Consider the following 112,617-nt stretch of genomic DNA (forward strand, 5'->3'; position numbering starts at 1 on the left):
CCCTCCGCGGCTCGGCCGGCCGCGCGACCCATCCCGCCGTCCACCGGGGCACCCGGTGCACGGACCCCTGGAGCGGGCCCAGCGGCATACGGCCCGGGAAACCCCGAGCAGCGCGGCGCGGTCCCGGGCGAACCTGCGGGGCTCGGCCCCCGCGACGGGCACGGCGAGCCGGCGCCGACGAACGAGGTGGCACCTCGCGAGGGAGACCCGAGGATCGGGCTCGCAATGCGGCGCGCCCTGCTTATCGGGCTCGCCGCCACGTGGCTGGGCGCCCTCGCCACCTGGCCTGCGTATGCCGTGATGGCGCTCGCCGCATGGTCGGCGGTTGCGCGCGCGACGGACCGCACGGTGACCCGTCTCGTCGTGCGGAGGTATGCCCACGGGCGGCGCCCGAGCGACGTGCCCTGGGCGGTCATCCTCAGCCCGCTCCACCTGCTCATCGGGGCCATCGCGACGGTCGTCAGCATGATCCTGCCGGCCCTCGTCGGGCTCGCGGGCGTCTTCGCCGCCGCCCTGCTCCTGTCCGGGTCCAGCGGCACCGAGGTCAGGCCTGGGGCGCCCATCACGGTCCTCGTCGGCGGGATCCTCGCGCTTCTCATGCTGTGGACGGGCCCCGGCGGCGCGTCGTTGCGACGCGGTTCGCGGTCGATCGTGCGTCGTGTCGTCCCCGACGGGCCCCCCTCCGAGGTCCTCGCGGTCGTGCTGACCGTCGTGGGAATCGCCTTGGCGTACATGGCAATCAGCGGCTCTTCGAGCGTCTCGTGGGCTCCGCTCAGCGGCAACCCCTTCGGCTCTTAGCGCATCCGAGGCCCCTGATGGGGACGAAGGAAGATCACGAAATGATCTCGACGGTGCTTGTCAGTCGTTGATCCCTCACGTACCGTCGATGATCGGCGGCCAGCACATCAGGCCGGGAGGGTCGACAGGACCCCTCCGGCGGCCGTTGCTCAAGGTCTGGCTTCACACGTGTGGCCATCACAACTCCACATAGCCACCCAGTATTGAAACCGGTTCCTGAGCGCGCCGAGCCTCGCCAGCCAGGAACTCCAGCCCGAGAGTCGGGCCAGGCGAGGACGGGGGACCCATATTGGTCGGCGACGACGACGTCTCGACCTGGGGTGAGGTCGCGAGAGCGACGGGGCACCTGACGCCCCAACCCGACAGCTAACTCCGCAGGCGCACGTCAGGAAGGAATCCCCTCATGCACTACCAGCCAAAGCATGCTGCCCAAAAGCGCGTCTCCATGAAGCAGCGCATGGCCGGAGTCGGCATCGCCGGCGCGGCAACGGTCATCGGCGGCATCACCACTGCAGGCTCCGCGAGCGCGGCCGGATCGGTCTGGGACCGGGTCGCCGCGTGTGAGTCCGGCGGCAACTGGCACATCAACACCGGCAACGGCTTCTACGGCGGGCTGCAGTTCACCCGCGGTACGTGGCTCGGTTACGGCGGCGGCGCCTACGCGCCGCGCGCCGACCTCGCGAGCAGTTCGCAGCAGATCGCGATCGCGCAGCGCGTCCTCGCCAGCCAGGGTCCCGGCGCCTGGCCGGTCTGCTCGGCCAAGGCCGGCCTCACCCGGTCGAACGGTGGCGCGAGCTCGTACGCGTTGTCGACGTCGCGGTCGACCACCCGCACGGCGATCACCAAGAAGTCGGTCTCGCCGAGGAAGCCCGTCAAGAAGAAGACCTACGCGGTGTCGACGACCAAGCGAGTCAACAGGTACGTGGCGCCGCAGGTGTCGACCGCCAGGGGTGCGGCGATCACGATCAAGCGGGGCGACACCCTGTCGAAGCTCGCAGCCCAGTACAAGGTCCGAGGCGGCTGGCAGCGGCTCTACGCCGCCAACCGAGGCTCCATCGCCGACCCGAACATCATCTACGTCGGCCAGGTCATCCGCCTGCCCTGACGCTCCTTCCTGACGCCGTGCGTCGATCGGCCCCGCCGGACCCTCGTGTTCGGACGGGGCCGATCCCTTTCCCGTATGCCGCTCGGCTCCGTTACGCTTTGCGCGTTCCTCTGGCGGCCTGCTCGGCCGGCCGTCTCGCCAGCCGGCGAGGGGGAGAGGGACGTGCTGGCGTGGCGCAATCGGTAGCGCACCTGTCTTGTAAACAGGTGGTTAGGGGTTCGAGTCCCCTCGCCAGCTCCCATCGGCTGGCGACGATCAGTTACCAGGTCACGGCGAGGTACGCGAACACCCTCGTCTGACAGGTTCCAGGTGCCGCACCACCGGGTGTCGTCGGTGTGGTCGACGGTCCCGTTGTCGACGGAGTCAGGCAGCCCCGGCGATTCTGCTGCTCGTACTCCCCGGGACCCGCGCGGCTGGTCGCTCCGGCGCAAGGGCCGCGGTCAGCTCGAGTGGCGGGCTGTCCGCGACGGCCTGCGCCTGATGGCGTCGGCTGGTTGCCCGGACCGTCAGCGCTACCGCCGCGGCCACGCAGAGGCCCAGCGGGACGACGACACACACGACCGCGACGAGGGCACCAGCCACCGCAGTGATCGTCCCGACGGCCGTGACCACCAGGGCCACCGCGGCGGCTGCGCGCAGCGCCACAAAGATGGCAGCCACCGCCATGACGAGCGCCGCGAGCGTGAAGAGCAGAGCGAACGCGGTCACCACCAGCATCACGGCGAGTGCGACGGCGATGAGGAGTGCGACGAAAGGTGGAAGTGACGACCCGGGCTCGGTCGCGGACTCAGCAATCGTCGGGTGCAGCCCAAGGAGCTGCACCGTCATGCCACTCGCTCCGAGCTGCGTCACCCTCTCATTCAAACCCGAATCCGCGTCTCATGGGGTGATTCCGGACACCGAAAGGCGCACGAGCCTGTTGACGGTCGCCTGTGGGACCGGTTCGGTCGCGGTCGGGGCGCCCTGCCTGCGCGTCGGGGTCCACGTCACTGCCCACGATTGTTGGGCAGTGACGTAGGGAGTCGCGAGCGGGGTGGTGGCGCTACGCCACTGCTCACGATTGTTGGGCAGTGACGTAGGGGGTCGCGAGCGGGGTGGTGGCGCTACGTCACTGCCCATGATTGTTGGGCAGTGACGTAGGCGCGTCCCAGGGCACCGTCCGGCCCCCGGTCACCGGGTTGGCCGCCGTCCGCTGCCGGGCCATGGCCGCGGGGCCTATCGCCCGAACTGATCCGTCGCGCTCACCAGGAGCCGGTCGGTGACGTCGGCACCGCCGTGGTCCTCGTCCTCGACGACGTGGAGCGTGGCCAATGGAAGCTGTTGGGCCAGTCGCCACACCACCCCGAGCGGCGAGGCGATGTCGAGCCGTCCACGGACGAACACCGCCGGAATGTCGACGATGCGGTCGAGGCGTCCACTGATCCCGTCCATGGGCAGGAAGCCATGGGCCCCGAAGAAGTGCGTCACGAGCCGGGCGAAGCCGAGCCGGAACGTGGCGTCGGCATAGCGAGGGCTCGGGTTCGGCGGGCCCTGCAGGGTCGCAAGCCGCTCCTCCCAGGCGCACCATCCACGGGCGGCGCGGTCTCTCAGCTCTTCGTCCTCGCTCATGAGCAGCCGGTTGTACGCCGCAGGCACGTTCCCACCCCGCTCCACGTCGGGCACGAGGGCGAGCAGGTCCGAGAATGCCTCCGGGTAGACCTCGCCCATGCTCCACGTGAGCCAGTCCACCTCGTGACGGGTCGTCGTGGTGACGCCCCAGAGCACAAGCTCGCTGACCCGCGAAGGATGCTCGACGGCATACGCGAGACCGAGCGTCGAACCCCACGACCCGCCGAAGACGAGCCAACGGTCGATGCCGTGGAGGACCCGAAGGGCCTCGATGTCGGCGATGAGGTGCTGCGTCGTGATGCTGGACAGGTCGGTGTCCGGGTCGCTCGCCAGTGGACGGCTGCGTCCGCAGCCCCGCTGGTCGAAGAGCGTCACGCAGTAGCGGTCCGAGTCGAAGAAGGTCCGCCACCAGGGCGTGGCCCCTGATCCAGGGCCGCCGTGGAGCACGACGGCAGGCTTCCCGGAGGGGTTGCCGACGCGTTCCCAGAAGACGGAGTGGCTGCCTGTCTCCAGCACCCCGGAGTCGAACGGCTCGGAGACGGGATAGCGCATCCGGTCAGTATGCCGTCGGGTTGCTGGACGGAGTGGGCGTCGCGGCTCGAACTCTGCGCGTCGGCCAGCAGACAGGTGGGGAGGGGAGCATCGCTCTCCTCCATTTCCAACATATAGCGCAGTGGGGGCCTTGCGGCAAGGCCCCCACCGTGGCGCAGAATCGTCGGCCTGAACTGGGAACGGCAGCGACGGGGGACAGGCATGGGAACACGTGCAGATGCAGACGGTGGCGTCGAGGGTGGGCGCCTGGACACCGCGACCACCAGCGCCTTCGACCTCCCCGAGCGCCTCGCGCCCAAGGCTGACCCGGCGCTCATCGCCGCGGACGAGGAGCACTTCGTCGCGATCGCGGAGACCATCGAGGAGACGCTCGCCGACCTGTCCTACCGGCTCGACGTCGCGCGGAAGGCGGCCGCGGGCAGGGGGCAGGCGGCGATGGACCGCGACCTGGAGGTCCATCGGCTCACCGCTCGCCTGCGGACCCTGCGTCGCTTCGGCCTCGACCTCTGTCTCGGACGCATCGTCGGCGCGGACGGCGGCGAGCCCGTCTACATCGGACGACTCGGCCTCACCGACGCCACCGGTCGCCGACTCCTGCTCGACTGGCGCTCGCCCGCGGCCGAGCCGTTCTTCGGTGCGACCCACGCCAACCCGATGGGACTGTCGAGCCGGCGGCGCTACCGCTGGACCCGAGGCCGGGTCACCGACTACTGGGACGAGGTGTTCTCGCCGGACGGGGTCGACCACCATGCTGCGCTGGACGACCAGTCGGCGTTCATCGCGAGCCTCGGCAGCAACCGGTCGGATCGGATGCGGGATGTCCTCGGCACCATCCAGGCCGACCAGGACGCCATCATCCGTGCCGGATCGCGCGGAGCGCTCGTCGTCGACGGGGGCCCAGGCACCGGCAAGACGGTCGTCGCGCTGCACCGCACGGCATACCTGCTCTACTCCGACCCGCGCCTCGGGCACCGTCGGGGCGGCGTGCTGTTCGTCGGTCCGCACCAGCCCTACCTGGCCTACGTCTCCGACGTCCTGCCCAGCCTCGGCGAGGAGGGCGTGCAGACGTGCACGCTGCGCGACCTCGTCCCCGAAGGAGCCGCGGCGGTGACCGAGGCCGACCCCGAGGTGGCCCGGCTCAAGGCGTCGGTGGACCTCGTCCGGGCGATCGAGCCGGCTGTCGCGCTGTACGAGGAGCCACCCCGCGAGGGGATGTCGGTCACCACCCCGTGGGACGAGGTCTGGCTGAGCAGCGACGACTGGGCGGACGCGTTCGCGGCCGGCGCCAACATGCCACACAACGAGGCGCGCGAGGACATCTGGGAGGCCCTCCTCGGCATCCTCGTCGAGCGGCACGGTCTCGAGGGGAGGTTCGACGACGACGGCATGGACGTCGAGCAGGAGGCGACGCCCGAGCAGGTCCTCCGGGCCCTCCAGCGCAACCGCGAGCTGCGGGCGGCCTTCGACCGGGCCTGGCCGGTCCTCGAGGCGACCGACCTCGTCGGCGACCTGTGGTCCGTCCCCGCCTACCTGCGCCGGTGCGCCCCCGGGCTCGCCGTCGAGGACGTCCGCCGCCTCCAGCGCCCGGACCCGAGCGCCTGGACCGTGTCCGACCTGCCTCTCCTCGACGCGGCGCGGCTCCGGCTCGGCGACCCCGAGGCGTCCCGGCGCAGGCGCGAGCGGGACGCGGTCCTCGCTGCCGAGCGCGAGGAGATGGAGGCGGTGGTCGCCCACCTGGTCGAGACCGACGACTCCGAGATGCACGTCATGTCGATGCTCCGCGGCCAGGACCTGCGAGGCGCGCTCGTGAGCGAGGACCCCGGCGCGGGCCGCGACCCGGACTCGCTGGCGGGGCCGTTCGCCCACGTGGTCGTGGACGAGGCCCAGGAGCTCACCGATGCCGAGTGGCACATGGTGCTGAGCCGCTGCCCCTCCCGCAGCCTCACCATTGTCGGCGACCGCGCCCAGGCCCGGCACGGGTTCACCGAGTCGTGGAAGGAACGCCTCGAGCGGGTCGGTCTCGACCGCCTCGAGCTGGCCTCCCTGAGCATCAACTACCGGACGCCGGAGGAGGTCATGGCGGAGGCCGAGCCGGTCATCCGGGCCGCCCTGCCGGAGGCCAACGTCCCGACCTCCATCCGCGAGAGCGGCCTGCCCGTCGTGCACGGGTCGACGGCCGACCGCGCCTCGATCCTCGACACGTGGCTCGCTGCACACGCAGACGGGATCGCTTGTGTCATCGGGGATCCCACGTTCACTGGGACCTCCCGTGTCCGCTCGCTGACCCCTGAGCTGGCGAAGGGACTCGAGTTCGACCTCGTCGTCCTCGTCGACCCAGAGGGCCTCGGCACGGGCATCGAAGGCGCGGTCGACCGCTATGTCGCGATGACCAGGGCGACCCAGCAGCTCGTCATCCTGACGATCTCCTGAGGCTCCCGCTCCGGCCGGCTCCGGCCGGCTCCGGATCAGGAGCAGGTCACGTTCATCTTCTCGACGGTCACGATCGGGTTGATCGGGTCGATCGCGTTGTAGCCGACGTGGAAGACCTGGTGGCCGGTCTCGTAGTGGGTCACCCCGTCACCGTCGACGGCCGAGAGCTTGAATGTGGCGGTGAACGTGTCGTTGCTGTTCTTCTCGTTGACGTTGAAGTTGCCCCACACGGTGACGCGCCCGCTGAACGTCAGGCCCGACGACGGCTGGAGGAACGATCCGGTCCCCTCCGTGGTGAACGTCCCCCAGACCTCGTCGCCCGCCGGGAAGTACGTCTCGTGGAACACCGAGTTGCCGGTGATCGTCGGCGTGATCAGCTCGTTGGTGCAGAAGTCCGTGTCCCCCTGCTCGGTCCACGTGCCGTGCTGGTGCTCCGTCATCGTGACCGTGTGGTCGCCCCCTGCCGCAAGCGCCGGAACCGCCTGCAGCGCAAGCAGACCCGAGCCAGCCATGACCATTCCGATCGCAGTCCGAACCTTCATGTGCATTCCCTCCCTGTTTGACAGTGCCTCCCCAGGCACTGGAGTGGCGAACGGCCACCTCTGCACGAGAGGCGCGTTCGCCCGGACCTGATACGAGGTCCGTGGTTCTCTGCGAGAACTCCAAGACTTCTCTCAGGATCTGTCGGCCGTTCGCCACACCCGCTCACGCCTCCGCGCCATGATGGGACTGTTGTGCAGGTCTCAGGAGCTCATCACGCCCTCGGAGGTACCCGTGCAAGACAGAACTCGCAGCATCTCCGTCATCGCCTGGATCGTCATCGTCGTCGGTGCGGTCATGCTCGTCGCCGGCGGCATCACGTGGTTCACCGTCCAGAAGCAGCTCGCGGACGAGAAGATCACGGTGTCCAAGGACGCCGACATGTTCGCCGGCCAGCCCGTCAACGGGCCGCTCACGGCATACGCCGAAGCCAACGTCATCGAGAAGCACGCCCTCGAGGCGAGCGGAGGCAAGACGTATGCCGAGATGGCGCAGGACGACCCCAAGCGCCAGACCGTCATGACCGCCTCGTTCCTCCGCGCGTCGCTCTTCACGTCGGTCGTGGCCTTCGGTGTCGCGCTCATGGCGGCCGGCCTGGGCCTCGTCCTCATCCTGATCGGGGTGGCCCTGCTCGCCGTGCGCCGGGCCCTGAGGTCGGAGGTGCGGCCAGCGGGACCCTGAGTCGTCAGTCCCGGAGGCGTTCGAGGAGGGCGACCGCGTCGTGCGGCGCCCGGCCCTTCGCGTCGTTGTCGAAGTAGACGTGGACGTCGTGTCCCTCCGACGCCCACTGCCGGCACTGGTCCGCCCACCGGTCGAGCGACCGCGGCGTGTAGCCGCTCGCGTAGAGCTCGGTCTCGCCGTGGAGGCGGACGTACCGAAAGTCGCTCGTCGCGTCGTGCAGCTGCGGCCATCGCCCTGCACTGTCGGCGATGACCGTGCAGACGTCGTATGCCGCGAGCAGCGCTCGGGCGTCGGCCGTGTCGTAGCTGGGGTGGCGGGGTTCAAGGGCGTGCCGCACCGGCACGTCCACCTCGCACGTCGTGAGGGCCCGGTCCTCGGGCACCTTGTCGTCATGCCGGGCGGCGAGGGCAGCAGCCTCGCCGGTCGTGCGCGGGAGCAGGGCCAGGAACGACTCCACCCGCTCCCGGTCGAAGACGAGGCGCTCGGGCAGCTGCCACAGGATCGGCCCGAGCTGCGGCCCGAGGCCGAGAACGCCCGAGGCGAAGAAGTTCGCCACGGCTGACTCCACCCCGACGAGCTGGCGCATGTGGGTGATGAACCGGCCGCCCTTGACCGCGAACACGAGGGAGGGCGGCACGGCTGCCCGCCACGTGGCATACGACGTGGGCCGCTGGAGGGAGTAGAACGACCCGTTTATCTCGATCGCGGTCATCCGCTCCGCGGCATACGTCAGCTCGAGACGTTGCGGCAGGCCGCGCGGGTAGAAGTCGCCCCGCCACGACGGGTAGCGCCACCCGGACACGCCGACGAAGTAGGGGCCCACCCGGTCGACCGTAGCGCGAGGCGGGCGGTGCGGCTTCGCCCGAACCGCGCCCGAACGCCGCGATCTCGGAGGACACTGCTGATGGGGTGCACCCCCGCACCCCCAACGGGCAAGGGGAGGGGGACTCGGGTGCGTGAGCTCGGCGCAGGACCCGGCGATGTCGCGCCCAGCGTGGGCACGCTGGAGGGTCGGCTGGCCCGGGCCCAGGAGCAGTTCAGGGCGACGAGCGACATCCTCGCGGTGCTCGCCAGTGACTCGTCGGCGCAGGAGCAGGTCTTCGACGCGGTGGTCGAGAACGCGCGCCGGTTGCTGAACGCCCAGGTCGCGCAGATCTACCTCGTGGAGGGCGACAGCTACCACCTCGCGCGGTCGGTCGGGATGAGCCGGGAGTTCCGCGACTTCATCGCGAGACACCCCATCCGACGCGATCGCGCGACGCTGGTCGGTCGGGTGACGCTCGACCGGGTCACCCAGCACATCCCTGACGTCCTTGCCGACCCCGAGTACGGCCGGACCGACTTCCAACGCCTCGGCGGGTACCGCTCGATGATGGGCGCCCCCATGCTCGTCGGTGAGCGGGTCGTGGGCGCGCTCTCGGTCTGGCGCACCGAGGTGGACCCGTTCGACGAGGACGAGGAGGCGCTGCTCAGCACCTTCGCGGAACAGGCTGCCCTCGCCGTGCGGCACGTGCAGCTCTTCACCGCTCTCGAGAGCCGGTCCGCCGAGCTGGGGCGCAAGGTCGACCAGCTCGAGGCCCTGGCCGACGTCGGCGAGGCGATCAGCTCCTCCCTCGACCCGGACGAGGTCCTGACGATGATCGTCAGCCGCGCTGTCCAGCTCTCCGGGACCGACGGCGGCTCGCTCATGGAGTACGACGACGCCTCGCGCACGTTCAACGTCCGCACCGCCTACGGCACGAGCCCCGACGTCATCGCCGCCCTGCGGGAGGCCGAGATCCACATCGACGAGACGTGGGTGGGGCGCGCCGCCCGCGACCGGGCGGTCCACCAGATCACCGACCTCGCCGGCGTTCCCCTCGACCCCCACCTGCGGATCCTCTTCGAGTCGGGCTGGCGATCCCTCATCGCCATCCCGCTGGTCCGCCCCGACCGCGTCGTCGGGGCCCTGGTCGTGCGCCGCAAGAGCCCCGGCTCCTTCAGCGCCGACACGTGCGAGATGCTCACGGCGTTCGCCAGCCAGTCGGCCGTCGCCCTGACCAACGCGCGGCTGTACCAGCAGCTCGAGAGGCAGAGCATCGAGCTCGCGCAGGCGAGCCGGCACAAGTCGGAGTTCCTGGCGAGCATGTCGCACGAGCTGCGCACGCCGCTCAACGCTGTGATCGGCTTCTCCGAGGTCCTGCTCGAGCGGATGTTCGGGGAGCTCAACGAGAGGCAGGAGGACTACCTCCAGGACATCCATGCGGCCGGTCGGCACCTGCTCGCCCTCCTCGGCGACATCCTCGACCTGTCCAAGATCGAGGCGGGTCGGATGGAGCTCGATGTCACGAGCTTCCCGATCGCCGACGTCCTCGACCAGACGATCGCGCTCGTTCGCGAGCGTGCCACGCTCCACGGCATACGACTCACGCTCGACGCGGACGAGTCGCTGGGTCTGGTCGACGCCGACGAGCTGCGCCTCAAGCAGGTGCTCCTCAACCTGCTGAGCAACGCCGTCAAGTTCACCCCCGACGGTGGCAGGGTCGAGGTCCACGCCACTCGCGAGGACGACTCGCTCGTCATCACCGTCAGCGACACGGGCGTCGGCATCGAGGCCGACGACCAGGTCCGCATCTTCGACTCGTTCCAGCAGGGCGGTCGGTCGGCCTCGACCGCCGAGGGCACGGGCCTCGGGCTGACCCTGACCAAACGGATCGTCGAGCTGCACGGAGGACGGATGTGGCTCGTGAGCACGCCGGGAGAGGGCAGCACGTTCGGGTTGTCCATCCCCCAGCCTCAACGTCGCGCCCCCGCGCACGATGAGCTGTGGATGACCGAGGACGCAGTGCCGACCGGGCCGCTCGTCGTCGTCATCGAGGACGACCCGAGGTCGGCCGAGCTCGTCAGCCTGCATCTCGAGGCGGCCGGGCTCACCGTGGTCGTGTCCCGCAGCGGAGAGGACGGGCTCGACGCGGTGCGGATGCTCGAGCCGGCCGCCGTCATCCTCGACATCCACCTCCCCGGGATGAGCGGCTGGGATGTGCTCGCGACCCTCAAGGGCGAGGCGGCAACGGCAGGCCTCCCCGTCGTGGTCGTCAGCGTGGAGCCGGAGCGCGGGCGCGGGTTCGCCCTCGGCGCAGCGGAGTACCTCGTCAAGCCGGTGAGGGGCGAGCACCTGCTGGCGGCGGTCGAGCGGGCTCTTCCGGCGCCCGTCGCGGCCGACCGCGATGCGGACGTCGCGGACCTCAGCGCGGTCATCGTCGACGACGACCCCCTGGCGCTCAAGCTCGTGCGCAGCACCCTCGAGCCCCTCGGCTGGACGGTGCACACGTGCTCGGGGGGTCAGGACGCCGCCGAGCTCGTGCGCGCCGTCGCGCCGTCGGTCGTCATCATGGACCTGCTCATGCCAGAGGTCGACGGCTTCGCCGTCATCGAGCAGCTGCGTCCGGACCTCAGGGCGTCGGGGCCGCCCATCGTCGTGCTCACCGCCAAGCCGCTCACACCGCGCGACCGGGAACGCCTCGAGGGCCGGATCGCCTTCGTCGCCCAGAAGGCCGGGCTCGACCTCGCCGACCTCGCCAAGCGCCTGGCGGCGGTGGCCACCGGAGGGTCTGGTCCGGGCGAGCAGGGCGGCGGCCGGGAGGGTGCCGGCGATGACTGAGTCCTCCGCGAAGGCACGCCCGCCCGAGGCGCGCCAGCCTGTTGTCCTCCTCGTCGAGGACAACCCGCGCAACCTCAAGCTGGCCCACGACGTCCTCGAGCACGCCGGCTTCTCCGTCCACGTGGCCGTCACGGGTGAGGAGGCTGTCGCGCTCGCTGCGAGCGTGCGTCCCGATCTCGTGCTCATGGACATCCAGCTCCCGGGGATCGATGGCTACGAGGCCCTCGCGCAGATCCGGCAGGACAGCCGGAGCGCTGACGTCCCGGTCGTCGCCCTCACGGCCTTCGCGATGCGCCGCGACCGCGAGAAGGCGATCGACGCCGGGTTCGACGGCTACCTCGAGAAGCCGATCAGCGTTCGCGACTTCCCTGCCCAGGTTCGGCAGTACCTGAGGAGCGCAGCGCCGGGAACGGGGAGCGGCTCATGACGCCGCCCCTCGCCTCGATCGGCGATGAGGTCTCGGTCCTCGTCGTCGACGACCTCGAGCAGAACCGCAAGCTCATGCACGCGGTCCTCGAGCCCCGCGGTTTCACCGTGCTGTTGGCCGAGTCGGGCGAGGAGGCGCTCGCCGTCCTCGATAGGACGGCGGTGGATGTCGTCCTGCTCGACGTCCTCATGCCGGGCATGGACGGCTACGAGACGTGTGAGCGGATCAAGACAGGGACCGGGACCTCGCTGCTACCGGTGATCATGGTGACCGCGAGCGGAACCCAGCAGCGTCTGCGCGCGCTCGAGGTCGGGGCCGACGACTTCATCACCAAGCCCTTCGACCAGGCCGAGCTGCTCGCTCGCGTCCGCTCGCTCGCACGGGTCAAGCGCCTCCACGACACCGTCATCGACCAGGCGAACGCCCTGGAGCAGTGGAACCGCGAGCTCGAGGAGCGGGTCTCCGCACAGGTCCGGTCCCTCGAGCGGCTCGGCCGCCTCCAGCGCTTCCTGTCGCCCCAGATCGCTCGCCTCATCGTCGAGAGTGGCGACGACTCGTTCCTCGAGTCCCACCGACGTGACATCACCGTCGTGTTCGCCGACCTGCGGGGCTTCACGGCATTCGCCGAGACCTCGGAGCCGGAGGCCACGATGGCGGTGCTGCGCGACTACCACGCCGCGCTGGGCGAGCTCGTCTTCGCCTACGAGGGAACGCTCGAGCACTTCGCCGGCGACGGGCTCATGGTCTTCTTCAACGACCCCCCGCCCTGTGCCGACGCCCCGGAGCGGGCGGTCCGCATGGCGCTGGCGATGCGCCGCCGGGTGGCCGAGCTGGCTGAGGGCTGGCGCCGTGACGGGTACTCGCTCGGTTTCGGGGTGGGGATCGCCCAGGGCTTCGCGACCCTCGGCCGCGTCGGCTTCGAGGGCCGCTGGGACTACGCCGCGATCGGCACGGTGACCAACGTCGCTGCACGGCTCTGCTCCCAGGCGAGGGCAGACCAGGTCCTCATCAGCCCGCGCGTGCGGGCCGCGGTCAGCGAGGTCTTCGAGACGCGCGCGCTCGGGGCCATCGAGCTGCACGGGCTCGCCCGTCCGGTCGACGTCTTCGAAGTGCTCGGCGCAACAGGAAGGGAGGCGTCCTCATGAGCATGCGGACATCGCCAGCACGGCCGACAGCAGGGGCTGCAGCAGGGGCTCCAGCAGGGGCTGCAGGGGCGCCGACGGCAGGACCGCTGCTGGACGACCTGGACGAGGCAGGACGCTACGCAGCCTTCGACGTGCTGCAGGCCCGCCTGCCCGACGTCTGGCGGCTGGTGGGGACCGGCGCCCCGAGCGAGTCGGTGGTGGTCGTGCCCTCGATGACCGTCAACCGGGTCGCGGGGACGGCGGGAGCGGTCAACCAGGCCCTCGAGGAGCGGCTCCTCTTCCTGCTGCTCCTGCTCCGGCAGCCGCACCTGCGCATGATCTACGTCTCCTCGATGCCCGTCGACCCGCAGATCATCGAGTACTACCTGTCGCTCCTGCCCGGGGTCATCCCGAGCCATGCGCGGGCGAGGCTCACACTCTTCTCCGTCGGTGACGGGTCGGGGACGCCGCTCACCGACAAGCTGCTCGCGCGCCCCCGGATGCTCGCGGAGCTCGCGTCGCTCGTGCCTGACCGCGCGAGCAGCCATCTCATCCCCTACACGAGCACGACGCGGGAACGTGACCTCGCCCTGCAGCTGGGGATCCCCATGTATGCCGCTGACCCCCGCCACTTCCCCTACGGCACCAAGTCGGGGTGCCGCAGACTCTTCGCCGAGTCCGGGGTGGCGCATCCCGAGGGCGCCGAGGACCTCCACTCCGTCGAGGACGTCGTCGTGGCCCTCGTCGGGCTGCGCTCGTCGAGGCCAAGGTCAGACTGGGCGATGGTCAAGCTCGACGAGGGCACGTCGGGCTCCGGCAACGCGCTGGTGGACCTGCGGGGCATCGAGCCGACCGCGCCCGATGCCTACGCTCAGGTCGAGTCGCGCGTCCGGGCGATGCAGCTCGAGGACGAGACCATCGGCCTCGACGACTACCTCGCCAAGCTCGCGGAGCGCGGGGGCATCGTCGAGGAGCGCATCGTCGGCGATGAGCTGAGGAGCCCGAGCGTCCAGCTGCGGGTGACCCCCCTGGGAGACCTGGAGCTCCTGTCGACCCACGACCAGGTCCTCGGCGGCCCGACCGGTCAGGCCTACCTGGGTGCGCGTTTCCCGGCCGACCCGGCATACGCCATGACCATCACCGAGGCGGCCCGTCGCGTGGGGGAGCGGCTGGCCGCTGCCGGGGTGATCGGCCGCTTCGCCCTCGACTTCGTCGTGGTGCGCCACGGCGACACCTGGGAGGCCCACGCCATCGAGGTCAACCTGCGCAAGGGTGGCACGACCCATCCGTTCCTCACGCTGCAGTTCCTGACGGACGGCGCGTACGAGCCAGCCTCTGCGCACTTCCTCACTCCCTCGGGCGAGGAGCGACACCTCGTCGCGACCGACCACCTCCAGGACGAGGCGCTCAAGGGGCTGCGAGTGGCCGACCTCTTCGATCTCGTCGCCCGGGCCGGTCTCCAGTTCGACCCGGCGCGTCAGGTCGGCATCGTGTTCCACATGATCAGCAGCATCACCGAGTGCGGCCGGGTCGGGATGACCGCCATCGGAGCAACGCCAGACTCCGCCCAGGATGTGTTCGACCGGGCGGAGTCGGCGCTCCTGGCCGAGGCGCGGGCCTCGCTCGCGCCCCGGGAGCTCCCCCTGTGAGCCGTGGGGCGGGGCATCACGGCGCGATGGACGCCGAGTGGATGAGCGCCCCGACCAGGGCCTGGTGCCACGTGAGCGGCACGGTGTGGGCCCGCATCGATGCGCCTCCACACCCGCATTCCCACGTCCACCCACCCGCCGGCTCGCGCAGCACCGTCGGGTGGTGGTGGGCGCGGTCGACCCGGTGCTCGGGTCGTCGAGCGTCATGTCGATCGACCGTCTCCATCTCGATCACCTCTCCGGACTCCGTCACCTCGAGTTCGAGGTGTCTCCTCGACCATCCCGCCGCGGAGCTTCACCGTCTGTGCGCGCCGCGACACACCGGACGTGCTCGCCGGCACGCAGCCCGGCATTCGGGAGGCTCACGGTGACGGTCGACTTCGGCCTGCTCGGGCGTCTCGATCCCGAGGACCGACGGCGAGTGGTCGGTCGGATGCACCGCGGGCTCTATGCCGCGGGAGAGGTCGTCTTCCACGAGGGTGACCCGGCCGACACGGTCCACTTCGTCGTCGAGGGACGGGTCGTCGCCCGCCGGTCGTCCGAGTCGGGTGACCGCCTGGCCTACGCCGTCATCGGGCCGGGTGAGACGTTCGGCGAGCTGGCCATGCTCGCCCCGGACCGCCGCCGCACGACGACGATCCAGGCCTTCGAGCCCACGGTCACCATGGCGTTGTCGTACGGGGACTTCGCGCGGCTCCGCTCGGACCATCCGTCGGTGGAGCGTCTCCTCGAGTCGCTGCTCGCGGAGCGCGTGGCTCGGTTGACCGACGGCCTCATGGAGGCGCTCCACGTCCCGGCCGACCGGCGGGTCGCTCGGCGGCTTGTCGAGCTCTGCCGGTTGTACGCCCCCGGACCGGAGGTGATGACCGCCGTCGTACCCCTGACCCAGACGGACGTGTCCGAGCTCTCCGGTGTGACCCGCCCGACCGCCAACCGCGTGCTGCGCGGGCTGGCGGCCATCGGCGTCCTGGAGCTGTCGCGGGGGTCGATCACGGTGATCGACCCGGCGGCCCTGAGGCGGCACGCGGGTCTCCCGTCCGAGAGAGACTCTGTGGCGACCCGGTCACCCAACGGCGGTCGAGCCTCACGGCCGGTCGCTGAGCCACGGTCCTGACGTGAGGCTCCTGCCCAGCCCCGCGCCCCCATTCCCCGCGCCGGGCGGTGGGTCAGTCGTCCGTGACTCGACCGCGGCCGGCCTTGACCTGGCCGCGGCGTTTCTTCGCCTCGATACGCCTGCTCTGGGACCCCCGGGTCGGCTTCGTCGCGCGACGCGCCGGCGGTGGCGGCGCGAGCCCCTCCCGGAGCAGCGCCGCGAGGCGTTCGCGCGCCGCGGCGCGGTTGCGCAGCTGGGCCCGGTGCTCGGAGGCGACGATCGAGATCCGTCCGGCGATGAGTCGCCCGGCCCACGCCTCCGCGAGCCGGTCCCGCTGGGCCTCGCTCAGGGCTGACGAGCTGGCCGGCTCGAAGAGCAGCTCGACCCGGCTGTCGGTCGTGTTGACGCCCTGACCGCCCGGTCCGGACGACCGGCTGAACCGCTCCACCAGCTCGGCAGCGGGGATGACCAGTCCGCGACGCAGCCCGGGCCCGGGCGCGACGACGAGGTCTCGACCCGGCTCGCCCATGTCCCCAGTCTGGACCGGCGACGGCGCCCCCGTCGCGCGGATTGCGGCCGGGGGACGTCCGGGGTCGGGACCTGTCAGCCGGTGCGACGCCGGTTGTCCGGCTCGTCCTCGGACGGCTGCCCCTCCGGACGGGCGCCGGGGGGTGTCGTGCCGGTGGCGATGAACTCGTCGAGCACGGCCGAGAAACGCTCCGGCTGCTCGAGGTGCGGAAAGTGTCCCGCCCCCTCGAACAGGACGACGCGGGCGTCGGGGAACACCTCGTGCGCCCGGTTCGCGTGCCCGACCGGGATCATCCGGTCGCGGGTCCCCCAGACGACGAGAGTCGGGATCGGGGCGCCCGAAGGCAGGTGCCCGCGGGCACTGACGGTCTGGCCCCCCGGGTCGATGACGGCGCGCGTCGTGGCGAGGAAGGCCCGGCGGCTCTCCGCGTCGGAGAGCGATGTGAAACCCTGCCACGCCGCCGAGGCATCGGCACCCGCGCGCCAGCCGAACCAGGAGGCGACGTGGCCGATCCCCTCGACGCGCTCGCGGACCCAGCTCGAGGCGATGACAGGGAGCACCAGCTCGGCCCCGGGCAGGGTCGCAGAGCGCAGCAGCGGGCTGACCGTCCGGCCGAGGCCCCCGGTCGCGACGAGGACGAGCCGCTCCACCCGCTGCGGGAACAGGTAGCAGAACTGCATCGCGATGCCGCCGCCGAGCGAGTGGCCGACGAGCGTCACGCGGTCGATGCCGAGCAGGTCGATGAGGTCGCGCAGCACCGCGGCGTGGGCACCGAGCGAGTAGTCGCCCACGGGCTTGGCCGAGGCGCCGTGGCCGAAGAGGTCAGGGATGACGACCCGGTGCCGGTCGTCGAGCTTGTCGACGAGATGCGTCCAGTTCTCGTGCGAGCCGAGCAGCCCGTGGATGAAGAGGATCGCCGGGCCCGTCCCACTGTCGACGTAGGAGAGGTCGTGCCCGTGCAGGGCCGTCAGCCGGACGGTCGGGGGCGTCCGGCCTCCGGGACCCGGCGCCGGTGACGACGTCATGCCGATCGACCTCCTGAGGCTCGCTCTCCCTTCCCAGCCTGCCCCTTCCGGCGACGCGTTCGCCACTGCCGGTGCCCGACGTCACAGGGGGTGCCGCCCGCACGGGTCGGTTCGGGCGGCATCCAGCTCAGCCGTTCGTGAGCACCCAGGACACGCTCGGCAGGTCGGAGGGCGCGCCCTGGTCGCGCGGTGACCCGACGACGGTGCACGTCCCGTCGAGGGTGCAGCGCACGAGCGCGTTCTGCCGAGACTCGGTCTCCTCGAAGGAGAAGGTCACGGCGGTCTCGGCCTCGTTCATCGTCGCCGACCACGCACCCGTGCCCTCCGGTGTCGTCCCGAGGACCACCCGCGCGTCGTCGGCCCTCGCGATCGCCAGACCGGCCGGCCCGGCACCGTCGAGGGTGTACGTCCCGAGGATGAAGGTGCCCTTGGGCGAGAACGACAGCGGGGCGAAGCCGCCGCACGCAGTCCACACGGTCGTCGGCGCGGCCGGTCCGAGGTCGAGCAGCGCGTAGCACACGTCGGGCCCAGCGAGACCCGACTGCGTCAGCACGAGCGCGCGACGCCCGCTCGCGTCGACATCCCGGACCGTCCCGTCGAGGCGACGAACGGCGCCGGTCGCGCTGTCCCACTCGACGGTGCCGGACCCGTCCTGCGGGAGGGCGTAGACCCTGCCGCCGGCGACGACCCGTGGAGTACCCACCCCGGCGCGGCGGGCCAGCTCGGCGCCGCTCGCGTCCATGACGTGCACGACGGCGTCTCCGCTGGTCCAGGCGATCCGGGCACCGTCGCGGCTCGCGACGGCGACGCTGCCGGCGGGCAGCGTGGTGAGGACCATCCCGGAGCCATCGACGACGTACGGCCGCGTGTCGGGGCCCCACTGCCCCTGGACGAGGACGCCTCCGCCGGCGAGACGCGACACGACGGCATACCCGCTGGCGATGGGCAGGCGGACGCTGCGGTCACCGTCGTGGAGGACGCCGTCGACGGCATACGCGACCTCGGGGACCCCGGTCGCGGGCCCGAGCTTCGGGACGGCGTTGACTAGGGGCCGGTTGGCGGACCGGTAGGTGGGTGGGGGGCCGGCCCGGGTGGGTTCCGGCGACGCGGTCGAGGCCTGGCTCGTCGGTCCGGCCGGCATGGGCGTCGGACCCCCGCCACCTGCCGACCACAGCACGGGGATGGCCACGGCGACGACGGCCGCCGCGGCTGCCGCCCCCGCGACGATCCGCTGGCGGCCCCGCCGCCGGTCGAGGGCGATGGCCCGGCCGGCGAAGTCACCCGTGACGTGGACGTGGTCCGCCTCCTCGCGCAGGGCGGCCCGCAGCTCGAGGTCGTTCATGCTCACGGCATGACCTCCTTCATCGTGGTCCGGAGTGCTTTGAGGGCACGGCTCGTGTGGCTCTTGACGGTGCCGACGGAGCAGCCGAGGACGGCGGCCGTCTGGGCCTCGGTCAGGTCCTCGTAGTAGCGCAGGACGATCGCCGCCCGCTGCTGCCGGGGGAGCGAGCGCACGAGGGTCCGCAGGTCGTTGTCGGGGTGCTCGTCGGCGGGCGCCGGGGGGTCGGCATACGTGATGAGGTCGCTCCCCGTGACCTCCTGGTGGCGCCAGGTCCGGCGCCACCAGGAGCGGTGCTCGTTGACGATGACCTGGCGGACGTACGCGTCGGGCGAGTCGTGGATGCTGTCCCACTTCCGGTACACCTTGGCGAGCGCCGACTGGACGAGGTCCTCCGCCGAGTGCGTGTCGCCCGTGAGCAGGTAGGCGAATCGGGCGAGGTGGCGCTGCCGCGCCTGCACGTATGCCGTGAAGTCGGCTTCGCGTTCGGGGTTTCCCACGGTCGTTCCCTCGTCGGTGTGCCAGGACGTCACCCATACGCTTCCAGCGGCACGGATGGTTGTCAGCGACTTCTCAGGGAACGGTCAGTGAGGGGGGCGCGGGCAGCACCCTCGCAAGGCACCTCGGATGGCAGACTCCGGGCATGACCCGCGACACGTCCACGGTCCCGACCTCGTGATCTACCACCTGGCGGAGGCGACCGAATGGGAGGCCGCTCTGCGGGAGGGGTCCTACACCCGGTCCACGCTCGGTCGCTCGCTCGAGCAGGAGGGCTTCGTCCACGCCTCCTCGGCCGAGCAGTGGCCGGTGGTGCGCCGACGGTTCTACGCCGGGGTCGAGGGGCCGCTCGTCCTCCTCGAGATCGACGAGTCGCTGGTCGGCGCTCCGGTCGTCCACGAGGTCGGGGACCCCGCGACCGGGGAGACCTTCCCGCACGTCTACGGCCCGATCCCGGTCTCCGCGGTGGTGGCCACGAGTCGGCTCGAGCCGCCGCACGGCTGAGCCGCCGCACGGCTGAGCCGCCGACGGCTGAGCCTCCGCCGGGGGCGAGGATCGGCCCCGCGCGGGGCGGCTCGGATCGGGTACCGGACCGTGTGTCGGACAGGGGTCCGATGCGTTGAGGGTTCAAGGAACAGATTCGGCCTCCCGTCTGTTGCCCGAAAGGCGACCAAGGCAGGCGAATCCTGCCCAGGCCCCACAGATCGGAGACATCGTGACCACGACCACAATCGCTGAGACCGCCGAGAGCACCGAGCAGACCCGCGACCGGGCGGACTTCTGGTTCGACCCCATGTGCCCCTTCTGCTGGATCACCTCCCGGTGGATCCTCGAGGTTGAGAAGGTCCGCCCCATCGACGTGTCGTTCCACGTCATGAGCCTCGCCGTCCTCAACGAGGACCAGGACGTCCCCGACACCTACCGCGAGATGCTCGACCGCGCCTGGGGCCCGGTCCGCGTCGCGATCGCCGCGGCCGAGCAGCACGGCGACGAGATCCTCGGGGACCTCTACGCGGCGATGGGGCGACGCATCCACAACGAGGGCAACAAGGACCTGGCGGCCGTCGTGTCCGAGTCGCTCGCCGAGGTCGGGCTCCCGGCCGAGCTGGCCGACGCCGCTGACTCGACCGACTACGACGAGGCCCTCCGCGCGAGCCACCACGCGGGCATGGACAAGGTCGGCAAGGGCGTCGGCACGCCGACGATCCACGTCAACGGCGTCGCCTTCTTCGGCCCGGTCATCACCCGCATCCCGCGCGGCGAGGAGGCCGGCCGGCTCTGGGACGCCACGGTGACCCTGGCGAGCTTCCCGTACTTCTTCGAGATCAAGCGTGAGCGGACCGACTCGCTCCACTTCGACTGACGGGTCCGCCTTCCAGCCGGAGCGCGGACCCAGGTCGGCACGCCACGCCGGCCCAGCGGCATACCGCTGAAGTCTCTGTCTCGACAGGCCACGACATCTCCGCCCGGGCGGAGATGTCGTGGCCTGGCCGCGCGCTGCGAGCTGCGGACCTTCGCCCCGGCGGAGCTGTGTTGGTGCCGGGGGCGGGTTGGGGCGCATCACCTTCGCCCGGGCGGAGCTGTCGTGGTGGTGCCGCCGGGGCGGCTTCAGCCACCGAGGGCGTATGCCGCTGAACCCGCGCCTCGCGGTCAGCGCGGCGGCATCCGCAGGGCACCGTCGAGGCGGATCACCTCGCCGTTGAGCATCGGGTTGTCGATGATGTGGCGCACGAGGCTCGCGTACTCGACCGGGTTGCCGAGGCGCGACGGGTGCGGGACCTGCTTCTCGAGGACCTCCTTGACCTCCCCGGGCAGGCCAGCGAGCATCGGCGTCTCGAACGTGCCGGGCGCGATCGTCATGACGCGGATCGCCTTGTCGGCGAGGTCGCGCGCGGCCGAGAGCGTGAGCCCGACGACGCCGCCCTTGCTGGCCGCGTAGGCCGCCTGGCCGATCTGGCCGTCGTAGGCGGCGATGCTCGCGGTGTTGACGATGACGCCGCGGTCTCCGTCGACGGGCTCGTTGCCGAGCATCGCGGCCGCGGCGAGGCGCATGACGTTGAACGTGCCGACCAGGTTGATGTCGACGACCGTCCGGAAGGTCTCGAGAGCGAGCGGGCCGCCGCGGCCGATGACCCGGCCTGGCGTCGCGACACCGGCGCAGCTCACCGCGACCCGGAGCTCGCCGAGACCGGTCGCGCGGTCGATCGCGGCCTGGACCTGGTCCTCGTCGCGGACGTCGGCAGCGACGAACACGGCCCGGTCGCCGCCGAGCTCGTCGACGAGCCCGGGTGCCGGCGACCCCTCGAGGTCGATGATGACGACCCTGGCGCCGTCGGCGACGAGCCGGCGGGCGGTGGCTCCGCCCAGGCCGGAGCCACCTCCGGTGACGACGGCGACGGTGGACGGGGTCAGCTGCATGGCGGGCCTTTCTTGGGGGTCAGGGAGGGGTGGCCTTCTCGAGGCCGCGGAGGAGCAGGCGACGTCAGCCGGCGAGGACCTGGCGGGAGATGACGAGCCGCTGGATCTGGTTGGTGCCCTCGAAGATCTGGGTCACCTTCGCCTCGCGCATGTAGCGCTCGAGCGGGAAGTCCTGCGTGTAGCCGGCTCCGCCGAGGACCTGGACGGCATCGGTCGTCACCTTCATCGCCGCATCCGTGGCGACGAGCTTGGCGACGGCGGCCTCCTTGGAGAAGGCACGGCCGGCGTCCTTGAGGCGGGCGGCGTGGAGGTAGGTCGCGCGGGCCGACGTGACGGCGGCCTCCATGTCGGCGATGAGGAAGGCGAGCCCCTGGAACTCCGCGATGGCCCGGCCGAACTGCCGCCGCTCCTTCGCGTAGGCGGCCGCCGCGTCGAGGGCGGCCTGGGCGAGGCCGGTCGCCGCGGCCGCGATGCCGAGGCGGCCGGCGTCGAGGGCCGAGAGGGCCATCCGCATGCCTTGCCCCTCCTCGCCGATGAGGCGGTCGGCGTCGACGGTCACGCCGTCGAACATGACCTGGGCGACAGGGTCGCAGTGCAGGCCCATCTTGCGCTCCGGTGCGGCGAAGGAGAGCCCGGTCGCGTCGGCGGGGACGAGGAACGTCGACAGGCCCCTGCCGCCCGTGTCGGCCGTGCGGGCGAAGGTCGTGTAGTAGTCGGCGTGGCCGGCGTGCGAGATCCACGCCTTGGTGCCCTTGAGGGAGTACGTCGTGCCGTCGTCCGAGCGGGTGGCGCGCGTCGTCATCGAGGCGATGTCGGAACCGGCGAGCGGCTCCGACAGGCAGTAGGCGCCGAGCTGGTCGCCCGAGAGCATCCCGGGCAGGTGCGCCTCCTGCTGCGCCCGGCTGCCGAACGTCACGAGCGGGTAGGCCGTGAGGCTGTGGACGCTGACGCCGACCGCGACGCTCATCCACACCGAGGCGATCTCCTCGACGACCTGGAGGTAGACCTCGTAGGGCTGGTCGGCTCCGCCGAACTCCTCCGGGTAGGGCAGGGACAGCAACCCCGCCCGCCCGAGGGTCCGGAACGCCTTCTCCGGGAACGTGTGGTCGCGCTCGGCGCCGTCGACCTCGGGTGCGAGGTCCTTGCGGCAGATCTCGCGGGTCAGCTCGATCAGCTCGGCGGCTTCGTCGGTGGGCATCAGCCTCGTTGCTGGCATGAGGCCGACTCTAGGACGCATCGCGGAAGTGACCAAAATGTGAGACCGCGCTCCATGCCGGTGCCGCGAGCACGACCCTGCCCGTCTCGTCCCGGTATGCCGCTGGACCGGCCCGGCGGCATCCCCTTCCCGCCGCGCGGGGGGGGCGACAAAACCGGTGACGGGTCGGCCCGCGCACCTCTACCGTTCTCGCGTGCTCACCCTCCTGAGGCGACCGCTGCGCGAGGCGGACGCGACCAAGACCTTCTACGCCCTCACCGCGGTGACGGCGTTCAGCTTTGCGCTCTGCTTCACCCTCAACCTCGTCTTCCAGTTCCGGGTCATCGGGCTCGACCCCTTCCAGATGGTCCTCGTCGGCACGGTCCTCGAACTGTCGGTCTTCCTCTTCGAGGTGCCGACGGGGATCGTCGCCGACCTCTACAGCCGCCGCGTGTCCGTCATCATCGGGTTCGCACTCGTCGGCCTCGGGTTCGCCTTCGAGGGCATCGTGGCGACCTTCGCGGCGGCCGTCGTCGGCAACGTCATCTGGGGCATCGGCTACACCTTCACCTCAGGTGCGCTCCAGGCGTGGATCACCGACGAGGTGGGCGAGGCCGAGGTCGGGCCGGTCTTCACGCGTGAGACCCAGGTCGACCTGACCTTCTCGATCGTCGGGACGCTCGCCGCCGGCGCTTTCGGCCTCGTCTCGCTCCGGACGCCGGTCGTCGTCTCGGGCGTCGTCCTCGTCCTGCTCGCCGTGGCCCTCTTCGTCGTCATGCCGGAGCGACACTTCCACCCGACGCCGCGCGGCGACCGCGAGAGCTTCGCGCACCTGAAAGCGCAGTTCGTCGAGGGGCTGCGGGTCGCGCGGCGCCAGCGGGTCGTCCGCGTGTTCCTCCTCGTCAGCCTCCTCGTCGGGCTCGCGAGCGAGGCGTTCGACCGGCTGTGGCGGGTCCGGATCCTCGAGGACTTCGAGATGCCTGAGGTCTTCGGCGGGGACGAGGCCATCGCCTTCACCGTCTTCGCCCTCGTCGGCACGTCGATCTCCCTGCTCGCGTCCCTCGCGAGCGGCCGATGGCTCCCGAGGCGCTTTGTCGACGAGGTCCCCGGGCTGCCGGTCGCCGCATCGGCCCTCCTGCAGGTCCTCGCGGTCGTCGGGGTCGCCGTCCTCGCAAACCTCTGGCTCGCGCTCGGTGCCGTCTGGCTGCGGGGCGCCGCGATGGCCTTCAGCGGGCCGATCGAGTCGACGTGGCTCAACCGCAACCTCGACTCGAGGACCCGGGCCACCGTCCTGTCGATGAACGGCCAGGCCAACGCCATCGGGCAGTTCGTCGGTGGTCCGCCGCTCGGTGCGCTCGCGACGAGGACGACGATCCCGGTCTCCCTCCTGGTGTCCGCGCTGGTCCAGCTCCCGTCCGTCGTGGCGATCTTCCGCGTCCGACGCCTCGCGGGGCAGGACGAGCCCGACGCGGAGCCCGCGGCGGCCACGAGCTGAGCCCGGCGGCATACGTCCTCAGCGAGGGTAGGTGCGCACCTCGGTCGCCTTGACCGAGGCCCAGACCGCCTGACCGACATGGAGGGCGAGCGCCGAGACGGACTCGAGCGTCACCTCTGCGGTCAGGGTGAGCTCGCCCGCCAGGCCGACCCGGGCGGACTGTCCCTGGAGCGTCACGTCGGTGATGCGCAGCGGCCAGGCGTTGCGCGCCGACCCCTCCGGCTCGTGCCGGTGGAGCGACACGGCTCCCGGCGGGACGGTCGCCCACACCCGTCCCTCGGTCGGGTCGGTCGTGACGAGGACCCCGCCACCCTCGATGGCCACGTGCCCGTGCGAGTCGCCGTGGGCGGCATACAGGTTGAGCCCGACGACGGTGCCCGCATAGGCGCTGCGCGGCTCGCGGAGGACGTCGGCGGGGGTGCCCGTCTGGGTCACGCGGCCGTCCTCGACGAAGACGAGCCGGTCGGCGAGAGTCAGCGCGTCGAGCGGGTCGTGCGTCACGAGAACGGTCACCCCGTCGTATGCCGTGAGCCGGGCTGCGAGGTCGCTCCGTGTCCTCGCGCGGGTGTCCGGGTCGAGGGCGGCGAGGGGCTCGTCGAGCAGGAGGAGCGATGGCCTGGTCGCGAGCGCCCGCGCGAGGGCGACCCGCGCGGCCTGGCCCGAGGAGAGCTCGCGCGGGCGGGCGTGGACGAGCGCCGAGAGTCCGACCCGGTCGAGCTCGTCGAGGGCCCGGGTCCGGGACTCTCCCTTCGGCAGGCCGCGGCTGCGCGGGCCGTAGGCGACGTTGTCGACGGCGCGCAGGTGGGGGAAGAGGAGGCTGTCGGCAAGCATGAGCCCGACGTGGCGCTCCTGCGGGGTCCGGCGCCGGCCGACCTCCTCCCAGAGCTCGTCCCCGACGCGCACGTGCCCGCCCTCGAGGGGGAGGACGCCGGCGAGGGCGAGGACCGTCGTCGTCTTGCCGCTGCCGTTGGGCCCGAGGACCGCGACCACCTCGCCAGCACCCGCCCGGAGGGACACGTCGATGTCGATCGCGCCGCGGCGCAGTCGGACTCGCGCGTCGAGCCCGGTCAGGGTGCTCCGAGTGGACGTCATCGGAGCCACCGGCCGCGGAGGGCGCCGAGGACGACCACGCTGATGGCGAGGAGCAGGATGCTGATCGACGTCGCCACCTGCGGATCGCGCTCGAGCTCGACGTAGACGAGCAGCGGCAGGGTCTGCGTGCGCCCGGGGAAGTTGCCGGCGAAGGTGATCGTCGCGCCGAACTCCCCGAGGGCGCGGGCCCATGCGAGCGCGAGGCCGCTCGCGATGCCCGGGAGCACGAGGGGGAGGCCGACCGTGCGCAGGTAGCGCAGCTCGCTCGCCCCGAGCGTGCGGGCCACCGCCTCGAGCCTGGGGTCGAGGCCGCGCATCGCCCCCTCCACGGCGAGCACGTAGAAGGGCAGCGACACGAACGTCTCGGCGAGGACGACCGCGACCGTGGTGAACGGGATCTGGATCCCGAAGGCGGACAGCGCCCCGCCGAGGATGCCGTTACGGCCCCAGGTCAGCAGGAGCGCGACGCCGCCGACGACCGGGGGCAGGACGAGCGGGACGGTGAGCAGGGCGCGCAGCCACCGCGTGCCCGGATGGTCGGAGCGGGCGAGGAGCCAGGCGAGGGGAGTCCCGAGGAGGAGGCACAGCGCCGCCGTGCACGAGGTCGTCGTGAGGGAGAGCCGGAGCGCGGTCCAGACCGTGGGCGTCGCGAGGTCGGCGAGGAGGCGGGACCAGTCGGTGCGCAGGAGGAGCGCGAGGAGCGGCAGGACGAGGAGCAGGACGGCGAGGAGCGCCGGCACCCCGAGCACGAGCCGCCCGCCCACCCTGCGCCCCGTCCCGCCCCCCACCACGCCGACCGAACGCGGCGTTCGGTCACGAACGCCGTGTTCTACCGGTGCGTTCGAAACCGAACGCGGCGTTCGGTCGGGAGGGGGAGGGGAGGGACTCGGGGTCACGGTGCCGCGAAGCCGAAGGACGCGAGCGTATGCCGGCCCGCGTCGCTGAGGACGTAGGCGACGAAGGCGCGGGTGGCGGCGTCATCGGTGAGGGTGATGATCGGATAGGTGAGGCTGGTGTTGTACTGGCCCTCGATGGCGACACCCTTCACGGCGTCCTTGGCCGCGACGACGTCCGAGTGGTAGACGACCGCGGCGTCGGCCTCCCCGAGGCGGACCTTCGCGAGGGTGGCCTTGACGTCGACCTCCTTGCTCACGACGTTGGGCACGACGCGTGCCTTCCTGAAGGTCGCCTGCGCCGCCTTGCCGCACGGCACGGTGTCCGCACAGAGCACCACCTTGACGGTCGGCTTGGCTAGGTCGTTGATCGAGGCGACCGCGGCGGGATTGCTCGGTGGCACCGCGATCTCGAGGATGTTCCTCGCGAAGCTCGTGGTGTCCTTCACGAGGCTCTTGTCGAGCGGCTCGGCGGCCGCGCTGCCGGCGAGCGCGAGCACCGAGGCGGGCGCGCCGTTGTCGACCTGCTGGACGAGGGTCGCGCTCGAGCCGTACGAGGTCTCGACGGTGACACCCGGGTGGGCTGCCTCGAAGTCCGCCTTGATCGCGTCGAACGACTCGGTGAGCGAGGCCGCGGCCAGGACGGTCACCGTCCCGGTGAGGCCGGCCGCGCCAGAGGCGCCCGTTGCGGTCGACCCGGCACCGGAACCCCCCGCGGCTCCGGTGCTGTCGCCGCTCGGGGAGGAGCCGCTCCCGCACGCGGCGACGGTCGCGACGAGTATCGCCGCCAGTGCGAGGCCCGCCCCGCGCCCTCCGAGGCTCGGGCGGCGGGTCGGGGGAATGGCCTGCCGGGTCATGCGGGGACCTCCACGACGACATGGGTGGACTTGACCGAGGCGACGGCGACGGACCCGACCGTGAGGCCGAGGTCGTCGACCGACTCGCTCGACAGGAGCGAGACGATCCGGAACGGGCCGCACTGCATCTCGACCTTGGCCATGACGGTGTCTCGCGTGATGGCGGTGACGATGCCGCGCATCCGGTTGCGGGCCGACGCGCCCCCCGTGATCCCGACCTCGGCGGGGTGGGCGAGCTGCTGGGCGACGGCGGCGAGCTCGGCGCCGTCGACCGTGCGTCGGCCGGCCTCGTCGGTGCCTCCCGAAAGGCGCCCGGAGTCGACCATCCGACGGACGGTGTCGTCGGAGACCCCGAGCAGGGCGGCGGCCTCGGTGATACGCAGATGCGGCATGACAAGAACCTTAGCGCCGCAGGTGCGGTCGCTCAGGCGTTGCGACGGGATCTCTGCAAGCGATCTCGGCCAGGGGGTTGACGAAACACGGCGGACGCGGTGTAATCAACGAATCAGTTGATCAACAGAAAGGTTGATCATGGTCGACGCGACCTCCACCGACGACGACCTGGACCGCGCCTTCGCGGCCCTCGCCGACCCGGTCCGCCGCGCCATCGTGGCCCGGCTGAGCCGCGGACCGGCCACCGTCAACGAGCTCGCCGAGCCGTTCGCCATCAGCAAGCAGGCGGTCTCGAGGCACATCCAGGTCCTCGAGCTCGCCGGACTCGTCAGCCGCACCCGCGACGCCCAGCGCCGACCCGTCCACCTCGAGGCCGCGCGCCTCGAGGCCCTGACCGCCTGGATCGACCGCTACCGGCTCGTCCGGGAGCAGCAGTACCGCGCCCTCGACGCCCTCGTCGAGCAGGCGCACCACCTCACCACCGGCGCACCGAGCGCCCCGACGAAGGAGCAGTCATGACCCACCCACTCACCCTCGACATCCCCGCCGGTGTCCCGTGGATCGACTTCACCCGGGAGTTCGACGCCCCCGTCGACGTCGTCTTCAACGCCCACCGCGACCCCGAGCTCGTCCGCCAGTGGCTCGGCCCCCGCGGCTACGAGATGGACGTCGACCGCTGGGACTTCGTCTCTGGCGGCGGCTACCGCTATGTCCACCGCAACCCCGACGGAATGGAGTTCGGGTTCCACGGCACGTTCCACACCGTCCGGGAGAACGAGCTCGCCATCCAGACCTTCGAGTTCGAGGGAGCCCCGGACGAGGTCGCCATCGAGTTCATGCGGTTCGTCGACCTCGGCGACGGCCGGTGCCGGCTCGAGGGCCGCAGCGTCGGCCCGACCGTCGAGGGTCGCGACGCCATGGTCGAGAGCGGCATGGAGAAGGGGATGTCCGAGGGTTACGAGCGCCTCGACGAGCTCGTTGCCCAGCCCGTCACCGCCTCGTCCCAGGGCTGAGCCACGTGGACTGGACCCTCGAGGTCGTCATCGTCCCGGTCAGCGACCTCGACGCAGCCATCGCTTTCTACCGTGACCGAGTCGGGTTCGACCTCGACCACGACACGAAGAACGAGCACATGCACGTCGCGCAGCTGACCCCACGCGGCTCCGGGTGCTCGATCGTCGTCGGAGACCTGCCGGGGCAGACCGCGATGGCCCCCGGCTCTCTCCACGGCGTCCAGCTCGTCGTCGCCGACGCCCAGGCCGCCCGCGCCGAGCTCGTCGGCAGGGGAGTGGAGTGCTCGGAGATCACCGCCTTCGACGACCGTGACGGCGGCACGTTCTTCGGCTTCTCCGACCCCGACGGGAACTCGTGGGCCGTCCAGCAGATCCGGGCCCGAGCCGAGCGGCCGCTGATCCCGCCCGAGGCCCGCGGCCGCTTCGGCGAAGACCTGGAGCCCTGACCCCCGAGCCCTCCGAACGACGCGTTCGGTCGCGAACTCAGCGATATGCCGCTGAGTTCGCGACCGAACGCGGCGTTCAGTTGCGGATTGCGTACGTGCTGGGCTCCCAGCCCGGGTTCCGCTGGGACGCCGCCGAGCGGCATACTGACCGGCATGAGCAGCGTCCCCCAGCAGCGGGTCCTCCGGACCACGATCCCCGGCCCCAAGTCGGCCGAGCTCCAGCAGCGCAAGACGGCCGCGGTGTCGGCCGGCGTCTCCACCGGCCTGCCGGTCTACGTCGAGAAGGCCGGCGGCGGCATCCTCGTCGACGTCGACGGCAACCAGCTCATCGACTTCGGCTCCGGCATTGCCGTCACCACCGTCGGCAACGCCGCCCCTCGCGTCGTCGAGCGCGTCCAGGCCCAGGTCCAGGACTTCACCCACACGTGCTTCATGGTCACGCCGTACGAGGAGTACGTCGAGGTCGCGGAGGCGCTCAACGACCTCACCCCCGGTGAGCACGAGAAGCGGACCGCGCTCTTCAACTCCGGCGCCGAGGCCGTCGAGAACGCCGTCAAGGTCGCGCGCCACTTCACCGGTCGCAACGCCGTCGTCGCCTTCGACCACGCGTACCACGGCCGGACCAACCTGACGATGGCCCTCACGGCCAAGAACATGCCGTACAAGCACAAGTTCGGCCCCTTCGCCGGCGAGGTCTACCGCGCCCCGATGAGCTACCCGTTCCGGTGGCCCGGCGGCCCCGCCGACTGCGCGAAGGAGTCCTTCGACGTCTTCGTCTCGCAGGTCCACGCCCAGGTCGGCGAGGACAACATCGCCGCAGTCATCCTCGAGCCGATCCAGGGCGAGGGCGGCTTCATCGTGCCGGCGCCCGGCTTCGTCAAGCAGGTGTCGCAGTGGTGCGCCGACAACGGCATCCTCTTCATCGCCGACGAGGTCCAGACGGGGTTCTGCCGCACGGGTGACTGGTTCGCGAGCGAGCACGAGGACGTCGTCCCCGACCTCATCACGACGGCCAAGGGCATGGCCGGCGGCCTGCCCCTCGCCGCGGTGACCGGACGGGCCGACGTCATGGACGCCGTCCACGGTGGTGGCCTCGGCGGCACCTACGGCGGCAACCCGGTCGCCTGCGCCTCCGCGCTCGGTGCCATCGAGACGATGAAGGAGGAGGACCTCTGCGGCCGCGCCAAGCAGGTCGAGGCCCTCTTCCTGCCGCGCCTGCACGCGCTCGCCGAGCGTTACCCGCAGATCGGCGACATCCGTGGCCGAGGCGCGATGCTCGCGGTCGAGCTCGTCAACGGCGAGGGCGACCTCACGCCCAACGCCGCGCTGACCGCCGCCGTCAACAAGGCCTGCCACGCCGAGGGCCTCGTCACCCTGACGTGCGGTACCTACGGCAACGTCTTCCGCTTCCTGCCCCCGCTCGCCGCGAGCGACGAGCTGCTCAGCGAGGGCCTCGACATCTTCGAGAAGGCCTTCGAGACCGCGGCCGGCTGAGCCACCTCGGGCCCGTATGCCGCTGGGGCGGGACCGCGCGACCGGCGCGGACCCGGCCCAGCGGCATACGGGCCGGGCTTCAGTCGAGGGGCGTGACCTCGGGGCGCTTGGCCTGGCGGTGGTCGCCTGAGGAGCGGCCGGTGAGGCGGCGGTGGACCCATGGGCCGACGTACTCCCTGGCCCACTGGGCGTTGGCGGCGAGGGCGTCGCGGCGCGAGAGCGGCGGCGCGGGGTCGAGGGGAGTGGCCCATGTGGCATCCGCGTGCGGCAGGCCGAGGGCGTCGAGTGCCGCCAGGGCGACCCGGCGGTGGCCCTCGGACGTCATGTGGATGCGGTCCTCGGACCACATCCGCCAGTCGCGGAGCGCGTGCAGACCCCACTGGTCGATGACGTGGGCGCCGTTGCGGCGGGCGATGCTCCAGATGTTCGCGGTGTGGACCGCGGCCCGGCCACGGGTCGCCTTGACGAGGGGCGCGTCGGCCGGGTCGACCGGCGTGGCCATGAGCACGTCCGCCCCCGTCGCGCGGATCCGCACGACGGCGGCCTCGAGCCGGGCCGCGAGGGCGTCGAGGTCGGCCTTGGGCCGGAGGATGTCGTTGCCGCCGCCGACGATGCTGACGAGGTCGGGCTCGAGCGAGAGGGCGTGGTCGAGCTGCGGACCGACGACGTCGGCGAGCTTGCGGCCGCGCACGGCGAGGTTGGCGTAGCCGAAGTCGAGGCCGTCGGCCCGGGCCAGCTCGGACAGGTGCGCGGCGAGCCGGTCGGCCCAGCCGGCGTACTCCCCGTCGTGGGCCAGCGTCGGGTCGTCGTCGCACATGCCCTCGGTGAAGGAGTCGCCGATCGCGACGTAGCGCGTCCACAGCCGCGGCGCGGTGGGTTGCGTCATGTGAGCCTCCAGTCGATCGGTTGGCCGCCCTGGCGGGCGAGCAGGTCGTTGGCGCGGCTGAAGGGCCGCGAGCCGAAGAAGCCCGAGCGGGCCGACAGCGGCGAGGGGTGCGCGCTCTCGATGCGGGGGACGTCGCCGAGGAGCGGCGCGAGCGACTGCGCCTGGCGACCCCAGAGGATCGCCACGAGCGGGCCGCCGCGCGCGGCGAGGCCCGCGATCGCGCGGTCCGTCACGGCCTCCCAGCCCTTGCCCTGATGGCTCGCCGAGGCGCCGGGCCGGACGGTGAGGACCCTGTTGAGCAGCATGACGCCCCGGCCGAACCACGGGCTGAGGTCGCCGTTGGACGGGGCCGGCAGCCCGAGGTCGGTGCCGAGCTCCTGGTAGATGTTCTGGAGCGAGCGCGGCACGGGGCGGACGTCCGGAGCGACGCTGAAGCTGAGCCCGACCGGGTGCCCCGGGGTGGGGTAGGGGTCCTGTCCGACGATGAGGACGCGGACCGCATCGAGCGGCAGGGTGAAGGCCCGCAGGATCGCGTCGCCTGCCGGCAGGTAGCCGCGCCCGGCCGCGACCTCGGCCCGGAGGAAGCCGCCCAGGTCGGCGAGCGTGTCGGCGACGGGCTCGAGCACCGGCACCCACGAGGCATGGACGAGCTCGGGCAGGGGTCGGGCTGGCACGGGGCCACGGTACCGGCCGTCCCTGGGCGCCGCGTGCCGGGACGGGGGTGCAGGTCGGTGGCGGCTCGCGACAGAATCGGGGGGATGCCCACTGTGCTGCGCGGACCCGCCCTGGTCGACGACGTCATCACCCCGTCCCTCGTCGAGATCGAGGGTGACCGCATCGTCGCCGTGACGCCCGACCCGTCTCCGGGCACGAGCCCGCTCGAGACGGAGGTCGACGCGGAGGTCACGGTCGTGAGCGGGACGATGCTCCCGGCATACGTCGACCTCCACTGCCACGGCGGCGGCGGTGCGGCGTTCACCGACCTCGACGCGGACGCCGCGGCAGCGGCGGCACGCCACCACCACCGCCGCGGGACGACGTCCCTGCTCGCGAGCCTCGTGACGATGTCGCCGGCCGACCTCGAGCGCGGGGTCGCGATCCTCGCGGACCTCGCGGACGACGGCCTCGTCGATGGCATCCACCTCGAGGGGCCGTGGATCGCCGAGGCCCGCTGCGGCGCCCACGACCCGGCGCTCCTGCGTGACGCCGAGCGGGCGGAGGTCGACCGGCTCCTCGAGGTCGGCCGCGGCCACGTCAGGCAGGTGACGCTCGCCCCCGAGCGCACGAACGGGCTCGAGCTCGTCCGATGGCTCACCGACGCGGGCGTCCATGCGGCGGTCGGGCACACGACGGCGACGTACGAGCAGGTCGGCGGCGCCGTCGAGGCCGGTGCGGACCTCGCGACGCACCTCTTCAACGGGATGGACCCGTGGCACCACCGCACCCCCGGCGCCGTTCCCGCCCTGCTGCGCGAGGCGGCCCGGGGCGGCATGACGCTCGAGCTCGTCGCCGACGGCACCCACCTGGCCGACGGCACGACCGCGACGGTCGTCGACCTCGTCGGCCCCTCGCGGGTCGCCTTCGTCTCCGACGCGATGGCGGCCGCGGGGATCGGCGACGGCGCCTACCTGCTCGGCGGGCTGCCCGTTGTCGTCACCGACGGGGTCGCCCGCCTCGAGCGCGACCCGGACGGGACGGCCCCGGGAGCGATCGCCGGCGGTACGAGCCACGTCGGCGACATCGTCGCCCGTGCCGTCAGGGGAGGGATGCCGCTGCCGTATGCCGCCCAGTGCGGTTCGCGCACGCCCGCGGCCCTGCTCGGGCTGGCCGACCGGGGGACCCTGAGAGCCGGCACGCGCGCGGACATCGTCATCGTGGACGACGCAGGGACGGTGCAGCAGGTCATGCGCGCGGGTCGGTGGCTCGACGCGTGAGAGCTGGCGCGGAGCGGCGGGCGCTCGGTGCGGGTCGGCCCGACCGGTGCCGGCGTGTCTCGTCCGGCTCGGCGCCGACCCCCTGGGCGGCCGGGTCACTAGGCTGACGCGGTGATCGAGACGCACCCCCTCCCGAGCCCTCGGCCCACGTGGCCCGTCGCCGTGTTCGACCTCGACGGCACCCTGGCCGACACGATCCACCTCATCGTCGAGTCCTACCAGTACGCCTTCCGGACCGTGCTCGGCCAGGAGGAGGACCCCGAGGTCATCCGGTCCTGGATCGGCCGCCCGCTCATCGAGGCCTTCCGCGAGCACTCGCCCGAGCATGCGGACGAGCTCTACACGACCTACCTGCGGTGGAACACCGAGAACACCGAGCGGCTCATCCGCGACTACGCCGGGGTCCGGGACGTCCTCGCCGACCTGCGCGATGCCGGCGCCCTCGTCGCCGTCGCGACGTCGAAGCGGCGCGAGTCCGCCCGGCAGGCGATGGACATCCTCGGCCTGACCGAGCTCGTCCCCGTCGTCGTCACCATGGAGGACACGACGGCACACAAGCCCGACCCGACCCCGCTCCTGCTCGCGCTCCAACGCCTCGGACAGAGCGACCCGTCGCGGGCGGTCTACGTCGGTGATGCGGTCGTCGACGTCCTCGCGGGCAAGGCCGCGGGCATGGCGACCGTCGCGGTGACGTGGGGTGCCGGAGTCGCCGAGTCGCTCTCGGCGGTCCGTCCGGACGCGGTCGCGAAGAGTGCCGACGAGCTGCGGACGGTCCTGCTCGGCGGCTGATGCGGCGGGGAGCGGGTGCTGGGACCCTCCGGGCAGGGCCTAGCATTCAGCCGTGCACAGCTTCGACAAGGACGCCGACCATGCTGCCGTCGACAAGGTCCTCGCCTACGCCCGAGAGCGCCTGCTCATGGACCCGGTCCCACTCGACCGGCCACGCACCGAGGGCGAGCTGCGCGAGCTCGTCGGCGAGACGATCACGCCGGAGGGGCTCGGCGCGACCCGTGCCATGGACCTCTTCGAGCACACCCTCGCCCAGGCCTGCCTCTCCAACGACCACCCCGGCTACCTCTCCTTCATCCCCTGCGCCCCGACCCGCGAGGCCGCCGCGTTCGACGTCGTCGTCGGGGCCTCGTCGATCTACGGCGGGTCCTGGCTCGAGGGTGCCGGTGCCGTCTACGCCGAGAACCAGGCGCTGCGCTGGATCGCCGACCTTGCCGGCCTGCCCGACTCCGCCGGTGGTGTCTTCGTGCCCGGCGGCACGGTCGGCAACCTGTCGGCGCTCGTCGTCGCCAGGCACACGGCCCGCAACCGGGCGAAGGCCGAGGGCACGGGTGCGCGCCCGTGGCGCATCGCCGCGACCGACAACGCCCACTCGTCGGTCGTCTCGATGGCCGCCGTCATGGACGCCGAGGTCTGCGGCGTGCCAGTCGACGACAAGCTCCGCCTGACCGGTGACGCCCTGCGCGCGACTCTGGAGGAGCACGGCCCCGAGACCTTCTTCGCCGTCGTCGCGACGTGCGGCACGACGAACTTCGGGGTCGTCGACGACCTCCGGTCCGTCGCCGAGGTGTGCCGCGAGTACGGCATCTGGTTCCACGTCGACGGCGCCTACGGCGGCGCCGGCCTCGCAGCCCCCTCCGTGCGCGACCTGTACGACGGCATCGAGCACGCCGACTCGTTCATCGTCGACCCCCACAAGTGGCTCTTCGCCCCCTTCGACTGCTGTGCCCTGCTCTACCGCGACCCCGAGCTCGCCCGGGTCGCCCACACGCAGGAGGCGGGCTACCTCGACGTCCTCACGAAGGCGCCGGAGTGGAACCCGACGGACTACTCCATCGGCCTGACCCGCCGGGTCCGAGGTCTGCCGCTCTGGTTCTCCCTGGCCGTCCACGGTACCGACGCCTACGTCAAGGCGATCGAGGGGACGCTCGACGTGACCCGTTTCGCCGCGGCCGAGATCGAGCGGCGCGACTACGTCGAGCTCGTCCGTGAGCCCGACCTGTCGGTCGTCGTCTTCCGCCGTCTCGGCTGGTCCCCCGACGACTACCAGGCCTGGACCGACCGGCTCATGGACGAGGAGTTCGCCTTCGTCGTCCCGACGACCTTCCGCGGGGAGACGCTGACCCGGTTCGCCGTCGTCAACCCGCACACGACGAAGGAGCACATCTCCGCCATCCTCGACACGATGGCCTGACCGGTCTGCGTCGCGGCCTCATCGGTCGTCGAGACCGATGAGGCAGGTGGGGCCGGAGAGGTCCCTGAGGCCGGTGGGGAGGCCCGTCGACGGGCTTCCCCACCGACACGGCAGGGCTGAATGACACCCCTGTCATTAGGGACTATCGTTCGGCAGGGAGCCACCGCCGACCCCAGCCAGCATCAACCGCACACCCGTAGCGAGACAGGGACGATGAGCACAGACCACGCCGCGGACCACACCCCGTCGCAGCCGACGTCGCAGCCGCTCAGCGAGCGCGACCACGAGATCCTCGCCTTCGAGCGCCAGTGGTGGAAGTACGCAGGGTCCAAGGAGCAGGCGATCAAGGAGCTCTTCGACATGAGCTCGACGCGCTACTACCAGGTCCTCAACGCGTTGCTCGACAACCCGGCGGCCCTCGAGGCCGACCCGATGCTCATCAAGCGGCTGCGCCGCATGCGGGCGAGCCGCCAGCGGGCGCGCACGGGCCGCCGCCTCGGGTTCACCGTCTGACCGCTCGCTCGAGCCGCCGCGACAGGCGGCCCTACCGCGTCCTCCATGCGGACAGCGTCCCCACGGCAGGGCGCAGGGCGTGGTTCACTTCGAACATGGCCGAGGTGACCGTCCGCCGCGCTGGGGCCGACGACGCCTTCATCGTGGCCGCGCTCCACCTGCAGTTCGCCCTCGAGCTCGGGATGCCGTCCGAGCCGGGCTACCTCGACCGCTTCGTCGACGCGTGGCTCGCCGACCGGCCCGACCGGCCCACCTGGATCGCCGAGAGCCGCGGCGAGCACGCGGGGATCCTCGAGACCCGCCGCATCCGCGCGCTGCCATGGCCCGGTCGCAAGGACGTCAGCTGGCTCCACGTCGGAGGCCTCTTCGTCACGAGCGGGCACCGCGACCGCGGTGTCGGCCGGGCCCTGACCGAGGCCATGATCGAGTGGTCGCGCACGACCGACGTCAAGTGGATCCGGCTCAACGCGCCCGACGTGCGCGCCCAGGAGTTCTACGAGCGGCTCGGCTTCAGCTCGCCGGGCCGGCTCATGGAGTTCGACCTGAGAGACCCTTCGTGACCGTGCGCCCCGGCACGACCAACACGCTCGTCGATGTTGCCGGCCTGCGGGTCGGCCACGCCACCCGCGACGCGCCGGGCTGGCTCACCGGGGTCACCGTCGTCGTGGCCCCGCCGGGTGGGGTGGTCGCCGGCGTCGACGTGCGCGGCGGCGGCCCGGGCACCCGCGAGACCGACCTGCTCGACCCGCGCAACCTTGTCGACCGGGTCGACGCGGTCGTGCTCGGCGGGGGCTCGGCCTTCGGGCTCGCGGCCGCCGACGGTGTCATGGACGGCCTCCTTCACGACGGGCGCGGCTGGCCGATGGGCGAGCCCGGACGCGTCGTGCCGATCGTCCCCGCTGCGATCCTCTTCGACCTGGGACGAGGCGGAGCGTGGGGCCACCGTCCCCGTGCCGAGGACGGGAGAGCGGCATACGTCGCGGCGACGAGCGAGGGCGTCGCGCAAGGGAACGTCGGTGCGGGCACCGGCGCCAAGGCAGGCGGCCTCAAGGGCGGAATCGGCTCTGCCAGTGTGGTGCTCGACTCGGGCGTCACCGTCGCGGCTCTCGTCGCCGTCAACGCCGTCGGCTCCCCGATCGACCCCGCCACGGGCCGTCCGTATGCCGTGGGGCTCGGCCTCGACGGCGAGTTCGCTCACGTCGGGGAGCCTTCGGGTGCCGACCTCGAGGCCGCCCGCGAGCGCCGCGCTGCACAGCCGGGGCCGTCGGCCGGGCCCGGGCTCGCCACGACGATCGGGGTCGTCGCCACGGACGCCACCCTCACCAAGGCGCAGTGCCAGAAGCTGGCCGGGGTCGGGCACGACGGGCTCGCGCGGGCGCTCAAGCCGGTCCACACGCTCTTCGACGGCGACACGCTGTTCGCTCTCGCGACGGGCGGCCGGCCCGCGCCGGATCCCATCGAGCTGACCATCCTCATGGAGGCAGGTGCCGACTGCGTCGCCCGTGCGATCGTGCACGCGATCCTGGCCGCCGAGTCGGTCGACCGCAGCGCCGACGAGGGCGTCGTCCTGAGGTCATGGCGTGACGCCTTCCCCTCGGCCCTGGCCTGACTCCTCCCCGCCCGGGGCACAGCTGATCGGCTCGGCGCGAGCCGTGCAAACCCCACAACAACTCCGCCGGGGCGAAGGAACGGTGGTCGGTCCGGGCCGGGATGCCGCAACAGCCCCGCCGGGGCGAAGGAACGGTGGTCGGTCCGGGCCGGAACGCCGCAACAGCCCCGCCGGGGCGAAGGAACGGTGGTGGGTCCGGGCCGGAACGCCGCAACAACTCCGCCCGGGCGGGGGGTTTGGGGTGACCGGGCCGGCCGGGCCGGGGGCGGCCCCGGTCAGGCGGGGATGGGCTCGTCCCAAGCGCGCTCGAACGCGGCCGCGAGGTCGGGCAGCGGGTAGGGCAGCCGGGAGTCGGGTTCGCTCCGGGCCGCATCGAGGGAGAGTCCTGCGGCCCGGCGCTCGCCGATGACCCGGGCAACCATGGCGATCTCGTCGCGCTGGCGCTCGACGAAGGACGGGTCGACCCAATGGCCGTGACCCGGGACGATGACGGACCCGGGGTCGACCCAGACCAGGTGCTCGGTGAGGGTGTCGGCCCAGTCGAGCGGCCAGCAGTCCCCACCGAACGACGGGTGGGCCGACTCCTCGACGAGGTCCCCGAGGAAGACGGCGTGGGTGTCGGGGACGAAGACCGCGATGTCTCCGTCGGTGTGGCCGCGGCCGGCATACGACAGCGTGACGAACCGGTCGCCGAGGTCGATCGTCGCGCTCCGGCCGAAGGTCCGGTCGGGGCCGCGGAGCGGAGTCTCGAGGACGTCGGCCACATCGGCCTCGGTGTAGCCGTACTCGGGCGAGGGTTCCGGATCGGCCTCGAGCGCGGCCCGGATGTGGTCGGCGGCGGCCTCGAACCTGCGCCCGACGTTGTCGTGGGCGTGGATCGTCGCGTCAGCGAAGGCGATGTTGCCGAAGGTGTGGTCGAAGTGGACGTGGGTGTTGACGACATGGCTCACCCGGATGGCACGCCCGAGGTCGCGGATGTCGTCGAGGACGGCCGAGCCCTGCGCTGCTGAGGCGCGGGTGTCGATGACGATGGCGTCGTCGCGGCCCAGCACGAGCCCGACGTTGACGCCCCACTGCGGGTAGCGCGCGACGAGCACACGGTCGGCGACCTCGACAAAGCCCACGTTCGCGCCCATGCGCCCCACCGTAGCCACGTCGGCCCGCGACCGGGCGGGCGGACCCCGGCCCGACTGGGCGATTGCTGTCCGTTTCGTCTAGGTTGGCGAGCCATGCGGTCCGAGATCCGAGCCCAGCAGCGAGCCGAGTCACGCCGACGGCGCCTCGTCGTGGCGGGTCCGGTCGGGCTGTCCCTCGTCGTCGCCGCCTTCCTCGGCCTCTGGTCGCTCGGGAGCCCACCCCGCGGTTCGGTCTTCCTCTCGACGGTTCGCCCGACCCAGGCCAACGGCGGTTCCGGCTACCTCTTCGGGGACGCGTCGACCCCCACGAGCACCAGCGTCCCGACCGGTACGGCCTCCGCCGCGACGTGGGCTCCGGCAGTGGAGGCGACAGCGACGGCCCCGGCGAGCCCGCCGGCTACGTCCCCACGGCCCGTCGCCACGCCGGTGCCGACCACGTCGACCTCGCCGAGCCCGTCGACGTCGACGACCAAGGGCAAGCGACCCCGGCCCAAGGGGCCTCCCACGACGAAGTCCTGACGAGGCCGCGATACCGACCCGTCCCGGTCGATCCCGTGACAGCCTGTCCGGATGGACTGCGTCTTCTGCTCGATCGTCGCAGGCGACGTCCCCGCCGACGTCGTCCTCGACGAGCCCGACTTCCTCGCCTTCCTCGACCGCCGTCCGGTCTTCAAGGGTCACGTGCTCCTCGTGCCGAGGGCGCACATCGACACGCTCCTCGAGCTGCCGGCACAGCTCCACGCCGGTCTCGTGTCCGCGGCGCAGCGCCTCGCCGGCGCGGTGGTCACGGGGCTCGGGGCGCAGGGGAGCTTCGTCGCGACCAACAACGTCGTGAGCCAGTCGGTCCCCCATCTCCACGTCCACGTCGTGCCGAGGACGAAGGGTGACGGGCTCCGTGGCTTCTTCTGGCCGCGGACGACCTACGCCTCGGGAGAGGAGTCGGCCGAGTATGCCGCTCGGCTCGCGGCGGCGCTCGCCCCGACGGACCCGGGCCCGGTCCCCAACAGCGACCCGCCGGCGTTCGCCGATGGCTCCGACGCGTGAAGGAGCTGCCGCCCGTGCCGCCGAAGCCACCGACCGGCCGTGCGACGGTGCCGCTCGCCGAGATCATCGACGACGTGATGGCCTTCGTGGCCGACATCGTCTACTGCACGGTGACGACGGTCGACCCCCGGGGGCGGCCCCGCTCCCGCGTCATGCACCCGATCTTCGAGCGCGTCGACGACGGTCTCATCGGCTGGGCCCTCACCGGCCGGTCCCCCGTCAAGACCCGCCACCTCGCCCACAACCCGCACGTGAGCTGCTCCTACTGGAGCCCGGCGCAGAACACCGTCGCGATCGACTGCGTCGCGACGTGGGTCGACGAAGCCGACGACGTGACGAGGGGCCACGTCTGGAGCGTCTTCACCGACACTCCCGCGCCTCTCGGCTGGGGCGAGCTGACGGCCTACGAGCCCGAGGGCATCCACCATCGGCTCTTCCAGCCGCTCCGTCTCGAGCCGTGGCGGATCCAGGTGCTGCGCGCCGAGCAGCTCGCCGCGGGTGACGTCCGCCCGCGGGTCTGGCGGGTCGAGGCGTGAGGGGAGGGCTCCCGGGAGGGGCCCAGCGGCATACGGCCTCGTCCCGACTGTTTGCACTCTCAGGGTGCGAGTGCCAATAATGGCGTTAGCACTCTCCTCGGGGGAGTGACAGATCAGGGCCGTATGCCGAGGGGTCGGGTCTCACAGCGACGTGAGCTGGGGGAGCCGGTCCCGTCCGTCGCGGGACGGCGTGCGGGCCACCACCAACGTTTCGTGTGGGAGGAACCACCCGAATGGCCAAGACCATCGCATTCGATGAAGAGGCGCGCCGCGGCCTCGAGCGGGGCATGAACATCCTCGCCGACGCCGTCCGCGTGACGCTCGGCCCGAAGGGCCGCAACGTCGTCCTGGAGAAGAAGTGGGGCGCCCCCACGATCACCAACGACGGCGTCTCCATCGCCAAGGAGATCGAGCTCGACGACCCGTACGAGAAGATCGGCGCGGAGCTCGTCAAGGAAGTTGCCAAGAAGACCGACGACGTCGCCGGTGACGGCACGACGACGGCGACCGTCCTGGCCCAGGCCATGGTCCGCGAGGGCCTGCGCAACGTCGCGGCCGGCGCCAACCCGATGGCCCTCAAGCGCGGCATCGAGAAGGCCGTCGAGGCCGTCTCCGCGGCCCTGCTCGAGTCGGCCAAGGAGGTCACCACCAAGGAGCAGATCGCCTCGACCGCGAGCATCTCTGCGGCCGACGAGGAGATCGGCGGCCTCATCGCCGAGGCGATGGACAAGGTCGGCAAGGAAGGCGTCATCACCGTCGAGGACTCCAACACCATGGGCCTCGAGCTGGAGATGACCGAGGGTATGCGCTTCGACAAGGGCTACATCTCGGCGTACTTCGTCACCGACACCGAGCGCATGGAGACCGTCCTCGACGACGCCTACGTCCTCGTCGCGAACTCCAAGATCAGCAACGTCAAGGACCTGCTGCCCCTCCTCGAGAAGGTCATGCAGTCCGGCAAGCCGCTCCTCATCATCGCCGAGGACATCGAGGGTGAGGCCCTCGCGACCCTCGTGGTCAACAAGATCCGTGGCACGTTCAAGTCGGTTGCCGTCAAGGCCCCCGGCTTCGGCGACCGTCGCAAGGCCATGCTCGGCGACATCGCGATCCTCACCGGCGGCCAGGTCATCTCCGAGGAGGTCGGTCTCAAGCTCGAGAACGCCACCCTCGACCTGCTCGGCAGGGCGCGCAAGGTCGTCGTCACGAAGGACGAGACGACCATCGTCGAGGACCAGGACGACCGTTCCGCGATCGAGGGCCGCATCGCCCAGATCAAGGCGGAGATCGAGAAGTCCGACTCCGACTACGACCGCGAGAAGCTCCAGGAGCGCCTCGCCAAGCTCGCCGGCGGCGTCGCCGTCATCAAGGCGGGCGCGGCCACCGAGGTCGAGCTCAAGGAGCGCAAGCACCGCATCGAGGACGCCGTCCGCAACGCGAAGGCCGCCGTCGAGGAGGGCATCGTCGCCGGTGGTGGCGTCGCCCTCATCCAGGCCGCGCACGCGCTCGACAAGCTCGAGCTCGAGGGTGACGAGGCGACGGGCGCCAACATCGTCCGCGTCGCGACCGAGGCTCCGCTCAAGCAGATCGCGATCAACGCCGGTCTCGAGGGTGGGGTCGTGGCCGAGAAGGTGCGCCACCTCGAGGCGGGCCAGGGCCTCAACGCCGCCACGGGCGAGTACGTCGACCTGCTGTCGGCCGGCATCATCGACCCGGTCAAGGTGACGCGCTCGGCGCTGCAGAACGCCGCCTCGATCGCGGCGCTCTTCCTCACGACGGAGGCCGTCATCGCCGACAAGCCCGAGAAGGCCGCTCCGGCCATGCCGGGTGGCGACGACATGGGCGGTATGGGCGGCATGGGCTTCTGAGCCCACCTGCTCTCGCACTGCGTCCGAAGGGCGGTTCCCCCAGGGGAGCCGCCCTTCGGCCTATACCTCCTCGGCGCCCGAACGTCTCGTTCGGTGCTAGGGGGTGGGGGAGGCCGGATCCGTGACCGGGCCGGGGGTCGAGGCCAGGGCTCGGACAGAGGCCGGCACCGGGATGCCCGGGCGCAGGTCGGGGGCCGGCTCGGGGGTTCCGTAGGCCGTCCCCACCGGCACGATGCCGGCCCACGCGGGCCCGGCGACGTCGTCGTCGGGGTCCTCCGGCCAGCCGCCTGCGACCTTGAGCGACCACTCGCCGATCGGCATAGCGAGCACGAGGGTCGCCGAGAGCTCACGCCGGTTCGATGGCCGCACCTCGGGCCGCCGGCCGGGGAGGAGGTGGTCGACGAGGACGTCGAGGGCGGCCTCCTTCGCCGCGCCCTCGACCGGGACGAACCGGCCGAAGAGCACCGCGGAGCGATACCGGTACGACGACTCGAAGGCCGACCGGGCGACGACGACGGCGTCGAGCGCTGTCACCGTGACGCAGGCCTCCGCTCCCTCGGCGAGGCGGCGCATCCACCCCGAGCCGGTCGACCCATGGACGAGGAGCCGGTCACCGTCGCGGGCCAGGGCGGTGGGGATCACGACCGGTCCGCCGTCGGCGACGAGCCCGACGTGGGCGATGGGGACCGCGTCGAGCAGGGCGTTGAGCGCGTCCACGTCCGTGCTGGCCCGATCGGCGAGGCGGGTCATGCGGGTCCGGTCCATGCCGGGAGTATCGCAGCCGCCGGGAGCGTCACGCCGTCCGGGGCCGAGGGGCGGCCCAGCGGCAGCGCGCCCCTCGGGCCCAAGCGGCTTGGCCCCGAGCGCCTCGGCCCGTGGGGCGGGGCTGGATCAGCGGGCGAAGAGCGCCCGAGTCGCGTTCTCGTGCTCGAGGTAAGCAGCCGAGGCGCGGGAGGTGAGACGGGCGATGTCGGCGAGGGACTCGTTGACCTTGGCCTGGAGGCCCTGGTAGTCGTGCATGACGCGGACGAACTCGGCCTTGGCCGGTCCCTCCCACGAGCCGTCGAGGGCCGTCAGCCGGGCCCGGAGCGCGGCGACGTCGCCCCGGATGCTCTCGGCCAGGCGGGTGATGTCGCCGGCAGCGGCGGCGATCCGGTCGGTGTCGACGATGGAACGGGACATGGCGTTTCCTCCTGCTCGGCCGGACCCGGCCGCTCGGTGACCTGACGGTTTGACCCTAGGAGCATTCGTTTGCCTCCGGCTGGCACTGTCCACAGCCTCGATAGGCTGCGCCCATGACGTTGTGGATCGACGAGCCGATCTGGCCCGCTCACGGCAGGCACTTCGCGCACCTCGTCAGCGACACGTCGTATGCCGAGCTCCATGCCTTCGCGCGGGCCGTCGGGATGCACCCGCGGGCCTTCGACGGCGACCACTACGACGTCCCGGACGCGCGGTGGCAGCAGGTCGTCGACGCAGGGGCCACCCCGACCGAGGGCGTCGACCTCGCCCGGCGCCTCAACGCCTCGGGCCTGCGCCTGCGCAAGCGCAAGGGCGACCGGGGTCTCCGGCGCTACCTCGCCCACCCGTTCCCCAACGGCCCGAGCGACGTCGACCTCATCGCGTCGGACGTGCCGCTTCGTGAGTCGCAGGTCTCGGCGGCGATGATCTTCGTCCGCGACCGGGAGGGCCGGTTCGCCGCCGTCCACAGCGTCCGCCGCGCCGAGTGGGGCTCGCCCGGTGGCTGGCGTGAGCCCGGGGAGACACCCCTCGAGAACGCCCTCCGTGAGACCGTCGAGGAGACGGGTCTCGTCGTCGACCCCGGCCTCGTGTACCCGTGCGGCTACGAGCGGTTCACGGCCCTCACCGACGACAACACCTTCACGCGCGACGCTCCCTATCTGCAGGTCTTCCGCGTGCGGATCGAGGAGAGCGCCCCGCCGCTCACCCAGGGTGACGACGGGATCCACGAGACGCGGTGGGTGTCCCCGACGGAGTACGCCGCCCTCTGCCGCCACCTCTTCTGGTGGCCGCTCGCCGCCGAGGTGTTCCCCGATCTGCCGCCGGCTGACCTCCCCTGAGCGCACCCCTCGGGCCACCCCACGCAGAGGTATGCCGCCGGGCTCACCGAGCTGGGCGGCATACCTCTGCCCGAGGTGGCGAGACCCGGACGCCCGCGGCGCCGAGGGCTGGATGGATGGGGCGGTGGGCTCGGCGCGTTTCATGCGCTGCGGATGAGGCGGACGCTGCTCACGCGGCGAGACAGTCCACGTGGAGGACTCGAACGCCGGCCCCCGGGTGCCCACTCGCACCCACGGCGCTCGAGCGCAGAGCATCGGGAGGCGACGTGAACGCCATGGAGTCCAGGGTGCAGGCTCGAGCCGGCCGGCGGCGCCGCAGGGTGGTGAGCTTGGGACTGGCCCTCGCCCTCGTCCCGCTCGCCGCAGGGTGCGGCGGCCAGCAGCAGCAGCGGACCGCCCAGAACCTGTGCAGCCAGTACAAGCAGCTCGTCGCGAAGGCCGACCAGGTGCGGTCGCTCGACGTGCGCACCGCGACGGCGGAGGCCATCCAGTCACGGGCCGACGCCGCGCTCGCGAAGCTCGACCAGCTCCAGGCCGTGACCGAAGGCCGTTACGACACCCTCATCTCGACCTTGAGGACCGCGATCACCGACGTCAGGCAGGCCGCCGTCGAGGCGGGCAGCGGGTCGACCGGGACATCGAACAAGCAGCTACAGGACACCCTGCAGAGCCTCAACGAGGCCTTCGCGACGCTGAAGCAGCGTCTCGACACCGAGTGCACCGCAGCCTGAGCAAACGGGCAGCCACGGGACACCCCAGAGAAGGAGACGGAGATGAGCGTGAGTTTCGTGCTCGAGGCACTCGTTGTCCTCGGAGCGATCGTCATGGGTACCCGGGCCGGCGGAGTCGGCGTCGGGTTGTGGGGCGGCCTGGGCACGTTCGTGCTCGTCTTCATCTTCGGTGAGCCGCCCGGAGAGCCGCCCGCCGCCGCGATGGCCATCATCCTGGCCGTCGTCCTGGCCGCGTCGATGATGCAGGCGTCGGGCGGGATCGACTGGATGGTCGCCGTCGCAGCCAAGGTCATCGAGCGGCACCCGAAGCAGATCACGCTCATCGCGCCGCTGACGGCGTTCGCCTTCTCGATCGGCGCCGGGACGAGCAACATCATCTACCCGCTGCTGCCGGTCATCTACGACGTGTCGTACAAGAACCACATCCGGCCGTCGCGGCCGCTCACGGTGACCGTGGTCCAGTCGGGCATGGCCCTGGCGGCCTCGCCCGTCTCGGCAGCCATGGCTGCGATGCTGACCCTCACCGACGTCGAGCCCTACAACCTCGGGCTGACCCAGATCCTCGCGATCACGATCCCGTCCTGCATCATCGGGATCGTCGTCACGTCGCTCATCGTCAACCGGATGTGGAAGGACCTCGACGAGGACCCCGAGGTCCAGGCGCGGATCGCCTCCGGCGTCCTGGCGGCCCCGACCGCCGCCGCGGCAGCGATGCCCGCCACTGTGGCCGTGGGCGGCCCGGCGAGCTCGAACACCCCGGCATCCGGTAGCGGCTCCGGCAGCGCCGGAGCAGGTGGCACCGGAGCAGGTGAGACCGGAACCGAGGGCACCGTCGCCCCCGGGCCGTCGGCCTCGTCCCAGCTCACCTACACGGCCGCGGGCCGCAACTCGGCGCTCGTCTTCCTGCTCGGCGTCGTCGTCATCGTCCTGCTCGGCCTCTTCCCCGACCTGCGGCCATCCTTCGAGGTCGAGGGCGAAGGCGCCGTGGCCATCGACATGACGACGACGATCGTGCTCGTCATGTTCGTCGTGGGCACCCTGATCCTCTTCGTCGGGCGCCCCGACGTGAAGACGGTCCCGGACATGTCGGTCTTCAAGGCCGGCATGGTCTCGGCCATCGCCCTCTTCGGGATCGCCTGGTTGACCGCGACCTTCATCTCCGCGCACGAGGAGTACATCGTCAGCACCGTGGGGGCCTGGGTCACCGACTGGAAGTTCCTCTTCGCCCTGGCCGTCTTCCTCGTCGCCGCCCTGACGACGAGCCAGTCCACGGCGACGCGGACCATCGTCCCGATCGGGCTCGCCGCCGGCCTGCCCGCCGGCGTCGTCACCGGCATGTGGGCCGGAGCGCTGAGCGGCGTCTACACGCTGCCCGCCAACGGCACCCAGATCGCCGCTGCGAACTTCGACCTGTCGGGCACGACCAAGCTCGGGTCCAAGCTGTTCGACCACAGCTTCTTCATCCCGATGCTCGTGATGTCCGTCGTGACGGTCGCCGTTGGTGCCCTCATCGGAGGTGTCTTCTTCTGACCGAGCCGACGTGACCTGAGGTGACCCAGCCGAGCCGAGAACGGAGAGTAGAGACAACCATGGATGTGCACGAAGTCGTGAGCAAGGCCACCGAGCTGATGCCGGGTCTGGTCAAGGACCTGGAGACCCTCGTCGCCATCCCCTCGATCGCCTTCCCGGGCTACCCGCCCGAGCCGGTGGAGGAGATGGGACGAGTGACCCTCGAGCTGTTCCAGAAGGCGGGGTTCAGCAACGCCGCCCTCATGGACGTCCCGAGCGGCTACCCGCCGATCTACGCCGAGATCGCCGGTCCGGAGGGCTCGCCCGTGGTGGTCCTCTACGCCCACTACGACGTCCAGCCGGCACCGCCGGAGCAGGGCTGGACGTCCGACCCCTGGGTCGCGACGCGCAAGGACGACGGCCGGGTCTACGGGCGCGGGGCGGCCGACGACATCAGCGGGCTCGTCGCGCACCTCGGGACGCTGCGGATGTTCGACGGCCAGCCGCCGTGCACGGTCAAGCTCATCCTCGAGGGGATGGAGGAGACCGAGAGCAACCTCGAGGCCTTCGTCGAGGCCCATCCGGAGCTCTTCGCCTGCGATCTCTTCGTCGTCTGCGACATGGGCAACCTCCGGGTCGGCGAGCCGGTCTTCACGACGGCCCTGCGCGGTGACGTCGCCTGCATCGTCACGGTCCGCACCCTCGAGCACGCTCTCCACTCGGGCGTCTTCGGCGGCCCGGCGCCGGACGCGATGATGGCGCTCGCGCGGCTCCTGTCGTCGCTCCAGGACGACGACGGCAACGTCGCCGTCGAGGGGGTCACGACCGGCGAGTGGCCCGGCGAGCAGTTCGCCGACGAGGACTTCCGCTCGAGCGCGGATGTCATCGACGGGGTGGCGCTGACGGGCACCGGTCCGGTCGGCGACCGGCTCTGGATGCACCCGTCGATCAACGCCATCGGCATCGACATGACCCCCATCGCGACGTCGTCGAACGTCCTCATCCCCGAGGCGAGGGCGAAGATCTCGATGCGGATCGTCCCCGGCGCAAACCCCGAGAAGGAGCTCGACGCCCTCGTCGCGCACCTCGAGTCGCACGCGCCGTGGAACGCCCAGGTCGAGGTGCAGCGGACGAAGGCCGCCCCGCCCTTCCACTGCGAGACCGACGGACCCGCCTACGACGCGGCCCGCTGGGCGTTGGAGCAGGCGTTCGGCAAGCCGGTCGGCGAGGCGGGCTCCGGCGGGTCGATCCCGCTGCTCCGAACCCTCCAGCAGGCGGCGCCCGACGCCGAGTTCATCCTCTGGGGAGCGGAGGACACCGCCCTGTCGCGGATCCACGCCTCCGACGAGAGCGTGGACCTCGGGGAGATCGAGCGGCTCGTCGTCGCGCAGACCCTGCTGCTCCAGCGCCTGGCCGGGCGCTCGCCTGCGTGACCCGGCCCGAGGACGACGTATGCCGCCCAGCTCGGTGAGCTGGGCGGCATACGTCGTCGGGTGGCTGGGACGACCCGGTCAGCGGTAGTTGGTGAAGGTCAGCGCGACGTCGAGATCGGCGGCCTGGAGCATCCGCTGGACGGCCTGGAGGTCGTCGCGCGACTTGCTCGTGACGCGCAGCTCGTCGCCCTGGATCTGCGACTTGACGCCCTTCGGGCCCTCGTCGCGGATCAGCTTGTTGATCTTCTTGGCGTTCTCCTGCGAGATGCCCTCCTTGAGCGGGGCATCGAGGTGGTACTCCTTGCCCGAGAGGCGCGGGCCGGCCTCGGGGACGTCGAGGTGCTTGAGGCTGACCTTGCGCTTGACCATGTGGGTCTGCACGACGTCGAGGACCGCCCTGCAGCGCTCCTCGGTGCTGGCCTTCATCTTGATGACCTCACCGGCGAGCTCGACCGACGCGCCGACGTTCTTGAAGTCGTAACGCGTCGCGAGCTCCTTGGCCGAGCTGTTGACCGCGTTGGCGATCTCCTGCTTGTCGTACTTGCTGACGATGTCGAACGAGGAGTCGGCCATCGTGGCTCCTTCCGGTGGGGGTCTCGGGGTTGCTCTGGGGGTGGTCGGCGGCGGGCCGCGACACGTCAGGATGCCGCATGGATCCCGATTCGGCGCGCGCCCGATCTCTTGCTATCCTTCCAGACGCACCACGGCAGGTTGTCCGAGCGGCCAATGGAAGCGGACTGTAAATCCGTCGCGAAAGCTACGAAGGTTCGAATCCTTCACCTGCCACCATGTGCTCAGAAGGGCCCCTGACCTGCGGAAACGCGGGTTCGGGGCCCTTCTGCCGTTGACCGGCGCTGTCCGGCTGGAACCGGCTCCACACGGCGCTCCACGGGTGTTAGGGGGGCACTGGTGGGGAAGTTGGCGCCCCCATCCGCCCTGCGCCGGTCGGCACGCTGCGCATGGGGGATGGAGAGATGGTGGAGGCGTTGGCCGCGAGCAACGAAACTGTCCAAATCTGATCGTTATCCTGTTCAATCGTGCAATAGCGCGCATAAACTGCGCACCGTGATGCGCGAAGCGGTGGTCGGGATCGACGTCGGCGGCACCCGGATCAAGGCCGCCTTGGTGACCCCGACGGGCGACGTCCTGGCCGAGACGGTTCGTCCCACTCCTGCGGGCGTCGGACCACGGCTCGGCGAGGTCTCGGTCCACGCGGTGGGCGAGCTCACCGGCGCTGTGGCCGGCGCGGTCGACGTGCTTGCCGTCGGTGTCGCAGTCCCCGGCCTTGTCGACGAGTTGGCCGGGATCGGAGTCTGGTCGGCCAACCTCGGATGGCGCGACCTCGACCTGCGCGGCACCATCGCCGCCCACGTCGACGTGCCGGTGGCGATCGGCCACGACGTCCGCTCCGGCCTGCTCGCCGAGCATCGGCTCGGCGCCGCGCGCGAGGCCGACAACGTTCTGTTCGTGCCTCTGGGCACAGGGCTCGCGAGCGCTATCTTGTGCCGCGGCAAGCTCGTCACGGGGGGCCTGTGGACCGGTGAGATCGGCCACGTCATCGTCGTCCCCGACGGGCCGCTGTGCGGATGCGGACAGCGCGGCTGCCTCGAAGCACTCTCGAGCGCGGGGGCCATCGGACGCCGCTGGTCGCAGGAGACTGGCATCGTCGGCGATGCCCAGGAGGTCGCCCGGCGCGCGGAGGCCGGCGAGGAGGTCGCTCGCCGGGTCTGGCAGGAGGCGATCGAGACCCTCGCCATCATGGTCGCCCCGGTCGTCGCGGCTGCCGGCACCGAGCTCGTCCTCATCGGCGGCGGCCTCGTGCACGCGGGCGACACGCTGCTGGACCCGCTGCGCGCCGAGCTGACAGCTCGGCTGGGCCGAGACGATGTGGCCGTCGAGGCGGCCGCCCTCGGAGATCGTTCCGGCTCGCTGGGCGCGGCGACGATCGCGCTCGACCTCGTCGGCCGATGATCATCACACTCACTCCCAATCCGGCCATCGACATCACGTATGCCGTCCCGACCGTGATGCTTGGCGAGTCGCATCGCGTGGAGGAGGTTCACGAGCGGGCGGGCGGCAAGGGAGTCAACGTCGCTTCCGTGCTGACCGGGCAGGGGCGGTGCGCCGTCGCAGTCGCACAGGTGGGCAGCGACGAGCTGGCAGACTTCGCCACCGACCTCTCTGACCGGGGCCTGAGTCATCGCCTGGTCGAGTCTCCGTGTCGCACACGCAGATCCGTGGCGGTTGTCGACGATCGGGGGCAGGCGACCCTGTTCAACGAGGCCGGCGAGGCCCCGCCCGACTCGGTGTGGGCTCGTGTGTCGGAGGCCGTGGCGGCACTTGCTCCACAGGCATCCGTCCTGACGATCTCGGGCAGCCTGCCGGCTGGAGCATCCGACGATCTCGTCGAGACCCTGACAAGGGAAGCCATTCGCGCGGGGCTGCACGTCGTGCTCGATGTCGGCGGCCGGCCGCTGGCGCGCGCCCTCGGTGCCCGGCCGACTCTCGTCAAGCCCAACCGCTCCGAGGCGGCGGCGACCCAGCTCGGCCGGCCAGGCCCTGCCTCGTCTGGTCCTGCCTCGTCTGGCCCTGTCTCGTCGCGCTCTGTCTCGCCCACGGCTCGCGACCTCGCCTTCGCGCTTGCCGACCACGGCGCCCAGGCGGTGGTCGTCACCGACGGCGAGAACGGCATACAACTGCTCCACGACGGCGTCGAGCTCCGAGCCTGGCTCCGGGAACCCCTGAAGGGCAACGCAACCGGAGCCGGAGATGCGCTGACGGCTTCGCTCGCCGCCGACATCGAGACGCTCGGCGGCCTGCCTCATGGGCGGGACGCCTGGGCCGAGGTGTTGAGGCGCGCTGTGGCGTGGTCCGCGGCAGCCGTCCTGCAGCCGATCGCCGGCGCCGTCGACCCGAGGGACGTCGAGCGCCTGCTGTCGAGTTTCGAGATCGAGGAGAGTCTCGTATGACGCTCGTGAACCTCGGGCAGGTGCTCGAGCCGGCGCGCGCGGAGGGGCGCGGGCTTGCCGCCTTCAACGTCATCCAGATCGAGCACGCCGAGGCGTATGCCGCGGCAGCCGAGAAGGTGGGCCTGCCCGTCGTCATGCAGATCTCGGAGAACTGCGTCCGCTACCACGGCTCGCTAGCGCCGATTGCCGCTGCGACGCTGGCCATCGCAGCCGCCTGCGACCAGCCGGTCGTCGTGCACCTCGACCACGCCGAGGATGTCGGCCTCGTCGAGGACGCCGTGCGGCTCGGTCTGACGTCCGTGATGTACGACGGATCCCGACTGTCAGACGTCGCGAACCGCGCCCAGACGCGTCGCATCGTCGAGCTGTGCCACGCCCACGCCGTCAGCGTCGAGGCGGAGCTCGGAGAGGTCGGCGGCAAGGACGGGGTGCACACGCCGGGGGCTCGCACCGACCCCGGAGAGGCGGCGCGGTTCGTCGCCGACACCGGGGTCGACGCACTCGCGGTCGCGGTCGGCAGCTCGCACGCGATGACCTACCGGACGGCCCTGCTGGACACGGATCTCATTGCCGCACTGAAGGACTCGGTGCCGGTGCCACTTGTACTGCATGGTTCGTCGGGGGTCGCCGATGACGGGTTGGTGGCAGCGGTGCGCGCCGGGATGACCAAGGTGAACATCGCGACGCATCTCAACCAGGTCTTCACCCGTGCCATGCTCAGCCGGCTCGAGAGCACGCCGACGGTCGACACGCGAACGTACCTCGGAGCGGCGCGGGATGCGGTCGCCGATGAGGCCGCGAGGCTGATGCGCCTTCTGGCAACCGCATGACCCGGCCGGAGGTCACAGACGGTGTTTGAGTCAGGTCAGGTCAGGTCAGGTCAGGACGATGCTCCGGGTGAGGTTGCGCGGCGCGTCGGGGTCGAGACCGGCGGCCTCGGCGCGGGCGAGACACAGCCGGTGCAGCCGCACGAGATCGGCCATCGGGTCGAGGTCGCGGTGCTCGAAATGGGCACCTGTGCCGCGTACCTGCTCCGCAAGACCCTCAGGCACCCGGCCGAACGCCCACACCGCCCGCCCGGGAGCGGCGATGCTGATCGGCCCGTGTCGGTACTCCATAGCGGGGTAGGACTCGGCCCAGAACTGGGAGGACTCGCGGAGCTTGAGGGCCGCCTCGTTGGCGATGCCGTTGCTCCAGTCGCGGCCCAGGAACGTCAGCTGCTCGACCGTCAGGAGCGGGCCGAGCGCGGTGGTGATGTCCTCGCCCAGGACGGCGCGCGCCTGCGCCACCACCGGAGCGAGGTCCTCGCCGAGGGAGGCGCGCAGAAGCGCGAGAGTCGTGGTCGCGAAGCGGGTCTGCACGACCGACTGCTCGTCGACGTCATCGAGCAGGATCGTCGACGCGGAGGCTTCTGCGACAGGGGTCCCTGGGGTGGCCACGATCGACACGTGAGGCACCCCGGCGGCGCGCAGCTGCTTGACGACGGCGATGACCTCTGTCGTGGTGCCCGACCGACTGATGACCACCACCCGGTCGTAGTCGCGTCCGAGCCGGTGCTCAGAGGCGGCGAAGGCGTCGGTGACCCCCAGCCCGAGCGACTCACGCCGGGCGGCATACACCTGCCCCATGAACCACGACGTCCCGCAGCCGATCGTCGCGACCCGCTCGCCGGGCCGGGGCAGCGATCCACTGAGCTCGTTCAGGCGCGCGACCGTGCGGGCCCAGTCGTCGGGCTGGGTGGCGATCTCTCGGGCGAGATGAGTGGTCTGGGACATGAGGCGGCTCCGGATCGTCAGGGGCGGAACTTCAGAACTACGGCACTGCGCACGACAGAACTGCAGAACTTCGTCACTTCAGAACTACGGGCTACAGACCCGGCAACGTCGCACTTGATCATGTCTGCGCGAATGACAGCCTAAGCGCGCAGCAATGGTCATGTCCACGATTGCGGCCGCACGGTAGGGTCGGCGCGTGAGCGATGAGACCGACCTCGCGCGGAACCCGGCCAGCAGGTGGTCGATCATGCTCGACCGCCTCGCAACGTCCGGCCGGCTCGGAGTGGGGGAGGCGGCGGAGCTGCTCCGGGTCAGCGAGGCGACGATCCGTCGCGACTTCTCCGAGCTGGCGAAGCGGCAGCTCGTCGAACGCAACCACGGCGGCGTCGTCGCGACGTCGCTCGCGTACGAGCTGCCCTACCGGTATCGCAGCAGCCTCGGCGACGACGACCGCGCTCGCGTCGCCGACGCCGCGGCACGGCTCGTCCAGCCGGGCCAGGTGATCGGCCTCAACGGCGGCACGACGACAACCGTGACGGCGCGCGCCATCACCGGGCGGGAGGACCTCGCGGCCGACGGGGGCGAGATCACTCTCGTCACCAACGCGCTCAACATCGCCACGGAGGCGGTACTTCGCCCGCACATCCGGTGCGTCTCTCTCGGCGGCGTCGCCCGGCCGGAGTCCTACGAGGTCACCGGCCCGCTCGCGACCCTGGTGCTGCGGCAGCTGTCGCTCGACGTCGCCTTCGTCGGGGTCAACGGTCTGACCGCCCGCGAGGGCGCCACGTGCCGCGACGAGGCCGAGGCGGCGATCATCCGCACGATGATCGAGCGCTCCAAGCAGGTCGTCTGCGTCACGACCGCCGACAAGCTTCGCGTACGCACCTTCGCAGCCATCTGTCCCGCCGGGCGGATCGACCATCTCGTCACGACGGTGGGCGCCGACCGCGAGGAGGTCGCCGCCCTGCGCGAGGCCGGCGTCGAGGTCCACCTGGTCTGACAACCGATTGGCCAGAACCCACGTGGCCAGGATCCGTGTGGCCGCGAAACCGCTCGGCGTGGAACCCCTCAGACGACCTCGACGGTGACGCCGGCGGCCCGCAGGTCGGCCACGGCGGCGGGGTCGGCGGAGTCGTCCGTGACGACCAGGTCGATCCGGCTCGCCGGGCAGATGCGGGCGAACGCGCGGCCGCCGAGTTTGGCACCCGTGGCGACGACGATCACTCGTTCGGCGCGCTGCACCATGAGCGAGTTGATCCCGGCCTCGCCCTCGTGCTGGCACGTGGCGCCAGCCTCGGCCGAGACGGCGTCGACGCCGATCACCGCCGTGTCGAGCCACAGCTCGCCGAGGACCATCGAGGCAAGCGGGCCGCTCAGCTCGTACGACTCCGGCCGCGCCACCCCGCCCAGCGACACACAGCGCACGAACGGTCGGAGCACCATCTCGGTGGCGATGTTGAGGGCGTTGGTGACGACGGTGATGGCGGGGCGCGCTGACGACATCGCCAGGTCGGACCGCGCGGCCAGACGGCGTGCGACAGCGCTCGTCGTCGTCCCGCCGTTGAACCCCACGACCGCCCCCTCCGTCGGGATGTCGGCGGCGTAGGTCGCGATCCGCTCCTTGGCGCCGTCGCTGGCGGCCTCCTTGTACCGAGCTGGCAGTTCGTACGCAACGGCCGTCGCGACGATGCCGCCGTGGGTGCGGGTCGCCAGCTGCTGCGCGGCCAGGTCGCCGAAGTCGCGCCGGACTGTTGCCTCGGAGGCGCCGAGCGCCTCCGAGGCTTCGGCAACGCTCAGCCGGCCGCGCTCGGCCAGGAGTCCGAGCAAGGTGCTCCAGCGCGAGCCGCGGTCAGCGGCCCTGGGCTGTCGTGCGGTCATACCCGCTCCAGGACGGTGATAGGGGTGCCCGTGGTTGCTGATTGCGGTGGTCGAGTCAGAGCTTCGCCGCTCTGGCGGTCGCGTATTGCGCGCGACACACTGGGGAGGAGTGGCTGGGTTCTGCTGCGTTCCTGTCGCCAGGGGGCCCTTGGCTGATTGATTTCGATCGGGTGGGGTTCAAACCAGTCGAATCTAATCACAGATCACTGTGAAAGGGAACGCGGCCCCGTATCCGGGGACCCGGCCCGGACGGGTCGCTTGGGCGCGTCGTCCCACGGTGGGCGCGCCTCGGCGACCTGCTGTTCAGCGGTATGCCGCACGTGCGCCACTGCTCGCCGGCCCGGCCCGCGGTGGGCACGCCTCCTTACTTCAGCGTGCCCTGGGAGAGGGACCCCTGCAGCTGTCGCTGGGAGAAGATGTAGACCGCCAGCACGGGGACGATGGTGATGACCACGGCAGCGAAGAGCTGGCCGAAGTCCACGGCATACCCTGCCTGTGAGGCGAACCGCGCCATGCCCTGGGACAGCACGTAGTTGTCCTCGTTGGTATTGAGGGCGATCGGGAGCAGGAACTGGTTCCACAGGCCGAGGAAGTTGAAGATGGCGATCGCCACGATCCCCGGCCGCGCCATGGGGACCATGACCTGCGCGAAGGTGCGCCACTCCCCGGCCCCGTCGAGCTCGGCGGCTTCGGCGATCTCCTGCGGCAAAGCGCGGAAGAACGGATAGAGGAAGAAGACCGTGAACGGGAACGCGAACGCGACGTAGGTCGCGATGAGCCCGGGCAGCGTGTTGAGCAGCCCGACGTTCTTCAGCACGAAGAACAGCGGCACGATCGCGAGGAAGATCGGGAACGTCAGGCCGGCAAGGATGAAGTAGTAGACCACGCCGCTGCCGGGGAACGGGTACCGCGCGAGGGAGTAGGCCGCCGCGGAGCCCAGGATCATGACGATGACCAGCGCCGAGGTCACGACGATGACCGAGTTGAGCATGTACCGGCCGATGTGCGAGTCGGTCCACGCGCCGATGTAGTTGTCGAAGCTCCAGTGCTGGGGCAGCGCGAGCGGCGACTTGAAGATCTCGCCGGTGGTCTTCCACGACGACAGGAACACCCAGACCAAGGGCAGGATGACGATGATCGACCAGATCGCGAGGACGATGTGCGACACGGCGGTGACGGCGCGGTCGCCCCTCGGCGCCGGGCTGGGCTCCTGCTCCTTGGGTGCCTTGGCGTCCGAGGCGGTGCGGGGCGGGTTTGCGACGCCCATCAGCGGTCCTTCCCCTTGGTCAGGCGGTTGACGAGGAAGACGACGGCCGCGAACAGCAGGGTCAGGACCGCGAGGACCACGCCCATGGCGCTCGCGAGGCCGAACTGGCCCTTCTTGAACGCGGTGTTGAACAGGTCCTGGGTCATCGTCAGGGTGGAGTTCTGGGGGCCGCCGCTGGCGTTGAGGGCCGCCATGTAGACGAACGCGTCCAGCGCAAGGATCCCGAGGTAGATGTACGCGGTCTGGATCGTGTCGCGCACCATCGGCAGGGTGACCATCATGGTCATCCGGAACCGGCCGGCGCCGTCGACCCGGGCTGCGTCGTACAGCTCGGACGGGATGCCCTTGATGGCCGCGATGAACAGGACCATGTAGAACCCGACGAAGCCCCAGATGATGACGAACATCGACACCGGCATTGCGGTGCTGACCTCACCCAGCCAGGCGAACGAGGTGAACTGGTCCAGTCCGATGCCGGTGAGGAGCCCGTTGACGAGCCCGCTGGACGGGTCGAACATCTGCGACCAGATCAGGCCGATGACGATCGCGGGGATGGTGTACGGGAAGAACGAGACTATGCGGTAGAACGAGGAGCGGCCCAGGCCCCGGACTGCGCCGGTGCTCGACCCTCCCACGGTCACCAGGGTGGCCAGCGCCAGCGCCAGCGCGATCGTCACGAACGGTACGACCATCGCCAGGAGCAGGTTGTTGCGGACGGCCTGCAGGAAGGTGTCGTCGTTGAGCAGGGCCTCGTAGTTGGAGATGCCGACGAAGTCGAAGGTGTCCGAGAACCCGCTCCAGTTGGTCAGCGAGTAGATGAACGCCTGGGCGAACGGCCACAGGACGAACACCGCATAGAACACGAACGGCAAGCCGAGGGTGATGAGGACGAAGCCCCGGCGCGACATCGGCATACGTCGGCGACGCCGTCGTGTCACCGCCGCCGGCGTTCCGGTCTGTGGAATAACTGCGGTCATGGGCTACTCCCCTTTGCTGCGAAGGGTCGGCTGGTGCCTCGAGCACGGCTGCCAGCCCACCCGCCACCCACAGGTGGTGGACACGAGTGTGCCCGGCCCGGCAGTGTCGCGCCGGGCCGGGCACTGGGTCACTTGACCTCGACCTTCTTGACCGAGGGGTCGTTCGCAACCTTGTCGGTGATCTTCTGCAGCTCCGTGGTGAGGGCGGCTGCGTCGATCTGCCCTGAGAGGAACGCGTTCCACGGGACCAGCTGGTCCTGGTTCATGCCATAGACGTCGACGAAGTTCCACGTGAACACGTCGGTGCCGGCGTCCTGGAGCATCTTGCCCTGCGACTGCAGCGCCGTGGAGCCGAACCCGTCGGCGGGAACGGTGTCCTTGACGATCGTCGGCGCGAGCTTGGTCTTGGCGAAGTTGGTCGCTGCCTCCTTGGACAGCATCGCCCGCAGGAGCTCCTTGCCACCGGCGGGGTTCTTGGCCTTGCTCGGGACGACGAACGGCTCACCAGCCGCCGAGTGCAACGCGGTGTAGGGCATCTTCGAGCTCGACGTGACGGTCAGCTCGGGTGCGCCGGTCATCTTGAAGCCGTCCTTGGTCTGCTTCTTCATCTCGTTCTCGATCCACGAGCCCGAGGGGTAGAGCAGGGCGGCCTGGTCGTTGCTCCACTGGGCCTGAGCAGCGGTGAACTGGGTGCCCGCGCCGCCCGGCTTCATGTAGCCACTCTTGATGATCGTCTCGAGTGCCTTGAACACGCTCTGGACGGCCGGTTGCTTCCAGGCGTCGGGCTTGAGGTTCTCCAGCGAGAGCCGCACCTCGTCGCCGCCCTCCTTGATGGCCGAGGCGATGCAGAGGGTCTGGTAGTACGTTGCTGCCTCCTTGCCCCAGAGCATGAGGTACTTGCCCTTGGCCTTGGCCTTGGCGCCGAGGGCGATCGCCTCGTCCCAGGTCTTCGGCACGGTCCAGCCGTTCTGCTCGAAGAGGGAAGCGGAGTACCAGATCGCGTAGACGGTCTGGACGTAGTTGATCGCTGCGAGCTTGCCGTTGATGGTGCCCGGGGCCTCGACCCCTGGGTACAGGGTGTCCTTGATCGTCGTGCCCTCGAGGTTCTTGGCCTGGAACACGTCGTTGAGGTCTTCGAGCTGGTCGACGATGGTGTTGAGGCCAATCGCGTTCGCGCCGGAGTTGTCGATGAGATCCGGCGGGTTGCCACCGACGAACCGCGGCTGCAGCTCCTGAGCGATCTGCGTCGAAGGCTTGACCGTGGCCTTGCTGCCCGGCTGCGCCTTCTCGAGGACGCCGGCGGCGAAGGTGACGTAGTCGAAGCCGTAGCCACCATTGAAGATGATCGCCTCGACCGTGCTGTTGGCGGCCATGCCGAACGGGTTCTTGTCGCTCTTGGTGCCGCCCGCGGCGCTGCTGTTCGTCGTGCCGCCACCGCTACTGGTCGCACAGCCGGCGAGGGACAGCGCGGGCAACACCACACCACCCGCCAACGCCAGTCGCAGGATCGTGCGCCGATCAACCTGGTTGTTCCGAGGATCCATCCGCTCCCTACTTCCTAGGTCGCGCGAGGCCCGGTGCCCCGCCACGTGCTTGGCGACACGTTGGGTGCCGTGATCCCACATCGTGCTGTCACGTGATCGATTGCGTCAAGGATCTTGACGTAATCAATCAATAACAATCAGACTCCGTTCGTGACCGCACCCGGATCCGCTCCTTATGCGCAACTCCGGTCAATTGCCGTGACCGGGTCGCTCCCCGGCACGGTGAGCCTTCTGCCGGCTCTCACGCCGGTGCGCGGGTCGAGCACGACAAGGGTCAGCGAAGAGGCCCCTGCGGACATGATGGAGCGGGTCCTGCGCGGCCGCATCTCGTCGCCGCTCCCTTACGGCGTCCTGAGCGACTACGACCGTGCGGACCACACCGTGCAGCTTCCGGCCATCGAGCTGGCCAACGGCCAGGCACGCGCCCTGGTGCTGCCGTCGCTCGGCGGCCGGCTCTGGTCCTTGATCGACGAGGCGAGCGGGCGGGAGCTGGTCCATCGGAACCCACGACTGCGCTGGGCGAACTTCGGGCTCACGGACGCGTGGTTCGCCGGCGGCATCGAGTGGAACCTCGGCTCGACCGGCCACAGCACCACGTCCAACCTGCCGGTGCACGCCGCCGTCCTGGACACGCCCCTCGGCCCGGTGGTGCGCCTCTGGGAGTGGGAGCGGACCCGCGACCTCGTCCTCCAGGTCGATCTGTGGCTCAGCGACGCCCGCCTGATGGCGTCCACCCGCGTGCTCAACCCGGACCCCGAACCCAAGCCCCTCTACTACTGGACGAACATCGCGGTGCCAGAGACGCGGGGGACCCGGGTGCTCGTACCGGCCGACACCGCGTGGCGCACCGACTACGCGGGGGTGCTCGAGCGGGTGTCCGTGCCGTTTCCCGACGGTGAGGTCGACGTCAGCGTGCCCAGCGCCAGCCGGTATGCCGCCGACTACTTCTACGAGGTGGGTGACCAGCACGGCCGTCTGGTCGCCGCCGTGGAGCCCGACGGTCGGGGGATCGCCCAGACGTCCACAGCCGCCCTTCGCGGCCGGAAGCTGTTCCTGTGGGGGAACGGCCCGGGCGGCCGGCGCTGGCAGGACTGGCTGGGCATCACGGGGACCCGCTACCTGGAGATCCAGGCTGGTGTCTGCCCGACCCAGCTCGAGCACGACCTCCTCGAGGGGTACGCCAGCAGGACGTGGACGGAGGCGTTCGCGCCGCTCGAGCTCGACCCGTCCGTCGTTGCGGCGGACTACGGCGTCGCCGCACAGGCGGCTCGCGACGCGGTCCATGCGGCCACCCCGCCCGCCTGGCTCGCTGCCCAGCACGACCGGTGGCTCCACGAGGTGGCCGACCTCGGTCCCGGTGAGCTGGTCCACACCGGATCGGGCTGGGGCCGTGTGGAGCTCGCACTCCGTGGGGCGCCTCAGCTCCCGGGGACACCGTTCCCCGAGGTCGCAGACGAGAGCCTGCCCCTGCTTCGGTTCGTCGAGACTGACGACCCCACTGCGCTCGACGACATCGACCCGCAGCGACCGACCCTGCCCGTCGTCTCGGACAGGTGGGTGGCGCGGTTGTCGGACGCCGTCGAACGAGGGGCAGGCTGGTGGGCCCGCTACGCACTCGGCACGGCACGGCATCTGCGCGGGGACCTGGACGGTGCGCAGGCGGCATACGGTCGCAGCGCCGAGCTGCAGCCCACCGCGATGACGCTGCGCGGTGAGGCGCTGCTCGCCGGCGACGCGACGACGCGCGACGAGCTGTATCGGCGTGCCTGCGCGCTCGCTCCCGACGACCGTCGGCTCGCGGTCGAGCGGCTCGTGGCCCTGCTCGACGCGGGCCGATCGGAGGACGTCGTGGCAGCGGTGGCCGGCCTCCCCGAGGCGGTACGCGAGCACGGGCGCACCCGGATGGTTCTGGCCGAGGCGATGGCCGCACTGGGGCAGGACGCGGCGGCGCTCGAGGTGCTCGAGAGGCTCGAGGTGCCGGACCTCGCCGAGGGCGACCGGACCCTCGCCGAGCTGTGGCAGCGGCTGTGCCCCGGGAAGCCCGTGCCACGGCCCCTCGACTTCCGGATGTCGCCCGGGCCCGGCAGCGACCAGACTTGACCCAGTCCGACGATAGGAGAAGCGAATGTGGGCGAACGCCCCCGATGACATCGCGGCATACGCCGCACAGGTTGGCACCCGACTGGACGCGATCACCCGGCTCGCCTCCGACGGTGGTCTGGACCGGGCAGTCACCCTCCTTGCCGACTGCATCGCTGCGGGCGGGGTGATCCACGCGTTCGGCACCGGGCACTCCGAGGCGTTCGCGATGGAGATCGCAGGTCGGGCCGGCGGGCTCATCCCCACGAACAAGGTCGCCCTTCGCGACGCCGTCCTCTATGGATCGCACACGCTCGCGGAGCTGAACGGCCGCCCCCCGCTGGAGCGGGACCCGCATATCGCCGACGACGTCTTCGCGACTGTCAACCGGCAGCCCCATGACGTCTTCGTCATCGCGTCCAACTCCGGTGTCAACGGGTCGATCGTCGGCCTGGCCCTCCTGGCGCGCGAGCACGGCCACCCTGTGATCGCGGTGACGAGCATGGAGCACACGGCTCGGGTGTCGCCCAAGCACCCGAGTGGGCAGCGACTCGCTGAGGTGGCCGACGTCGTCATCGACAATCTCGCGCCATACGGCGACGCCACCCTCGACATGGACTTCGACGCCCGCGTCGGGGCGGTCTCGTCGATCACGGCCGCCTACATCGCGCAGCTGCTCACCATCGGGGTCGCCAGGACGCTCGCGGAGCGAGGAGAGCAGACGCCGCTCTATGTGTCCGCCAACATCCCTGGCGGGGACGAGCACAACAACGTGATCGAAGCGCGCTACGAGGGCCGGATCCGTCGTACTGCCTGACCTGTCGAACCTGCGCGCATCACCGAGTGGAGCCTCGCCGAGTGGAGCATCCTGAGTGAGAGAGCCCGGAGTACTGCTGGCCATCGACGCGGGCGGGTCGCACACGCGTGCGGTCGTGGTCTCCGCCGACGCCGATTGCCTCGGCTACGGCGCCTCCACCGGCGGAAACGCCACGGCGGTCGGTGCCGACCGGGCCCTGGCAGCCCTGGCCGAGGCCGCGTCGACGGCCCTGACCACTGCCGCCCTCGGACCTGAAGCGGTGGGCCAGGTGGTGCTGGCGGCGGCAGGCGAGGAGTATCTGCTGAATGAGCGGACCGTGACGCAGGCGCTCGCCGTGCCGGCAGCCGAGTACACGAGAGCGTCCGACATCCTCGCGATGTACCACTCCTCGGCCGTCGAGCCTGCCGGAGTGGCGCTCGTCGCAGGCACCGGGGCCGTTGCCGGCCGTTTCCGAAACCTGGTCACCGAGCGCCGGGTCGACGGGACCGGGTGGCTGCTCGGTGACCGGGGATCGGGCTTCTGGATCGGCCGCAAGATCGTGCGCGCCGTCGCCGCCGACCTCGACGAGGCCGGTGAACCTACCGAGCTGACGCGCCTGGTGGTCGAGGAGCTCGGCCTGGAACCGGCGCAAGGAGACCGGTCGGCGCTGCTCGCGGCCCTGGTCAGCTGGGCCTACAACGGCCAACCGGTGCGGCTCGCCCGGCTGGCTCCGCTGGCGTTCCGTGCGGAGGCCACCGACGAGCAGGCGGCCGCGATCACGGCGGAGGCAGAGCTTGCGCTGGCCAGGACTCTTCGCCTGGTCCGCGACGGACACGACGAGCTGCCCGTCGTCCTCGGGGGAAGCGTGGTCGTCCAAGGAGTCCTCCGCCCGGGTCGGCCCTCGGGCGGTGCACTGAAGAGGGAGCTTGCGGGCGCCGACGTCCGAACGGCGCACGACGGCGTGGCCGGTGCAGCGATCGTCGGGTTGCTGCACAGCAATGCTGTCGTCGACAGCGACACCCTGGCCCGGCTCACGCGGTCCATCGACGAGCTGAGAGCAGCTTCGTCCTGATGTGTGGTGCCAAAGGGACACTCTGGTCTGCCTTTGGCCCCACACAGTCGGTTGGTGTCGTCCCTACTGATTCCGAGGGCAGGTCGGCCTGCCTCTGACTGCCCCCGAGTTCACGCCTGCTGGGCGCGAACGGCTTCACCTTCCCGGCTGGTCGTCATGGTGGCCGACGGTGCGGTGCGGGGCCAGGTCCAGGCGTCCCGCATGATGACGGCGAGGAGGAGGAGTTCCAGTACGACTCCAAGGCCGTAGAAGAACAGCCAGGACTCGCCCGCCACGTTGAAAGCCGTGACGGGGACGTAGAGGGAGGCCACGACGAGGTTCGCGATGCGGTTCGCCCGGGCGGGCAGCGTCATCGACAGGACGACCATGAAGATCGGGACGGCCACGAGGGTCAGCGCCGTGGTCGAGAAGGTCTGGGAGAGGTCGAACTCGAAGACCTTGCCGTCGAGGATGTCCTTGATGACGCCGGGCGTGAAAAAGTTGAGAATGTCCACGTAGGCGTACAGGAACATGAAGCTCGTCCACGTTGCGGCGAGCTTGGCTCTGACCGGGATCCGCTCGTCTTCCAGTGCGGCGGTGGCGGGGTGACGCGTTGTCATCATGGGCTCCGTTGTGGTGGTGAGGATCGGTAGGTCCACGATCCCTGAGCCCGGCGGCGGGGCACATCGGCCCGGAGGCTGGAGTTCACCTGGCCGATGGCACGGTCTCTCTCTCGTTCTTTCGGCGGGTACGCCGAGGCGCGGCGATCCCTAGGCTGGAGCCGTGGTCACTGTCCGGCGCTCCACCTGGCATGAGCCGCGGCCTGCTGACGCCCCACCGATCGGTCGGCTCGACTGGCTGCTGGCGGGCGTGTTCGCGGCCGCCGCCTTGGTCGAGGGCATCGTTCGGCCGGAATTGGCCTGGCGGCCCCTGGTGACGGTGCTCGCCCTGGCCCTGATGCCTGCCCTGCTCTGGCGCCGGGAACGGCCACTCACGGCCGCCCTGGTCGGGTGGGGCGTCGCCGGGCTGCTCTCGGTCCTGCAGCTGACTGCGCACGCCGAGGACCTGGGCCTCTATTCCATGATGGCCGTCCTGATCCTGCTCTACTCCCTGGTGCGGTGGGGCTCGGGGCGGGAGGTGGTTTGGGGGACGGCGTTCGTGACAGCCGTCGTCGCGCTGGCGATGTACGCCTCCTCAGCGGGCTGGGCCGACATCTTCGGAGGGAGCGTCCTCTTGCTGTTGTTCGTCGCCCTCGCTGCGGTGTTCCGCTACCGCGCGGACCTCTGGCATCGCCAACAGCGCGAGATCCGCAATGAGGAGCGGGTGGCTCTGGCCCGCGAGCTGCACGACACCGTGGCCCACCACGTCTCGGCCATCGCGGTGCAGGCGCAGGCCGGTGGCGTGGTCGCCGGCACCCAGCCTGAGAGGGCTGCCGAGGTCCTGGCCGCGATCGAGTCTGAAGCGTCGCGAACCCTGGCAGAGATGCGATCCATGGTGCGGGTGCTGCGTGAGGAGGACGCCGTCGCCTACTCACCGCAGCGCGGTGTCGCGGACCTGCCTGCTCTGGCGCGCGCCGACGCGACGCCCACCGTCGAGGTCTCGCTGGACGGTTCGTTGACCCGGCTGGCACGACCCGTGGACACCGCGCTCTACCGGCTCGCGCAGGAGTCGCTGACCAACGCCCTACGGCATGCCCGGAGTGCGACCCGCGTCGGGATCGAGGTACGCCGGGAGGGCGACGCCGTCCGGCTGCGAGTGAGCGACGATGGACAGGCCGAGCCGGGGCCGGCCCCGGACCCGGGGTTCGGGCTGCTGGGCATGGCCGAACGCGCCCAGCTCCTCGGCGGATCACTCTCCGCGGGACCGGGACCCCAGGGTGGCTGGGTCGTCGAGGCCGTGCTGCCGGTGGAGGCGCTGGCGTGAGCATCCGTGTCGTCGTAGCCGACGACCAGGACCTGGTCCGCACTGGGCTCGTGATGATCCTCGGCGCGCAACCCGGCCTCGAGGTCGTGGGGGAGGCAGCAGACGGGCTGACAGCGCTCGACGTGGCGACGCGGCTGCGTCCCGATGTCCTCCTCGTCGACATCCGGATGCCTGGGCTCGACGGCATCGAGGTGACGCGGCGCCTGGCCGGGCCAGACGTGACGGACCCGATGGCGGTCATCGTGATCACCACCTTCGACCTCGATGAGTACGTCCTCGGCGCGCTGCGCGCCGGCGCCCGCGGCTTCCTGCTCAAAGACGCCGGGCCGGCGCTCCTCGTGCAGGCCATCCACGCGGCGGCCAACGGGGACGCGCTGATCGCCCCCAACGTCACCCGCCGACTGCTGTCGACCTTCGCCGACCAAGCGCCGGTGATGCCGGTCCAGCCCGTCGACCCGCTCACCGAGCGCGAGGAGGAGGTGCTCGCGCTGGTGGCACGGGGCCGGACCAACGCCGAGATCGCCACCGAGCTCTTCATCGGCCTGAGCACGGTCAAGTCCCACGTCGCATCGTTGATGACCAAGCTCGGCGCCCGCAACCGCGTCGAGATCGCGATGTGGGCCTACGACACCAGACGCGCGAGAGCCGACTAGCACCAGCCAACCGAGGCCGATGGCTGCGAACCAGTCGAGTCCGAGCGCCGCGCAGCCGAGCATGACACCGGCGTGAACCATTCGACCCCCGCTCCGTCGCGAAAGCTACAAGGGTTCGAATCCTTCACCTGCCATCAGTGCCCCGAAAGCCCCTGAACAGCGGAAACGTCGGTGAGGGCCTCTGGCATCGGCGCTCAGGACATGAGCTCGCGCCATGCCGGCTCGTCGTCGGGCATCCACGCAGGGCCCGCCGTCGCACTCTGGTCCAGCGACAGCCAGGAGTGCTGTTCCGCCAGCCCCACGGCGACCTCGATGAGCGTGGTCGTTGTGGCGGCGACATCGTCGGCACGCCACGCCAGTGACCAGGGGTAGTAGGGCTGGATCTCCTGGGGCCAGAACATCCGCATCCCGACATCGACGTACTTCTCTGCATAGCTCAGGAACTCGAGGTAGCGGATCCGCGTCGGGGCTCGCCGCACCTGGGCCACGCAGAAGCTGAAGGCACCGGGCGTCCCGAGCCACCGCATCTCGAGACCGAGTCGATCCTGCAGGGCGGTGAGGTACTGCCCGTGTGCGTTGTAGGTGCCCGAGTCCGGTGGATCGCCGAAGACGTGCAGGGGTCTTTCGTGGAACGACGCCGTCGGAACCGTGTCGTCGCCGCCGGATCCCACGAGCAACAGCGGCTCGAGCCGCAGCAGCCGGTGACGCCACCCGCTCGGGTGGGCGGCCTGCATCCGGGGCGTGACGCGCAAGATGGCGACATCGAGGCGCCCGTGCAGCAGGGCATTGAGCTGCGTGATGCTGTCCATCGCGTGCTCGCGCAGCTGGATGTCCGGCTCCGCCCGGGCGAAGGCGTCGGCGACCAGTCGGCTCGTCGACAGCTCGAAGACGTGGGCGATGCTGACGCCGTCCTGACGGCCGGGTTGGGTCATGCTGTCGGCGAGCGCGAGCAGGCGTCTGGCGTCGCCGAGGAACTGCTGCCCCCGGGCGGTCAGCGCGACATGCCGACTGTCGCGAACGAGAAGAGTCTCGCGCAGCTGGTCCTCGAGCTTGCGGATCTGCTTCGACAGAGCGGGCTGGCTCACATAGAGCTGAGCGGCCGCCCGACCGAAGTGCAGCTCGTCGGCCAGGGCCACGAAGTAGCGCACCAACCGCAGGTCCAGCTCCATGTGAGCTCCTCCCCGGGTCGCGGCGCCTGGTGGGTCCAGGCCGGCTGTGTGCCGCGACCTCCCCACGCTAGTGACCCTGCCGTCCTCCGTGGAAGCCGTCATGGTTATCGATCCGCGCGCAACGGGTCTTGGACTCCGGTGGCAGGCGCCGTCAGCCTTGGAGCTGTCGCACCGTGCGACAACCCGGTCCGCGTCCTTCGGCGGACCCTGTCGAAAGGCACATCATGGACCAAGCCCAGCGTCCCGTCGTCTTCATCCACGGTCTTTGGCTCCACGCCACGAGCTGGGGCCCGTGGGTCGAGGTCTTCCGCGAGTCGGGATACGCACCGATCGCCCCAGGCTGGCCCGGGGAGGCGGAGACTGTCGAGGCGGCGAGGCAGCATCCTGACGACGTCGCCGGCCTCGGGATCGACGACGTCACCGACCACTACGCGAAGATCGTTGAGGGCCTTGGGGACGCCCCGGTCGTCATCGGGCACTCGTTCGGCGGGCTCATCGCCGAGAAACTGCTCGGGCAGGGCAAGGCCGCTGCCGCCGTCGCGATCGACCCCGCCCAGATCAAGGGGGTGCTGCCGCTACCGCTCGCCCAGCTGCGGGCCGGACTGCCCGCGCTCGGCAACCCGGCCAACCGCAACAGGGCAGTTTCACTGACCGCCAAGGAGTTCCGCTTCGGGTTCGGAAACGCCGTCAGCGAGCAGGAGTCGGACGACCTCTTCGAGCGGTGGACCGTCCCGTCGCCCGCCAAGCCCCTCTTCCAGGCGGCGGCGGCCAACTTCTCTCTGCACTCGGAGGCCGCTGTCGACACGGCCAACAACACGCGTGGCCCGCTCCTGCTGATCTCCGGCCTCGAGGACCACACCGTCCCGGATGTCGTGACGCGGTCGACGCTCAAGCAGTACCGAAAGTCGACCGCCGTCACCGAGCTGCGACAGTTCGAGGGCCGCGGGCACTCGCTCACGATCGACAACGGATGGAGCGAGGTCGCCAAGGCCGTGCTCGGCTGGCTCGACGAGCAGGGGCTCTGACCCGTGGACCTCGGTCTCGCCGGGAAGGTCGCCATCGTCACGGGTGCGAGCAAGGGGATCGGCCTGGCGATCACCCGAGTGCTCGTCGATGAGGGCTGCAGGGTCGTGGCAGGTGCCCGTGACGCCTCCGCAGAGCTCGACGCGCTGGGCAGATCCGGCACGGTCACCTACGTAGCCGCCGACCTCAGCGAACCCGATGGGGTCGCGTATCTGGTCGACGCGGCCGCCGGCCTGGGTCGCCTCGACATCCTCGTCAACAATGTCGGGGCGGTCACGCCGCGGCTGGACGGCTTCGCCGCGGTGACCGACGAGCAGTGGGCGAACTCGTACACCCTCAACCTGATGGCCGCCGTCCGCACCACCCGGGCAGCGCTTCCGATGATGCTCGCCCGCGGCCGCGGCGCCATAGTCTCGACGAGCTCGGTCAACGCGACCCTGGCGGACCCGTCGGTCATCGACTACAGCGCCGCCAAGGCCGCACTGCGCAGCTTCTGCAAGTCGCTGTCCAAGGAGCTCGGGCCGCACGGCATACGCGTCAACACCGTCAGTCCCGGGCCGGTCTCCACCGACCTCTGGCTCGGTAGCGACGGCGTCGCTGCCGCCGTGGCGGCCCGACAGGGCACCGACCCCTCCTCCGTCGCCGCCGCGGCGGCGCGGGACTCGGTGACCGGACGTTTCACCCATCCGGACGAGGTGGCCAGGTTGGTCGCCTTCCTGGCCAGCGACGTCGCCGGCAACATCACCGGCGCCGACGTCACGATCGACGGTGGACTCATCCCGACGACCTGAACAGCTCAGGTGCTGAAGGCGCGGGTGCCACGTGAGGGCTGCCGGTTTCGGGTGACGTGCAGTCGATTGACAGATGACCGCCACCGCGGCTGGCCCCAGAGTCGGAGGAGTTCGGCAGCGTGGTCTTCCCGCCCGCTTCGAACGCCCGGCCGGCCGCAGCAGTGCGCCGGCGCCACCCCTGCCCAGGAGGTTTCCCATGCCAACCTTGACCGTCGGTCACGAGAACGACCACGACATCGAGATCTACTACGAGGACCACGGCTCCGGCCGCCCCGTCGTGCTCATCCACGGCTTCCCGCTCGACGGGCGCTCGTGGGACAAGCAGGCACGCGTCCTCCTCGAGACCGGCTACCGGGTCGTGTCCTACGACCGACGCGGATTCGGCAAATCGAGCAACACGACCGTGGGCTTCGACTACGACACCTTCGCGAACGACCTCGCCGCACTGATCGAACACCTCGACCTGCGCGATGCCGTGCTGGTCGGGTTCTCGATGGGCACGGGAGAGGTCACCCGATACCTGTCCAGGCATGGTTCCGAGCGGGTCGCCAAGGCGGTCCTGATGGCGTCGGTTCCTCCCTTCCTGCTCAAGACCGACGACAACCCGGACGGGGTCGACGGCTCGGTGTTCGAGGGGATCAAGGCGGCGATCATCGAGGACCGACCCGCCTACTTCAAGGCCTTCCTCGACGACTTCTTCAACGTCGACGTGCTGGGTGGCACCCGCATCAGTGAACCGGCCTGGCAGGCCGCCTTCGCGATGGCACTGGCAGCCGGGCCGTACGCCACGTGGGCCTGCGTCGACACCTGGCTGACCGACTTCCGGGCCGACGTCGGCAGGATCGACGTGCCCACGTTGCTCATCCATGGCGACGCCGACCGGATCCTGCCCTACGAGGCGACGGCAGCGCGGCTGCCGGGCATGATCGCCGACCTGCAGGTGGTCACCGTCGCTGGTGGCCCGCACAACATCGCGTGGACCCATCCGGACGTCGTGAACCCGGCTCTGCTCGACTTCATCAAGGGCTGACCTGCGGCCGCTGACGCGCGATCCCCGCGCCGACCCGACAGCCCGCTCTCGCCGCGCCCATAACGTTCAGCCGGTGCGGCGAGAGCGGGCGCGGTCAGTGCCGGGAGAGGCCGGACCCTTCGTCGGCGGCTGCCGTGGCGGTCGCGCGCCTTTTCAGCCGCCCGCATACCGGGCACGCTGAGGCGTGTGGAGCCACCGCAGCAGGCACATCCATCCTCGCTCGAGACGACCGAGACGACCGAGACGCCGGATCGGTCGGGGCCAGCCCGGTCGTTGGCAGGCCGTGCCGAAGAGATACGGGCGCTCGACGCCTTCCTCGAACAGGCCGCGACCGTCGGGGCTGCGCTGGTCGTCACCGGCGACCCGGGCATCGGCAAGTCTGCCCTGCTGGCGCACGCGACCGCGCAAGCGGTCACGCAGTGGGGAGCGCTCGTGCGCCACGTCGCCGGGGCCGAGTTCGAGGCCGACCTCAGCTATGCCGGACTGCACCAGCTGTTGATGTCCGATGCCACCGACCTCTCGTCCCTGTCCGCCGCGCACCGGTCTGCACTCGAGACGGCGCTCGGACTGCGAACCGGCTCGCCGCCGGAGCGGCTGTTGCTGACGAGCGCGACCTTGGCGCTCCTCCGGAACCTCTCGGAGCCCGCTCCCGTGCTCCTCGTCCTCGACGACATCCACTGGATGGACCGGGCGACCGCCGGGGTTCTCAGCCTCGTGGCCCGACGTCTGACGGGCAGCCGCATCGGGATGCTCCTGGCGCTGAGAACAGGGGAGGAGAGCTTCTTCGATCGCGCCACGATCCAAGAGCTGCGCGTCGATCCGCTGGACGACGACGCTGCGACAACCCTGCTCGAGACGACCCGCCCCGGCCTGCACCCGTCCGTCCAGCACCGCATCGTCGCCGAGGCGGGCGGCAACCCGCTGGCGCTCATCGAGCTGCAGCGAGTCATCACGACCGACCAGGAGTCGGGCGCCGACAGCCTGCCGACGACACTCCCGCTCACCGCTCGGCTGCGCCGCATGTTTGCCGCTCGGGTTTCCTCCCTGCCGGCACCGACGCGCCGGCTCCTGCTCCTCGCGGCCCTGGACAACGGTGCGGGAGCGGCCCTCATGCGCGTCATCGCCGCCTCCGACCACGACCTCGAGCCCGCAGAGTCGGACGGCATGGTGTCGGTCGACCGTCGTGGCCACCGGGTGACCTTCGCCCATCCGCTCGTGCGTGCCGCGGTCGTCGACCTCGCGTCGGCGCCCGAGAGGCGTGCCGCTCACCGGCGTCTCGCCGACCTCGCCGACGACCCCGACGTTCGGGCTCTCCACCGCGCCGAGGCGGCCCTGGCCCCGGACGAGCTGGTCGCGAGCCACCTCGAGGGTCTCGCGACGCGGATGCTGGACCGCGGGGATGGCGTGCGCTCGGCTGCCCTCCTGCTTCGAGCGGCAGAGCTGAGCCCCGCGCCGACGCAGCGGGCGCGACGACTCGCACAGGCCGCCTTCGTCGGCGCGCACGTCACCGGCAACCTCGGTGGGGCGGCCGCACTGCTCGACCGCGCCCGAGCCGAGGACCCGGACGCAACGGAAACGCTGCAGGTCGCCGTGGCGGCGGCGTCCCATCTGCTCAACAACGACGGCGACATCGACACTGCGCACGGGATCCTCTCCGGAGCCCTGAGCCAGACCTCCGTGTCCGGGCCTCCCTCGACGACCGACGCGCGCACCATCGAGAACGCGGTCGTGACGCTCATGACCATCTGCTCGTTCGGTGGCCGGATCGGACTGTGGGCAGCCTTCGACGACGCGGTCTCGCGGTTCGGTCCGTTGCTTTCCGCGCCGGTCCGGGTGGCGGCCACCACCTTCGCCGACCCGGCCCACTCCACACCGGAGCAGCTGCGCGAGCTCGACCGGCTCGTCGACGCCCTGGACGACACCTGCAGCCCCATGGAGGTCGTCGAGATCGCCCAGGCGCGGTGGTACGTCGGACGGGTCCCCCGCGCGCCGCTCGAGCGCATCGTGGAGGCGGGGCGAGTGGGGGACACCGTTGCCCTGGCCGCGCAGGCGCTGCTCATGCTCGCTGTGGACGACTTCTTCGCCGGAGCGTGGGACGAGGCTGCCGCCCACGCCGAGGAGGCGGTCCGCGTCTGCGAGGAGCGCGACTACGCGCTTCTGCTCTGGGGAGCCCGGCTCCCCGGCATGCTCCTCGCGGCCGCGCGAGGCGACACCATCCACCTCGAGACGGCCCACGCTCGTATGCGGCAGTGGGCCCTCCCGCGCAACGCGCTCGCGGTGCGCACCTTCACGGCATACGTCGACGGCTTGGCCGCGCTGAGCCAGTCGCGATACCGCGAGGCGCTCGACCATTACCGCTCGGTGACCGAGCCCGGAGTGTTCCCCCCGCACGAGCAGGTGACGCCGTGGATGGTGATGGACCTCGTCGAGGCCGCCGTGCGGTGTGGTGAGCCGGCCATGGCGCGAGCTCACGTCCGCGCCGCGGCCGACACCGGCATACCACTGCTCTCCACGCGTTCTCAGTTTCTGTGGCGTGGAGCCCAGGCGCTCAGCGCGGACGATGCCGACTACCCGGAGCTCTTCGACGCCATCGTCGGCGACCCGTCCTCGACGCAGTGGCCCTTCGACCTCGGCCGGCTGGAGCTGGCCTACGGGGAACGGCTCCGACGCGACCGGGCCATGCGCCGGGCCCGCCCACATCTCGAGAGCGCCCGGGAACGGTTCTCCGCCCTCGGCGCAGCGCCGTGGACCGCTCGCGCGGAGGCCATGCTCGGGGCCACGGGCCCCACTCGCCGGGTCGGCGCGACGCAGGCGACCGAGCTGACCGCTCAGGAGCTGCAGGTCGCACGCCTGGCCGCATCGGGCCTCAGCAACCGTGAGATCGGAGAGCAGCTGTTCCTCTCGCCCCGCACCGTCGGCGCGCACCTCTACCGGGTCTTCCCGAAGCTCGGTGTCACGTCCAGGGCTGCTCTGCGCGACGCACTCACCGCGCGGGAGTACTGAGCGGGCGTCGCCCGGCATGGGCCCCGCTCGGGCGCGACTCTGCGCGGAGCGAGGACCGTCGAACGACTGATGTTGTGGCTCGCCCGGCGCCCGGACCATGGGGGAGCGGGCGCACCGATCTGGTGCCTGCCGCGCATCCCTTCGAGAAGGAGCGACCATGACCGAAGTGCTCGAGATCACGACTCTCCAGCTGGCTGGGGGTCTGACAGCGGCGGACTTCATCGACGCCAACACCGACATCAACGCGTACCTGAGACGGCAACCAGGGTTCCGCTGGAGGCGCATCGTCCAGCGGGAAGACCGGACGATCCTCGACATCGTCGCCTACGACGACCTGGCTCGCGCACGGGCCGGCGCAGCCGGGATCACGGGGGAGATGGGGGACTCGCCGGTCCACGACACCATCGACCACTCCACCGTCGACTGGCAGATGACCACGGTCCTGCAGCACGTGGAAGGTCCGCGCCGATGAACCTCTCCACGACGAAGAAGAGCGACGCCCCGACGATGACCGCCGCCGTGCTCGACGAGTTCGGCTCCGCACTCAGGGTGCGCAGCCTGTCCCGCCCCACGGCAGAGCCCGGCACGGTGCTGGTGCGCGTCGCCGCGAGCGGCATCAACCCGCTCGACACGAAGATCCGCACCGGGAGTGCCGCCCATGCCCAGGTCACCCCGCCCGCCGTCCTCGGGCTCGACGTCGCGGGCGTGGTCACCGAGGTCGGGGCGGATGTCGATTCCTTCAGCGTCGGCGACGAAGTGTTCGGGCTGGCCGGAGGGGTGGGTGAGGTCCCGGGGTCGTTGGCCGAGTACGTCGCGGTCGACGCCGACCTGCTTGCCCTCAAGCCCGCCTCGTTGAGCATGACCGAGGCCGCCGCGCTGCCCCTGTCGGTCATCACGGCGTGGGAAGGGCTCGTCGACCGTGCCCGTGTGCGCCAGGGGCAGTCCGTCCTCATCCATGGAGGAGCCGGCGGGGTGGGTCACATCGCGGTCCAGCTGGCCGTTGCCCGGGGCGCGACGGTCTTCGCTACCGGCAGCGGACCCGACCTCGACCGGATCCGCCAGCTGGGCGCGGTGCCGATCGACTACCGCGCCACCTCTGTGGAGCAGTACGTCTCGTCGGCCACTCATGGCGAGGGGTTCGACGTCATCTTCGACACCATCGGCGGCGCCACGCTCGATGCGTCGTTCGGGGCGGTACGGCGCTACACGGGTCACGTCGTGAGCATCCTCGGCTGGGGAACGCACAGCCTGGCCCCGCTCAGCTTCCGCGGTGCGACCTACTCAGGCGTCTTCACACTGCTGCCGCTGCTCACCGGTGTCGGTCGGGCGCATCACGGTGAGATTCTCCGAGCAGCCGCGCAGATGGCAGAGGCGGGTCGGTTACGGCCGATCCTCGACCCGACGGCATACGACCTGGGGTCCGTGATGGACGCGCACGCGGCGGTCTCGAGCGGATCGGCCTCAGGAAAGGTCGTCGTCACGATGGGAGGCTGAGCGGCTGGAGGTGGGGGATCGGTGGCGAGAGCAGCCGGATGCCCGCGACCTCGCCGATGTGCATCGCCAGCCGCTCGTGGACCAGGGTGATGAGCCGAGTTCCCCTGAGCAGATGGCGGTCGGCGGCGTGTCCGCTCGGGTTTCAGTCGGTGGCGGCGTCGCGCGGACCGGGCCCTTCGCGGCCTGGCGTGGTCCGTGACGGGCGTCCCCAGGGAAATGCCTGTCTCGGGAGCCCTTGGCTGGGCTACCTCGTGGCGCGATCGGGTGACAGCCGCGCGCCACAGTGCGTAGACGTCCTTCGGGGAGTCGAGCGCCCTGATGCGCCATTTCCAGTCAGGGCCGGCATCGAGATCCACTGCGGTGCCTGCGGCGTTGGAAGCCGACTGAGTCGTGGGTCACGCTCCCCGCAGCCGGGGGACCTCTGTGGTCGGCGGGTGTGCAACAGTGCCTCTCGTGGCTTCATCGACGACACCACCACCGAGCTCGGCACCCCTGGGCTCGGCCCCGCCGACGCCGGCCTTCTTCCTGGCCGGGGGGACGGGCATCTCCGCCGAGACGCTCGGCAACATGATGCTCCAGCAGTTCCCGACGGTCAGGTTCGCGCGGCGCAAGATCCCGTTCATCACGACCGTGGCGCGGGCCCGGGAGGTCGTCGCCGAGCTCGACGCAGCCATGACGGACGCGGTGACGCCACTCGTCTTCTCGACCGTCTCCGACGAGGAGATCCGTGCCGAGCTGCAGCGCACGAGGTGCGCTTTCATCGACCTCTTCGGCTCGCACCTGGCGACCGTGGAGCACGTGTTGCACGTCAACGCTGCCCGCCACGTCGGTGCCCTGCACGGCGTCGGCGACCTCGGCCGTTACGAGGCGCGCATGAGGGCGGTCGAGTACGCGATGGAGCACGACGACGGGCAGAGCATGCGCAACCTCGAGCAGGCGCAGCTGATCCTCGTCGCCCCGTCCAGGTGCGGCAAGACGCCCACGTCGATCTACCTCGCGTTGCAGCACGGGATCAAGGTGGCCAACTACCCGCTCGTCGAGGAGGACTTCGACTCGAGCGAGCTGCCGCGACCCGTCCGGCCGTATGCCGCCAAGTGCTTCGGTCTCCTGTCGACGGCGGCGCGGCTCAGCCAGGTGCGCGGAGAGCGGCGACCCGGATCGAGGTACGCCAGCCTGGCCCAGTGCTCGTACGAGCTCCGCCGGGCCGAGGCGATGTACCGGAGCCACGGCATACCCGTGGTCAACTCCTCGGCGATGTCTGTCGAGGAGATCGCAGCGGTGATCATGCAGACCGGCCGCCTCAACGACATCGGCTGACCGTGACCGGACAGCCGCACCCCCGAGCAGGATCGACGACGGAAGGACCTGAAGTGACCAAGAACGTGGAGAGGTTCGCCGACCTCGGACTGGCCGACGTCGAGACCGTCGGAGGCAAGAACGCCTCGCTCGGCGAGATGGTCCAGCACCTGTCCGCCGCCGGGGTCGCGGTCCCCGACGGCTTCGCGACGACAGCGGAGGCCTACCGCCGCTTCCTCGCCGAGGGCGGGCTGGCCGACCGCATTAACGCGCTCCTCGCCGAGCTCGACGTCGACGACACGCGTCGTCTGGCCGACGTGGGCGCGAGCATCCGTGAGCAGGTGGAGCGCCAGTCCTTCCCCGCGGACCTCGAGCGCGACATCCGGGACGCCTACGAACGGCTCGTGAGCGAACAGGCAGCCGGCGACCGCGGAGCAGCCGAGATGAGCTTCGCGGTTCGGTCGAGCGCGACGGCCGAGGACCTGCCCGACGCCTCGTTCGCGGGTCAGCAGGAGACCTTCCTCAACGTGCGCGGCATCGACAACGTGCTGCACGCGATCAAGCTCGTCTTCGCCTCCCTGTACAACGACCGGGCCATCGCCTACCGCGTGCACAGCAACTTCGACCACTCCGTCGTGGCCCTGTCGGCCGGGGTCCAGCGCATGGTCCGCTCCGACATCGGCTCGTCGGGCGTGATGTTCACCATGGACACCGAGTCCGGCTTCAGCGACGCCGTCTTCATCACGAGCAGCTACGGGCTCGGCGAGGCCGTCGTGCAGGGGGCCGTCAACCCCGATGAGTTCTACGTCTACAAGCCGGCGGTCCGTGAGGGACGCCCGGCCATCCTCAAGCGTGGCGTCGGTGGCAAGGCGACGAAGATGGTCTACACCGGCGACGCGAGCGTGGGGCGCACCGTCGACTTCGTGCCGGTGCCCGAGACCGATCGGCACCTGCTGTCCCTCACCGACGAGGAGGTCACCGAGCTGGCCCGCCACGCGATGCGCATCGAGGAGCACTACGGCCGTCCCATGGACATCGAGTGGGGCAAGGACGGCGTCGACGGCCGTCTCTACATCCTGCAGGCGCGCCCCGAGACGGTGCAGTCGCGCCAGACGGGCTCAACGCTTCGGCGCTTCCGCATGGACGAGCGGGGGCCTGTCGTCGTCGAGGGACGCGCCATCGGGCAGAAGATCGGTGCTGGCGCCGTTCGCGTCCTCGCGTCGATCGACGCGATGCACGACTTCCAGGCGGGCGAGGTGCTCGTCGCCGACATGACCGACCCCGACTGGGAGCCGATCATGAAGCGGGCGAGCGCCATCGTGACCAACCGCGGTGGCCGCACCTGCCACGCCGCGATCATCGCCCGCGAGCTCGGCATCCCGGCCGTCGTCGGCAGCGGCACGGCCACGAGGACCCTCACGGACGGGCAGGAGGTGACCGTCTCGTGCGCCGAGGGCGACACCGGCTTCGTCTACGAGGGGCTGCGCGCGTTCACGGTCACGGAGACGGCGCTCGACGCGATGCCCGAGCTCCCGGTCAAGATCATGATGAACGTCGGCACACCGGAGCAGGCCTTCGAGTTCTCCCGGCTGCCCAACAAGGGGGTCGGTCTGGCGCGGCTCGAGTTCATCATCAACCGGCAGATCGGCATCCACCCCAAGGCGCTGCTCGAGCTCGATGACCAGGAGCCCGGCGTCAAGGCCGAGATCGAGGCGCTGATCGCGGCGTATGCCGGCCCGCGGGAGTTCTTCGTGCAACGCGTCGCCGAGGGCGTGTCGATGATCGCCGCAGCGTTCGCGCCCGAGCCGGTGATCGTGCGCATGTCCGACTTCAAGTCGAACGAGTATGCCGGCCTGCTCGGCGGCGAGCGCTACGAGCCGCACGAGGAGAACCCGATGATCGGCTACCGCGGCGCCGCACGCTACCTCTCCGCGGACTTCGCCGAGTGCTTCGCGATGGAGTGCGAGGCGCTCAAGCATGTCCGTGACGACATGGGCCTGACCAACGTCAAGATCATGATCCCCTTCGTGCGCACGGTGGCCGAGGCCGAGGGCGTCATCGACCTGCTCGCGCAGCACGGCCTCGTCCGCGGCGAGAACGAGCTGCAGGTCGTCATGATGTGCGAGGTACCGTCCAACGCGGTCAACGCCGACGCATTCCTCGACCACTTCGACGGTTTCTCCATCGGCTCCAACGACATGACGCAGCTGACCCTGGGCCTCGACCGCGACAGTGCGCTCGTCGCCGGCTCCTTCGACGAGCGCGACCCGGCCGTCAAGAAGATGCTCGCCATGGCCATCCGCGCCTGTCGTGAGCGCGGCAAGTACGTCGGCATCTGCGGACAGGGCCCTTCCGACCATCCCGACCTCGCCGAATGGCTGCTCGACGAGGGCATCGAGTCCATGTCACTCAACCCCGACACGGTCGTGGAGACCTGGCTGCAGCTGGCCAGACACGGCGGCGGCGCCTGAGGTGCCGGGAGCCTGACACGCTGCGTCACCGGGCCGGGTCGACCATCGTCATGCCCGCGATCGTCGCTCGGTCGAAGACGGGGAGCATCGACGCGGCCTCCTCGAGTCCGATCGTCCGCTCGATGAGCCGCTGGGGCTGCAGCAGGCCCTGCTCGATGAGGCGCATCATGCCCGGGTAGTCGGCGGCGGCCATCCCGTGGCTGCCGAGCAGGTCGAGCTCCCAGGCGATGGCCCGCGCCATCGGCACCCGCGGGTGACCGTCGACGGGTGGCAGCAAGCCCACCTGTACGTGACGGCCCCGGCGGCGAAGGCTGAGGATCGAGTCGGCACAGGTCTGCTCGCTCCCGACCGCGTCCACGGCCACGTGTGAGCCGCCGCCGGTGAGCTCCGCGACGGCGGCCGGGATGTCGGTGCCGTCCGCGACCAGCGTGTGCTCGGCGCCGAGGGATGATGCCGCGGCGAGCGCCTCTGGGTTGCGGTCCACGGCGACCACCCGCGCCCCGAGCGTTCGGGCGATCATCACCGTGCTCAGCCCGACGCCGCCGGAACCAACCACCGTGACCCACTCACCGTCAGCGACCCGCGCCCGGCCGACCAGGGCGCGGTATGCCGTCGCGAACCGGCATCCGAGACTGGCCGCGGTCGCGAAGTCGACCTGCTCGGGGATGCCCACGAGGTTGGTGTCTGCCGCGTGGAGCGCAACGGACTCGGCGAACGACCCCCAGTGCGTGAAGCCGGGCTGCTCCTGGCGTGGGCAGACCTGGGCCTGCCCGGTGCGGCACCACTCGCAGCGGCCGCAGCCGCAGACGAACGGGACGGTCACTCGGTCGCCGATCCTCCACCGGGTCACCCCCGGGCCCACCTGGGCGATGACGCCGGCGAGCTCGTGGCCTGGTACGTGCGGAAAGTCGATGTCGTCATGGCCGGCCCACGCGTGCCAGTCGCTGCGGCACATCCCGGTCGCCCTGACCGTGACGACCACGCCGTATGCCGGGGCTGTCGGCTCGGCAACCTCCCGGACCTCGGGCTGGGCTCCAACGGCATCGATGACCACGGCACGCACACGCTCAGGATGTCACCCCGGCCCCGACGTGCTCCTCGCTTGTTCGCGCGCCGAGAGCCGTCGCCAAGAGCCGTCGCCGACTCAGCCACCGGATCCCATGGCGCCGACGGCACGAGCGACGACGAGCAGCGAGGTGAGCAGCGCCGCCGTAGCCTCGAGGCCCATGAGGGCCTTGGCGCGGCCCGTCAGTGGCATCGTGTCGGTCGGGCTGAAGGCGCTCGAGTTCGTCAGCGAGACGTAGAGGTAGTCGATGAAGGCCGGGCGCCAGTTGCTCCGGGCGCTCGAGCCGGTGGCGACCTCACGCACCGCGTCCTGGTTCTCGTCCTGCGAGAAGCGCCAGTCGGCGGGCGCCAGCCGCTCGCGCGCGAGGGTGTGGCGCGCGACGGGCCCGCCGCGGTCGATCTCCCAGAAGAGCAGACCGAAGCCGATGACGTTGGTCAGCCACACCTGCATTCCGGCCAGCAACAACGACGTCCCCTGGGCCTTGGACGACGTGAGCGTCCTCACCAGCATGCCGAGCGCGAGAAGGTTCGTCGCGATGACGACACACGCGAGCGCGATGGATGCCGCCCGCGACCACTGCGTCTGCCGGACCATTCGTCGCGGGTTGGTCACCAGCAGGACGCCCAACAGTGCGAGCTCGATCGCGGGGATGGCAAACCGGGGTCCGACGAGCAGGCCCTCCGGCAGGACGGCATACGCGAGGACGGCGACCACGACCGCGACGGTCGGCGGCAAGCGGCTCTCGCCAGGGCTGGATCGTGGCTCACGTCGCCACCTGCGTGACCGTGAAGTCGGCATGGCGCCCAAGGTAGTCCTGCCGCTGGCCCGAAAGCCGGGGCGCACCGGTGAAGGACCTGACCCCCACCTCGTCCGAGGCCGTGAAAGGCGCGTGCGGGGAGGCGCGGGGCCGCCGCGGGGACCGGGGGCGTCCCCCGCGGCTCAGCGGCATACGACGAAATCCGAAGGTCGAAGGCAGACGGAAGGACTGATATCCGCTGTCGCTTGTGCAAACGGCCACTGAATCGGTAGCCTCGGGATACCCCGCGTCCTGCTGTGGTATCCATCGAGGAGGCAGAAATGACTTTGACCACGCGCGCCGTTCCCGCGCACGACCCCGCGACCCGGCGCAGCCTGCCGACGGACTCCCGGCCCGTCGACCCCGCCCGCGTCCAGCAGCTGCTCGCGGCCGAGTGGGAGCGGTTCACGTCGTGGTCCCGCGGCTCGGGCGAGCACAACGCGCGGGCGAGCCAGTCGCTGCCGCTCGGCGTCACGAGCAGCTTCCAGCACTGGGAGCCCTACCCGATCTCGATCGAGTCCGCGCGCGGCGCCTGGCTCACCGACGTCGACGGCAACCGGCTGCTCGACCTGTCGATGGGCTTCGGCGCGATGCTCGTCGGGCACCTCAACCCGGTCGTCGTCGAGCGCGTCACCGAGGCGCTCACGCACACCGGCACGCTCTTCGTCACGCCCTCACCCCAGGCGACCGAGATGGCCGAGCGCTACCAGACCCGGTTCGGGCTCGACATGCTCCGGTTCACCAACTCCGGCACCGAGTCCCTCATGTACGCCATCCGCGCGGCGCGCGCCTTCACCGGCCGCAAGGCGATCATCAAGATCGAGGGCGGCTACCACGGCGGCTACGACGCGCTCCAGGTGTCGGTCAAGCCCGACCTCGCCGACATCGGCCCGGCGGACGCGCCCATCCCCGAGGTGCCGTTCGACGTCGAGGCCGGGACGGTCCACGTCATCGCGTACAACGACCTCGGTCAGCTCCACCGGGTCCTCGCCGAGCACGGCCGTGACATCGCCGCCCTCGTCGTCGAGCCCGTCATCGAGAACCTCGCGATCGTCGTCCCCGACGAGGGCTACCTCGCCGGGGTCCGCGCGGCCTGCGACGAGCACGGCGTCGTCCTCGTCTTCGACGAGGTCAAGACCGGCCTGACGGCAGGGTATGCCGGTGCCTCCCAGCGCCTCGGCGTGCAGCCCGACCTCATCACCCTCGCGAAGTCGATCGGTGGCGGGCTGCCGCTGGCGGCCTTCGGTGGCAAGCGGGAGGTCATGCAGGTCGTCGTCGACGGACGGATGGCGCACTTCGGTACCTACAACGGCAACCCGCTCGTGATGGCCGCCGCACGCGCCGTCGACGAGATCTGCACGCACGAGGCGCTCGACGCCGCCGAGGCCATGAACAACCGGGCCATGGACGCGATCGACGAGATCATCCGGACGCACGAGCTGCCCGCCCACACGGTCGGCCTTGGCGTCAAGGGCTGTGTCACGTGGTCCGCGACCCCCGTGCGCAACTACCGCGACTACAAGGCGACGGACTTCGGTCTCGCCGAGCTGTCCTGGCTGTGGGGCGTCAACCGTGGCGTCCTCACGCCGCCCGGTCTCGACGAGCAGTGGCTCGTCTCGCTCGCGCACACCGACGAGGACATGGCGATCCTCATCGACGACTTCCGCGGGCTCGCCGAGGCGCTGCGCGCCTGACCGTCGCGGCGACGGCGGTCGTCACCACCTCCGACGAGCACGACTCAAGGGCCCCTGACCGGCTGAGATGCCGGCCGGGGGCCCTCCTGTCGTCCACGTCCAGATCCACCTCTCGGATCCGTTTCGCGGCGACCACCGCTCGATCCAAGGTCCTTCAGGGGGAGCTCGTGCCCGGTCGTGCAGCGCTGAGGTGGCCTATGCGCGCGATGGCGAGGGCGTACCCCTGGGTGCCGCACCCGACGATGACCCCCTCGACCACGTCGGACAGGTAGGAGTGCCCGCGGAAGGCCTCGCGGCGGTGGACGTTCGTGATGTGCACCTCGATGACCGGTGCGTCGACGACGGCGATCGCGTCGCGGATGGCGACGGACGTGTGGGTGTAGGCCGCGGCGTTGATGACCACGCCGGCGACCGCGTGCCGTAGCTCGTGGATCGCGTCGACGATCTCGCCCTCGTGGTTGCTCTGGCGGAAGTCGAGCTCCAGCCCCGCGTCACGGGCGGTTCGCAGGCACAGCTGTCTGACGTCGTCGAGCGTCTCCCGGCCGTAGACCTCGGGCTGACGTTCGCCGAGGAGGTTGAGGTTGGGGCCGTTGAGGACGGCAACGACGGGGGCGTTCGGCGTCATGGGTGATGCTCCTTCTTCGGGGTGGGGAGGTTGACAGCGGATCTCAGCGCCGGACCGGACCGGTCGACTCGCGCACGACGAGCGTCGTCGGCGCGACGATCTCGGCCGGCGTCTCGCCGTCGAGCCTGCTCTGGTCGCGCACGAGCGCCACGAGAAGGTCCACGGCCGAGCGGCCTGCCTGTTCGGTGCGGTCGCTGAGCGTGGTCAGGGGCGGGTCGCAGAAGTCGGCGCCGAAGATGTTGTCGAAGCCGACCATGCTCACGTCGTCGGGAACGGAGACACCGCGTGAGCGCAGGCGCCGCAACGCCCCGATCGCCATGAGGTCGTTGTGGGCGATGACAGCGGTCGCGCCGTCGGCGAGCGCCGCCTCCCCGGCGAGGAAGCCGCCGTCGACCGATGGCGCGTAGGGACCGAGCCGGCGCACAGTGAGATGGTGTCGTCGCGCGGCTGCCGAGATGCCCGCCCATCGCTGGCCACCCAGCCAGGACTGGGGTGGCCCGGCGAGGAAGATCGCCCTCTGGTGCCCGAGGGCGACGAGGTGCTCGACGATCTGCCTGGTGCCGTCCTGCTGGTCCGGGCTCACGCTCGTCACGGACGGAACCCTGCGGTTGACGAGGACGACCGGCCGCATGGCGCTGAACTGCACGATCTTGGCGTCGGGCAGGCGGCTCGACCCGAGCAGGAACCCGTCGACGCTCGGCGCCAGCCTCTCGACCATGCGCGCCTCGGCCCGGGCGCTCTCCTCACTGTTGCCGATGACGAGGATGTGACCGGTGGCCTCGGCCTGGCGCTCGGCGCCCCGGATGAGACCGGCGAAGTACGGGTTGGTGATGTCGGGGAGCACGAGGGCGAGGGTCGAGGTCCGACCCGTCCCGAGGGCTCGGGCGGCCGGGCTCGGCCGGTAGCCGAGCCGGGCAGCCACCTGTTGCACGTGCTCGCGCGTGACGACATTGACCCGGTCGGGGTTGCTGAGGGCCCGAGAGACCGTCGACGGCGCCACGCCTGCCTCCCGGGCGACATCGATGATCGTCACGGGTCGGGGCGGGTCGTTTCGCGTCACCTGGCAAATTTTGGCAAACGATTGCCACTTCGTGCAAGGCCTCCTTACCGTCGAGATCACCTTCATCGCCCGTCCGGGCGGAGGAGCGCCAAGAACATCGCCGTTCTCGTCCGCCGCGCGGCGGCAGGCCCAGCTCGGGTCGGATGAGGCGGCCCCACACCAGGAGGATCGACAATGACGCCAATCCCCGGCTTCGACGCAGCACCGTCCAGCCCCGCGCACCAGGGCGAGAGCCCCACCGGCCCGGCCGGCGCGGTTCCGGCTCGCTCGCCCAAGAAGGCCGCCGTCGCGGCGTGGGTCGGCAGCGCCCTGGAGTACTACGACTTCGTCATCTACGGCACGGCCGCGTCGTTGGTGTTCCCCCAGATCTTCTTCCCCGAGGGCAACCCGACGGCCGCGACGATCGCCTCCCTCGCCACTTTCGGCGTCGGCTACGTCGCACGCCCGGTCGGCTCCTTCCTGCTGGGCCACCTGGGCGACAAGTTCGGCCGCAAGAAGGTCCTCATCCTCACCCTCCTCCTCATGGGCGTGTCGACCTTCCTCGTGGGGTGCCTCCCGACGTACCACACCATCGGCATCCTCGCCCCGATCCTGCTCGTCGTGCTTCGCCTGCTCCAGGGCCTGTCGGCCGCGGGCGAGCAGGCGGGCGCGAACTCGATGTCCTTCGAGCACGCCCCCGATCACCGCCGCGGCTTCTTCACGAGCTGGACGCTGAGCGGCACGCAGGGCGGCCAGGTCCTCGCCCCGGCCGTGTTCCTGCCGCTCGCAGCCCTGCTGTCCGAGGAGCAGCTCCTCTCGTGGGGCTGGCGCGTCCCCTTCTTCCTCAGCGCCGTCGTCGTCGTCGTGGGCCTCGTCATCCGGCGCAGGCTCGACGAGACTCCCGCCTTCGAGTCAGAGGTCGAGGCGGGCTCGGTGCCCCGCACGCCCCTGTCGGTGCTGCTCCGCGACCACTGGCGCTCGGTGCTGCGCGTGATGTTCGCGGCGTTCGTCGCCATGGTCAACACCCTCTACACCGTCTTCGCCCTCACCTTCGCGACGAAGAAGGACTACGGCATCGGCTTCAGCTCCACGTACATGCTGTGGGTCGCGATCGTCTCCAACCTCGTGGCCATCGCCGTCATCCCGTTCTGGGGCAGCCTTTCCGACCGGGTGGGTCGCAAGCCGGTGTTCCTGGGCGGCCTCGCAGGCTCGGCCGTGCTCGCCGCCGGATACGTCGCCGTCATCGCCAGCGGCAACCGGGCCCTGACGGCCGTCGTCGGCATCCTGCTCGCCGGGATCGTCTACAGCGCGACCAACGCCGTCTGGCCCTCGACGTATGCCGAGTACTTCCCGACCAGCGTGCGCCTCTCGGGCATGGCGATCGGCACGCAGTTCGGCTTCGCGCTCGCGGGGTTCACCCCGACCATCGCCGCGGCCCTCCTCGGGCCCACGGGGGCGGGCTGGCCGAAGGTCGCCGGTTTCGCCGTGGTCGCCTGCCTCATCTCCGCCATCGCCGTCGCCACCGGCCCGCGCGGCACCCACCGCGTCCCGACGGCGCAGCTCGGCCGGAAGGCGTCACGGGCGACGGCGAAGGCGACCGGTCGGAGCCTCTCGGCGCAGGCCTCGAGCTAGTCCCGTCATCGACCGAACCTCGCACTGAGCACCCAGGAGAGTCGCACCATGTCGTCACCGCAGAGCCGAACGTCGCTCGTCATCGGGCTCCTCGGCGAGCACATCCGCAGCTCGCTCGCTGCGCCTCTCCAGGAGGGCGAGGGGGCGGCGCAGGGCCGCTCCCTCGCCTACCGCCTCATCGATGCCGCCGAGCTCGGCCTCGGCCTCGGCCTCGACGCCGCCGGCGACGTGCTGGCGTGGGCGGTCCGGCTCGGGTTCGACGGGCTCAACGTGACCCACCCCTTCAAGAACGTCGTCGTCGACCTGGTCGACGAGCTCTCGCCCGAAGCGACGGCGCTCGGAGCGGTGAACACCGTCGTCATCCGGGACGGGCGCACGGTCGGGCACAACACCGACTGGAACGGGTTCGCCTCGGGGCTGTCCGCGACGCTGCCGCAGGCGAAGGGCCGCGACGCCGTGCTGCTCGGGGCCGGAGGCGCAGGGGTGGCGGTCGGCTACGGGGCCCTGCGCGCCGGGGTGCGCCACCTTCGCGTCGTCGACACGGACCGGGTGCGGGCCGAGGCCGTCGTCGAGCGCCTCGTCGCCGCACTGGGTCCCGGCCGCGCCACCGTCCACTCCGACGTCGCGACCGCGCTCGACGGCGCCGGCGGGCTCATCCAGGCCACCCCGGTGGGCATGACCGGTGTCCCCGGTATGCCGCTCGACCCGCTCCTCGTCGACCCCGGTCAGTGGGTGGCCGAGATCATCTACTTCCCGCTCGAGACCGAGCTCGTCCACGCGGTCCGAGCCCGGGGCTGCGCCACCATGACGGGAGGCGCCATGGCGGTGTTCCAGCACGCAGCGGCATACGAGCTGTTCACGGGGGAGCGCGCCGACGCCGCCCGCATGGCCGCCCACTTCACCCGGCTCACCGGACTCGACGTCCTCGGCGGGACCACCCCCACCCCCACCGGCGAGCCCACCGCCGTCGGCCACGCGAGCTGAGGAGGACCCATGCGCAAGGGAATCGCCACCGTGTCGATCAGCGGAACCCTGGCGGCCAAGCTCGAGGCGATCGCGGCCGCCCACTTCGACTCGGTCGAGCTCTTCGACGCCGATGTCGTCGCGTCACCGTGCCGACCGGAGGACATCGCCCGGAGGTGTGCGGAGCTCGGCCTCGCCATCGACCTCTTCCAGCCGCTGCGCGACGTCGTCGGCCTGACCCCCGAGGTCTTCCCCGACCGGCTGCGCTTCGCCCGGGCCAAGTTCGAGCTCATGGAGCGGCTCGGGGCGACCCGTGCGCTGCTCTGCTCCGCCGTCCACCCGGCCTCGGTGGACGACTCGCAGCTCACGGCCGAGCAGCTCGGCATCGTGGGTGACGTGGCTGCCGAGCACGGCTTCACGCTCGCCTACGAGGCGCTCGCCTGGGGCACGCACGTCAACCGCTTCCACCAGACCCGCGCGATCGTCGACCTGGTCGACCTGCCGAACGTCGGCGTGGCGGTGGACACGTTCCACATGCTCGCGCGCGGCGACGGCGCCGAGGCCCTCGCCGGTCTCGACGGCGACCGGATCGCCTTCGTCCAGATCGCCGACGCACACCGGCTGAGCATGGACGTCCTTGAGTGGAGCCGACACCACCGCTGCTTCCCCGGCCAGGGGGCGCTCGACGTCGAGAGCGTCGTGGGCGCCGCCGTCGAGGCCGGCTACCGGGGGCCGCTCTCGCTCGAGGTCTTCAGCGACATCGTGCGCGAGGCCAACCCGCGGGACACCGCCCGCGACGCGATGCGGTCGTTGCTGCACCTCGAGGAGCAGCTCCGTCGCCGCTGGGAGCAGCCGTCGGACGGCCGGACCCTCGCCGAGGGTGTCGACCGCCCCGGACGGCCGCGGGTCGAGCTCTTCGACCCGCCGCCGGCGCCTCAGCTGCCCGGCGTGGGCCACGTGGAGATCGCCGTCACGCCGGGGGACCCGTCGATGCTCCAGCTGTTCTCTCGCCTGGGGTTCACCGCCGTGTCGCCGCAGGGCCCCGACACGGACGGGATCGGGCGCGCGGCCCGCACGGTGCTGCGCAACGGGGAGGCGACCGTCGTCCTCGACGCCCGCTCCGACCTCGAGCTGCGACGGTCCGCCGCCGGGCAGCGCCCGCACGTCGCAGCCGTGGCCGTGGACGGCGATACCGACTCGGCACTCTGCGCCCGCGCCCACGCCTTCAACCTGCCGGTCAGCGAGACCCGCGAGCCCGAGGGCCGCGTTGACGCGACGCGGAGCCCAGCAGGGGTCGAGGTGCGCCTGGGCAGCCCTTGCCCCCGGATGGACGTCCCCGCTCCGGGCCGCTGGGGGCCGCTCGACCATCTCGGCATCGCCGTCGACACGGACCGCTCGGATGCCGAGGTGTCGTTCCATCGCACGCTGATCGGGCTGCGTCCTGGACCCGTGAGCGAGTTCATCGACCCGGCGGGCCGCCTGCGCAGTCGGGTACTCGAACCCGAGGCAGGAGCGCTGCGCGTCGTGCTCAACATCGCGGTGCACGGGGCGGGGCATCCCACCTGGATCGGCGTGAACCAGCTCGCCTACGCCTGCACCGACCTGCTCAGGCAAGCGGAGTCGCTTGCGGCGTCAGGGGCTCCGGTCCTGCCCGTGCCCGACTCGTACTACGACGACCTCGCTGCGCGGCTCGACCCGCCCCCCGAGCTGCTCGCTCGTCTGCGCCGGCTCAACGTCCTCTACGACCGGGACGAGCGAGGAGGCGAGCTGCTGCACCTCTACACCCCCCTGGTCGGCGGCCGCTTCTACATCGAGCTGCTCGAACGCCGCGGCGGGTACAGCGGGTTCGGCGCGGCCAACACACCGGTCCGCCTCGCCTCGCAGGCGGCGACCCCATGGCTCTGACCCACCACGACGAAAGGACAACCGACGTGAGCCGACAGCATGCCGAGCTGGCCGAACTGGCCGAACCGGCCGAACCGGCCCAGCCGCCGACCGCCGGGCTGGCCAGCCAGTCGGCCATCGACCGAGAAATCGAACGGATCCAGGCCGATGAGGCCGCCTCGGGGCTGACGAGGACCCAGTCACGCCTCGACTTCGCGCCGTACCGCAGCTCGCTCCTGCGTCACCCGACGAAGGACCTGCACCACGCGGACCCCGAGGGCGTCGAGCTCGTGGCACCGGTCTTCGGCGAGCGTGATGTCGACCCGCTGGAGGCCGACCTCACCATCCAGCACGACGGCGAGCCGATCGGCGAGCGCATCCGGATCAGCGGGCGCATCGTCGACGGCGACGGCCGACCGGTCCGGCGACAGCTCGTCGAGATCTGGCAGGCCAACGCGGCGGGTCGCTACATCCACAAGCGCGACCAGCACCCTGCGCCCATCGACCCCAACTTCACCGGCGTGGGCCGCACCCTGACCGACGACCTGGGGCGCTACTCGTTCGTCACCATCAAGCCGGGCCCGTACCCCTGGGGCAACCACCGCAACGCCTGGCGGCCTGCGCACGTGCACTTCTCCCTCTTCGGCACGGAGTTCACCCAGCGCATGATCACCCAGATGTACTTCCCGTCCGACCCGCTCTTCGCGCTCGACCCGATCCTCCAGTCGGTGACCGACCCCGCGGCTCGCGACCGACTCGTCGCGCGCTACGACCACGACCGGTCCGAGCACGAGTGGCTGCTCGGTTACACGTGGGACATCGTCCTCACCGGATCGCACGCGACCCGCATGGAGCAGGAGGGCGACGATGTCTGACCAGCACACCCGCACCGCCACACCGACGCGGCCGTATGCCGTCCCCGGGGTTCTCGTCCCGACGCCCGGTCAGACGATCGGCCCCTTCTACCACTACGCGCTGCCGTACGAGGGGGGCGAGCTGCTCGTCCCCCCGGGCACGCCCGGTGCGGTGCAGCTCCACGGAACCGTGACCGACGGTGCCGGTGCCGGCCTGCAGGATGCCCTGCTCGAGATCTGGCAGTGTGACCCGGCCGGGCGGCCCGTCCAGCGCCAGGGTTCAATGCACCGCGACGGGCACACCTTCACCGGCTTCGGCCGCGTGTCGACGAGGCGGGACGGCCACTACTCCTTCACGACCCTCGAGCCCGGTCCCAGTGCGCCAGGGCGGGCGCCGTTCGTCGCGGTCACCGTCTTCGCCCGCGGACTGCTCAACCGGCTCTTCACGCGCATCTACCTGCCCGACGACACCGATGCGCTGGCCGCGGACCCGTTCCTCAGGTCCGTTCCCGAGGACCGTCGGCCGACCCTCGTCGCGGCGCGCGAGCCGGACGGCAGCCTCCGCTTCGACATCCGCCTCCAAGGAGACGACGAGACGGTGTTCCTCCGCTTCCCGCGCCAGGAGCTCTGATGACGATGCTGTCCCCGGGTTCGCACCGTTTACCCGACCTCGCGAGCGACGGTGCCGTGCTCGGTGCCCTCGTCGAGGTCGAGGTCGCGTGGGTGCGCACCCAGGAGCGGCTCGGGCTGGTGACCCGGGCGGTCACCGACGCCGTGTCCGCCCTGGGCGCGACGGTGGGCCGTGCGGTCGACGAGATCGCCCGGGACGCCGAGCCCGGAGGCAACCCGGTGATCCCCGTCGTCCACGCCCTGCGTCGCGCAGTCGGGGCGACCCCAGGGGCGTCGACAGCCGTCCACCGGGGGCTGACGAGCCAGGACGTCGTCGACACCGCGCTGATGATCCTCGCGCACCGAGCCCTCGGCGCGGCCCTGGAGAGCCTGGTGCGGGCCGCGGACGCGGCGGCGGGCCACGCCCGAGCTCACCGGCATACGGTCATGTCGGCCAGGACGCTGGGGCAGCCCGCGCTCCCGACGACCTTCGGGGCCAAGGCCGCCGGCTGGCTCGGCGCGCTGGACGACGCCATCGACGAGCTGCGCACGGTTCGGGCGTCCCTCCCGGCCCAGTGCGGCGGCGCCGTCGGCACCCTCAGCCTCGTCGAGGCCCTCACTCCCGGTCGGGCGCTCGAGGCGGCCGAGATCTTCGCCGACGAGGTTGGCCTCGTCGCTGCTCGTCCGTGGCACACGGACCGCTCACCGGTCACCCGTCTCGGTGACGCGCTCACCCGTACCGCTGACGCGCTCGCCAAGGTGGCCGGCGATGTGATCCTGCTGTCCCGACCCGAGATCGGAGAGGTGGCCGAGCCGGCCGCCGACGGTCGCGGAGGCTCGTCGACGCTGCCGCACAAGCGCAACCCGGTGCTGTCGGTCCTCGTCCGGGCCGTCGGCATCGAGGCCCCGCACCTGGCCGCGACCCTGCACACCGCGGCAGCCCTGGCCGCCGACGAGCGGCCGGACGGCGCGTGGCACGCCGAGTGGGGCGCCCTGACGCGGCTGCTCTCCCGCGTCCCCGTCGCCGCGGCCCAGCTGGCGGACGTGCTGTGCGGGCTCGAGGTCCACAACGACGCGATGAGCCGCAACGTGCGAGCGGTCGGCCCGGCGCTCGTTGCCGAACGCATCCTGCAGCTCCTGCCGTCCCTCCCCGGTGGCGAGGCGCTGGTCCCGGACGTGCGAGACGCCCTCCGGCGTGGAGGGTCCGGGGACGAGGTCCGGGCCCTGCTGGCCGAGGGCCTCGACGGGCGGGGCCCGGAGGGGGAGGCGCTCGACGCCCGCGTCGACGACCTGCTCGACCCGGCGGCATACCTCGGTGTCGCCGCCCTCCTCGTCGATCAGGCGCTCGAGCGGCACGCCTCGCACCGCGACCGCGCGGGGAGCGTGACCCGATGATCAACCTCACCCTGACCGTGCTGCGGCACGGCAGCGCCGACGGTGACCTGCTCATCGTCGGTCCCTCGCTCGGGACCGCCGTGACGCCGCTCTGGGACGGGTGTGCTGCCCTCCTCGACGGTGACGTCACCGTCGTCGGCTGGGACCTGCCGGGCCACGGACGCAGCCCGGCCCACGACGAGGCCTTCTCCATCCCCGACCTCGCCTCGGCGGTGGTGACGGCCACCCGGCCCGTCCGGGAGGAGCACCGGGGGCGCACGTTCGTCGCGGGGGTCTCCCTGGGCGGGACGGTCGCGCTCGAGGTCGCCCTCGGCCACGCTGCCGAGACAGGCCTCGACGCCGCCGCGGTCATCTGCTCGGGAGCGCACATCGGCTCACCGCGGGACTGGCACGAGCGGGCAGAGCTCGTGCGCCGCGCGGGGGCGCCCGTGATGGTGGAGCCGTCGGCTCGGCGTTGGTTCGCGCCCGGCTTCCTCGAGCGCGACCCGGCCACCGGCACCGCGCTGCTCACCTCGCTGCAGCATGCCGACAGCCGCTCCTACGCACGCTGCTGCGAGGCCCTCGCCGCGTTCGACGTCCGCGACCGCCTCGGCACCGTGGGGTGCCGCATCCTGGCGGTGGCCGGTGAGGCCGACAATGTGACGCCCGTCGCCCTCGCCGCGGAGGTGGCGTCGGGAACCGGCGGCGAGGCCGTCACCATTCCGGGCGCAGCGCACCTCGCGCCGGCGGAGCGCCCGCTCGAGGTCGCGCGCGTCCTCTCCCGCTTCCTCGGGCCTGGACCCCGCCTCACCGGGGGCCGCATTGATGGGACACCCCCGGCTCGACCGATCTGGAGACCTGACATGACCGACGATCCCACGCGATCGGCCACCCTGGCCGACGGCTTCGAGGTGCGCCGCGCCGTTCTCGGCACGGAGCACGTCGACGCAGCAGAGGCCCGCACGACCGACTTCACAGCCGCCTTCCAGAGCCTCATCACGCGCTACGCGTGGGGCGAGATCTGGACCCGTCCCGGCCTCGACCGCAGGACGCGAAGCGTCATCACCCTCACGGCGCTCGTCGCGCGTGGCCACTGGGAGGAGCTCGCGCTGCATGTGCGCGCTGCGCTCCGAAACGGCCTGCGTCGCGAGGAGATCGAGGAGGTGCTGCTCCAGACGGCCATCTACCTCGGCGTGCCGAGCGCCAACCACGCCTTCGCGATCGCCCAGCAGGAGATCGACCGCTCACACCAGGAGAGTCAGCCATGAACGACGCGTTTGTCTACGACGCGGTCCGCACCCCGTTCGGCCGCTACGGCGGCGCCCTCGCCGGCATACGCCCTGACGACCTCGCCGCCCACGTGGTGCGCACCCTCGTCGACCGGGCACCCGGTCTCGCCGGCGAGGGCGCCGGCGAACACGTCGACGAGGTCGTGTTCGGCAACGCCAACGGCGCGGGCGAGGAGAACCGGAACGTCGCCCGGATGGCCACCCTGCTCGCGGGCCTCTCTCCCAGCGTCCCGGGCACCACCGTGAACCGGCTGTGCGGATCGAGCCTCGATGCCGCCATGATCGCGTCGCGGCAGATCGCCACCGGCGACGCCGACGTCGTCGTCGTCGGTGGCGTCGAGTCGATGTCGCGCGCCCCCTGGGTGCTGCCCAAGACCGAGAAGCCCTATCCCGCAGGCGATCTCGGCCTCGCGTCGACGACCCTCGGGTGGCGCCTCGTCAACCCGGCCATGCCCTCGCAGTGGACGGTGTCGCTCGGCGAGGCGACCGAGCTGCTCAGGGAGCGCCACGGGATCAGCCGCGAGCGACAGGACGAGTTCGCCGCGCGGTCGCACCGTCTCGCCGACGAGGCATGGTCGAATGGCTTCTACGACGACCTCGTTGTGCCCGTCGACGGTGTGGACCTCACGCGCGACGAGTCGATCCGTCCGGAGACGACCGTCGAGAGGCTGGCCGGCCTGCGCACGTCCTTCCGCACGGACAACGGCACCGTGACCGCCGGCAACGCGTCTCCGCTCAGCGACGGCGCGTCCGCGGTCCTGCTCGGCAGCGAGCGCGCCGCCGACGAGGTGGGCCTGGCGCCTCTCGCCCGGATCGCCGGTCGGGGCACGAGCGCCCTGGACCCGCGGTACTTCGGGTACGCACCGGTCGAGGCAGCCACCGTCGCGCTGGCGCGCGCCGGGATCACCTGGGGAGACGTCGGAGCGGCCGAGCTCAACGAGGCCTTCGCGGCGCAGTCGCTCGCGTGCCTCGACGCCTGGCCGATCGACGACAAGATCGTCAACCAGCACGGCGGCGCCATCGCCCTCGGCCACCCCCTCGGCGCGTCGGGGGGACGGGTGCTCGGCACGCTCGCGCGCAGCCTGCAACGGTCGGGCGAGCGCTGGGGAGTCGCGTGCATCTGCATCGGTGTCGGCCAGGGCCTCGCCGTGGTCCTCGAGAACGTCGGGCGGTGAGGACGGTGGTCGCGATCTCACCGACCGTCGAGGCGGCCGTGGCGGACATCCCCGACGGGGCGACCATCCTCGTCGGAGGTTTCGGTACCGCTGGTCAACCGGTCGAGCTCCTCGAGGCGCTCGTACGGGGTGGCGCCTCGGGCCTGACGATCGTCAACAACAACGCGGGAAACGGTGAGGTGGGCCTGGCCGCCCTCATCGCCGCCGGCCGCGTCCGCAAGATCATCTGCTCGTTCCCGAGGCAGCACGACAGCCACCACTTCGACGCGGCGTACCGAGCCGGTGCCATCGAGCTCGAGCTCGTCCCGCAGGGCAACCTCGCCGAGCGCATCCGGGCCGCGGGGGCCGGCATCGGCGCCTTCTTCACCCCGACCGGCTACGGCACGCCGCTCGCGGAGGGCAAGGAGGTGCGCGAGATCGACGGGCGCCACTACGTGCTCGAGCTGCCGATCCGCGCCGACTTCGCCCTCATCAAGGCGCATGTCGCCGACGAGGCCGGCAACCTCACGTACCGGAAGACGGCACGCAACTTCGGGCCGGTCATGGCCACCGCCGCCACGACGACCATCGCCCAGGTGAGCCAGGTGGTGCCGCGGGGTGGCATCGACCCGGAGAACGTCGTGACGCCGGGCATCTTCGTCGACCGGGTGGTGGTGCCCGCCACCGCGACCGAGCCGCACCATGAGGAGGACCAGTGAGCACCCTGCCAGCAGTGCCGGCCGACCCAGCGGTACCGGCCGTCCCAGCAGCGCCGGCCGTACCGGCCTCGTCGGGCTCGGGGCCGCTCGGTCGCGATGCTCTCGCAGCGGTCGTCGCCCGCGACATCCCCATCGGGGCGTACGTCAACCTCGGGATCGGCCAGCCGACGCTCGTGTCCAACCACCTGCCGCCCGACAGCGGGGTGACCCTGCACACCGAGAACGGCATGCTCGGGATGGGACCCGAGGCGACCGGTGACGAGGTCGACCCCGACCTCATCAACGCGGGGAAGATCCCGGTGACCGAGCTGCCGGGCGCCTCGTACTTCCACCACGCCGACTCGTTCGCGATGATGCGGGGCGGACACCTCGACATCTGCGTGCTCGGTGCCTACCAGGTCTCACAGGCCGGCGACCTCGCCAACTGGCACACCGGCGCGCCCGACGCGATCCCGGCCGTCGGCGGCGCGATGGACCTGGCGACCGGCGCCCGCGACACCTTCGTCATGATGAACCTGCTGACTCGCGAGGGGGAGAGCAAGCTCGTCGAGCGGTGCCGCTACCCGCTCACCGGCGTCGCCTGCGTGAGCCGTGTCTACACCGACCTGGCGGTCTTCCTCATCGAGCCCGACGGGGTCGTCGTGCGTGAGACCTTCGGCATCTCCTTCGAGGACCTCTGCGACCTGGTGCCGATCCCGCTCCGGCTCGCCGAGGGGGCGCGACCAGGCAGCGCATGAGCACACGCACCCGGGCGTGGCCCGGGCACCGCCGCGTCGTCGGCTCAGGCCCGTGCCGCCAGGAAGGCCTCGAGGGTCTCGACGACGAGCCGGTGGTCCTCTCGCTGGGGCAGTCCCGAGACGGCGACGGTGCCGATGCAGCCGGTGCCGCGCAGCAGGATCGGGAACGCGCCACCGTGCGCCGCGAACACCGCCGGGTCGAGGCGGGAGTCGGCCTCGAAGGACTTGCCGTCGACCCGGAACTGCTCGCCGACCCGCAGCGAGGACTGGCCGTAGCGGTCGACGACGGCGCTCTTGCGGGCGAGCCAGCCCTCGTTGTCGGCCGACGAGCCCGGCAGCGCGGCGTGGAAGAGCCGCTGGCGGTTGCGCCTGATCGAGATCGCGATCGGCAGTCCGGCTGAGCGCGCAGCCTCCCGCAGGGCGACCCCGAGCTCCCACGCGGTGTCCTCGTCGAACCGGTCGAAGACGAGGCGCTCCTCCTGTGCCACGAGCTCGTCGAGCACGTCACGCCCGGACATCGGCCCACCTCCCACGATCTGCGGTGCTTCGGCCGTGGCCGACCTTTCCCATCCCAACCTGGTCCATGCGATCACGTCTCCTTCAGGACATCGAGGTGAGGCCAGTTTCCCGGTTCGAGGCACTGTGCGCCCCATACGCTCATCGGAGAGCGCCCGCACCGGACCCTCACCGAGGAGGTAGCCGTGACACCGCAACCGACACCGCAGCCGACACCGCAGCCGAGACCACCCGTCCCGCCGTTCAGCCGCGAGGACGCGATCGCCAAGGTGAGGGCAGCCGAGGACGGCTGGAACTCCCGCGACCCCGCCCGGGTGGCGCTCGCCTACACCGAGGACTCCTGGTGGCGCAACCGCACCACCTTCCTGCAGGGTCGCGAGGCGATCGTCGCCTTCCTGACCCAGAAGTGGGAGCGGGAGCTCGACTACCGGCTCATCAAGGAGATGTGGGCCCACGGCGACGACCGCATCGCGGTCCGCTTCGCCTACGAGTCCCGCGACGTCGACGGCGTCTGGTGGCGGTCCTACGGCAACGAGAACTGGCAGTTCGACGAGAACGGCCTCATGCGGTGGCGGCACGCCAGCATCAACGACCTGCGGATCGAGGAGGCCGACCGGCTCTACCACTGGGATGCGCCAGGGCCCCGCCCCGCAGACCATCCCGGTCTCAGCGACCTGGGGCTGTGAGCCATGGAGGAGGAGCCGTTCCGCACCATCATCGAGCCCTTCCGCATCCACTCCGTCGAGCCGCTGCGGATGACGACGAGGGCCGAGCGTCGTGAGCACCTCGGCGCCGCCGCGTACAACCTCTTCCAGCTGCGTGCCGAGCACGTCCTCATCGACCTGCTCACCGACTCCGGCACGGGAGCGATGAGCCGCGACCAGTGGGCGGCGATCCAGCACGGCGACGAGTCGTATGCCGGGTCGCCCTCGTTCTACGTGTTCGTCGACGCGGTGCGCGAGTTGTTCCCCTTCGAGCACGTCATTCCCGTCCATCAAGGTCGGGCGGCCGAGAAGATCCTCTTCACCGCGCTCGGCGGCCCCGGTCGGATCGTGCCGAACAACACGCACTTCGACACGACCCGGGCCAACGTCGAGGCCACCGGCGCTCGGGCCGTCGACCTCGTCATCGCCGAGGGGCGCGACCCGCTGAGCGAGCACCCCTTCAAGGGCAACATGGATCTCGAGGCGCTCGACGCGCTGCTCGCCGAGCACGCCGCCTCCGTCCCCTGCGTCATGGTGACGATCACCAACAACAGCGGCGGCGGCCAGCCGGTGTCCCTGGCCAACCTGCAGGGTGTGCGCGAGGTGTGCGACCGTTACGACACGCCGCTCTTCCTCGACGCGTGCCGCTTCGCGGAGAACGCGTGGTTCATCCACGAGCGCGAGGAGGGGCAGGGCGAGCGCGACGTCGCCGACATCGTGCGCGACATGGCGGCGCTAGCAGACGGCATGACGATGAGCGCGAAGAAGGACCCGATGGGCAACATCGGCGGCTGGCTGGCGATGCGCGACGACGACCTCGCGCAGGCGTGCCGGACCCAGCTCATCCTCACCGAGGGCTTCCCGACCTACGGCGGCCTCGCCGGCCGTGACCTCGAGGCTCTCGCCCAGGGGCTCAGAGAGGTCGTGCAGCACGACTACCTGCGCTACCGGATCCGCTCTACCGCCTACCTGGGTGAGGCGCTCCAGCGGATCGGCGTGCCCGTGCTGCGCCCGATCGGCGGCCATGCCGTCTACCTCGACGCCCGCGGCCTGGCGCCTCACCTCGACCCGCTGGAGTACCCCGGCCAGTCGGTCGCCGTCGCGCTCTACGAGGCCGGGGGGATCCGCTCGTGCGAGATCGGGACGGTGATGTTCGGCCGGCAGCCCGACGGCAGCGAGGCGCCGTCGTCGATGGATCTCGTGCGGCTCGCCATCCCGCGTCGCACCTACACCCAGAGTCACATCGACTACGTCATCGAGGTGTGCGCGCGCGTCGCCGCCGATGCCGCGTCCCTGCCCGGCTACCGGATCACCGCCGAGCCGCCGTCGTTGCGCCACTTCACCGCCGCGTTCGAGCCGCTTCGCTGAGAAGCGGGCTGAGCGGCATACGCGCCCGTATGCCGCTCAGCGGGCACCCGCCCGGCCGTCGGCTCCGAGCCGGGCGGGGGAGGATGGTCTGCATGTCCACCCAGTCGACCGGCGTCATCGGCGGTGGGATCGTCGGCCTGGCCGTCGCGCGCGAGCTGGCCCGGCGCCGCCCCGGCGCCCGCGTCGTCGTCCTCGAGAAGGAGGACCGGCTCGCGTCGCACCAGACCGGGCACAGCTCCGGCGTCGTGCACGCAGGGATCTACTACCAGCCGGGCAGCCTCAAGGCGCGCCTGTGCACGCGGGGCCGCGAGCTGCTCCGCGACTACTGCGCCGAGCACGCGATCGCCTACGAGGAGTACGGCAAGCTCGTCGTCGCGGTCGACTCCTCCGAGCTGGGTCGCTTCGACGCCCTGGAGGCGACGGCCCGGCGCAACGGCGTCCCGGGCCTGCGCCGCGTCGACGGCGACGGCATCCGCGAGATCGAGCCGCACGCGGTCGGTCTCGCGGCCCTGCACTCCCCGCGGACCGCGATCACCGACTACGTCGCCGTCGCCGAGGCGATGGGAAAGGACATCCGCGCCTCCGGCGGCGAGATCCTCCTCGGCGCGCGGGTGACGGGCGTGGAACGTCGCGGCGGGCGGATCGACGTCGTGTGCGGCGAGACGCGGCACCGCGTCGACCGGCTCGTCATCTGCGCCGGCCTGCAGGCCGACCGCGTGGCTCGGCTCGCCGCCGACGCCGGCGGCCCACGGATCATCCCGTTCCGGGGGGAGTACCTCAGCGTGCGGCCCGCGAAGCAGGGCCTCGTGCGGGGGCTCGTCTACCCGGTCCCCGACCCGCGCTACCCGTTCCTCGGTGTCCACTTCACGCGGCGCGTGACCGGCGGTCTCGACGTCGGGCCCAACGCCGTCCTCGGCCTCGAGCGCGAGGGCTACCGGCGCTTCGACCTCGACCCGGCCGACCTCAGGGACATCGTCGGCTGGCCCGGGTTCTGGCGGCTCGCGCGGTCCCACTGGCGCACCGGCGCCAAGGAGGTGCTCGGGTCCCTGTCGGTGCGGGCGGCCATGCGTTCGGCCCAGCGCTACGTGCCCGAGATCGGCCCGGGGGACGTCGTCAGGGGCTCCGTCGGCGTGCGCGCCCAGGCGGTGGAGCGCGACGGCAGCCTCGTCGACGACTTCCGGATCAGCCACGGCGACGGGGTGACGTGTGTCCGCAACGCCCCGTCCCCGGCCGCGACGTCGAGCCTCGCCATCGCCGAACACGTCGCCGACGAGGTCGACCGGAACGGCTGAGGCCCCGCCCTCTCCGACCCCGGCGACGGGTCGACGCGAGGACGGTGGTATCAGGCACATTCTGCGGAGTCGGGACGCAGGGGCGCGTCGGCCTGCGATGCTGGCAGTGGCGGGCAGAGGCGCGTCAGCCTCGCGCTGGAGGATCGGAGGCACCGGATGACCGTCTTCGCCTTGGTCGTGACGACATGACCGCTACCACCACGCCGAGACTGACGGCGTCCTTCTGGCGGAGCAGGCGGTCGGCCGCCCTCGCGGGCATCGCCTTCGGGGTCCTGCTCCTCGCCGCCATGACGATGATGCGCCTGGCCCTCTCGTCGAGCGATCTCGCCGTCCTCGAGTCCGACTCGTCGCGTCGCCGGCTCGTCGAGATCGGCCTCAACCTGGTGCCGTTCGCGGGAATCGCCTTCCTCTGGTTCATCGGCGTCGTCCGCGACCAGCTCGGCGTCGTCGAGGACCGGCTCTTCTCGACGGTGTTCCTCGGGAGCGGGCTGCTCTTCCTCGGGATGCTCTTCATGGGGGCCGTCCTCTCGGGCAGCCTCCTGGCGATGCTCGCCCGGTCGAACGTCAGCCTCGAGGTCTGGTACTTCGGACGCGACAGCACGTACACCCTGGTCTCGGTGTACGCCATGCGCATGGCCGCGGTCTTCACGCTGTCGGTGAGCACGGTCGGGCTGCGAACCGCCGCCATGCCGCGGTGGGTCACCTACCTCGGCTACCTCGTGGCCCTCGTGCTGTTGGTGGCTGCCGGGGAGCACCAGTGGACGCAGCTGATCTTCCCGCTCTGGGTGCTGCTCGTCAGCATCGTCATCCTCGTGACGCCGCCGCCGAACCGCGCGGTCGACGCGGTCGAGGTGGTCGAGGCGGCGTCCTAGCTCAAGGGGTCAGCGCGCGACGCCCCGCGCGTCGCAGGGCGGCGTGACCGAGGCCCCGACCGCCCCGAGCTGGAGGTCGATGAGACGGAGCGAGCGCTCCATCGCCGTGGGCTGGAGCCGGCCGACCCCCTCGCCGTGCGGGTGGTTGAAGAAGACGACGAGCAGCATCAGGAGCGTGATGACGACGGTCACGCTGCCCATCAGCACGGCCTGGGTCGTGGCCCGCTCCCCAGAGTCGGCGAAGAGGAGCAGGAACCCGAACAGCACGGCACACATGACCAGGAGCGCCAGCCACAGGGGCGCGGGGATGATGCCGTCTACGGAGTGGACGCGGTCGTTGCGCGCCTGCTGCTGGTCGGCCGTCTGTGCCATCCACCGGTCGTAGGCGGACTGCTCGCTCGCGGTCTGCGGCTCGACCCCGGAGACCGTGGCGACCATCCTCACCCCCCAGGGATTGAGCGCATCCCCGAGCTTCCCGGCGTCGAGCGCGTCCCACTCCGCACCGGCGACCGACCGCCCGTAGCAGACCAGCTCGCCGGTCAGCGTCCCGGACACCGTCGCGGGCATCAGCCGGGCCGTCTGGACCATCTGGGCGACGACGGTGGCCTCGGTCTCGGCGCCCATGCGGGCCCGGTCGTACGACTGGAAAGCAAGGAAGATGATGAACCCGAGCAGGACCGAGAACGCCGTGGCCAGCACGCCGAAGACGCCGGCGGCGCGGTCGCCGTCGGTGAAGTAGCCGCCCACGGGGGCCCGTCGGCGGACCAGGAGCATGGCCGTGACGGTGATCGCCGTGACGCCGACGGTCACGAGCAGTCCCAGGACGACATTCACGGCTTCCTGCCCTCCGTCGCACGGTCGAGGGATGCCCATCCCGTCCGGAGCACCTTCCCGCTCAACATAGCCGCGTGGTGTGCCCCGCTCAGCGGCTTCGCGAGATCCGACCCGCGTCGTCCAACGCGTCGCCAGGTGCCGCCCCCAGGGACCGTCAGGTCGTACCGTCAGGACATGACCAGCACCTCCCGCGCCGTGCCGGGCGCTCCCGTCGTCTACGGGGTGCACGGTGGTGTCGCCACCATCGAGCTCAACCGCCCCGAGAGCTCCAACGCGCTCGACCTGCCGCTCGCGGGCGCCCTGCTGGCGGCCCTCGATGCTGCGGCCGCCGACGACGGCGTGCGGGTCGTGCTCCTGCTCGGCCGCGGCAGGCTCTTCTGCGGAGGCGGTGACGTCGCGGCGATGGCCGCCGCCCGGGACCGCGGGGCCTTCCTGCGCGAGCTGGCCGACGCGGCCCACCAGGTGGTGCGCCGGCTCGACGTCCTCGAGAAGCCCGTCGTGGCGGGCGTGCAGGGCGCGGCCGCGGGGGCCGGCCTCGCGCTGACCCTGTCGGCCGACCTCGTCATCGCGGGGGAGTCGGCCACGTTCCTCACCGCCTACACCGCCATCGGCCTGACCCCCGACTGCGGCACGTCCTGGCTGCTGCCTCGCGCCGTCGGTCTGGGGCGCGCCCTCGACCTCGTCCTGACGGGTCGCCGGCTCTCGGCGGCCGAAGCCGTCGAGCTCGGTATCGCCGCCCGAACCTGTCCCGACGCGGAGGTCCCCGCCGTCGCACGAGCGGTCGCCGAGCGCCTCGCCAGCGGTCCGGCATACGCGCTGGGGCAGTCCCGACGACTGCTCCGCTCGGCGCAGTCGTCGACCCTCGACGAGCACCTCGACCGCGAGGCCGCGGCGATCGCCGCGGCCGGGGCCACCGACGAGGCGGCGGCCCTCGTCGACGCCTTCGTCGAGGGACGTCGATGAGCGGCCCGCTGACCGGTCTGCGGGTCGTGGAGCTGGCTGGCCTCGGCCCCGTACCCCATGCGGCGATGCTGCTCGCCGACCTCGGGGCCGACGTCGTCCGGCTCGAGCGTCCTGCGGGCCGCGGCCTCCAGCTCGGGGACCCGACGGCGGACGTCGTGCTGCGGAGCCGGCGCTCGGTCGCCGTGGACCTCAAGACCCACGACGGCCGCTCGGCGGTCCTCGACCTCGCCGAGCGGGCCGACGTGCTCGTCGAGGGGCTCCGGCCCGGGGTGACCGAGCGCCTCGGCATCGGTCCGGACGAGGTCCTGCGCCGCAACCCCCGGCTCGTCTACGGCCGGGTCACCGGCTGGGGGCGGACCGGCCCGCGCGCCCAGCAGGTCGGGCACGACCTCAACTACGTCGGGCTGACCGGCGCCCTCCACGCGATCGGGCGCGCCGCTGAGCCGCCCCCGCCCCCGCTCAACCTCGTCGGCGACTACGGCGGCGGGTCCATGCTCCTCGTCGTCGGGATCCTCGCGGCTCTCGTCGAGCGGTCCGGGTCGGGACGTGGGCAGGTCGTCGACGCCGCGATGGTCGACGGCGTGGCCATCCTGTCGCAGCTCACCCTGGCCCTCCGGGGGATGGGCGCGTGGTCCGACGAGCGTCAGGCCAACGTCCTCGACGGCGCCGCCCCGTTCTACGACACGTACGCCTGCGCGGACGGGCGGTTCGTGGCCGTCGCGGCTCTCGAGCCCCACTTCTTCGCGGCCCTGCTCACCGGGCTCGGTATGCCGCTCGAGCAGTTCCCCCACCAGCACGACCGCGCGTCGTGGCCGGCCATGCGGACCCGGTTCGAGGAGGCGTTCCTGGCGCGGACCCGCGACGAGTGGGCTGCACACTTCGCCGGAGCCGAGGCCTGCGTGACGCCGGTCCTCTCCTTCGCGGAGGCGCCTCGAGACCCCCACCTCGCCGAGCGCGGGACCTACGTCGAGGCCGCCGGCGTCGTCCAGGCCGCGCCGGCTCCGCGGTTCTCCCGGAGCACGCTGGACCGGCCCACGCCGCCGCCCGTGCCGGGCTCGACGTCCGTCGCCGAGATCCTGGCGCAGTGGTCCGAGTCGACCTGAGGCTCCGGGTCCCCTCCCGGCTGCTCTCGTCCGTACCCGCGAGTTCTCGTCCGCGGCCCGTCGCTCCGTGGGATCATGGCCTCGCGCATCGTCGCCGGACAACGGAGGGCGCAGCGGCATGCTCAGTCGGGTCGCAGACGTCGGATCCTTGGGCGAGCTCGACATACTCGATGAGCCGGAGTGTGACCGAGTGGCCCAGGAGGTCATCGCCCTGCGCCCGATGTGGACGACGCGCTCCCCGCGCTCGTCCTTCTTCACCCTGGGCGTCAACGCGTACATGGACCTCGCCCCGTCGGCGGATGCCCGGGCGACCTACTACGACAAGGTAGCCGCGTCCAACGCCCTCCTCGACCGACGGTTCGGCGGGCTCTACCTGACACTCGCACGGCGCCTCGGCCACGCGCTCGGGATGCCGGCACGCTACGCCGACGACCTGGCCCGGCCGTCGTGCCACATCTGGACGGAGAGCGGGATCCCGCGCACCGCTGGAGGCTCCATTCACTTCGACCTGCAGTACCAACGGGTGCTCGACGAGCCGCACTATGCAGCGGCCACGGGAACGGTGTCGTTCACGTTGCCGGTCAGGCTGCCGGCGGCCGGCTCGTCGCTGCTCGTGTGGCCGGCGTTCACGTATCCCGAGGCGCTGACGAGGCTGGAGCTCGCCCGCACCACCCCGCCGCTGCGGATCGAGTACTCGCTCGGGCGCGCCCTCGTCCACACCGGGCACGTCCTCCACCAGATCGGGCCGACGCCCGACATCAGCCCGGGCGACCTGCGGATCACCGTGCAGGGTCACGGGATCGTCGTCGACGACGAGCTCGTCCTCTACTGGTAGTCCATCAGACCCGACGGCCCGTCCGGGTCTCGGCGTCAGCTCAACGCACGACAACTCACTGCGGAGGTTCACATCATGGCTGATCCCTACATCCCACCCGAGGACAGGATCGATGTCATCGGTCGGCTGCAGTCGCGCCTCGACGAGGCCGGCTCGGAGTCGCTCCGAGCCCGGGCCGAGGCCGCAGCCCAGGCCCTCGCCGCATCCGGAAGCCCGACCGACCCTCTCACCCCGCTCAAGCCCGAGGAGGACGCGAAGGAGCTGAAGGACGAGAAGGACCAGCACAAGGACGAGAAGGAGACCAAGGACGTCGACGACAAGGACGACAAGGACGACAAGGAGGGCAAGGAGGGCAAGGACGACAAGGAGACCAAGGAGGACGACAGCAAGGACGTGAAGGAGGGCAAGGAGGTCAAGGACGAGGGGGAGAAGGACGTCAAGGACTCCAAGGACGAGGGCGACAAGGAGGTCAAGGACGAGGGCGAGAAGGACGTCAAGGACTCCAAGGACGAGGGCGACAAGGACGACAAGGAGTCCAAGGACAACGGCGACAAGGACGTGAAGGACGTCGGCGAGAAGGACGGCGAGAAGGACGTGAAGGATGTCGGGGAGAAGGACGTCGGCGAGAAGGAGGTGGGGGAGAAGGAGCAGGGTGAGAAGGAGCTCACCGTCGAGAAGCCCTTCGAGGACCGCGATCCCGAGCAGCCGGAGCAGCCCGAGGCCGCCGGCGCCACCGATCTGGATCACGGCCAGGGCGGGCGGCCGACCCGGCCGTTGATGTGACCAGGCCGCCGCTGCGGGCCGCGGCCGTCCTCGACCGCTTCGGCGCGCAGCGCGTCCTCGCGGGCGCCTTGGAGGAAGCCTTCGCATCGCGGTCGATCGAGCTCGAGCTCCTCAGCCATCGCGCCCTCGTTGCGGGCGTGAGCATCGTCCAGGACGGCAGGGAACGGCCGCGGGTGGAGCCGGACCGGCCGCTGCTGTGGCTCAGCGCCGCCGACCCGTCGCCGGACCTGACGCCGGACGACCGCTTCCTCCACTCCGAGGTGGTCGCGGCTTCGCGCTCGATCGCCATGCTCTCGCGCTCCCCGGTGGTCAACCGACCCACGCCCTTGTCGCCGTGCGGGCGCTTCCCGGGCAGTGCGGTGATGGGCGTGCGGCGGGTGGCCGGCCTCCCGGGCCTCGATGTGGCCGTGCGGTGCGAGCGGTTCACCGCGATGCAGGTCGGCGAGGTCGCGGGCGCGGACGAGGGACCCGTCGCGTCGGGGGCCGAGGTGTACGACTATGCGACCGGTCGGAGCGCCTACGGCGTCGCCGACCGGGTGCCGGGGCCGGTCCGGACCCGGCGGTCGCTGCCGTCCGCCCGGCTCGTCAGGGTTCGGGTCGCCGGGCGGGGCGTCCTCGCGCCCGGCTCCGTCCCGCGCTGGTTCGAGACCGCGAGCCTCGACGTGGCCCGCTCGTACGAGCTGCAGCTGGCCACGGTCTGGTGGCTGGTCGACGAGGCCGGACGCGGGACCCTGGCCAGGGTCGACTGCTGGACGTGGGACCGATCCCTCGACGGCGACGCCCACCTCATCGCCGACGCGCTCGCGGTCTGGCTCCTCGACGAGGCGAGGGCGCCGGACCCCGGGCTGCCTGGCCTCGACGCGGAGGTGGCGGTCCCGTGATCGGCATCGCGGGCAGCCGGGCCGACCCCGTCATGGTCCACTTCGCGACGCGCTGCGTCATGCGCGAGGTGCCCTTCGCCGTCATCGACCTCGTCGACCTCGCGGCCACCGGCGGCTGGTCGCTGTCGGTGCCTCCGGACGGCTCCGACGTCTTCCACGGAGGCGAGGTCGTCCGCCCCGGCGAGCTGAGCGGGATCTACGTCCGGCCCATCTACCTCGGTCGTTCCCCGGCGGAAGCGGCTCGGTGGCAGGGGTTGATGGACGGCTTCACGGCGTGGATGGACGAGACGGAGGTCGCGGTCGTCAACCGGCCCCGGCACCACCAGCTCAACAGCTCGAAGCCCGCCCACTACGCGTGGCTCTCGGCGAGCGGCCTGCGTGTGCCGCCCAGCCTGATGTCGAGCGACCGGGAGCGTCTGGCGGAGTTCGTGCGTGCCGGCCGGGCCGTCGTCAAGCCCGTCTGCGGCACCCGGGCCACGACCCGAGAGATCGCCGCGACCGACGTCGACGCGCTGCCCGAGCCCGCCGGCCCGCTCCTCGTCCAACGTCTCGTCGAGGGCGACGACGTCCGCGCCCATGTGGTCGGCGAGGACGTCGTCGCCTGCCGCTTCTCGAGCACGGCCATCGACTACCGCTCCGACCGGCAGGCCCGGCGTCAGCGGGTGGACGTCCCGGACGCGCTCGCCGACCTCCTCGTGGACCTGACCGCCGAGCAGGGACTCACCTTCGCCGGCTGGGACTTCAAGGTCGACGAGGCCGGGGACTACTGGTGCCTCGAGTGCAACCCGATGCCGGGCTACAGCTTCTACGACCGGGTCTGCGACGGCGCCGTGAGCGACGCCCTCGTCGACGTCCTGGGCGGCTGGCTCTCGTGACCCGGCTCCGGCCGTGAGGACGTCGGTCGCCCGGCTGGCCCGGTGGCCTCCACCGCTGGCACCGCCTCCCGGTTCGTGCCCGGCGTCGGCGGAGCCCTCAGCCGCGTGGGCGGCGGATGAGCCCCCGGTCGACGGCGACGGCGACCGCGGCCGTGCGCGAGTCGACGTCGAGCTTGGTGAAGACGTGGACGAGGTGGGACTTGACGGTCGCCTGGGAGACGAAGAGCCGCTGAGCGATCTGCTGGTTGGACAGGCCGGCGGCGACGAGCTGGAGAACCTCCGTCTCCCGGCCGCTCAGGGCCGTCATCGGCGCGCGCATCCGGTCCATGAGCCGGGTCGCCACGGCCGGCGCGAGAGCCGACCGGCCGGCCGCCGCGCCGAAGACCGCGGCCACGAGCTCCTCCGGCGGGGCGTCCTTGAGCAGGTACCCGGCGGCGCCCGCCTCGACCGCGGCGACGATGTCGGCCTCGGAGTCGTACGTCGTGAGCACGATCACCCGGGGTGCGTCCTGCTGCGACGTGATCCGCCTCGTGGCCGTGAACCCGTCGGGGCCTGAGCCGAACTGCAGGTCCATGAGCACGACGTCGACGTCCCCGGCCGCGGCGCGTGAGACGGCTTCGTCGGCGTCGGCCACGTCGTCGACGACGACGAGCCCGGGCTCGGACTCGAGCACCGCGCGCAGGCCTGCGCGGACGACGGGGTGGTCGTCGGCGATGAGCAGCCGGACCGGGGTCATCGAGCGTCCCCCGCGCGAGAGTCGGCGCCCTCGGCGGAGCGCCCGTCCGTGCCCCCGTCCGTGCCCCCGTCCGTGCCCCCGCCCGTGCCCGCGTCCGGAACCCCGTCCGCGCGCGTGCCGCCCGTCACCTGCGGGGACCCGCCGCGCAGGTCGAGCTGCACGGAGACGGCGGTGCCCCGGCCCGGCTCGGACTCCACGGCGAACCGGCCGCCGATCTCCTCGGCTCGCGAGCGCATCGACCGCAACCCGAAGCCGCCGTCGTGATGAGTCCCGGGGCCGTGCGGCGCGTCGACGTCGAAGCCCGACCCGTCGTCGACGACATCGAGGGTCACCGCGTCGTCCATCACGGTGAGCGAGACGTCCGCGCGCGTGGCGCCGGAGTGCTGGGCCGTGTTGCCGAGTGCAGTCTGAGCGATCCGCAGGAGCGCCGCCTCGACCTGGGCGGGCAGGGCCGCCTCGGGGCCGTCGTGGTGGAACGACACCGGTATGCCGGTCTGTGCCGAGGTGGCCGCGCAGAGCCGTCCCAGGGCCGGCGACAGCGAGGACCCCTCGAGCTCTGACGGCGCGAGGGCACGCACGAGGCGGCGTGCCTCGGCGAGGTTGTCCGCCGCCGCCTGCCGGGCCTGCTCCACGAGGGCTGCGGCACGCGCTGGGTCGAGGCTGCGTCCGGCCGCGCGCAGGAGCAGCTGGATGCTCATGAGCCCTTGGGCGAGCGTGTCGTGGATCTCGCGGGCCAGCCGCTCGCGCTCGTCGAGGACCCCCGCCCGACGCTCGGCGCTCGCCAGCTCGGACCGCGTCCGCTCGAGCTCGACGATGAGCCGGCGCCGCTGCTCCGACTCGGACTGCAGGGCCTGGTAGCCGAGGACCGTCGCGATCGCCACGGCGGCACCGATGCCGGGCCCGATGACCATGGCAGCCGTGAAGGTCCCTGCGTGCCAGACGAACCCGGCAACCGCCACAGCCGTCGTCACGCCCACGGCAGCCAGTGCGGCCGGCCGTGGAAGCAGCCGAAGGATGACGAAGAACCAGGCGAACGCGAGGTAGACCGCGTCGGGAGTGAGCAGGAGCAGCACGAGCCAGGCCACCAGCAGGAGGGCGAGCCAGGCGGCCGCTGCCCGCACCGACCGCCGGACCGCCGGCACGAGCGGGCCGGCCGCATAGGTCGCGCCGACGACCAGCGCCACGACGACCGTCCACGCCGCGTGGGCCTCCCCTCCCGCCACGGCGCGCCCCATCGAGAGCAGGAGCAACGCGCCGACGAGGACGTGGAGGCCGAGACGCAGCAACCGCGGCACCTCCGGGGTCGAGAGGACCGCTGTGCGGGTTTCGCGCTGGGGAAGGCCGGCCATGTCGTTCGCAGCCTACGGCGCGCGACCGGAGCGGGCATCCATCGAAAGGTTGAGCCCGGCCTCCGTCCTCGGGTCGCGCGCGACCAGTCGGCAGCACGATGCGGCATCCCGCCCGACCGGACGAGCCTTGGACGTGGTGCGACAGACCGTCGCGCCACCGTCCGTCCGGGTGCGAGGAGCACCCGGTGGCTCGTACCGAAAGGATCCACCACCGTGTTCGTCGCCCTGCGCGATCTCCGCTTCGCCAGAGGGAGGTTCGCCCTCATGGGTGGGGTCGTGGCCCTCATCACCCTCCTGGTCGTCCTCCTCTCGGGACTCACGGCCGGCCTGGCGCGGGGCAACACCTCCGCCGTGACCGACCTGCCTGCCGACCGCCTCGTCCTCGCCGCCCCTCCGCCGGGTGAGAAGCCGGCGTTCTCCGAGTCGTCGATCCCGCCGTCCGTCCAGCACGCCTGGGTGGTCGAGCCCGGGATCAGGCGCGCGGACCCGGTTGCCGTCGGCATGAGCCGGGCTTCGAGGGGTGAACGCACCGCGGGGGTCGCGGTCTTCGCCGTCGCGCCGGGGTCCCCGCTCGCCCCGGCCGTCGACGACGGGCGCGTCGTGCTCTCCGTGAAGGCAGCCGCGGCGCTCTCGGTGTCCGCCGGCGACGAGCTCCAGCTCGGCGGCCGCCACGTCGTCGTCGCGGCGGTGGAGGGCACCGGCGAGTACTCTCACGCCCCGCTCGTCTGGGCCTCCACCGCCGACGCCTCGCCGAACGGGCAGGCTCCCCGTGCCGCGACCTTCCTCGCCCTCGTCACCGATCCGGGCACCGATCCGGGCGCGGATGCGGGCACCGGGGCCGGCGTCGACGACGACGCCCTGGCGGCAGCAGACGCCCGTCTCGGCACCCTCACCCTCTCGAAGGCGGACTCGCTCGCCGCGATCGGCTCCTACTCCTCCGAGAACGGCTCGCTCCAGCTCATGCGCGCCCTCCTCTTCGCCATCTCCGCGCTCGTGATCGGTGCGTTCTTCACGGTGTGGACCGTGCAGCGCAGCGGCGAGATCGCGATCCTCAAGGCGGTCGGCGCGTCCACGGCCAACCTCCTGAGGGACGCGCTCGGCCAGGCGCTCGTCCTCCTCGTGGCGGGGACCGCCCTCGGCACCGCGGCGGCCGCGGCCATCGGGGCCGCCGTCGGCGGGGCCGTCCCCGTCGTCCTCGACGCTGCGACCCTCGCCGTCCCAGCCCTGACCCTCATCGCGCTCGGGCTGGCCGGAGCGGCCGTCGCCCTGCGCGCCATCACCTCCGTCGACCCCCTCACCGCCCTGGGAAGTGCCCGATGACCCTCCACCTCGACTCCGTCACCCTGACCTACCCCGACGGCGACCGACGGCTCACCGCGCTCGACCGGGTCACCCTCGTCGCGCAGCCCGGGAGCCTCACGGCGGTCGTCGGCCCGTCCGGATCCGGCAAGTCCAGCCTCCTCGCCGTTGCGGCCACTCTCATCCGGCCCGACTCCGGCCGGGTCCTCCTCGAGGGCCGGGACCTCGCCGCGCTCGACGACCGGGATCGGACGACCGCGCGTCGGGACGAGATCGGCATCGTCTTCCAGAGTTCGAACCTGCTGGCCTCCCTCACGGCGCTCGACCAGCTCCTCGTCATCGCCCACCTGGCCGGCACCCCCCTCGACGCGGCGCGTCAGCGCGCACGAGACCTTCTCGACGCCGTCGGGCTCGCGGGTCAGGCGGACCGACGCCCCCACCAGCTCTCGGGCGGGCAGCGCCAGCGCGTGACGATCGCGCGAGGCCTGATGAACGAGCCGTCCCTGCTGCTCGTCGACGAGCCGACGAGCAGCCTCGACACCGAGCGCGGGCTGGCGGTCCTCGACCTCATCCGCCGCCTCACGACCGAGCGGGGCCTGACGACCGTCATGGTCACGCACCAGCGCGACCACCTCGTCGCCGCCGACCACGTCGTCGAGATCGTCGACGGGCGCCTCGCCGGAGGGATGACATCTCCGAGCCCGTATGCCGCCGGGGCCGGTGACCCGGCCACCCTGACTCCCGCGCGTGGCCGCGACGCGAGCTGAGCGGCATACGTCCTGTGCATGGGCGCGGAGCGCGAAACCTGTCGGAGACCGTGCTTATCCCCCGCAGAGGATGATCCGCACCCCGGCAGGGCCGTGCCAGCCTCGACATGGAGGTCGGCACCGACCCAGCGCGGTGCGCGGATGGCCCATGATCGAGTTGGAGGTTGGAAATGAGCGAGCAGGACATCGGCCCCATCGACTACCTGGCCCTCGAGTTCCCGAAGGCCAAGCTCAACGGAGAGGGGCTCAAGGCCTTGGTCGACCTCGTCGACCGCGGCATCATCCGGATCCTCGACCTCAAGTTCGTCAAGCGTGAGGACGACGGGACGTTCTCGGCGGTCCGGATCACGGACCTCGACGGCGACGGGACCCTGGACCTGGCCGTCTTCGAGGGCGTCGAGTCGGGCCTCTTCGACGACGACGACGTGCGCGAGGCCGCCTCACTCATCGAGCCGGGGAGCGCGGTCGGGTTGGTGCTCTACGAGAACACGTGGGCCGGCCCGTTCGTGACGGCCATGCGGCGAGCAGGAGCCGAGGTCGTCGCGAGCGCCCGCATTCCCGCCACCGAGGTCGTCCAGATGCTCGACGCACTCGAGTCGGCAGAGGCCTAGGCGCGACGAGCAGGCCACGACACCCAACGCACACGAGTACAACCGGACGAGGACAACCGGACGATCGGAACAGGACGGGAGAACCATGGGACTCATCGGTGGAATGGCACGGACGGCCGTCGTCGCCGGCACGGCGACGGCGGTGTCGAACCGCGTCTCGAGGCGCCAGGCGGGTAGGTGGGCCGCCCAGGAGCAGCAGCAACAGCCGCAGCAGTACGAGCAGGAGCCCCCGCAGCAGTACGAGGCTCCCCCGCCCCCGCCGCCGGCGGCCGCGGCGCCGGACCCCCTGGAGCAGCTGAAGAAGCTGGGGGAGCTCAAGGCCGCGGGGATCCTGACGGAGGAGGAGTTCGCCGCGCAGAAGGCCAAGATCCTGGCCCAGTAGGAGCGGTGTCGACGACCCTCGCACGGTTCGCCCGGTGGTGCCCGACCGGCCCTCCGGGCCCCGTGCGGGTGGTCGGCGTGCCCGCAAACCCAACCCGGCGGCATACGGCCGGGGGTTTCGCCGAACCGCGGACCCCGCCGCTTCGACCGACTTACGCTGACCGCGACGGGCATCCGCCCGTCACCGCGGGACGTGCCCGCGAGATGGAGCGAAGGCAGGTCGGATGAGCAAGCCCGCCATTCTCACGGTCGACGACGACCCGATGGTCTCGGCCGCGATCACGCGCGACCTGCGCAGCCGCTACGGCTCGGGCTACCGCGTCGTTCGGGCCACGTCCGGGGAGGAGGCCCTGTCGGCGCTCGCGACCCTGGCCCTTCGGGGGACGCCGGTCGCCCTCATCGCCGCCGACCAGCGGATGCCCGGGATGACGGGCATCGAGCTGCTCGAGCAGGCTCGGTCGCACGCGCCGGAGGCGAAGTCGCTCCTGCTCACGGCGTATGCCGACACCGACGTCGCCATCCGTGCCATCAACTCGATCGGCCTCGACTACTACCTGCTCAAGCCGTGGGACCCTCCGGAGGAGCGGCTCTACCCCGTCGTCGACGACCTCCTCGGCGACTGGCAGGCGGCCCATCCGGACCACACGTCCGACGTGCGTGTCGTCGGGCACCGGTGGTCCGAGCGCAGCCACGAGCTCAAGACCTTCCTCGCCCGCAACCACGTGCCGTACCAGTGGTACGACGTCGAGCGGGACGCCGAGGGCGAGCGCCTGCGTGACCTCGCCGGCGCTGAGGTGACGGACCTGCCGCTCGTCCTCGTGCCCGACGGCGAGACCCTCCGGGCGCCGACGACCCTGGCCGTCGCTGCGGCGCTCGGACTGCGGACCGCGGCCGACCAGCCGCTCTACGACGTCTGCATCGTCGGCGGCGGTCCCGCCGGCCTCGCGGCGGCCGTGTATGCCGCGTCGGAGGGCCTCAGCACCGTCGTCGTCGAGCGCGAGGCGCCGGGCGGCCAGGCCGGCCAGAGCGCGGCGATCGAGAACTACCTCGGCTTCCCGAAGGGCCTCACCGGCGCAGACCTGACCCAGCGCGCCGTCGCGCAGGTGAGCCGCTTCGGCGCCGAGATGGTCGTCGCGCGCGACGTCACCGGGCTCGAGACGCGGGGCCCGGTCCGGGCCGTGCTTCTCGACGGCGAGGGGTCGATCGAGGCCCGAGCGGTCATCGTCGCGACCGGCGTGTCCTACCGACGTCTCGAGGCCAGGGGTCTCGACGAGCTGACCGGCCGTGGCGTCTACTACGGCGCAACGGCGAGCGAGGCGAGCCAGTGCGAGGGCGACGACGTCTACATCGTCGGGGCTGCCAACTCGGCCGGTCAGGCCGCCCTCAACCTGGCCCGGCACGCCAAGCGGGTCGTCCTCGTCGTGCGCGGTCCCTCGCTCGGGGCGACGATGTCGCGCTACCTCGTCGAGCGGATCGAGACGTCGCCGTCAATCGAGGTCAAGGTGCGCACCGAGGTTGTCGCGGCCCGCGGTGACGGGCACCTCGAGGCCATCACCCTCGTCGACCGCGACTCGGGCCAGACGGAGGACGTCGACACGAGCTGGCTCTTCGTCTTCATCGGCGCCGCGCCGCGCACCGACTGGCTCGGCGACGAGGTCGCCCGCGACGACCACGGCTTCGTCGTCACCGGGCCCGACCTCGTCGCTGGCGGACGCGCCCACGGGTGGCCGCTGAGCCGGCCGCCGTTCGCGCTCGAGACGAGCGTGCCGGGGGTCTTCGCCGCCGGCGACGTGCGGCTCGAGTCGATGAAGCGGGTCGCGTCGGCCGTCGGTGAGGGCGGCATGGCCGTGTACCTCGTCCACCGCTACCTGGCGACGACGTGATGGACCTCGAGGACCTGCGGCCGCTGCCGCTCTTCACCGGGCTGACCGACGACCAGCTCGTCGAGCTCGTCGCGGCGGGCGAGGAGGTCCGCATCGAGCCCGGCGTCGACCTCTTCCACGAGGGCGACCACGCCGATCTCTGGTGGGTTCTCGTCGACGGCGCCATCGAGCTGCTGCGCAGGGTCGGGCGCGAGGACGTCGTCGTCGGCCGGATGGACGTCCCCGGCCGCTGGGCCGGTGGCTTCCGCGCGTGGGATGAGCGTGGCGTCTACCTCGCGACGGGGCGGGGTGTGTCCGTCGGGCGGCTGCTCGTCGTCCCCGCGGCCGAGCTCCGCGCGCGGATCGACGCGTGGTTCCCCTTCGGTGGTCATCTCGTGCAGGGGCTGTCGGGGACGGCCCGGACGATCGAGTCGACGGTGCGCCAGCGGGAGGCGCTCGTCACGCTCGGAACGCTCGCCGCGGGCCTCGCTCACGAGATCAACAACCCGGCCTCGGCGGCCACGCGGGCCGTGGACGCCCTCGAGACCGTCTGCTCGACGCTCCTGCTGTCCCTCGGCCGGCTCGCCCAGAGCGGGATCTCGCCCGACCAGTTCATCGGCCTCGACGGCCTGCGCCGTGAGGTCGAGCCGGTGGCCACCCTGCACGACCCCATCGCGCTCGCCGACCGTGAGGACGAGATCTCGTCGTGGCTCACCCGGCACGGCGTCGAGCGCGACTGGGTCGTCGGGCCGCCACTCGCGGCGGCCGGGGCCGACGTCGCCTGGTGCGACCGGGCCGCGCACCTCCTCGGCGACGCGCTCGAGCCGGGGCTCGAGTGGGTCGGCAGCACGTGGTCGGTCGACACGCTCCTCTCCGAGGTGAAGGAGTCGACCCGCCGTGTCTCCGAGCTCGTCGCCGCCGTTCGGTCGTACTCCCAGATGGACCGGGCCTCGATGCAGCACATCGACGTGACCGAGGGCCTCGAGAGCACGTTGGTCGTCCTCGGCCACACGCTCCGTGACGGGGTGGCCGTCGAGCGGCACTACGACCCCGCGGCGCCACGGATCGACGCATATCCAGGCGAGCTCAACCAGGTCTGGACCAACCTCATCGGCAACGCCGTCGACGCGATGGGAGGCGTCGGGACC

At 71.4% G+C, this 112,617-nt stretch carries 109 protein-coding genes, 2 tRNA genes, 1 pseudogene and 1 riboswitch (1 of these 113 only partly in view); of the genes and pseudogenes, 76 read left to right on the forward strand and 36 right to left on the reverse strand.

The window, feature by feature from the left end; translation table 11 throughout:
* The 3 genes and pseudogenes from N865_RS04795 to N865_RS04805 all read left to right on the forward strand — a co-directional run.
* Positions 1 to 798, forward strand: a pseudogene (locus N865_RS04795) (serine/threonine-protein kinase); the annotation flags it as partial.
* A 240-nt stretch (positions 799 to 1,038) separates the two neighbouring features.
* Positions 1,039 to 1,196, forward strand: a riboswitch (cyclic di-AMP (ydaO/yuaA leader).
* Positions 1,197 to 1,201: 5 nt separating this feature from the next.
* Positions 1,202 to 1,903, forward strand: coding sequence for a transglycosylase family protein (locus N865_RS04800; protein WP_034802207.1), 702 nt, complete (start codon positions 1,202 to 1,204; stop codon positions 1,901 to 1,903).
* Between the two features lie 164 nt (positions 1,904 to 2,067).
* Positions 2,068 to 2,140 (forward strand) — tRNA-Thr (locus N865_RS04805).
* 126 nt (positions 2,141 to 2,266) lie between these two features.
* Here N865_RS04805 and N865_RS21610 read toward each other — a convergent pair.
* Entirely contained in the window at positions 2,267 to 2,755 is a 489-nt protein-coding gene (locus N865_RS21610; RefSeq protein WP_051510180.1) for a hypothetical protein, read from the reverse strand.
* Positions 2,756 to 3,118: 363 nt separating this feature from the next.
* Positions 3,119 to 4,063, reverse strand: coding sequence for a prolyl aminopeptidase (pip, locus tag N865_RS04815; protein WP_034802210.1), 945 nt, complete (start codon positions 4,061 to 4,063; stop codon positions 3,119 to 3,121).
* Between the two features lie 201 nt (positions 4,064 to 4,264).
* Between pip and helR the strand changes: the two genes are divergently transcribed.
* Entirely contained in the window at positions 4,265 to 6,493 is a 2,229-nt protein-coding gene (helR, locus tag N865_RS04820) for an RNA polymerase recycling motor ATPase HelR (RefSeq protein WP_245603663.1), read from the forward strand.
* Positions 6,494 to 6,528: 35 nt separating this feature from the next.
* Here the strand turns inward: helR and N865_RS04825 are convergent, their stop codons facing one another.
* Positions 6,529 to 7,035 carry a hypothetical protein gene (locus N865_RS04825; RefSeq protein WP_157557565.1) on the reverse strand — a complete coding sequence of 169 codons (507 nt, stop codon included), beginning with the start codon at positions 7,033 to 7,035 and terminating at the stop codon, positions 6,529 to 6,531.
* 232 nt (positions 7,036 to 7,267) lie between these two features.
* On the opposite strand from N865_RS04825, the gene N865_RS04830 reads away from it, so the two are divergent.
* Complete coding sequence (locus N865_RS04830) at positions 7,268 to 7,714, forward strand: aromatic ring-opening dioxygenase LigA (protein ID WP_169735699.1); 447 nt, start codon at positions 7,268 to 7,270, stop codon at positions 7,712 to 7,714.
* Between the two features lie 4 nt (positions 7,715 to 7,718).
* Here N865_RS04830 and N865_RS04835 read toward each other — a convergent pair whose 3' ends face one another.
* The gene (locus N865_RS04835) at positions 7,719 to 8,537 is read right to left on the reverse strand and encodes a DUF72 domain-containing protein (RefSeq protein WP_034802215.1); all 819 of its coding nucleotides are present in this window, start codon (positions 8,535 to 8,537) and stop codon (positions 7,719 to 7,721) included.
* A 129-nt stretch (positions 8,538 to 8,666) separates the two neighbouring features.
* Between N865_RS04835 and N865_RS04840 the strand changes: the two genes are divergently transcribed.
* The 4 genes from N865_RS04840 to N865_RS04855 are packed head-to-tail and all read left to right on the forward strand — an operon-like array spanning position 8,667 to position 14,554.
* Entirely contained in the window at positions 8,667 to 11,354 is a 2,688-nt protein-coding gene (locus N865_RS04840; protein WP_245603664.1) for a GAF domain-containing protein, read from the forward strand.
* On the forward strand, positions 11,347 to 11,781 hold the full coding sequence (locus tag N865_RS04845) for a response regulator (RefSeq protein WP_051510185.1): 435 nt from the start codon (positions 11,347 to 11,349) through the stop codon (positions 11,779 to 11,781). Before N865_RS04840 ends, N865_RS04845 begins: the two co-directional genes overlap by 8 nt.
* Positions 11,778 to 12,926, forward strand: coding sequence for an adenylate/guanylate cyclase domain-containing response regulator (locus N865_RS04850; RefSeq protein WP_051510188.1), 1,149 nt, complete (start codon positions 11,778 to 11,780; stop codon positions 12,924 to 12,926). The genes N865_RS04845 and N865_RS04850 overlap by 4 nt, the downstream gene beginning before the upstream one ends.
* Complete coding sequence (locus N865_RS04855; RefSeq protein ID WP_245603665.1) at positions 12,923 to 14,554, forward strand: peptide ligase PGM1-related protein; 1,632 nt, start codon at positions 12,923 to 12,925, stop codon at positions 14,552 to 14,554. Before N865_RS04850 ends, N865_RS04855 begins: the two co-directional genes overlap by 4 nt.
* A gap of 16 nt (positions 14,555 to 14,570) precedes the next feature.
* Here the strand turns inward: N865_RS04855 and N865_RS22985 are convergent, their stop codons facing one another.
* The gene (locus N865_RS22985; protein WP_169735700.1) at positions 14,571 to 14,780 is read right to left on the reverse strand and encodes a hypothetical protein; all 210 of its coding nucleotides are present in this window, start codon (positions 14,778 to 14,780) and stop codon (positions 14,571 to 14,573) included.
* Positions 14,781 to 14,921: 141 nt separating this feature from the next.
* On the opposite strand from N865_RS22985, the gene N865_RS22990 reads away from it, so the two are divergent.
* The gene (locus N865_RS22990; protein ID WP_051510190.1) at positions 14,922 to 15,668 is read left to right on the forward strand and encodes a Crp/Fnr family transcriptional regulator; all 747 of its coding nucleotides are present in this window, start codon (positions 14,922 to 14,924) and stop codon (positions 15,666 to 15,668) included.
* A gap of 52 nt (positions 15,669 to 15,720) precedes the next feature.
* On the opposite strand, the gene arfB is transcribed toward N865_RS22990, so the two are convergent.
* From arfB to N865_RS04885, 4 genes are all read right to left on the reverse strand, one after another.
* Positions 15,721 to 16,176: an alternative ribosome rescue aminoacyl-tRNA hydrolase ArfB gene (arfB, locus tag N865_RS04870; protein WP_034802221.1), complete on the reverse strand. Its 456-nt coding sequence runs from the start codon at positions 16,174 to 16,176 to the stop codon at positions 15,721 to 15,723.
* Positions 16,177 to 16,250: 74 nt separating this feature from the next.
* Positions 16,251 to 17,201 carry an alpha/beta fold hydrolase gene (locus tag N865_RS04875; protein WP_084327955.1) on the reverse strand — a complete coding sequence of 317 codons (951 nt, stop codon included), beginning with the start codon at positions 17,199 to 17,201 and terminating at the stop codon, positions 16,251 to 16,253.
* A gap of 127 nt (positions 17,202 to 17,328) precedes the next feature.
* Positions 17,329 to 18,549 (reverse strand): hypothetical protein, encoded by a 1,221-nt coding sequence (locus N865_RS04880; RefSeq protein ID WP_157557566.1) that lies wholly within the window; start codon positions 18,547 to 18,549, stop codon positions 17,329 to 17,331.
* A complete protein-coding gene (locus tag N865_RS04885; protein WP_034802441.1) occupies positions 18,546 to 19,040 on the reverse strand; it encodes a SigE family RNA polymerase sigma factor in 495 nt (164 codons plus the stop codon). Before N865_RS04885 ends, N865_RS04880 begins: the two co-directional genes overlap by 4 nt.
* Positions 19,041 to 19,167: 127 nt before the next feature.
* On the opposite strand from N865_RS04885, the gene N865_RS04890 reads away from it, so the two are divergent.
* Together N865_RS04890 and N865_RS04895 are read left to right on the forward strand one after the other, a co-directional pair.
* Positions 19,168 to 19,542: a DUF952 domain-containing protein gene (locus N865_RS04890; protein ID WP_051510192.1), complete on the forward strand. Its 375-nt coding sequence runs from the start codon at positions 19,168 to 19,170 to the stop codon at positions 19,540 to 19,542.
* A 211-nt stretch (positions 19,543 to 19,753) separates the two neighbouring features.
* A complete protein-coding gene (locus N865_RS04895) occupies positions 19,754 to 20,401 on the forward strand; it encodes a mycothiol-dependent nitroreductase Rv2466c family protein (RefSeq protein WP_281173480.1) in 648 nt (215 codons plus the stop codon).
* Between the two features lie 287 nt (positions 20,402 to 20,688).
* Here N865_RS04895 and N865_RS04900 read toward each other — a convergent pair whose 3' ends face one another.
* Together N865_RS04900 and N865_RS04905 are read right to left on the reverse strand one after the other, a co-directional pair.
* Positions 20,689 to 21,456, reverse strand: a complete 768-nt coding sequence (locus tag N865_RS04900; RefSeq protein WP_034802230.1) for an SDR family NAD(P)-dependent oxidoreductase — start codon at positions 21,454 to 21,456, stop codon at positions 20,689 to 20,691.
* Between the two features lie 64 nt (positions 21,457 to 21,520).
* Positions 21,521 to 22,672 carry an acyl-CoA dehydrogenase family protein gene (locus N865_RS04905; protein ID WP_034802232.1) on the reverse strand — a complete coding sequence of 384 codons (1,152 nt, stop codon included), beginning with the start codon at positions 22,670 to 22,672 and terminating at the stop codon, positions 21,521 to 21,523.
* A gap of 193 nt (positions 22,673 to 22,865) precedes the next feature.
* On the opposite strand from N865_RS04905, the gene N865_RS04910 reads away from it, so the two are divergent.
* A complete protein-coding gene (locus N865_RS04910) occupies positions 22,866 to 24,146 on the forward strand; it encodes an MFS transporter (protein ID WP_051510195.1) in 1,281 nt (426 codons plus the stop codon).
* 18 nt (positions 24,147 to 24,164) lie between these two features.
* Here the strand turns inward: N865_RS04910 and N865_RS04915 are convergent, their stop codons facing one another.
* The 4 genes from N865_RS04915 to N865_RS04930 form a co-directional block, all read right to left on the reverse strand.
* On the reverse strand, positions 24,165 to 25,238 hold the full coding sequence (locus N865_RS04915; protein WP_034802235.1) for an ABC transporter ATP-binding protein: 1,074 nt from the start codon (positions 25,236 to 25,238) through the stop codon (positions 24,165 to 24,167).
* Entirely contained in the window at positions 25,235 to 26,002 is a 768-nt protein-coding gene (locus tag N865_RS04920; protein ID WP_034802238.1) for an ABC transporter permease, read from the reverse strand. Before N865_RS04920 ends, N865_RS04915 begins: the two co-directional genes overlap by 4 nt.
* A gap of 128 nt (positions 26,003 to 26,130) precedes the next feature.
* Complete coding sequence (gene modA / locus N865_RS04925; RefSeq protein WP_084327957.1) at positions 26,131 to 26,988, reverse strand: molybdate ABC transporter substrate-binding protein; 858 nt, start codon at positions 26,986 to 26,988, stop codon at positions 26,131 to 26,133.
* Positions 26,985 to 27,380 carry a TOBE domain-containing protein gene (locus N865_RS04930; RefSeq protein ID WP_034802240.1) on the reverse strand — a complete coding sequence of 132 codons (396 nt, stop codon included), beginning with the start codon at positions 27,378 to 27,380 and terminating at the stop codon, positions 26,985 to 26,987. Before N865_RS04930 ends, modA begins: the two co-directional genes overlap by 4 nt.
* Before the next feature lie 139 nt (positions 27,381 to 27,519).
* Here N865_RS04930 and N865_RS04935 point away from each other — a divergent pair, with 139 nt between their 5' ends.
* The 4 genes from N865_RS04935 (at position 27,520) to gabT (ending at position 30,334) form a co-directional block, all read left to right on the forward strand.
* Entirely contained in the window at positions 27,520 to 27,900 is a 381-nt protein-coding gene (locus N865_RS04935; protein WP_034802243.1) for an ArsR/SmtB family transcription factor, read from the forward strand.
* Entirely contained in the window at positions 27,897 to 28,394 is a 498-nt protein-coding gene (locus N865_RS04940) for an SRPBCC family protein (protein WP_034802245.1), read from the forward strand. The genes N865_RS04935 and N865_RS04940 overlap by 4 nt, the downstream gene beginning before the upstream one ends.
* A gap of 5 nt (positions 28,395 to 28,399) precedes the next feature.
* Positions 28,400 to 28,840: a VOC family protein gene (locus tag N865_RS04945; protein ID WP_034802248.1), complete on the forward strand. Its 441-nt coding sequence runs from the start codon at positions 28,400 to 28,402 to the stop codon at positions 28,838 to 28,840.
* A 153-nt stretch (positions 28,841 to 28,993) separates the two neighbouring features.
* Complete coding sequence (gene gabT, locus N865_RS04950) at positions 28,994 to 30,334, forward strand: 4-aminobutyrate--2-oxoglutarate transaminase (RefSeq protein WP_034802250.1); 1,341 nt, start codon at positions 28,994 to 28,996, stop codon at positions 30,332 to 30,334.
* 79 nt (positions 30,335 to 30,413) lie between these two features.
* Here gabT and N865_RS04955 read toward each other — a convergent pair whose 3' ends face one another.
* Positions 30,414 to 31,220, reverse strand: a complete 807-nt coding sequence (locus N865_RS04955; RefSeq protein ID WP_034802253.1) for an SGNH/GDSL hydrolase family protein — start codon at positions 31,218 to 31,220, stop codon at positions 30,414 to 30,416.
* Positions 31,217 to 31,894, reverse strand: coding sequence for a uracil-DNA glycosylase (locus tag N865_RS04960; RefSeq protein ID WP_034802256.1), 678 nt, complete (start codon positions 31,892 to 31,894; stop codon positions 31,217 to 31,219). Before N865_RS04960 ends, N865_RS04955 begins: the two co-directional genes overlap by 4 nt.
* A gap of 84 nt (positions 31,895 to 31,978) precedes the next feature.
* Between N865_RS04960 and N865_RS04965 the strand changes: the two genes are divergently transcribed.
* The 6 genes from N865_RS04965 (at position 31,979) to N865_RS04990 (ending at position 37,479) form a co-directional block, all read left to right on the forward strand.
* The gene (locus N865_RS04965) at positions 31,979 to 33,154 is read left to right on the forward strand and encodes an N-acetylglucosamine-6-phosphate deacetylase (RefSeq protein WP_034802257.1); all 1,176 of its coding nucleotides are present in this window, start codon (positions 31,979 to 31,981) and stop codon (positions 33,152 to 33,154) included.
* 111 nt (positions 33,155 to 33,265) lie between these two features.
* Complete coding sequence (locus tag N865_RS04970) at positions 33,266 to 33,943, forward strand: HAD family hydrolase (RefSeq protein ID WP_245603666.1); 678 nt, start codon at positions 33,266 to 33,268, stop codon at positions 33,941 to 33,943.
* 52 nt (positions 33,944 to 33,995) lie between these two features.
* Entirely contained in the window at positions 33,996 to 35,357 is a 1,362-nt protein-coding gene (locus N865_RS04975; RefSeq protein ID WP_034802259.1) for a pyridoxal phosphate-dependent decarboxylase family protein, read from the forward strand.
* A 213-nt stretch (positions 35,358 to 35,570) separates the two neighbouring features.
* Positions 35,571 to 35,870, forward strand: a complete 300-nt coding sequence (locus N865_RS04980) for a DUF3263 domain-containing protein (protein WP_034802261.1) — start codon at positions 35,571 to 35,573, stop codon at positions 35,868 to 35,870.
* 95 nt (positions 35,871 to 35,965) lie between these two features.
* Complete coding sequence (locus tag N865_RS04985) at positions 35,966 to 36,430, forward strand: GNAT family N-acetyltransferase (protein WP_034802263.1); 465 nt, start codon at positions 35,966 to 35,968, stop codon at positions 36,428 to 36,430.
* 2 nt (positions 36,431 to 36,432) lie between these two features.
* Positions 36,433 to 37,479 (forward strand): P1 family peptidase, encoded by a 1,047-nt coding sequence (locus N865_RS04990; RefSeq protein WP_034802453.1) that lies wholly within the window; start codon positions 36,433 to 36,435, stop codon positions 37,477 to 37,479.
* Between the two features lie 275 nt (positions 37,480 to 37,754).
* On the opposite strand, the gene N865_RS04995 is transcribed toward N865_RS04990, so the two are convergent.
* On the reverse strand, positions 37,755 to 38,615 hold the full coding sequence (locus N865_RS04995; protein ID WP_051510197.1) for an MBL fold metallo-hydrolase: 861 nt from the start codon (positions 38,613 to 38,615) through the stop codon (positions 37,755 to 37,757).
* A 93-nt stretch (positions 38,616 to 38,708) separates the two neighbouring features.
* On the opposite strand from N865_RS04995, the gene N865_RS05000 reads away from it, so the two are divergent.
* The 4 genes from N865_RS05000 to groL all read left to right on the forward strand — a co-directional run bounded on the left by N865_RS05000 (position 38,709) and on the right by groL (position 42,060).
* Positions 38,709 to 39,134, forward strand: coding sequence for a hypothetical protein (locus N865_RS05000; RefSeq protein ID WP_034802266.1), 426 nt, complete (start codon positions 38,709 to 38,711; stop codon positions 39,132 to 39,134).
* A gap of 51 nt (positions 39,135 to 39,185) precedes the next feature.
* Entirely contained in the window at positions 39,186 to 39,659 is a 474-nt protein-coding gene (locus N865_RS05005) for an HIT family protein (RefSeq protein ID WP_084327958.1), read from the forward strand.
* Positions 39,660 to 39,673: 14 nt separating this feature from the next.
* Positions 39,674 to 40,195: a pyridoxamine 5'-phosphate oxidase family protein gene (locus N865_RS05010; protein ID WP_211244857.1), complete on the forward strand. Its 522-nt coding sequence runs from the start codon at positions 39,674 to 39,676 to the stop codon at positions 40,193 to 40,195.
* Between the two features lie 233 nt (positions 40,196 to 40,428).
* Complete coding sequence (groL, locus tag N865_RS05015) at positions 40,429 to 42,060, forward strand: chaperonin GroEL (protein ID WP_034802268.1); 1,632 nt, start codon at positions 40,429 to 40,431, stop codon at positions 42,058 to 42,060.
* Positions 42,061 to 42,156: 96 nt separating this feature from the next.
* Here the strand turns inward: groL and N865_RS05020 are convergent, their stop codons facing one another.
* Positions 42,157 to 42,825 (reverse strand): pyridoxamine 5'-phosphate oxidase family protein, encoded by a 669-nt coding sequence (locus N865_RS05020; RefSeq protein WP_034802271.1) that lies wholly within the window; start codon positions 42,823 to 42,825, stop codon positions 42,157 to 42,159.
* A gap of 126 nt (positions 42,826 to 42,951) precedes the next feature.
* A complete protein-coding gene (locus N865_RS05025) occupies positions 42,952 to 43,242 on the reverse strand; it encodes a WXG100 family type VII secretion target (protein WP_034802273.1) in 291 nt (96 codons plus the stop codon).
* A gap of 113 nt (positions 43,243 to 43,355) precedes the next feature.
* Between N865_RS05025 and N865_RS05030 the strand changes: the two genes are divergently transcribed.
* The 4 genes from N865_RS05030 (at position 43,356) to N865_RS05045 (ending at position 47,814) form a co-directional block, all read left to right on the forward strand.
* Positions 43,356 to 44,141 carry a DUF4031 domain-containing protein gene (locus N865_RS05030; protein WP_034802276.1) on the forward strand — a complete coding sequence of 262 codons (786 nt, stop codon included), beginning with the start codon at positions 43,356 to 43,358 and terminating at the stop codon, positions 44,139 to 44,141.
* Between the two features lie 329 nt (positions 44,142 to 44,470).
* Positions 44,471 to 44,872: a hypothetical protein gene (locus N865_RS05035; protein ID WP_157557567.1), complete on the forward strand. Its 402-nt coding sequence runs from the start codon at positions 44,471 to 44,473 to the stop codon at positions 44,870 to 44,872.
* 42 nt (positions 44,873 to 44,914) lie between these two features.
* Complete coding sequence (locus tag N865_RS23450; protein ID WP_034802281.1) at positions 44,915 to 46,402, forward strand: anaerobic C4-dicarboxylate transporter family protein; 1,488 nt, start codon at positions 44,915 to 44,917, stop codon at positions 46,400 to 46,402.
* A 59-nt stretch (positions 46,403 to 46,461) separates the two neighbouring features.
* On the forward strand, positions 46,462 to 47,814 hold the full coding sequence (locus tag N865_RS05045; protein ID WP_034802284.1) for a M20/M25/M40 family metallo-hydrolase: 1,353 nt from the start codon (positions 46,462 to 46,464) through the stop codon (positions 47,812 to 47,814).
* A gap of 78 nt (positions 47,815 to 47,892) precedes the next feature.
* Here the strand turns inward: N865_RS05045 and N865_RS05050 are convergent, their stop codons facing one another.
* Positions 47,893 to 48,387 carry a YajQ family cyclic di-GMP-binding protein gene (locus N865_RS05050; protein WP_034802287.1) on the reverse strand — a complete coding sequence of 165 codons (495 nt, stop codon included), beginning with the start codon at positions 48,385 to 48,387 and terminating at the stop codon, positions 47,893 to 47,895.
* A 132-nt stretch (positions 48,388 to 48,519) separates the two neighbouring features.
* Here N865_RS05050 and N865_RS05055 point away from each other — a divergent pair.
* The 4 genes from N865_RS05055 (at position 48,520) to N865_RS05070 (ending at position 51,613) form a co-directional block, all read left to right on the forward strand.
* Positions 48,520 to 48,603, forward strand: a tRNA-Tyr gene (locus N865_RS05055).
* A 279-nt stretch (positions 48,604 to 48,882) separates the two neighbouring features.
* Complete coding sequence (locus N865_RS05060; RefSeq protein ID WP_034802289.1) at positions 48,883 to 49,785, forward strand: ROK family protein; 903 nt, start codon at positions 48,883 to 48,885, stop codon at positions 49,783 to 49,785.
* Complete coding sequence (locus N865_RS21615; RefSeq protein WP_051510199.1) at positions 49,782 to 50,783, forward strand: 1-phosphofructokinase family hexose kinase; 1,002 nt, start codon at positions 49,782 to 49,784, stop codon at positions 50,781 to 50,783. The genes N865_RS05060 and N865_RS21615 overlap by 4 nt, the downstream gene beginning before the upstream one ends.
* Positions 50,780 to 51,613, forward strand: a complete 834-nt coding sequence (locus N865_RS05070) for a class II fructose-bisphosphate aldolase (protein WP_034802293.1) — start codon at positions 50,780 to 50,782, stop codon at positions 51,611 to 51,613. Before N865_RS21615 ends, N865_RS05070 begins: the two co-directional genes overlap by 4 nt.
* 45 nt (positions 51,614 to 51,658) lie before the next feature.
* On the opposite strand, the gene N865_RS05075 is transcribed toward N865_RS05070, so the two are convergent.
* Entirely contained in the window at positions 51,659 to 52,558 is a 900-nt protein-coding gene (locus N865_RS05075; protein WP_034802296.1) for an SIS domain-containing protein, read from the reverse strand.
* Between the two features lie 196 nt (positions 52,559 to 52,754).
* Between N865_RS05075 and N865_RS05080 the strand changes: the two genes are divergently transcribed.
* Positions 52,755 to 53,558 carry a DeoR/GlpR family DNA-binding transcription regulator gene (locus N865_RS05080; protein ID WP_051510202.1) on the forward strand — a complete coding sequence of 268 codons (804 nt, stop codon included), beginning with the start codon at positions 52,755 to 52,757 and terminating at the stop codon, positions 53,556 to 53,558.
* A gap of 68 nt (positions 53,559 to 53,626) precedes the next feature.
* Here N865_RS05080 and N865_RS05085 read toward each other — a convergent pair whose 3' ends face one another.
* From N865_RS05085 to ngcE, 4 genes are all read right to left on the reverse strand, one after another.
* Positions 53,627 to 54,436, reverse strand: coding sequence for a DeoR/GlpR family DNA-binding transcription regulator (locus N865_RS05085; RefSeq protein WP_051510205.1), 810 nt, complete (start codon positions 54,434 to 54,436; stop codon positions 53,627 to 53,629).
* 364 nt (positions 54,437 to 54,800) lie between these two features.
* The gene (locus N865_RS05090) at positions 54,801 to 55,703 is read right to left on the reverse strand and encodes a carbohydrate ABC transporter permease (protein ID WP_034802299.1); all 903 of its coding nucleotides are present in this window, start codon (positions 55,701 to 55,703) and stop codon (positions 54,801 to 54,803) included.
* A complete protein-coding gene (locus N865_RS05095) occupies positions 55,703 to 56,680 on the reverse strand; it encodes a carbohydrate ABC transporter permease (RefSeq protein ID WP_034802303.1) in 978 nt (325 codons plus the stop codon). Before N865_RS05095 ends, N865_RS05090 begins: the two co-directional genes overlap by 1 nt.
* A gap of 128 nt (positions 56,681 to 56,808) precedes the next feature.
* Positions 56,809 to 58,224, reverse strand: a complete 1,416-nt coding sequence (ngcE, locus tag N865_RS05100; protein ID WP_034802304.1) for an N-acetylglucosamine/diacetylchitobiose ABC transporter substrate-binding protein — start codon at positions 58,222 to 58,224, stop codon at positions 56,809 to 56,811.
* Positions 58,225 to 58,521: 297 nt separating this feature from the next.
* On the opposite strand from ngcE, the gene N865_RS05105 reads away from it, so the two are divergent.
* From N865_RS05105 to N865_RS05115, 3 genes are read left to right on the forward strand one after another with little or no spacing between them, the layout of a single operon-like run.
* Positions 58,522 to 60,324, forward strand: a complete 1,803-nt coding sequence (locus N865_RS05105) for a DUF5107 domain-containing protein (RefSeq protein WP_051510207.1) — start codon at positions 58,522 to 58,524, stop codon at positions 60,322 to 60,324.
* Positions 60,325 to 60,349: 25 nt separating this feature from the next.
* On the forward strand, positions 60,350 to 61,120 hold the full coding sequence (locus N865_RS05110) for a sugar isomerase domain-containing protein (protein ID WP_034802306.1): 771 nt from the start codon (positions 60,350 to 60,352) through the stop codon (positions 61,118 to 61,120).
* A gap of 55 nt (positions 61,121 to 61,175) precedes the next feature.
* A complete protein-coding gene (locus N865_RS05115; RefSeq protein WP_084327959.1) occupies positions 61,176 to 62,171 on the forward strand; it encodes an N-acetylglucosamine kinase in 996 nt (331 codons plus the stop codon).
* A gap of 110 nt (positions 62,172 to 62,281) precedes the next feature.
* On the opposite strand, the gene N865_RS05120 is transcribed toward N865_RS05115, so the two are convergent.
* The gene (locus N865_RS05120; protein ID WP_322786052.1) at positions 62,282 to 62,773 is read right to left on the reverse strand and encodes a DUF6326 family protein; all 492 of its coding nucleotides are present in this window, start codon (positions 62,771 to 62,773) and stop codon (positions 62,282 to 62,284) included.
* A gap of 160 nt (positions 62,774 to 62,933) precedes the next feature.
* Between N865_RS05120 and N865_RS23705 the strand changes: the two genes are divergently transcribed.
* Both N865_RS23705 and N865_RS05130 read left to right on the forward strand, forming a co-directional pair.
* Positions 62,934 to 64,073: a sensor histidine kinase gene (locus N865_RS23705; RefSeq protein WP_034802318.1), complete on the forward strand. Its 1,140-nt coding sequence runs from the start codon at positions 62,934 to 62,936 to the stop codon at positions 64,071 to 64,073.
* The gene (locus tag N865_RS05130; protein ID WP_034802320.1) at positions 64,070 to 64,726 is read left to right on the forward strand and encodes a response regulator; all 657 of its coding nucleotides are present in this window, start codon (positions 64,070 to 64,072) and stop codon (positions 64,724 to 64,726) included. The genes N865_RS23705 and N865_RS05130 overlap by 4 nt, the downstream gene beginning before the upstream one ends.
* Before the next feature lie 194 nt (positions 64,727 to 64,920).
* On the opposite strand, the gene N865_RS05135 is transcribed toward N865_RS05130, so the two are convergent.
* A complete protein-coding gene (locus N865_RS05135; protein ID WP_034802322.1) occupies positions 64,921 to 65,895 on the reverse strand; it encodes a LysR family transcriptional regulator in 975 nt (324 codons plus the stop codon).
* Positions 65,896 to 66,119: 224 nt separating this feature from the next.
* On the opposite strand from N865_RS05135, the gene N865_RS05140 reads away from it, so the two are divergent.
* The 8 genes from N865_RS05140 to ppsA all read left to right on the forward strand — a co-directional run bounded on the left by N865_RS05140 (position 66,120) and on the right by ppsA (position 77,003).
* Complete coding sequence (locus N865_RS05140) at positions 66,120 to 66,920, forward strand: alpha/beta hydrolase (protein WP_034802324.1); 801 nt, start codon at positions 66,120 to 66,122, stop codon at positions 66,918 to 66,920.
* A gap of 3 nt (positions 66,921 to 66,923) precedes the next feature.
* Positions 66,924 to 67,709: an oxidoreductase gene (locus N865_RS05145; RefSeq protein WP_034802326.1), complete on the forward strand. Its 786-nt coding sequence runs from the start codon at positions 66,924 to 66,926 to the stop codon at positions 67,707 to 67,709.
* Between the two features lie 196 nt (positions 67,710 to 67,905).
* Positions 67,906 to 68,739 (forward strand): alpha/beta fold hydrolase, encoded by an 834-nt coding sequence (locus N865_RS05150; RefSeq protein ID WP_034802329.1) that lies wholly within the window; start codon positions 67,906 to 67,908, stop codon positions 68,737 to 68,739.
* A gap of 186 nt (positions 68,740 to 68,925) precedes the next feature.
* Entirely contained in the window at positions 68,926 to 71,742 is a 2,817-nt protein-coding gene (locus N865_RS05155) for a helix-turn-helix transcriptional regulator (protein ID WP_051510213.1), read from the forward strand.
* A gap of 157 nt (positions 71,743 to 71,899) precedes the next feature.
* Positions 71,900 to 72,214: a hypothetical protein gene (locus tag N865_RS05160; protein WP_034802332.1), complete on the forward strand. Its 315-nt coding sequence runs from the start codon at positions 71,900 to 71,902 to the stop codon at positions 72,212 to 72,214.
* A complete protein-coding gene (locus tag N865_RS05165; protein ID WP_211244858.1) occupies positions 72,211 to 73,236 on the forward strand; it encodes a zinc-dependent alcohol dehydrogenase family protein in 1,026 nt (341 codons plus the stop codon). The genes N865_RS05160 and N865_RS05165 overlap by 4 nt, the downstream gene beginning before the upstream one ends.
* A gap of 453 nt (positions 73,237 to 73,689) precedes the next feature.
* A complete protein-coding gene (locus N865_RS05170; protein WP_407636738.1) occupies positions 73,690 to 74,553 on the forward strand; it encodes a pyruvate, water dikinase regulatory protein in 864 nt (287 codons plus the stop codon).
* 53 nt (positions 74,554 to 74,606) lie between these two features.
* Complete coding sequence (gene ppsA, locus N865_RS05175) at positions 74,607 to 77,003, forward strand: phosphoenolpyruvate synthase (RefSeq protein ID WP_034802334.1); 2,397 nt, start codon at positions 74,607 to 74,609, stop codon at positions 77,001 to 77,003.
* 25 nt (positions 77,004 to 77,028) lie between these two features.
* On the opposite strand, the gene N865_RS05180 is transcribed toward ppsA, so the two are convergent.
* Together N865_RS05180 and N865_RS05185 are read right to left on the reverse strand one after the other, a co-directional pair.
* Positions 77,029 to 78,066 carry a zinc-binding dehydrogenase gene (locus N865_RS05180; RefSeq protein WP_034802337.1) on the reverse strand — a complete coding sequence of 346 codons (1,038 nt, stop codon included), beginning with the start codon at positions 78,064 to 78,066 and terminating at the stop codon, positions 77,029 to 77,031.
* Between the two features lie 81 nt (positions 78,067 to 78,147).
* The gene (locus N865_RS05185; RefSeq protein WP_245603667.1) at positions 78,148 to 78,804 is read right to left on the reverse strand and encodes a hypothetical protein; all 657 of its coding nucleotides are present in this window, start codon (positions 78,802 to 78,804) and stop codon (positions 78,148 to 78,150) included.
* A 342-nt stretch (positions 78,805 to 79,146) separates the two neighbouring features.
* Here N865_RS05185 and N865_RS05190 point away from each other — a divergent pair, with 342 nt between their 5' ends.
* On the forward strand, positions 79,147 to 80,559 hold the full coding sequence (locus tag N865_RS05190) for an aspartate aminotransferase family protein (RefSeq protein ID WP_034802342.1): 1,413 nt from the start codon (positions 79,147 to 79,149) through the stop codon (positions 80,557 to 80,559).
* Positions 80,560 to 80,713: 154 nt separating this feature from the next.
* Here N865_RS05190 and aroQ read toward each other — a convergent pair whose 3' ends face one another.
* Both aroQ and N865_RS05200 read right to left on the reverse strand, forming a co-directional pair.
* Positions 80,714 to 81,184, reverse strand: coding sequence for a type II 3-dehydroquinate dehydratase (aroQ, locus tag N865_RS05195; RefSeq protein WP_034802343.1), 471 nt, complete (start codon positions 81,182 to 81,184; stop codon positions 80,714 to 80,716).
* 43 nt (positions 81,185 to 81,227) lie between these two features.
* Positions 81,228 to 82,244: a LacI family DNA-binding transcriptional regulator gene (locus N865_RS05200; protein ID WP_034802345.1), complete on the reverse strand. Its 1,017-nt coding sequence runs from the start codon at positions 82,242 to 82,244 to the stop codon at positions 81,228 to 81,230.
* Positions 82,245 to 82,418: 174 nt separating this feature from the next.
* On the opposite strand from N865_RS05200, the gene N865_RS05205 reads away from it, so the two are divergent.
* Genes N865_RS05205 through N865_RS05250 form a run of 10 tightly spaced genes read left to right on the forward strand, consistent with a single transcriptional unit; the run spans position 82,419 to position 93,438 of the window.
* Positions 82,419 to 83,855, forward strand: a complete 1,437-nt coding sequence (locus N865_RS05205) for an MFS transporter (protein WP_084327961.1) — start codon at positions 82,419 to 82,421, stop codon at positions 83,853 to 83,855.
* Positions 83,856 to 83,903: 48 nt separating this feature from the next.
* Entirely contained in the window at positions 83,904 to 84,839 is a 936-nt protein-coding gene (locus N865_RS05210) for a shikimate dehydrogenase (protein WP_034802346.1), read from the forward strand.
* A 9-nt stretch (positions 84,840 to 84,848) separates the two neighbouring features.
* The gene (locus N865_RS05215) at positions 84,849 to 86,723 is read left to right on the forward strand and encodes a sugar phosphate isomerase/epimerase and 4-hydroxyphenylpyruvate domain-containing protein (protein WP_034802349.1); all 1,875 of its coding nucleotides are present in this window, start codon (positions 84,849 to 84,851) and stop codon (positions 86,721 to 86,723) included.
* Positions 86,724 to 86,749: 26 nt separating this feature from the next.
* Entirely contained in the window at positions 86,750 to 87,577 is an 828-nt protein-coding gene (gene pcaH / locus N865_RS05220) for a protocatechuate 3,4-dioxygenase subunit beta (protein WP_407636739.1), read from the forward strand.
* Positions 87,570 to 88,187: a protocatechuate 3,4-dioxygenase subunit alpha gene (pcaG, locus tag N865_RS05225; RefSeq protein ID WP_034802352.1), complete on the forward strand. Its 618-nt coding sequence runs from the start codon at positions 87,570 to 87,572 to the stop codon at positions 88,185 to 88,187. The genes pcaH and pcaG overlap by 8 nt, the downstream gene beginning before the upstream one ends.
* Positions 88,187 to 89,560 carry a lyase family protein gene (locus tag N865_RS05230; protein ID WP_034802355.1) on the forward strand — a complete coding sequence of 458 codons (1,374 nt, stop codon included), beginning with the start codon at positions 88,187 to 88,189 and terminating at the stop codon, positions 89,558 to 89,560. The genes pcaG and N865_RS05230 overlap by 1 nt, the downstream gene beginning before the upstream one ends.
* The gene (gene pcaDC, locus N865_RS23880; protein WP_034802357.1) at positions 89,557 to 90,807 is read left to right on the forward strand and encodes a bifunctional 3-oxoadipate enol-lactonase/4-carboxymuconolactone decarboxylase PcaDC; all 1,251 of its coding nucleotides are present in this window, start codon (positions 89,557 to 89,559) and stop codon (positions 90,805 to 90,807) included. The genes N865_RS05230 and pcaDC overlap by 4 nt, the downstream gene beginning before the upstream one ends.
* The gene (locus N865_RS22595; RefSeq protein ID WP_034802359.1) at positions 90,804 to 92,003 is read left to right on the forward strand and encodes a thiolase family protein; all 1,200 of its coding nucleotides are present in this window, start codon (positions 90,804 to 90,806) and stop codon (positions 92,001 to 92,003) included. The genes pcaDC and N865_RS22595 overlap by 4 nt, the downstream gene beginning before the upstream one ends.
* A gap of 5 nt (positions 92,004 to 92,008) precedes the next feature.
* On the forward strand, positions 92,009 to 92,701 hold the full coding sequence (locus tag N865_RS22600; protein WP_051510237.1) for a 3-oxoacid CoA-transferase subunit A: 693 nt from the start codon (positions 92,009 to 92,011) through the stop codon (positions 92,699 to 92,701).
* Positions 92,698 to 93,438: a 3-oxoacid CoA-transferase subunit B gene (locus N865_RS05250; protein WP_407636740.1), complete on the forward strand. Its 741-nt coding sequence runs from the start codon at positions 92,698 to 92,700 to the stop codon at positions 93,436 to 93,438. The genes N865_RS22600 and N865_RS05250 overlap by 4 nt, the downstream gene beginning before the upstream one ends.
* Positions 93,439 to 93,482: 44 nt before the next feature.
* Here the strand turns inward: N865_RS05250 and N865_RS05255 are convergent, their stop codons facing one another.
* Entirely contained in the window at positions 93,483 to 93,956 is a 474-nt protein-coding gene (locus N865_RS05255; protein WP_034802361.1) for a heme-degrading domain-containing protein, read from the reverse strand.
* Positions 93,957 to 94,139: 183 nt separating this feature from the next.
* Between N865_RS05255 and N865_RS05260 the strand changes: the two genes are divergently transcribed.
* The 4 genes from N865_RS05260 to N865_RS05275 all read left to right on the forward strand — a co-directional run bounded on the left by N865_RS05260 (position 94,140) and on the right by N865_RS05275 (position 98,190).
* On the forward strand, positions 94,140 to 94,640 hold the full coding sequence (locus N865_RS05260) for a nuclear transport factor 2 family protein (RefSeq protein ID WP_034802363.1): 501 nt from the start codon (positions 94,140 to 94,142) through the stop codon (positions 94,638 to 94,640).
* Positions 94,641 to 94,643: 3 nt separating this feature from the next.
* Entirely contained in the window at positions 94,644 to 96,026 is a 1,383-nt protein-coding gene (locus tag N865_RS05265; protein ID WP_034802366.1) for a tryptophanase, read from the forward strand.
* 92 nt (positions 96,027 to 96,118) lie between these two features.
* Positions 96,119 to 97,318, forward strand: a complete 1,200-nt coding sequence (gene lhgO, locus N865_RS05270) for an L-2-hydroxyglutarate oxidase (RefSeq protein ID WP_034802368.1) — start codon at positions 96,119 to 96,121, stop codon at positions 97,316 to 97,318.
* Between the two features lie 185 nt (positions 97,319 to 97,503).
* Entirely contained in the window at positions 97,504 to 98,190 is a 687-nt protein-coding gene (locus N865_RS05275; RefSeq protein ID WP_051510217.1) for a hypothetical protein, read from the forward strand.
* Between the two features lie 9 nt (positions 98,191 to 98,199).
* Here N865_RS05275 and N865_RS05280 read toward each other — a convergent pair whose 3' ends face one another.
* Positions 98,200 to 99,024, reverse strand: coding sequence for a bestrophin-like domain (locus tag N865_RS05280; protein ID WP_034802371.1), 825 nt, complete (start codon positions 99,022 to 99,024; stop codon positions 98,200 to 98,202).
* 174 nt (positions 99,025 to 99,198) lie between these two features.
* Here N865_RS05280 and N865_RS05285 point away from each other — a divergent pair, with 174 nt between their 5' ends.
* The 6 genes from N865_RS05285 to N865_RS05310 all read left to right on the forward strand — a co-directional run bounded on the left by N865_RS05285 (position 99,199) and on the right by N865_RS05310 (position 104,464).
* Positions 99,199 to 99,987, forward strand: coding sequence for an enoyl-CoA hydratase-related protein (locus N865_RS05285; RefSeq protein WP_051510219.1), 789 nt, complete (start codon positions 99,199 to 99,201; stop codon positions 99,985 to 99,987).
* Entirely contained in the window at positions 99,984 to 101,090 is a 1,107-nt protein-coding gene (locus tag N865_RS05290) for a CaiB/BaiF CoA transferase family protein (protein ID WP_034802374.1), read from the forward strand. Before N865_RS05285 ends, N865_RS05290 begins: the two co-directional genes overlap by 4 nt.
* 190 nt (positions 101,091 to 101,280) lie before the next feature.
* The gene (locus N865_RS05295) at positions 101,281 to 101,925 is read left to right on the forward strand and encodes a hypothetical protein (protein WP_034802501.1); all 645 of its coding nucleotides are present in this window, start codon (positions 101,281 to 101,283) and stop codon (positions 101,923 to 101,925) included.
* A gap of 75 nt (positions 101,926 to 102,000) precedes the next feature.
* Entirely contained in the window at positions 102,001 to 102,708 is a 708-nt protein-coding gene (locus tag N865_RS22605; protein ID WP_051510224.1) for a hypothetical protein, read from the forward strand.
* The gene (locus tag N865_RS05305) at positions 102,705 to 103,589 is read left to right on the forward strand and encodes a hypothetical protein (RefSeq protein WP_034802376.1); all 885 of its coding nucleotides are present in this window, start codon (positions 102,705 to 102,707) and stop codon (positions 103,587 to 103,589) included. The genes N865_RS22605 and N865_RS05305 overlap by 4 nt, the downstream gene beginning before the upstream one ends.
* Positions 103,586 to 104,464: an ATP-grasp domain-containing protein gene (locus tag N865_RS05310; protein ID WP_051510226.1), complete on the forward strand. Its 879-nt coding sequence runs from the start codon at positions 103,586 to 103,588 to the stop codon at positions 104,462 to 104,464. The genes N865_RS05305 and N865_RS05310 overlap by 4 nt, the downstream gene beginning before the upstream one ends.
* Positions 104,465 to 104,561: 97 nt before the next feature.
* Here N865_RS05310 and N865_RS05315 read toward each other — a convergent pair whose 3' ends face one another.
* Both N865_RS05315 and N865_RS05320 read right to left on the reverse strand, forming a co-directional pair.
* Positions 104,562 to 105,200: a response regulator transcription factor gene (locus N865_RS05315; RefSeq protein ID WP_034802379.1), complete on the reverse strand. Its 639-nt coding sequence runs from the start codon at positions 105,198 to 105,200 to the stop codon at positions 104,562 to 104,564.
* Positions 105,197 to 106,549, reverse strand: a complete 1,353-nt coding sequence (locus N865_RS05320) for a sensor histidine kinase (RefSeq protein ID WP_084327964.1) — start codon at positions 106,547 to 106,549, stop codon at positions 105,197 to 105,199. Before N865_RS05320 ends, N865_RS05315 begins: the two co-directional genes overlap by 4 nt.
* Positions 106,550 to 106,762: 213 nt before the next feature.
* On the opposite strand from N865_RS05320, the gene N865_RS05325 reads away from it, so the two are divergent.
* From N865_RS05325 to N865_RS23710, 6 genes are all read left to right on the forward strand, one after another.
* The gene (locus N865_RS05325) at positions 106,763 to 107,869 is read left to right on the forward strand and encodes an FtsX-like permease family protein (protein ID WP_034802383.1); all 1,107 of its coding nucleotides are present in this window, start codon (positions 106,763 to 106,765) and stop codon (positions 107,867 to 107,869) included.
* Complete coding sequence (locus N865_RS05330; protein ID WP_051510227.1) at positions 107,866 to 108,615, forward strand: ABC transporter ATP-binding protein; 750 nt, start codon at positions 107,866 to 107,868, stop codon at positions 108,613 to 108,615. Before N865_RS05325 ends, N865_RS05330 begins: the two co-directional genes overlap by 4 nt.
* 170 nt (positions 108,616 to 108,785) lie before the next feature.
* A complete protein-coding gene (locus N865_RS05335; RefSeq protein WP_034802386.1) occupies positions 108,786 to 109,226 on the forward strand; it encodes a DUF6325 family protein in 441 nt (146 codons plus the stop codon).
* 85 nt (positions 109,227 to 109,311) lie between these two features.
* Positions 109,312 to 109,608, forward strand: a complete 297-nt coding sequence (locus N865_RS05340; protein ID WP_034802388.1) for an SHOCT domain-containing protein — start codon at positions 109,312 to 109,314, stop codon at positions 109,606 to 109,608.
* 223 nt (positions 109,609 to 109,831) lie between these two features.
* The gene (locus N865_RS05345; protein WP_034802390.1) at positions 109,832 to 111,490 is read left to right on the forward strand and encodes an FAD-dependent oxidoreductase; all 1,659 of its coding nucleotides are present in this window, start codon (positions 109,832 to 109,834) and stop codon (positions 111,488 to 111,490) included.
* Positions 111,490 to 112,617: the 5' portion of a sensor histidine kinase gene (locus N865_RS23710; RefSeq protein ID WP_034802392.1), read on the forward strand. The gene runs 261 nt beyond the window's last position; 1,128 of the gene's 1,389 nt are visible here — the first part of the coding sequence; it begins with the start codon at positions 111,490 to 111,492; its stop codon lies beyond the right edge, outside the window. Before N865_RS05345 ends, N865_RS23710 begins: the two co-directional genes overlap by 1 nt.

The sequence above is a fragment of the Intrasporangium oryzae NRRL B-24470 genome, from assembly GCF_000576595.1.
GTDB lineage: Bacteria > Actinomycetota > Actinomycetes > Actinomycetales > Dermatophilaceae > Intrasporangium_C > Intrasporangium_C oryzae.

What these genes read in the sequence shown, in the direction of transcription:
- N865_RS04900 (WP_034802230.1), bottom strand. Translation starts at nt 21,456, where the DNA reads ATGCAGCTGACCCCGTCCACCGTCGCCGTCGTCACCGGAGGTGGCTCC.
- N865_RS05135 (WP_034802322.1), bottom strand. Translation starts at nt 65,895, where the DNA reads ATGGAGCTGGACCTGCGGTTGGTGCGCTACTTCGTGGCCCTGGCCGAC.
- N865_RS05050 (WP_034802287.1), bottom strand. Translation starts at nt 48,387, where the DNA reads ATGGCCGACTCCTCGTTCGACATCGTCAGCAAGTACGACAAGCAGGAG.
- N865_RS05335 (WP_034802386.1), top strand. Translation starts at nt 108,786, where the DNA reads ATGAGCGAGCAGGACATCGGCCCCATCGACTACCTGGCCCTCGAGTTC.
- pcaDC (WP_034802357.1), top strand. Translation starts at nt 89,557, where the DNA reads ATGATCAACCTCACCCTGACCGTGCTGCGGCACGGCAGCGCCGACGGT.
- N865_RS05205 (WP_084327961.1), top strand. Translation starts at nt 82,419, where the DNA reads ATGACGCCAATCCCCGGCTTCGACGCAGCACCGTCCAGCCCCGCGCAC.
- N865_RS23450 (WP_034802281.1), top strand. Translation starts at nt 44,915, where the DNA reads ATGAGCGTGAGTTTCGTGCTCGAGGCACTCGTTGTCCTCGGAGCGATC.
- N865_RS05210 (WP_034802346.1), top strand. Translation starts at nt 83,904, where the DNA reads ATGTCGTCACCGCAGAGCCGAACGTCGCTCGTCATCGGGCTCCTCGGC.
- gabT (WP_034802250.1), top strand. Translation starts at nt 28,994, where the DNA reads ATGAGCAGCGTCCCCCAGCAGCGGGTCCTCCGGACCACGATCCCCGGC.
- N865_RS05020 (WP_034802271.1), bottom strand. Translation starts at nt 42,825, where the DNA reads ATGGACCGGACCCGCATGACCCGCCTCGCCGATCGGGCCAGCACGGAC.
- N865_RS05095 (WP_034802303.1), bottom strand. Translation starts at nt 56,680, where the DNA reads ATGACCGCAGTTATTCCACAGACCGGAACGCCGGCGGCGGTGACACGA.
- N865_RS05285 (WP_051510219.1), top strand. Translation starts at nt 99,199, where the DNA reads ATGACCAGCACCTCCCGCGCCGTGCCGGGCGCTCCCGTCGTCTACGGG.
- N865_RS05140 (WP_034802324.1), top strand. Translation starts at nt 66,120, where the DNA reads ATGGACCAAGCCCAGCGTCCCGTCGTCTTCATCCACGGTCTTTGGCTC.
- N865_RS05215 (WP_034802349.1), top strand. Translation starts at nt 84,849, where the DNA reads ATGCGCAAGGGAATCGCCACCGTGTCGATCAGCGGAACCCTGGCGGCC.
- N865_RS04825 (WP_157557565.1), bottom strand. Translation starts at nt 7,035, where the DNA reads ATGAAGGTTCGGACTGCGATCGGAATGGTCATGGCTGGCTCGGGTCTG.
- N865_RS05025 (WP_034802273.1), bottom strand. Translation starts at nt 43,242, where the DNA reads ATGTCCCGTTCCATCGTCGACACCGACCGGATCGCCGCCGCTGCCGGC.
- N865_RS05290 (WP_034802374.1), top strand. Translation starts at nt 99,984, where the DNA reads ATGAGCGGCCCGCTGACCGGTCTGCGGGTCGTGGAGCTGGCTGGCCTC.
- N865_RS05265 (WP_034802366.1), top strand. Translation starts at nt 94,644, where the DNA reads ATGGAGGAGGAGCCGTTCCGCACCATCATCGAGCCCTTCCGCATCCAC.
- N865_RS05275 (WP_051510217.1), top strand. Translation starts at nt 97,504, where the DNA reads ATGACCGCTACCACCACGCCGAGACTGACGGCGTCCTTCTGGCGGAGC.
- N865_RS05150 (WP_034802329.1), top strand. Translation starts at nt 67,906, where the DNA reads ATGCCAACCTTGACCGTCGGTCACGAGAACGACCACGACATCGAGATC.
- N865_RS05105 (WP_051510207.1), top strand. Translation starts at nt 58,522, where the DNA reads ATGATGGAGCGGGTCCTGCGCGGCCGCATCTCGTCGCCGCTCCCTTAC.
- N865_RS05005 (WP_084327958.1), top strand. Translation starts at nt 39,186, where the DNA reads ATGGACTGCGTCTTCTGCTCGATCGTCGCAGGCGACGTCCCCGCCGAC.
- lhgO (WP_034802368.1), top strand. Translation starts at nt 96,119, where the DNA reads ATGTCCACCCAGTCGACCGGCGTCATCGGCGGTGGGATCGTCGGCCTG.
- N865_RS05340 (WP_034802388.1), top strand. Translation starts at nt 109,312, where the DNA reads ATGGGACTCATCGGTGGAATGGCACGGACGGCCGTCGTCGCCGGCACG.
- N865_RS05075 (WP_034802296.1), bottom strand. Translation starts at nt 52,558, where the DNA reads ATGTCCCAGACCACTCATCTCGCCCGAGAGATCGCCACCCAGCCCGAC.
- N865_RS05060 (WP_034802289.1), top strand. Translation starts at nt 48,883, where the DNA reads ATGCGCGAAGCGGTGGTCGGGATCGACGTCGGCGGCACCCGGATCAAG.
- N865_RS05070 (WP_034802293.1), top strand. Translation starts at nt 50,780, where the DNA reads ATGACGCTCGTGAACCTCGGGCAGGTGCTCGAGCCGGCGCGCGCGGAG.
- N865_RS21615 (WP_051510199.1), top strand. Translation starts at nt 49,782, where the DNA reads ATGATCATCACACTCACTCCCAATCCGGCCATCGACATCACGTATGCC.
- N865_RS04855 (WP_245603665.1), top strand. Translation starts at nt 12,923, where the DNA reads ATGAGCATGCGGACATCGCCAGCACGGCCGACAGCAGGGGCTGCAGCA.
- N865_RS04915 (WP_034802235.1), bottom strand. Translation starts at nt 25,238, where the DNA reads ATGACGTCCACTCGGAGCACCCTGACCGGGCTCGACGCGCGAGTCCGA.
- N865_RS05160 (WP_034802332.1), top strand. Translation starts at nt 71,900, where the DNA reads ATGACCGAAGTGCTCGAGATCACGACTCTCCAGCTGGCTGGGGGTCTG.
- N865_RS05030 (WP_034802276.1), top strand. Translation starts at nt 43,356, where the DNA reads ATGACGTTGTGGATCGACGAGCCGATCTGGCCCGCTCACGGCAGGCAC.
- N865_RS05045 (WP_034802284.1), top strand. Translation starts at nt 46,462, where the DNA reads ATGGATGTGCACGAAGTCGTGAGCAAGGCCACCGAGCTGATGCCGGGT.
- N865_RS05230 (WP_034802355.1), top strand. Translation starts at nt 88,187, where the DNA reads ATGACGATGCTGTCCCCGGGTTCGCACCGTTTACCCGACCTCGCGAGC.
- N865_RS04980 (WP_034802261.1), top strand. Translation starts at nt 35,571, where the DNA reads ATGAGCACAGACCACGCCGCGGACCACACCCCGTCGCAGCCGACGTCG.
- N865_RS04845 (WP_051510185.1), top strand. Translation starts at nt 11,347, where the DNA reads ATGACTGAGTCCTCCGCGAAGGCACGCCCGCCCGAGGCGCGCCAGCCT.
- N865_RS04965 (WP_034802257.1), top strand. Translation starts at nt 31,979, where the DNA reads ATGCCCACTGTGCTGCGCGGACCCGCCCTGGTCGACGACGTCATCACC.
- N865_RS05320 (WP_084327964.1), bottom strand. Translation starts at nt 106,549, where the DNA reads ATGGCCGGCCTTCCCCAGCGCGAAACCCGCACAGCGGTCCTCTCGACC.
- N865_RS05255 (WP_034802361.1), bottom strand. Translation starts at nt 93,956, where the DNA reads ATGTCCGGGCGTGACGTGCTCGACGAGCTCGTGGCACAGGAGGAGCGC.
- N865_RS05315 (WP_034802379.1), bottom strand. Translation starts at nt 105,200, where the DNA reads ATGACCCCGGTCCGGCTGCTCATCGCCGACGACCACCCCGTCGTCCGC.
- N865_RS05120 (WP_322786052.1), bottom strand. Translation starts at nt 62,773, where the DNA reads ATGATGACAACGCGTCACCCCGCCACCGCCGCACTGGAAGACGAGCGG.
- N865_RS04935 (WP_034802243.1), top strand. Translation starts at nt 27,520, where the DNA reads ATGGTCGACGCGACCTCCACCGACGACGACCTGGACCGCGCCTTCGCG.
- N865_RS22605 (WP_051510224.1), top strand. Translation starts at nt 102,001, where the DNA reads ATGGCTGATCCCTACATCCCACCCGAGGACAGGATCGATGTCATCGGT.
- N865_RS05345 (WP_034802390.1), top strand. Translation starts at nt 109,832, where the DNA reads ATGAGCAAGCCCGCCATTCTCACGGTCGACGACGACCCGATGGTCTCG.
- N865_RS05085 (WP_051510205.1), bottom strand. Translation starts at nt 54,436, where the DNA reads ATGACCGCACGACAGCCCAGGGCCGCTGACCGCGGCTCGCGCTGGAGC.
- N865_RS04955 (WP_034802253.1), bottom strand. Translation starts at nt 31,220, where the DNA reads ATGACGCAACCCACCGCGCCGCGGCTGTGGACGCGCTACGTCGCGATC.
- N865_RS05110 (WP_034802306.1), top strand. Translation starts at nt 60,350, where the DNA reads ATGTGGGCGAACGCCCCCGATGACATCGCGGCATACGCCGCACAGGTT.
- N865_RS05090 (WP_034802299.1), bottom strand. Translation starts at nt 55,703, where the DNA reads ATGGGCGTCGCAAACCCGCCCCGCACCGCCTCGGACGCCAAGGCACCC.
- N865_RS05190 (WP_034802342.1), top strand. Translation starts at nt 79,147, where the DNA reads ATGACTTTGACCACGCGCGCCGTTCCCGCGCACGACCCCGCGACCCGG.
- N865_RS04985 (WP_034802263.1), top strand. Translation starts at nt 35,966, where the DNA reads ATGGCCGAGGTGACCGTCCGCCGCGCTGGGGCCGACGACGCCTTCATC.
- N865_RS04875 (WP_084327955.1), bottom strand. Translation starts at nt 17,201, where the DNA reads ATGACGTCGTCACCGGCGCCGGGTCCCGGAGGCCGGACGCCCCCGACC.
- pcaG (WP_034802352.1), top strand. Translation starts at nt 87,570, where the DNA reads ATGTCTGACCAGCACACCCGCACCGCCACACCGACGCGGCCGTATGCC.
- N865_RS04995 (WP_051510197.1), bottom strand. Translation starts at nt 38,615, where the DNA reads ATGGGCGCGAACGTGGGCTTTGTCGAGGTCGCCGACCGTGTGCTCGTC.
- N865_RS04930 (WP_034802240.1), bottom strand. Translation starts at nt 27,380, where the DNA reads ATGCCGCATCTGCGTATCACCGAGGCCGCCGCCCTGCTCGGGGTCTCC.
- N865_RS22985 (WP_169735700.1), bottom strand. Translation starts at nt 14,780, where the DNA reads ATGGAGACGGTCGATCGACATGACGCTCGACGACCCGAGCACCGGGTC.
- N865_RS04850 (WP_051510188.1), top strand. Translation starts at nt 11,778, where the DNA reads ATGACGCCGCCCCTCGCCTCGATCGGCGATGAGGTCTCGGTCCTCGTC.
- ngcE (WP_034802304.1), bottom strand. Translation starts at nt 58,224, where the DNA reads ATGGATCCTCGGAACAACCAGGTTGATCGGCGCACGATCCTGCGACTG.
- N865_RS04940 (WP_034802245.1), top strand. Translation starts at nt 27,897, where the DNA reads ATGACCCACCCACTCACCCTCGACATCCCCGCCGGTGTCCCGTGGATC.
- N865_RS22595 (WP_034802359.1), top strand. Translation starts at nt 90,804, where the DNA reads ATGAACGACGCGTTTGTCTACGACGCGGTCCGCACCCCGTTCGGCCGC.
- groL (WP_034802268.1), top strand. Translation starts at nt 40,429, where the DNA reads ATGGCCAAGACCATCGCATTCGATGAAGAGGCGCGCCGCGGCCTCGAG.
- N865_RS05165 (WP_211244858.1), top strand. Translation starts at nt 72,211, where the DNA reads ATGAACCTCTCCACGACGAAGAAGAGCGACGCCCCGACGATGACCGCC.
- N865_RS04905 (WP_034802232.1), bottom strand. Translation starts at nt 22,672, where the DNA reads ATGCCAGCAACGAGGCTGATGCCCACCGACGAAGCCGCCGAGCTGATC.
- pip (WP_034802210.1), bottom strand. Translation starts at nt 4,063, where the DNA reads ATGCGCTATCCCGTCTCCGAGCCGTTCGACTCCGGGGTGCTGGAGACA.
- N865_RS04890 (WP_051510192.1), top strand. Translation starts at nt 19,168, where the DNA reads ATGGCAGACTCCGGGCATGACCCGCGACACGTCCACGGTCCCGACCTC.
- N865_RS05330 (WP_051510227.1), top strand. Translation starts at nt 107,866, where the DNA reads ATGACCCTCCACCTCGACTCCGTCACCCTGACCTACCCCGACGGCGAC.
- N865_RS05000 (WP_034802266.1), top strand. Translation starts at nt 38,709, where the DNA reads ATGCGGTCCGAGATCCGAGCCCAGCAGCGAGCCGAGTCACGCCGACGG.
- aroQ (WP_034802343.1), bottom strand. Translation starts at nt 81,184, where the DNA reads ATGACGCCGAACGCCCCCGTCGTTGCCGTCCTCAACGGCCCCAACCTC.
- N865_RS04800 (WP_034802207.1), top strand. Translation starts at nt 1,202, where the DNA reads ATGCACTACCAGCCAAAGCATGCTGCCCAAAAGCGCGTCTCCATGAAG.
- arfB (WP_034802221.1), bottom strand. Translation starts at nt 16,176, where the DNA reads ATGGGCGAGCCGGGTCGAGACCTCGTCGTCGCGCCCGGGCCCGGGCTG.
- modA (WP_084327957.1), bottom strand. Translation starts at nt 26,988, where the DNA reads ATGACCCGGCAGGCCATTCCCCCGACCCGCCGCCCGAGCCTCGGAGGG.
- helR (WP_245603663.1), top strand. Translation starts at nt 4,265, where the DNA reads ATGGGAACACGTGCAGATGCAGACGGTGGCGTCGAGGGTGGGCGCCTG.